A 112,643-nucleotide genomic window follows, 5' to 3' on the forward strand; every position below is an offset into this window, starting at 1 on the left:
TCGAGCGCATTCTTCAGGAGGAGATGAACAATACGCTTGCGGCGCAGCGCATTGTTCCCGCTGCGAACGCCCCTGCCCGCCCGGTTCCGCCACAGCCCGCCAACCCGCAGCGCCGCGATCCGGACATGGCACCGATCACCGGCGCCGATGCCGACCTTCAAAAGGAAGTGGCCCGCATCTTTGGTGAAATGAGCGTCAATCGCGAAAAGTAAGCCGCCCTGCCTGCAGGAAAGCTCTCGCAAGAAAAAAGGCACCGCAGACGGCGGTGCCTTTAATTTCTACGAAGAACTCTGAAAAGCTCACTCGTCGCGATAAACCTTTTCGCGCCGCTCGTGGCGCTCCTGCGCCTCGATCGACAGCGTTGCGATCGGACGTGCGTCGAGACGCTTGATGCCGATCGGCTCGCCGGTTTCCTCGCAGTAGCCATAGGTGCCGTCTTCGATCCGCTGCAATGCTGCATCGATCTTGGAAATCAGCTTTCTCTGGCGGTCGCGGGCGCGAAGTTCGATTGCCCGGTCCGTTTCGGAAGAGGCTCGATCCGCGAGGTCCGGATGGTTGGCGCTTTCTTCTGCGAGATGATCGAGTGTCTCGCGCGCTTCTCTAAGGATATCATTTCTCCAGGCAACAAGTTTGGCTCTGAAGTAAGCCCGCTGGTTTGCGTTCATGAATTCCTCGTCTTCCGAGGGAACGTAGCTGCTAAGATCGATCTTCTCACTCAACGCGATTCTCCTGAAGAACATCTCATATGGCGGGGTGTATATCCCAAGCGCTATCGCGGGTTCAAGCCAAATACGACAGGTAAACAGATTTTTAAATCTGTTACATTTTTAAGCTAACAGACTATTTTCGCACCACTATTAGCAATGCTGGTTTTTGCTTCCCGTTCAAGAACGCGTGTTGAGCTTACTGTTTTGCGCCATCGCCATGCCGATGCGGTTGACGGCGGTGATCCACGGACGCTACTGAAAAGGCTCCTTCGCTCGTGGAATCTTCTATGACCGCAACCTTGCCTTCGCCCTCACGAATCTATCTGTTGCGGCATGCAGAAGCCGCCTGGGCGCAGCCCGGCGAACGGGATTTTGACCGGCCTTTGAATGAAAAGGGCTATGACGAAGCGGAACTCGTGGCAGACCGCGCCGCCGACAAAGGCTACCGGCCGGAGCTTTTGATAAGCTCCACTGCGAGGCGCTGCCGCGAGACCACGGGCGCCGTGCATCGCGCTATGGGATTGTCGCTCGACATCCTATACGTCGACCAACTCTACAACGCCACCCCCGAGGTCTACCTCGATATCATCGACAGCCAGACCGTGGGCTCCGTCATGCTTGTCGGTCACAACCCGACAACCGAGCAGACGCTTGAAGCGCTCATCGGTCACGATGCCCTGCTCCGTGCGTTGCCGGACGGCTTTCCCACGGCGGGCCTTGCAGTCCTCGATTTCGACGGCGCGTCTGCAGGGTGGAAGCTTACCGACTTCGTGCACGACTGACGTCTTTGGCGCCGCTTCTTTTTCGGACAGCATCCACGTCCTATATGCTTGAGCACTGACAATCGGAATTCCGCCTTGCCGCCAAGCCTGACATCCCTTACCGGCGACGCGCGTATCGCGCTCGACAACCTCGCAGACCGCGCCTCGAGTCTCGTCAAACCGACTATCCGCCTCGGCGTCACCGGGCTTTCCCGGTCCGGTAAGACGGTCTTCATCTCGTCCCTCGTCCATAATTTGCTGCATGGCGGACGGCTGCCGCTTTTCGAGCCGGTTCAGTCCGGCCGGGTGTCGGCCGTGCGACTGGAACATCAGCCGGATGACGCCGTGCCACGTTTCCAGTACGAGGATCATATCCGGGCGCTGGTGAAGGACCGCGTCTGGCCGGATTCGACCCGCGCCATATCCGAACTGCGCATCACGCTGGATTATCAGAGCGCCAGTGGCTGGAACCGCCTGTTCTCGCCCGGCCGTCTCTCGATCGATATCGTCGATTATCCCGGAGAGTGGCTGCTTGATCTACCGCTGCTGGGCAAGGACTACCGGACCTTCAGCGAGGAGACGCTGGCGCTCGCCCGCAGCGGCATCCGCGCGGAACTTTCTCGCGGCTGGATGGCACTGACCGTAGCGAGCGATGTCAAGGCGCCCGCCGATGAGATGCAGGCGCGCGATCTCGCGACGGATTTCACCGATTACCTGAAAGCCTGCAAGGCCGACGAGCGCTCGCTGTCGACATTGCCGCCCGGCCGCTTCCTGCTTCCCGGCGACCTTGAAGGTTCCCCCGCGCTCACCTTCGCGCCGCTCGCGTTGCCTTCCGAAGGCAAACCGCCCAAAGGTTCGCTTTGGGCGATGATGGAGCGCCGCTACGAGGCCTACAAATCCGTCGTCGTCAAACCCTTCTTCCGCGAACATTTTGCCCGGCTCGACCGCCAGATCGTTCTCGTCGACGCGCTGCAGGCAATGAACCGCGGCCCGGAGGCGATCCAGGATCTGGAGCGCGCGTTGACGGATGTGCTTGCCTGCTTCCGTCCCGGTACGAACTCACTGCTTTCGTCGCTCCTCGGCCGCCGGATCGACCGCGTTCTCGTGGCCGCCACGAAAGCCGATCATCTGCACCACGAAAGCCACGACCGCCTCGATGCGCTGACGCGCCGCCTTGTCGAGCGCGCCATCCACCGGATCGGAATGACAGGCGCCGGCATCGACGTCATGGCGCTTGCCTCGGTGCGCGCCACGCGGGAGGCGACCGTCAATCGCGACGGCCACGATCTGCCGGTGATCGTCGGCACGCCCATCGATGGCGAAACGATCGCCGGCGAGCGCTTCGACGGCATGAGGAAGACGGCGATCTTCCCGGGCGACCTTCCGCAAGACCCCGAAAGACTGTTCGACGGCATTGAATCTGCCAGCCGCGATGTCCAATTGCCGGATGTGAACATTGTGCGCTTCCGGCCGCCGCAGCTCGAGGAAACCGGCAGCGGCATCAAGCTTTCGGTCCCGCATATCCGGCTCGACCGGGCCATGCAGTTTCTGTTTGGAGACCGCCTCGCATGAGCAAACCCGCTTCTGGAGATTCGGACCGGCCCAGCCGCACACCGGCCGCCTTTGCCTATGAGGACGATCCGCGACCCGTCGAGACGGACAGGAAGCAGGAGGCCCGCAAGCCGGCAAGCTTCGGCGGCGAAATCGTTCTCACATCGGACGAAGACGACCCCTTCATCAATTCGGACAAGGATATCGCCCCCTTGCCGGTCGCAGGGCCGCGCAAACGGCGCACCTCCTTTGCCAAGATCGCACTAACTGCTTTCGGCGTCCTGCTTTCGCTCGCCTTCGGCCTGTGGACCGACAGCCTGATCCGCGACCTCTTTTCCCGCGCCGACTGGCTTGGTTACACGGCGCTGGCGGCGCTCGCGATCGGCATCCTCGCCGTCGTCGCCATCGTGATCCGCGAAACGGCGGGTATAATGCGGCTCGCGGCGGTGCAGACGATCAAGGCCGAGGCGGAGGCCGCCGTACTGGAGACGAAGCCCGCCAAGGCACGCGCCCTGGTGAAGAGCCTTTCAAGCCTGCTTGCCGGAAAGCCGGAAACCGCCAAGGGCCGCGCAACCTTGAAAGCCGCCGAAGGCGACATCATCGACGCGCCGCATCTCGTCGCACTCGCCGAACGCGAATTGCTGGCGCCTCTGGACCGCCAGGCAAGAGCGTTGATCGTCAATTCATCGAAGCGTGTTTCGATCGTCACCGCTGTCAGCCCGCGCGCGATCGTCGATCTGCTCTACGTGCTTTTCGAAGCCTCGCGCCTGATCCGCGCCATGGCCGAGCTTTATGGCGGCAGGCCGGGCACGCTTGGGATGATTCGCCTGATGCGGGACGTTCTCGCGCATCTCGCCGTCACCGGCTCGATCGCCGTCGGCGACAGCCTCGTGCAACAGGTCCTGGGCCACGGCCTTGCCTCCAAGCTCTCGGCCAGGTTCGGCGAAGGCATTATCAACGGGTTGATGACGGCCCGTATCGGCATAGCTGCGATGGATCTGTGCCGTCCGCTTGCGTTCCGCGCATTGAAGCGGCCGGGAATCGGCGACTTCATCGGCGATCTGGCGCCCTCCGTAGTGCCGCGCACCGGTCGCAAATAAACATTTTCGCACCTGGCGCCTTCCGTAACGGAGGGAATTGCAAAACACAGGAAATTCATGGCACTGGCAAAATGAATTGAATTTGGCGAGCCTTCGCCATGCCCTTCGTTTCCGTGCATTTCGGCGCATTGGAAACCAAGCATTAACCATTATTCGGCAAAACTCCAGGCTAGTAACGGGTGGTGTTTGCCAAGGAAAATCCATGTATTCGCGCAAAGTTCTCTTCGTATGCGGGCTCGTCGCCGCGGCATTGTCTCCGGCGGCCGATATTGCCCCTGCTGCGACCGCCGCAACCCGCGACAAGGCTTTCTTCGAGTCTGTTGCGGGCAACTGGAGGGGTCCGGGCGAAATCGTCGCCGGCAAATACAAGGGCACGAAATTTAGCTGCAACCTCATCGGTTCTGCCGTGAGCGACGGCGGCGCCGGCATCAAGCTCGACGGTTCTTGTCGCGTTGGCGTGTTCAAACAGCCAATGTCCGCCCTCATCACCCAGTCGCGCGGCGGCTATAAGGGCAAATTCCTTGATGGCGCCGCCGGTAAGGGTCTCGATGTCGTCTCGGGCACCGTCACACAGGACACGGTCGTCGTCGGCCTGAACCGCGCCAAGCTGAACGGCGCGATGATCGCCCGCGTCCGCGACGACAAGACGATGAACGTCACCGTGTCGGTAAAGGTCGAGGATCGCATGGTCCCGGTGATCGGCCTCACCCTGACCCGCCAGATCGATGAAATGACGGTCGGCTCCGTCGAGTAGGACCTGTACGATAGGCAGTTATCCCAAGCGGCCGATTTTGCGCCGCTTTTTCATTTCAGGCGCTGCGCCACCACTCGCGATCGGAATCGGCGATCTCGATGCCTTGGATATCTGCTCGGGAAAGCCAATCCGCGACGGTGCGGCCCTTGACGACGAGGTCCGCGGCAAAGTCTGCAAGCGGCATCAGAACGAAGCCTCGCTCGGTCATGCGCGGATGCGGCAGTTCCAGTCTCGGTGCCCCCTGTTCGATATCGTCGAATGTCAGCAGATCAATGTCGAGCGTTCGCGGTCCCCAACGCTCGATGCGCTCGCGTTTCATGTCGCGCTCGATGCCGAGACAGACGTCGAGCAACGCTTCCGGTTCGAGCAACGTGTCGAGTGCCGCGCATGCATTGAAGAAGATGGACTGGTCCGTCTTGCCCCAGGGCGGCGTGCGGTAGAGCCGCGACACGGCGGTGAGCCGGCAATCGTCACGCCCGTCGAGCTTCCGCAGGGCGGCAGCCATCGATTTCACGGGATCGCCGAGATTGCCGCCGAGACCGAGCGTGGCGGGCCTGAAACGTTCAGCCGGCAAAGTGTTCAACGCTCACCTGTACGAAATCCAGGACGCCGGGCACTGGCGCATTCGGCTTGCGCACCGTGATCTTGGCGCGCCTGATCTGATGAAACTTTCCGCAGAGGCCCTTGGCGATATCGAGCGCCAGCGCTTCGATCAGATTGCGGCGCCTGCCGGTGACGATCTCCTCTATCACGGTGAAGGCAATCCCGTAATTCACGGTATCGTCGATCGAGTCGCTTTCGAGCGCCCCCGCCGCGACGACGTCGAGCTCGGCATCGACGAAGAACCGCTGGCCGAGAAACTCCTCTTCGTCGTGAACCCCGTGACGCGCAAAGAACGCGCAATTCTGCAACGTGATTGTATATTTCGTGCCCATCAGCCTTCTCTTTGCTCGAAATCCCGGCGCGCCGCCAGCATAGCATCCGCGACCGCTAGCGCATCCCTGTTGATTGCGACATTGTGCACACGGAAAACCGCGGCACCCTGTAGCCTGAGCAGTGCGCTGCTCGCCGCCGTCGCAACGTCGCGCTCAGCCGCATCCCGTCCTGTGACCGTACCGACGAAGCGCTTTCGCGACGTGCCCGCCAGCAGCGGCAATCCGAAACGCTGCAATTCGGTAAACCTCGCCATCAGCTCTAGGTTCTCGTCGGCATCCTTGGCAAAGCCGAAGCCCGGATCGAGCACGATCCGCTCGCGCATGACGCCTGCTTCCGCGGCGATCTCTAGGGAGCGGACCAAGAAATGATACTGGTCCGCAATCACGTCCGGAAGCTTCTCGCGTTCGCGGCCTGTATGCATGAGGCAGAGCCCGGCGCCGGTATCGGTCGAAACCCTCGCGATCTCCGCCTCCTTCTGCAATCCGAAGACGTCGTTGATAATATGCGCGCCGGCCCCGACAGCGAGCCGCGCCGTCTCCGCGCGGTAGGTGTCGATCGAAATCAGCGCATCGCTCCTGCCGCGCAAAGCCTCGATCACCGGCAGCACGCGGGACTGCTCTTCCGCAGGGCTGACTTCGGCAGCACCCGGGCGTGTCGACTCCCCGCCGATGTCGATAATCGCGGCACCCTCGCTGACGGACTGAAGGGCATGCTCGACCGCCGCATCCACGCTTTCGTAGCGTCCGCCATCCGAAAAGGAATCCGGCGTCACATTGATGATCGCCATGATTATGCCGCGCGGCCCGAGTTCTATTTCGCGGCCATGCGCCACGCGCCAGAAACTGCTTCGAAGCTGTAGCATCGGGGTATATCCCATTGATAATAAAAAAAGCCGACGCCCTGTATTGCGCTCGCGGTGGCTATGCCCCAAGCTCCGCCGAACTTCAACACGGGTAGCGTCAAGAATGCCTTCCGCATCGCGTTATATGCGTTTCGTCCTTGCTTTTTCCATGACGGCTGCCCTCTGCATTCCCGCCTCGGCTCAAGTCGTTGCGACCAAAAGCTACTCCTATTTCGACATCCGCGGAAAGAGTGCCGGCGAGCTCGATGAGGAACTGAGCCGCCGCGGGCCGACGGCGAGCGGCTCCTCCGCGCGTCACCCCGGCGCGACGAAAATCCGCTTCGGCGGCGAGGCGACCTACGTGCAGAGCAACGGCCGCTGCCGCATCGCCAGCGCAAAGGTGACCGTTCACACGCAGATCATCCTGCCGCGCTGGCGAAACCGCAACGGCGCCAGCAAACAGCTGTCGACGATCTGGGATGCACTTTCGAGCGACATCAAAAGGCATGAGGAGCGGCACGCGGAAATCGCCCGCACACAAGCACGTCTCATGGAGCGACGGATTCTCGCACTGCCTGCCCAGCGCAGCTGCGGAGCCATGCAGGAGCTTGTCACGGAAGAATCTAATCGCGGAATAGAAGAACACGACAGGTTGCAGGCGCGTTTCGACCGCATCGAGGCAGTCAACTTTCAGAGCAGGATGATGCGCTTGCTCAACAGACGAATCAGCTCGTCCGGCAGCGAAAAATAACCCAATTTTCGCAACAAGCACGAAATATCGTTAGCTGAGCAACGAAACCTATGCGAATCCTTCCCCCTCCAAAGCCTGTTAATGATGAAAATTAGCGATATGCGACTCAACCCGCACGCGCTAATATGAACACATTCGGAAGTTCAGGTGGGATTGACCTGATCTTCTGTAATTGGTTCTCCTGGCGCGTTCTAAGCCGCGGGCGGTCCTCCCTCGCCCGATGGTTATGCGCCCGCCTCGCCTCGCACGTCATCCGGCGCGCGAGGCTTTTTTTGCGCCCCTCAGGCCTGGCGCTCGGGCACCTGGACGATAAGTCCGTCGAGCGCCGCCTTCATTCTGATCTGGCACGAAAGCCTCGAAGTCGGGCGGACATCGAAGGCGAAGTCGAGCATGTCTTCTTCCATCGCTTCCGGCGGGCCGACGCGCTCGGTCCATTCTTCGTCGACATAGACATGACAGGTCGCACACGCGCATGCGCCGCCGCACTCGGCTTCTATGCCTGGCACCGAGTTGCGCACGGCATTCTCCATCACGGTGGAGCCTTGATCGACATCCAGATCGAAGCGCGTGCCGTCGAAGGCAACGATAGTCAGTTTGGGCATGATGCTTTCCGGTATTACATGAAGAGGGAGGATCGAAATTTTTCTTCCAACAAATCCGATGGGCAGTCAACATCGACTGCCTTCACGGTTTCATTCCATATTTAAAAGCGACGGGCTTTTCCATTTGCGTCATACCGCTGGCCACAAAAAGACCCGCTGTTCCGGAATGGAGCAGCGGGCCGAGTGGCTTAAAATGCTCAGCTCTAGCGGCTGAGCTTGAGAATGAAATTTTCGGCTTCGACGACGGCGGCTCCGACCGCGGCCATGCACGCTGCATCGCCGCAATTGTTCTCGAGCATGTCTGCCGCTTCGGATACCTGGAAGGCCCCCACCGCGCTCGCCGCCCCTTTCAGCCGGTGGGCAGCGGCTAGTATCTTCCTTGCATCGCCTGACGAAACCTCCTGCAGGCAGGCGCGTGCCTGGCGCGCAAATATCTTCAGGACCTCGACTTCAAGCGCCTTGTCGCCCATCGTCTGCTTTGCCAGATGAACAAGGTCGATCGGGCGACCCTTCGAGGGGCAAGGCCCGTTTGAATTATCCGGCGCCTCGAACGCAATACTGACTGCTGCCATGTGCCAATTCTCCCGTCTTTACCCCGCAGGTGGATTCACACTGCGGTTGGAGAGTGGCGATCGCGTTAAATTCTGGCACATTGAGGACGGGATTCTACCGCTATGGTTAACAATCGCTTAACGCCCCTAAATTATTGGTTTTTCGTCGTCCGCCTGCGTTAAATTATGTTAACAACGGATTAACGGATGGTGATTAGCAAGGCTTCATTAATTGTCTCGGAAGCCCGGATGTGTCACTACGATACTGGTAGACTAGGTTTATGGTACGCGCCTTTGCTGGCCAAGTGGATAGTGGTAATGTTTTGATACCGTCCGTTTGAAAAAGCGGCTATCTACCCTGAAATGACATGCTTATCCGTCCGTGAGCTCGGATGGGAAGGTCAGGCAAAGGTTGGAACCCGGACGCGGCACTGTCCGGGAAATGCGGCTGAACCGGCTGAGATGTAACGAGGCGTAACCGAATGGCGAACAACAAGTATAGCGAGTCGATCGAGGACAAGGCGTTCAAAGCATTGGACGAAGCTCTCCAGATCGACTTTAGCCAGCAGAAGGCGCCGTCTCGCGGCGCTAAAACGCCTGACGCCCCGGAGGCCAAAGTGTCCGACACGCCATCTGCCCGCAGCAATCAGCAGGACCAGGATGAGAACCAGCGCCGCCGCGGCCGCGGCTCCAGGACCGAGCAGGTGGCCCGCGCACCGGCGCTGGCCGCGGCGAACGATGCAAACCGCATGACGGCGGCCTCCATTCTGAAATCGCTGGACGGCGGCTCGACGCGTTCAGCCGTGCGCAACGCCACGCTCTTCTCGCTGCTGTGGATCGTCGGTGGCGTCGGCCTGATGGCCCTGCTCTACTCGCCGCAGATCTTGCAGATCCGTTCCGTTGCCGATCTCGCGGCCCTCCCCGGCGTCATTGCCGGCATCGTCGGCATCATCGTGCCGGTGCTTCTGTTCTATGCCTTCGCAATCATGATCTCGCGCGCTCAGGACATGCGCAACGCCGCCCGCTCCATGGCGGAAGTGGCACTGCGTCTCTCCGAACCGGAAACAATCGCATCCGAACGCATCATGACGGTCGGCCAAGCCGTTCGCCGTGAAGTCTCCGCCATGAATGAAGGCATCGAGCGCACGATCGCGCGCGCTTCGGAGCTCGAAACCCTGGTTCACTCCGAAGTTAACGCGCTTGAGCGCAGCTATGCCGATAATGAACTGCGCGTGCGCGGCCTGGTTCATGAACTCGGCTCCGAGCGCGAAGCGATCGTCAATCACGCTGAGCGCATCCGCAGCTCGATCGTCGGCGTCCATGACCAGCTGAAGGAAGACCTTTCGCTCGCGACGGAAGAGATCGCCGTGCGCCTTGCGACATCAGGCGAAGCCTTCGCATCGATGATCGACACCCGGGCTGCGACGCTGACGGAAAAATCGGAAACGGCGATCCAGTCGCTCGGCTCGCTTCTCGCAGCCAAGACCGACTCGCTGCTGCAGACGCTGACCTCCTCCGGTTTTGCGCTGGCACACGAATTCGACACGCGCCTGGAGACGCTCACCTCCAACCTCAATGATCGCGGTGAGCAGTTGCTCAGCCAGTTCGAAACGCGTGCCTCTACTATGGACAGCAGCGCCGAGAAGCTGAATGCGGCGCTGAACGACCGCGCCCGCCAGCTGAACGAAATCCTGATTGCCCGCACCCGCGAAATCAACGAAAGTCTGACCGGTGGCGAACGCGAAATCACCGGCACGCTCGACGACGTACTTGCCAAGCTCAACGCGTCGCTCGACGATAAGAGCGCAAGCTTCCGTCAGAGCCTGCAGTCCAGCGCCGACGACGCCATCATGGACCTCGACCTGCGCTCCGGCTTCTTCGACGAGCGCCTGCAGGCAACCGTCGCCCAGATGTCGACCGCGTTCGATGAGCGCGTGGCGGAATTCACAAACGCCTTCGACAAGCGCGCTGGTTCGCTTGACACCAAGCTGATGGAAAGCCTTGCGCGCATCAACGAGACGCTGGCCGGCGGCTCGGAATCGATCGACGGCATCCTCAATTCAAGCATCGAGCGCCTTGGCGCCTCGATGACCGACCAATCCTTCGCGTTGGCGACTGCGCTGAGTACAGGTCAGGAAGTTCTCGAAAGCTCTCTCGGTAGCAAGGTCGACGAAATCTCCAACGCCCTTTCGGCCCGCAGCAGCGAGATCACCTCTGCCCTGCAGTCTGCAAGCGGGGGGATTTCCGAGGCGCTCGCCTCCGGCGTTTCCGAGCTGCATGGCAGCCTTTCGGCCCGCAGCAGCGAGATCACTTCTGCCTTGCAGTCCGCAAGCGGCGAGATTTCTGAGGTGCTCGCCTCAGGCGTCTCCGATCTGCATGGCAGCCTTTCAGGCCGCACCAGCGAGCTCACCTTCGCGCTGCAGAGCGCAAAGGATGAAATTGCTGAGACGCTGGCGTCCGGCACGACCGATCTGCGGACGAACCTTTCGAGCCACACCGGCAAACTGACCTCCGCGCTCAAAAATGCCAAAAGCGAGCTTTCCGAGGCTCTGACATCCGGCACTTCTGAGCTGCAGGCGAATCTTTCGGGCCGCACCAGCGAACTGGCATCTGCTCTGCAGAACGCCACCGGTGAAATTTCACTAGCGCTCGCAACCGGCACGTCCGAACTCCACAACAATCTCGCGGCGCGTTCGACCGAATTCCGCGAGACCCTGCTGTCGACCACGTCCGACCTCACGGCTGCCGTGTCCGCCGGCACGGAGCAGATAACCTCCGCATTCGGCCGCGCCGACGAGCTCAACAACGTAATCTCCCAGCGAGCCGCGGCGATCACCCAGGCCCTGGATTCCGCCCATGAACGCATCGACGGTGTCATGGCGGAGCGCAGCAGCGCACTCGTCGGCGCGCTCTCGAGCAATCACGACCGCCTGGCCGACACCCTCGACGAAAAAACGATGGCGCTTGCCATATCGCTCGACGATAGCCAGAGCCGCTTCGACAGCGCGCTGGAAGCCCGCACCAACGCACTCCTCGATACCGTTGCAGGTGCTGAGGCGCGGGTTGCCGGCGCCTTCACCGACAAGGCAGAGGGGATTCGCAGCGCCTATACCGACAACCAGGAACGGCTCGAACGGTCGCTCGGCGAACACGTCGCGGCGCTCTCCTCGACACTCTCCAGCAGCAACAACCGCCTTGAGTCGCTGACGGGCGAAGCAGCCGCACGCATGGAGTCGCTCACCAGCGAAGCTGCCGCCCGCATCGACGGCAGCCTTGCCTCCGCCCATGACCGCATCCGCGCAACGCTGGACGACCGTGCGAACGCGATCAGCCTTTCGCTCAGCGACGCCCATGCGCAGCTCAGCAATACGCTGTCCGAGCAGGCAACGACCATCGGCGCCTCGGTCGCCGCAAGCGCCAGCATGCTCGAAATGTCGCTGGAAGATCATGAAGCCTCCATCCGCCAGACGATCGACGGCAGCGCCAGGTCGCTCGAAGAGCGCCTGCGTGAAGGCGCCGGCCAGATCGCCGGCCGCTTCCAGGATGCGGCAAGCGAAATCTCGCGCTCGGCCGAAACTTTCTCCATGCACCTCGATCAGTCGATAGACGGCATGACCGGCCGTTTTGCTGAAACCGGTTCGCGCGTCGAAGCTGGCCTTGCCGCTCTCGAAAACCGCATCCGCGACGGAGTCGGCGGTGTCGCAACGCAGGTGGATGCCGCAGGCAGCCGGCTTACGGAAACACTTAACGACAGCATTTCGCAACTTCGCGAACTCGGCGACGATGCCGCCTTGCGGGTTACGACCGTCCTGGAAAGCACGAGCGATACGCTTACCGGCGCGATCGACGAGCGCACGGCGAGCCTCGCCAGCGCAATCGATGAGCGCACAGCAAGTCTCGCAGCTGCGATTGGCGAGCGGACTTCGGCTCTGACTGCCGCTGTCGATGAACGGGCTGCAAATCTCACGATGACGATCGACGATCGTGCCGCAAATCTCGCGACGTCCATCGACGACCGCACGGCAAACCTTGCTCAAGCGATGCATCGTGGCAGCGAGCATATCGACGAACGCCTCTCCACCATGGACCGGGCGCTCAGCCTTGGCCTCAACGCCGTCAATCAGACGATCGAAGGCAAGGCCGCCGGCCTCGCCTCGACGCTGCGCAGCGCCGTTGCCGATGCTGCCCAGGGCATGGATGCCGAAGCCGCACGCACGGCCGAACTGATGGCCCGCACCGGCCAGCAGTTCACCGAGGGCCTCGACCAGAAGAGCGGCGAGTTCGCGCGTGCCATGGACGAGCGCTCCGAACAGATCGTCGGCCGCGTTTCCGAAGCGCAGAACCGCCTCGCGAGCCAGGCAGCCGCCGTCGCCCAGACCTTCTCCGAGGCGGGGAATGCGATCGTCAACAAGGTCGCCGAAGCCGAAACGCTCGTCAGCGGCCAGGTGAATGCCATTTCGCAGGCTCTCTCCGAGGCCCAATCGTCGCTGGAGAGCCGCGGTGACGCAATCCGCTCGACGATCGCAAGCGCCAGCGAGGGCATCGCCACGACCATGTCGAACGTCGACAGGGCTCTCGAAGCCCGCAGCAGCGCGATCCGCTCCGGTCTGGAAGAGCGCGCACGCGAAATCGATGCGACCTTGACCGATGTCGAAAAGGCGCTCGAAGCTCGCGGCCATACGATCCGCTCGACGCTCGACGAGCGCACTCGCGAGCTCAACTCCATGCTCGCCGGCCGTTCTTCCGAGCTCTCGCGCCTGATCGACGAAACGGCGCATCCAATGATCGAGCGCTACACGGAAGCCGGCAAGGAGGCTGCGGCCCGCATCGCCGCCGCAGCCGAACAGAGTGCGGACCGCCTGCGCGCCGAAAACGCAGTCCTGGCGAATGCGATCGCGGCCCGAACCGAGAGCGCTTCCACGGCGGTCAATGCTCTTGAAACGAGCCTGCTTGCCAACGTCAACTCACTCATCGAGCGCCTGTCCGAAAACAGTGCCTCGATGGCGATGATGATGAACAGTGCGGCAGAAGAACTTGCCACTGTCGACGGCCGCCTCGGCGAGACCACCTCGCGCTTCACCGATTCGGCGTCGAAGGCGGCGGAGATGGTTTCCGCCTCGACCCGTCTTCTTGAAGGAAAGGTCGACCGCCTCTCCGACATATCGGGCCAAACGCTGGCGCAGGTCGGCGGCATCATCGGCCGCTTCGACGAGCATTCGAAGGTCCTAAGCCAAGCGTCAGACCTGCTCGCAGCCGCGCAGTCGAACCTCGTCTCGACACTCGAGGAACGTGAAGGCGCGCTGCAGAGCCTCTCCGTCGGCCTCGTCCAACGTTCCGAAGAGATTGAAAAGACGATGCGTGCGCTCTCCGGCATGGTCGAGAATGCCTTCGAGCGTGCCGAGCAGCGCTCCAACCAGGTCACCGGCAATCTGCGCCAGGGCGTGCAATCCTCCTTCGCCGATATCGGCCGGGTGCTTTCGGAGACGGAAAAGCGCGCCGAGGCAGCCGCCGAGGCGATGCGCAGCTCGATCGTCAAGGCAGGCGAAGAAGCGAACGCAACGATCGAAGGCACCTTCGACAATGCCGAACGTCGCTCGAACGACCTGGTGAACCGCCTACGCGGCGGGCTGACCGCGTCGCTTTCCGATGTCGAGCGAATGCTCGGCGAGGCAGGCCGCGCATCGGACGGTGCTGCCCAGCAGCTCCGCGAATCGCTTCGGGAAGCCGTCGAGGAAGCGGTTGCCCGCTTCTCCGGCGCCACAGACGAAATCCGCCGTTCGGCCGGCGATATCCGCAAGGAACTCGACATGACGCGCAGCGAATTGAAGCGCGGCGCATTCGACCTTCCGGAAGAAGCCAAGGAGAGTGCGGCCGCCATGCGCCGTGCCGTTGCCGAGCAGATCAAGGCGCTGCAGGATATTTCGCAGATCGTCAGCCGTTCCACGCAGCAGCTTGAAGTCTCCGAGCCGGTCGCCCGCGCTGCCGCACAGGCCCAACCCGCTCCGCGCCCGGCGCCTGCGGCCCAGCAGCCTGGCCCGGCGCCCACCCGCCAGCCCGTCGTCGAAGACGGCTTTGCGCTTCGCGGCACGATCGCGCCGCCGGCGGCCCCTGCGCCGCAGCGGGCCGCGCCTGTACCGGCGACGCCTGCCCGTCAGGAAACCGGCGGCTGGATCAGCGACCTGCTGCGCGGCGCCTCGCGCGATGAAGCCGCCGAGGAAGCGCCCGCTGCACGCACGGCAGCCCCGAGCGCCCAGCCCGCGCCGGCACAGCAGCGCAGCGCCGATACCCGCAATCCGCGCCACGTCGTCGAATCGCTGAATTCGCTCTCGGTCGATATCGCCCGCGCGATCGATCACGACGCCTCGGTCGATCTGTGGCGCCGTTATCAACGCGGTGAACGCGACGTCTTCACCCGCCGCCTCTACACGCTGAAAGGCCAGCAGACCTTCGACGAGATCAAGCGCAAATACGATCGCGAACCGGAATTCCGCACCGCCGTCGACCGCTATATCGCCGATTTCGAGAAATTGCTTGCAGACGTCGCCCGCACTGACCGCGACCGGACGATTACGCAATCGTACCTGACGTCGGATACCGGCAAGGTCTACACGATGCTGGCCCACGCCGCGGGCCGCCTGAGCTAACGGAAGCAAAGCTGACGATCGCTACAGAAGGGTCGCCGAAAGGCGGCCCTTTTCATGTGCTTTTTAGCAGACGGGGCGGACCGTTCCGTAGCAAAGCGGATAACGGATCGTCCAACCACACCCTGGCCTGATGACTGAGTGTGATGGCCATGGAAGGAGAGATCTATGCGCGTCCAACTGGTCATATTTGTCGCCGCCGCGATGACAACCAGCATGGCGGAGGCAGGGAGCCAATCGTCGAACACAAGCTCTAACAGGTCATCCAACAGCGGCGTCGTGCGCGAGCGGATTGTCGATACCTACTGCGAAGACGGCTTTTGCCAGCGCTATGTCCGCCACCGGGTATATCGCGACGACTGGCCGAGTGGCCGCGAACGGCGCCGCTATCGCGACCCCTATTATGACGATGATGACGATTGAGATCACTGCAGGGTCGAACCCATCCGTTCGATCCAGCGTATCTTCGACAGCATTTCACGGACGCAATGTGCAAGGATTCCGGGCCGCCGATCGGTGATTCAAATGCTGGATAGATGGGGGAGGCGAAGCCCGACACCTTTTGGCAATTCTTGCCAATAAGCTGCGCCGTCTCGTCACGGTTTCCAGGCGAGCACATCCATGCTTCCGAGGCGAAGATCGATGGCGCTCGGCAAGAATAATCCGCAATCTTCACCAGTTCGGCGAACTCATCTCCAGCTTTGAAAAGATCAATGGGTGGAGAATATGTCGCCCCAAGCAGCGACATATGATGGAGAGGTCGACTACGACATGGAGCGTCTTCGCCGAACCGAAGGCTAATCGGGCGGCCCAGAAAACCGGCTCGGTCAGATCGATCGCAGCGTCCAATCGACGATTTCGCCAGTCACCGCTGCAAATGCGCGGTCGAGCGCCTTGACGTAACCCTGGCTCGATCCGCCGGCGGCGGGAACGGCCGCGCGAAAAACCTTCTGGGCGCGGACCGTACCATTGCGATCATTGACGATATTCGCGGAAATTTCGACGACCGCCTGGCCGCCGGCGCTGTTGTCAATCTCGAAGGAGCGGATGTCGGTCACGACCTGGTAGTCGATCGCAAGGCCCTGCCCCGGCTTGCCGACGCCACCGAGCTTGCCGGAGTTTTCGAAGGCCTCGACCAGCTTCGACTGCACGATGCGGGGCAGCCTGTCGCTCCATTGCGAACGCGACAGATACTGGATTTCGGAGGGCGAAACGCGAACAACGATCTGTTCGCTGTCCAGCGCCTTGAGCGCCGTCGGCGCCGGCACGAGGATCTGGCGGCGCTTGGCAGCCGGGCCATCGACGCTGACGGAGGCGGAAAGATCAAAGGTATCGTTCTTGGCCGCCGTGCCGCAACCGGTCACTGCCAGTGCCATAAGCGGCAAAAGGAACGCCGTCCTTGCCAGCAATGAACGGCGCGCCAACACATGCGATACGGCCATATTTTATTACCCCTACTTCTCAAATATCCATGTCAACGGCGCGTCCGGCCGTCATATTGTTTCACCGTATCGCCACCAAAAATCAGCCGCTGCGGATTCTGATCGAAATTGCTGATCGCACCGTTGAGATTCTGCATGGTCTGGCGGGCATCGTCGACGAGCGACTGCACGTCGCGCAAGCCGCCGCTCGAGAATCGCTGCAGATTGTCCGCGATCGGACCGATCCGGGCGTTGAGGTTATCCGCCATCTTCTTGAAAGATTCGAGCGTCGCGCGCGCTTCGGCAAAGAGCGACTGCGAATTGTCGGTGCCGAACAGCGCGTCGAGCTTGATCAGGATGCCATCGACGCGGGTCGAAGCCGAGTTCAGTTTGTTGGCCATCTGCGAGACGTCCTGGATCGTCTGGTCGATATCCTTCTGGCGCGCCGAAACCGTATTTGCGACGTCCCGAATGGAGGCGACCGCGACGCGCGCATCCTTCGTCGCCTGCGCAATATCGTCGACCGACCCCTTCACCTTGGCGGGATCGATCTGCGCCACCAGCGTGTCGACGCGATCGAGCGTCGTCTGCGCCTTCTTGCCGAAATCGTTGAATGTCGTCGCCGTGTCGTTGAATCTCTGGATCGCACCCTTCAGGTCGCCGGAGGCATTCGCGATATCGCGGCTCACCTTTTCGGCATTGCTGAGGATCGTATCGACCTTCTTCGCATCCACCGCACGCACCAGCGCCTCGACGGCCTCCAGCGTAGAATCGACCTTGCCAGAAACGTTGCGCACTGTTTCGGAAAGCTGGCCGACGCTCTGTAGGAAGGAATCGATGTTGCCGGAGTTCTTCGCCAGCGCGTCGGAGAATGTCTCGGCATTCTGCAGCGTCTTCGTCAGCGGTCCGCGCGCGTCGCGGACAAAACCCTGAACCTCTCCCACCGCATCGTTCGCCCGGTCGAGGATCCTGTCGGCCGTCGCCAGGAGGTTCGTCACGCTCGATTGATCCGCGACGATGACGGCGCGCTTGCCGGTCTCGATGGCCTTCTGCAGTATATTCTCCTCACCCACCTTGCCGCCCGAAAGCTCGATATAGGCCGCGCCCGTCAGGCCCTGGATTTCAAGGATGGCCCTGGTGGAAGGATAGATCGGCGCATCGACGCGCACCTCGGTGAAAGCCAGCGAATATTGCGGGTCGTCGGCATCGATCGACAGCGACGTCACCGAACCCACCTGGATGCCGTTGAAACGCACCGGCGACCCGACGCTGAGACCGTTTGCCGATCCGGGAATGCGCACGACGAGTTCCGCCATTGGACCGCTGCGTCCGTACTCGGCCATCCAGTAGACGAAGCCGAATGCGGCTGCGATCACCAGAACAGTGAAAAAGCCGACAATCGTGTAGTTCGCTTTGGTTTCCATCTTTTCCGGTCACTTCCCGCGGCTGTTGCCAGTGCTTTCGGCACGGCTGGCAGCCTTTTCTTCTTGCGGCACGATCGAGCGCGCGCGCTTGCCCTTGAAATAGGCCTGAACCCACGGATCGTCATAGGCCAGCATGTCGTCGATCGTTCCCTCAACCATTACTCGCTTGTGTCCAAGCACGGCAATACGGTCGCAGACGGAAAACAGGCTGTCTAGGTCGTGGGTTACCATGTAGACCGTCAGCCCCAGTGTATCGCGCAGCCGGGCGATCAGTTCATCGAATTCCGCAGCCCCGATCGGGTCGAGGCCCGATGTCGGCTCGTCCAGGAACACCAGTTCCGGATCGAGCGCCAAGGCCCGCGCAAGGGCAGCGCGCTTGATCATGCCACCGGAAAGCTCGGAGGGATACTTGTCCGCCGCATCGGCAGCAAGACCCACAAGCCGGATCTTCAGCTGCGCCAACTCGTCCATGAGCGATTTCGGCAGATCCAGATATTCGCGCATCGGCACCTGTATATTCTCCCTCACCGTCAGCGAGGAAAACAGCGCGCCCTGCTGGAAAAGCACTCCGAGCCGCATGTCGAGCGCGTTGCGCTGGTTTTCATCGAGCTTATCGAAATTCTGCCCCAGGATCTCGATCGTGCCGGAGCGGCGCGGCAAAAGGCGCAAGATGGTCCGCATCAGCACCGATTTGCCGGTACCCGATGCCCCGACGAAGCCTAGGATCTCGCCGCGGTAGATATTCAGGTTGAGCTTATCGAGCACAATCTTCGGGCCGAAGCCGACGGTCACGTCCCGCGCCGAAAGCACGATGTCCCGCTCCTTCTTCTCACCCTGATCTGACTGCTGCCCGTCCACGCTGAACCCTTAAAAATTGATGGCCGCATAGAACATGGCGAACAGCCCGTCCATGAGGATGACGACGAAAATCGACTTCACCACGGAAGCCGTCACGTGTTGGCCGAGCGATTCGGCGCTGCCTCCGACCTTAAGACCTTCCACTGCCGCGACAATACCGATGACGAGCGCCATGAACGGCGCCTTGATCATGCCGGAGAGCACCGTCGACAGCGTGATCGCCTCGTGCAGGCGCGACAGGAAGGTTGCGAAAGTGATGCCGGAATAGGCCCAGGCGACCGCAGCCGCGCCGAACAGCGAGGCGAAGTTCGCCAGCACCGTCAGAAGCGGCAGCGCCACCGTCAGTGCCACAAGCCGCGGGAAGATCAGCACGCCCACCGGATTGAGGCCCATGACCTTCAGCGCGTCGACTTCCTCACGCATCTTCATCGAGCCGATTTCGGCCGTGATCGCGCTGCCCGAACGACCGGCGATCATGATCGCCGTCAGGAGCACGCCGATTTCGCGGAGCTGCAGGATGCCGACGAGGTCAACGACAAAGACTTCGGCCCCGAAATAGCGGAGCTGGAAGGCGCCCTGCTGCGCGATGATCGCGCCGATCAGGAACGACATCAAAAGGATGATCGGAACGGCGCGCACGCCCATGTGGTCGATCTGGTTGACGATCGATGCCGGAGAAACGCCGCTGCCACGCCCGAACTTCATCTGCGCACCGCGCACCGCCGAGCCCAGGATATACATCGCGGCGGTGAGGTCATTCCAGAGGTCCATGGTCATCTTGCCGACCGGCGCGAAGATGCGCTCGGCAACGCCGCTTTTCATCGCAGCCTCAGTCACTTCCTCCTCCGGTTTCTCGGAGAATTCCTCGATCATCTCGTCGATGTGTGGATTGGTGCCTTCAAAACGAACCTGCCGCCCGGCCGCTTTTTCCTGCAGCTTGAGCCGGCAAAGCAGCCAGACACCGGCCGTGTCAATATCCGTGACGCGCGACAGGTCGAGCGTCAGATCACCTTTAGCGCGGGTAACCTTCTCGAGGTCGTGGAGGACGAGGTGGATGTTGGCGCTGCGCCAATTGCCTTCGAGATGAACGCGGCGTCCTCCACCATCGGCTTGGTCGTCCACGTGCAGTGAGGCGGCTTTGCGGGTGTCGGGCTTCAAAATGCTTGTGTCTTTCAAGGCTTGCGGCGACATTGCCGACTCGCGAACAAATCGCTCACGCCCGGCGCGTCAATATACCGAAGACACATAGAATTTCCATGCTCGCAGGATTGCAATTATGCCACGCTCGCTCGAAATCCAGATGAATTCCTTCCCCATTGCGGGCACTTTCACGATTGCGCGTGGTGCAAAGACATCTGCGGACGTCATCACCTGCATTCTGACGGAAAACGGCAGGCGCGGCTGGGGCGAATGCGTCCCCTACCGACGATATGGCGAGACGATGGAAAGCGTCGCCGCGCAGATCGAATCCGCCCGGCCGCTGATCGAGCAAGGCATTTCAGGCGAAGAGCTGCTTTCGGCCTTGCCGCCCGGCGCAGCGAGGAATGCCGTCGATTGCGCCATATGGGACCTCGAAGCCAAGCTCGGCGGAAAGAGCGTTGCCGAACGCATTGGGCTTGCGTCCGCAAAGCCGCTCACGACCGCTTACACGATCTCGCTCGACGAACCGGAGGTCATGACAGCGCAAGCGCGCAAATATTCTGCAAGGGCGCTACTCAAGGTCAAGGTTGGCACGGGCGACGATGAAAGCCGAATACGCGCCGTGCGCCAAGCCGCGCCTGACAGCACCATCATCCTCGATGCCAACGAGGGCTGGCCCGAGGAAACGCTGGAACATCACTTGCGCATCGCCTCCGAGATGAATATCGCCCTCGTCGAGCAGCCGCTGCCCGCCGGCCGGGACGAAATGCTTGCCGGCATCGCGCGCCCTGTCCTCGTCTGTGCCGACGAGAGCGTCCATCATACCGGCGATCTTGCAAGCCTGCGCGACCGCTACGACGCGATCAACATCAAGCTCGATAAGACTGGCGGCCTGACGGAGGCAATCGTCATGAAACGGGAAGCTCAGCGCCTCGGCTTCCAGATCATGCTCGGCTGCATGGTGGGCACATCGCTGGCAATGGCGCCCGCCGTACTCTTGGCGCAGGACGCAGAATTCGTCGATCTCGACGGTCCGCTGCTTCTTGCCCGCGACCGGGAAGGCGGCCTGCGCTACACCGCTTCCCTTGTCTGGCCGCCCGAGACCAGCCTTTGGGGCTGAAGGTAGTAGGCGACGAAGACTAGAGACATCCCCACCACCGCGACGAGTGCCATGACGTAGAAGCTTGCGAGGCCGAGCCAGGCATAGATGTAGCCGGAGGCGAGCGTCATCAGCCCCATGAACATGCCGTTATAGAAGAAATAGGCGCCCTGGGCCGACGATTCCTGCGTCTCCTGTACCGTTGCCACAATTCGCCTCTGCACGCCGGTATGCACGAAGGCAAAGCTGCAGGCATGGAAACACTGCAGCACGAAGAATCCAACGAATCCCCAGTGCATCGGGAAAAGGATCCAGCGGCAGATGCAGACCGCGCAGCCGATACGGATCAGCGTCCAGGCGTTGAAGCGGCGGTTCAAATGTTTCGAGACGAAGAACACCATGACTTCGGAAGCAACGCCCGCACTCCAGAGAATACCGACCTCCGTTCCCGAAAAGCCGAGGTGATGCCAATAAATCGACGCGAAGGCATAAAGAAGCGCGTGGCTCGACTGCTGGATCGCCACGCCCCAAAACAGCACCAGCAGATGCGGCTGCCGCAGCGAACTGCCGGTGGCAGCCGGTATGTCGACCGGCGTGCCGCGCCGGCGCGTCGGCCCGATGCGCGGACAGTAGATCGCCATCAGCACCGTCGTGACGAAACCGAAAATCATTACCGGCAGCACCATCGAGCCACCCCAATAGCCGATCATCTCGCCGCCGATCAGGGTCGAGGCGATGAAGGCGATCGAGCCCCAGACGCGCATCGATCCGTAGTCGAGTCCCCATCGGCGAACGCCGGAAATGACGATCGATTCGACGACCGGCAGATAGGGCGCAAACGTCGCCCCCTGCATGCTGAAAACGATCAGGACCGGCCAGAAATTTGTCGTCCAGCAGAGCGCGACCGCCGTCAGCAGCGACAGTCCGCCGGACCACAACAACACGTCGGCGCGCTCCTTCATTCGGTCGGCGTACATGGCGATGATCGGCGCAACGAGGACGCGCGCCACCATCGGCACCGCCAGGATGATGCCGATTTCATGATCGGTGAATTCGTGGAACGCGAGCCAGACGGGAAAGAATGGAAGAACGACACCGTTGACAGTCAGCGGAGCGCAATAGGACAGGGCGCTGAGCAGCCGGAAGCGCGGCGGCGCCCCCTCGCCTGCCGAGGCATTCTGGGCGGGAATCATCGGTGGACCTGCAGGAAACTAGACGTTGCCTAGCACATCAACCCAAGGGCGACTATGGCCAGAAATAGCCTTTCTTAAACGTTTCAAGAAAAGGCTTGTCCCCTTCCGCTCACAATCCATCGTAATTTAAAGCCATTAACGTTTGGGGTCGCGCAGAGCGTCGTGGATTTTGAGCCAAGCGTCATGCGGCAGTCACCGTTAGCTGCTTCGGTCGTCCTTCCAAAAAAGAAAGGTATACCTTTGCGCCCATACAAGATTCGCCGCCTCGACCGGAATGATGCGTCGTCTTTTAGGGAAATTCGCCTGGAGGCTCTCGCGAACCATCCAGAGGCATTTGGCGCGTCATGGGAAGAAGAGCAGAGCCAATCGGAGGCCCATTTCGCTGATAGGCTCGAGAACGGTCTTGTGATCGGAGGGCTCTTCGATGACGGAATGCTGGCCGGAACGATTGGTGTGTCGAAATCCAAGGGCATCAAGACGCAACATATTGGATCGATCTGGGGCATGTATGTCCGCCAAACGTTGCGGGGCACAGGGCTCTCACGCTTACTGCTGAGTGCTGCCGTCGACGAAGTTGGCACGCTTTTACGCTCGCTCCGGCTCAGCGTCGTGTCGTCCAACGTTCCGGCCATCCGGCTTTACAAATCCGTAGGTTTTGAAGAATGGGCCGTCGAGGTCGAAGCTCTAAAGGTGGGCGAAACTTATTATGATGAAATTCTCATGCGGCTGGAACTAGGCCCGCGTTAGTCGACGCAGTATTCACAACAGAAAATCAGGCGGCCTGCGGCTCGAGTTCGCTGTCGCGGTGCTCGATCGCCAGCGGGATGGCTTGAGCGTCGGCTATCGTGCTCCAGGTGATGAGCTCGAACGTGCCGTCCTCATGCTCGGCGATCGCCGTACAGCTCTCCACCCAGTCACCGGTGTTGATATAGCGCACGCCGTCCATGTCCTCGATCACGGCATGGTGGATATGGCCGCAGATGACGCCGTCGGCGCCATGCTTGCGGGCTTCGTCGGCCACGACGCGCTGGAACTCGCCGATGAAATTGACGGCATGCTTCACCTGTAGCTTTGCCCAGGCGGAGAAAGACCAATAGGGCATGCCCATGCGGCGGCGGATCGCGGCCAGAACGACGTTGATCTTGATGGCCGTGTCGTAGGCCCAGTCCCCGAGATAGGCGAGCAGGCGGGCATTGCGGACGACGACATCGAATTCGTCTCCATGCAGGATCAGGTACTTCTTGCCGTCCGCCCCGTCATGCATCACGCGCTCGGCGACTTCGATGCCGCCGAAATGCATGCCGGGGAAGTCGCGCAGGAATTCGTCGTGATTGCCAGGGATATAGACGACCCGCGTGCCCTTGCGCGCCTTGCGCAGCAGCTTCTGCACGACGTCGTTGCAGACCTGCGGCCAGTACCAGCTGCGCTTCAGTCGCCAGCCGTCGACGATGTCGCCGACGAGGAATATCGTATCGGCGTCGTGGTAGCGGAGAAAATCGAGGAGGAAGTCCGCCTTCGCCGCCTTCGAGCCGAGATGCACATCGGAAATGAACAGAGTACGGAAGTGTCGAGTATCCATATTGTCTTTCACAAGCAATTGCCTGCGTCCTATCGTTCATCTCGCCTTCCAAAATCAGACTCGTGTTTCAGGAAGATGACAGATGTGCGAATTGGCACATCGCAGCGCTCACGAGATTTCCGCCCGGATGCGAATTTCTGACTGTCCCTGCCAGCCGATTGTTGTATGGAGAAGTCTTCAAAAGATGTGAGTGCGGCAGCGGAGACGGCAATGGATCATCAGGAAAAATCCAAGACGGAGAAGAACGAGACGGGCGGAAACCTCGACGAACAGGCGCTTTTCTTCCATCGTTATCCCCGTCCCGGCAAACTTGAAATCCAGGCGATCAAGCCGCTCGGCAACCAGCGCGACCTGGCACTCGCCTATTCGCCCGGCGTCGCAGCACCTTGCCTTGCGATCCGTGACAATCCGGAGACGGCGGCCGATTATACCTCGCGCGCCAATCTCGTCGCCGTCATCTCCAACGGCACAGCGGTTCTCGGCCTCGGTAATATCGGCCCGCTCGCCTCCAAGCCCGTCATGGAAGGCAAGGCCGTTCTCTTCAAGAAATTTGCAGGCATCGACGTCTTCGACGTCGAAATCGAGGCCCCCACTGTCGACCAGATGGTCTCCACCATCGCCTCGCTAGAGCCGACATTCGGCGGCATCAATCTCGAGGACATCAAGGCGCCGGAATGCTTCGAGGTCGAGCGCCAGCTTCGCGGCAAGATGAAGATCCCGGTCTTCCATGACGACCAGCACGGCACGGCCATCATCGTCGCCGCCGCGATCCTTAACGGACTGGAACTTGCCGGCAAGAAGATCGAGGATGTGAAGATCGTCGCCTCCGGCGCGGGTGCCGCAGCACTCGCCTGCCTCAACCTCCTGGTGACGCTCGGCGCGAAGCGCGAAAACATCTGGGTCCACGATATCGAAGGCCTCGTCTATGAAGGCCGCACCGAGCTGATGGACGAATGGAAGGCTGTCTATGCGCAGAAAAGTAAGATGCGTACGCTCGCCGACAATATCGGCGGCGCCGATGTTTTCCTTGGCCTTTCGGCTGCCGGCGTCCTGAAGCCCGACCTCCTGTCACAGATGGCGGACAAGCCGCTCATCATGGCTCTCGCCAATCCGACTCCTGAAATCATGCCGGACCTCGCGCGTGCCGCCCGCCCGGACGCAATGATCTGCACCGGCCGCTCGGACTTCCCGAACCAGGTGAATAACGTCCTCTGCTTCCCCTATATCTTCCGCGGCGCGCTCGATTGCGGCGCCACCGCCATCAACGAAGAAATGAAGATGGCGGCCGTCGAGGCCATCGCGGGGCTTGCCCGCGAGGAAGTGTCGGACGTCGCGGCGCGCGCGTATTCCGGCGAGACGCCTGTCTTCGGTCCGAATTACCTCATTCCTTCGCCCTTCGATCCGCGTCTCATCCTGCGCATCGCGCCGGCTGTCGCCAAGGCCGCCGCCGAGACGGGCGTCGCGTCGCGGCCGATTGCCGATTTCGACGCCTATCTCGATCAGTTGAACCGCTTCGTTTGGCGTTCGGGCTTCGTCATGAAGCCGATCTTTACCAGCGCCAAGCTTTCCGAGAAGAAACGTGTCATCTTCGCGGAGGGAGAAGACGAGCGCGTCCTGCGCGCGGCTCAGGTTCTGCTGGAGGAAAAGACCGGCGAGCCGATTCTGATCGGCCGCCCCTCGGTCATCGAGGCTCGCCTCAAGCGGTTCGGCATCCGCATTCGCCCAAACATCGATTTCGCCGTGGTGAATCCCGAAGACGATCCGCGCTACCGCGACTATGTCGAAGACTACTTCGCCCTCGTCGGCCGCGCCGGCATCAATCCGGAAGCCGCCCGCACGATCGTGCGCACCAACAACACGGTTATTGGCGCCTTGTCGGTGAAACGCGGCGAGGCGGATGCCCTCATCTGCGGCGTGGAAGGCCGCTTCGACCGCCACCTGAAAGACGTCGGCCAAATCATCGGCAAGCGACCAGGTGCCTGCACCTTCGCCGGTCTCAGCCTTTTGATCACCCAGAAAGGACCGGTCTTCTTCGCCGATACCTTCGTGAACTACAATCCGACACATGAGGAAATCGCCGAGATCGCCGTTCTCGCAGCCCAGGAGGTTCGCCGCTTCGGCATCACGCCGAAGGCCGCGCTGATCTGCCATTCGAATTTCGGCTCCCGAAACTCCGAGAGCGCACGCAAGATGCGCGATGCCCTGCAGCTCGTGCGCGAACAAGCCCCCGATCTGGAGGTCGATGGTGAAATGCAAGCCGGTTCTGCACTGTCGGAAGCGCTGCGCAAGCGCGCCATGCCGGATAGTTCGCTTGCCGGCGAAGCCAACTTATTGCTCTTCCCGAACCTCGATGCCGCAAACATCTCGCTCGGCCTCGTCCGCACCATGATGGATGCGCTCCATGTCGGCCCGATTCTGCTGGGGACTGCACAGCCTGCGCATATCCTGTCGACTTCGGTCACCTCGCGCGGAGTGGTCAACATGGCCGCGCTTGCCGTTGTGGAGGCTTCTCAGCCGGCGTAAGTTGTCGCAAAATGCGAAAATGCGTTACAATTGCGTCGCCAGCTTGTTAACGGAAGCAGGTTAAAAAGCCGGGATGCGGCGAATGTCACGCCGCACTCTGGCCTGACTTTGCTGCGGGATGATGCCGTGAAACGCCGAAACCTGACCCTTGCGATCCTGCTTGCCTTGGCCGCACCTGCTGCCGCGCAGACGCATGCGTTCTGCGACGACCTGCGCGGCCGCATTGCCGATCTGCCCCATGTCATCGGCAACGGCCCCGAAGTCCGCCAATATGCGAGCGCGATCGCCGAGCAGAATCTCGAGCTTCGTAAAGTCCGCAACGACCTTCGCGTCTACGGCTGCTCGATGGACAGCATGGTCGTGATCGGCGGCGAGAATGCGCATTATTGCAGCGAGCTGCAGCAATCCGAGGCGCGCATGGTCGACAACATTCGATACCTGCAGGAGCGGCGCAACGACCTGCGTAATCAGGGCGGCGCCGATTATCGCGTGCGCCGCGAGCTGATGGCGGCGCTCGAAGACAACGGCTGCAACGACGAGCTCGACTATGCCCCGGATCTGCAGGCCTATGCGCCGGGACCAAGTCCCGAAGAACAGGCGATGCGGAGCGATACCTTCATTCCGCTTGGAGAAGGCGAACAGGGCGACTTACAATATGGCGTGCCGCGCGGTGAGCTCATGTCGCATGTCAGCACCATGTGCGTGCGCACCTGCGACGGCGGCTTCTTCCCGATCACCACGAATGCAACATCGATCGATTTCAACCGCGACGCAGCGACGTGTTCGAAAATGTGCCCTGGAATCGAGACGGAGCTTTTCTATCAAGACATCTCGAATACCGAAGCCGCAAACATGATCTCGGCCTCGACCGGTGCGCCCTACAGCGCCATGCAGAATGCCTTTGCCTACAAGAACCGCGCGCCCGGCCAAAAGTCCCCCTGTTCCTGCAATCTCTCCGCCTATTACGAGAACATGCGCAAGAATCAGGCGATCATCGACCCGCCGAGGAAAGGCTCGATTACGAATATCAAGACGAAGCCGCGATCGGGCGCCGCATCCACGCCTGCCCCGCAGCCGCAGGTGCCGGACCGCCCTTATGACCCGGCCAACAGCAAAGTCCGCCAGGTCGGTCCGCAGTTCCTCGCCGGCGATCAGGGCGCGATCGATCTCAAGAACCCCGCAACGCCCGGACCGCAGCCGCAGCAGAACTGACGCGGCGTTACTGGCTTCCCCATCGGTCGCAGAAGACCAGTTCTTCCAGCGGCAGGCGCTGTCGCCAGCCTTTCACGGCCAGTTCCGGCGCGTGGTAAAGCTGATCGACATAACCGACGCAAAGCCAGGCGACGATCTCGATCCGCTCCGGAATGCCGAGCAGTTCCCGAATATCCGCATCGTGGAAGATGCTGACCCAGCCGACCCCGATGCCTTCGGCCCGGGCGGCAAGCCACAGGTTCTGCACGGCGCAGACGGTCGAATAGACATCTGTACGCGGATTGTGGGTGCGGCCGATGACCACCGGCCCTGCCCTGTCCGGATCGCAGGTGACACAGATGCTGAGCGGTGCCTTGCGGATGCCTTCGAGCTTGAGGCTTCTGTACATATCCCGCCGCTCCTCTTCAAACATCTCGGCCGCTTCCTTGTTGGCGCGCGAAAACGCCTGCCACGCGGCCTGGCGCACCTTCGGATCGCGGATCACGATGAAATTCCACGGCTGCATGAAACCGACCGACGGCGCGGCATGGGCCGCCCCAAGCAGCCGCGACACCAGATCGTCGGGCAGAGGATCGGGCAAAAACTGGTCGCGCACGTCGCGGCGCGTTTCGATGGCTCTATAGACCGAGGCCCGGTCGTGTTCGGAGAACTCGCCGGCCGGAACCAGGGCGGGGGCGAAAGGATCGAGTTGCATCGTTAAATCCCCAACAATGCTTGAGCACCCGCAACCGCAGCGCAGGAAGCGTCAAAACCTCGCCGCCGTCCGCGCGGTTCGGTCCATCTTGCCAGGCCGGTCTTCTGACTTGGCGTCACCCGCTTTCTGCAGCCTTCCCGGCAGATGCCAGTGGCCATTGTTGCAGCAAGCGTCAGCCTCACAGCGTTGGGCACGTTCCGGTCCTTCACCGGATTCCCGATTCTCCTGCTGGATGCAGGCACCTGACAGCAGTCTCTATCTCCTGAATCGGCGCCTCGTTCAAGTCTCCGGGAAGTAACGTACATAGGCAAATTCGTCGCCATCCGGTGACCAGCAGGGTACATTGATCGTGCCCTGCCCGCCGAAGAGCTCGAACAGCGTAGTCGGGTTGCTGCCGTCCATGTCCATCAGCCGCAGCCGCACATCAAGGTCGCGCGGATGATCGAAGACCTCCGGATCGTAGGAAAGGATCAGCACCTTGTCGTTCTTCGGTGAAGGATGCGCAAACCAGTTGCCATAGTTGTCGTGCGTCACCTGCGCCAGGCCGGTTCCATCCGGATGGATGCGCCAGATCTGCATGAGACCGGTGCGGCTGGAGTTGAAGTAGATCCATTTCCCGTCAGCCGAATAATCGGGCCCGTCGTTTCGCCCCTCGCCATGCGTCAGCCGCTTTTCGGGGCCACCATCGACGGAAATCGTATAAATGTCGAAGGCGTCGTCGCGAATGCCGCAATAGGCAAGCTCCTTGCCGCTCGGCGACCAGCCGTGCCAATAGGAGGGAAGATTGTCGGTGATCAGCCGCGGCGTCCCGCCAGCCGCCGGCAAGACATAGATCGCCGACTTGCCGAATTCCGTCTTGTCGGAAATGACAATTTGTGTCCCGTCCGGCGAAATGCCGTGATCGTTATTGCACTGCGTCGCAAAATCCGTATCGACAAGCTGGAGGCCGCCGGAGCCGTCCGGCCGCAGCCGGTAGAGCAACCCGTCGCCATTCAACAGCATATAGGCGCCATCAGGCGAAAAGTTCGGCGCCTCGATCAGCTTTTCCGTCTGGACGACAATCCGGCTTTCCCCGGAGCGGATATTATAGATCTCGACCGAACTGCGCATGCATCCTCCAGGATTTTGGGTTACCGGTCGCGGAACCGGTTGGTGATCGGGTAGCGGCGATCACGCCCAAAGTTCTTCTTGGTGATCTTCACGCCCGGAGCCGACTGCCGGCGCTTGTATTCGGCGAGATAGAGCAAATGCTCGACGCGGTGGACGGTCGCCACATCATGCCCCCGCGCGAGGATCTCCTCGACAGCCATCTCCTTCTCGACGAGGCATTCGAGGATGTCGTCGAGCACCGGATAAGGCGGCAGCGAATCCTGGTCCGTCTGGTCCGGGCGAAGCTCGGCGGACGGCGCCTTGTCGATGATGTTTTGCGGGATCACCTCGCCGGACGGCCCCAGCGCGTCCGGCGGCACATGACCATTGCGCCAGCGCGACAGCGCATAGACCTGCATTTTATAGAGGTCCTTGATCGGATTGAAGCCGCCATTCATGTCGCCGTAGAGCGTCGCATATCCAACCGACATTTCCGACTTGTTGCCGGTCGTGACCACCATGGAACCGAACTTGTTGGAAATCGCCATCAGGATCGTGCCGCGCGCCCGGCTCTGCAAGTTCTCCTCGGTAATGCCGCTATCGGTTCCTTCGAACAGCGGCGAGAGCGCCGAGGCGAAGCCTTTCACCGGCTCCTCGATCGGCACGATGTCGTAGCGGCATCCGAGCGCCTTGGCACAGTCGGCCGCATCCTTCAGCGAATCGGTTGACGTGTAGCGATACGGCAGCATCACGGTTCGCACGCGCTCCTCGCCGAGAGCATCGACGGCGATCGCCGCGCAGATCGCCGAGTCGATGCCGCCGGAGAGGCCGAGGACGACATTCTTGAAGCCGTTCTTATTCACATAATCGCGGAAACCGACCAGGCAGGCGCGATAGTCGGCCTCGTCGGGCTCGGGAATACGAGACATCGGGCCTTCGCTACAGCGCCAGCCGTTTTCGCCGCGCTTCCAGGTCGTCACCGCCAGCGCGGTTTCGAACTGGCTCATCTGGAAGGCCAGCGATTTGTCGCCGTTGAAGGCGAAACTCGCACCGTCGAAGACGAGTTCGTCCTGGCCGCCGAGCTGGTTGGCGAAGATTAGGGGCAGGCCGGTTTCGATCACCTGCTTGAGCGCCACCTGATGGCGCACGTCCACCTTTCCGCGATAATAGGGTGAACCGTTCGGCACCAGCAGGATTTCGGCACCACTTTCGGCGAGTGTCTCGCAGACGCCGAGATCGTTCCAGATTTCTTCACAGATCGGCACGCCGATCCGCACGCCGCGGAAATTCACCGGCCCCGGCATCGATCCTTCGGAAAAGACGCGCTTCTCGTCGAACTCGCCGTAGTTCGGCAGGTCGATCTTGTCGCGCAGCACCAGGATCTGGCCGCCGTCGAGAACTGCAACCGAGTTATGCCGCCCCGTCTTTCCCTGCCGCGGGAAGCCGACGATGACGCCGGGACCGCCGTCAGCGGTATCGGCCGCGAGGTCCTCGACCGCCTTCTGGCAGGCCCTTAGAAAGGCCGGTTTCAGCACGAGGTCTTCCGGTGGATAACCGGAAATGAAAAGCTCCGTCAGAAGCAGCAGATGCGCGCCTTGGCGGGCCGCATCGGCGCGTGCCTCACGGGCTTTGGCAAGGTTTCCGGCGACATCGCCGACTGTCGGGTTCAACTGGGCAACGGCAATCTGGAGTGTATTCAAAGGAGCGCTTTCCTGTGTCATGTCATCCATTTAGCGCGGGCCGCCCGCCGCTTCAATTGCCCGCGCCATGAAAAGCCGGCGGGGGCTTGCCGGGCGAAAAACCCAAAACATTATGGAAAAGCCGGGAAACCGAGAGGTTCATCTAGCGTTCATGACAGGCATGTGACACTTCGGTGAAGATTTTATGACGTCGGAGTATGCCGTTGATCCCGTTGATAATGAAGTCCGTACCGGCCAGAAAAGCAGCACTGCTTTCCGCCGGTTTCGGGTCGAGTATACAGTCTCCGGGAGCGCGCGCGGCAATCGGCATCGTATTTTCGTTTTCTCTCGCTTTCCTCAGCGTTGTCGCCGTCGAGTGGATTGCGCGCGGCACGTTGATCGATGTCGGCGAGTTCCTGACATCGACGGTCAGGCCCGGCATGACGACCGTCGCCATGCTGACGATCGTGATGTTGACCCTCGATGCCGTATTTGGACGGCGCTACCAATCGGCATTGGTATTGATCCCGCTTTTCCTGATCCCCGCCTTTGTCTCCAATCAAAAGCAGCACTTTCTCTCCGACCCCTTCTATCCGTCCGACGTGCTGTTTACCCGTCAGATTATGGAACTGCTGCCGGTCATGGTGCGAGACAGGCCGTGGACCGCCACAGCACTTCTCGTCGGCATCGTGCTTTTCACCGCAGGCATCGTTTTCGCATGGCGTTATGCCTGGCAGAATTTCCCGAAACTCTCCCGCCAGGCTCGCCTGCGCCACCTTTGTCTCGGGCTGCCGGTGATAGCGGCTTTCGCGTCGCTCATGGACTATTCGCAATATTCCTACATTCGCGACCGCCTGCAGGTGGTGCCGATGATGTGGGACCAGAAGGAGAACTACCGCAGCAACGGCTTCATACTGGCCTTCCTCTTCAACATCCCGATGGCCGATGTCGCAGCGCCCGCCGGTCTCAACGCCGATGCGCTCGACGCGATCCCCTCGCGCAACTACGGCTATCTAACAGGCCCGGAAGAAAAGCCGGACATCATCATGCTGATGAGTGAGTCCTTTTGGGATCCGACGAGGTTCAAAAACCTCTCCTTCAGCGCCGATCCGATGCCGAACGTCCGCGCCGCGCAGTCCGGCTACGTCTTCTCGCCGGAATTCGGCGGCATGACCGCCAATGTCGAATTCGAGGCACTGACCGGCTTCTCGAACGCCTTCCTGCCTTATGGCAGCATTCCTTACCAGCAATATGTCCGCAGCGACGTGCCCTCGCTTGCTACCTTCTTCCGCGGCGAAGGCTACATCGCCCGCGCCCTGCACCCCTTCAGCGGCTGGTTCTGGAACCGAAACCAGGTCTACAAGGATTTCGGTTTCGAGGAGTTCCGGACCGAAGAAACGATGCCGCCGATGGAAAAGCGCGGCATCTTCGCCTCCGACGATTCTCTGATGAAGGAGATCATGCGTGAGGGCGACGGCCTCGATAAGCCGTTCTTCTTCTTCGCTGTCACCTTGCAGGGACATGGTCCCTACGAGCCGTATCGCTATGCACGCAACACGATCGGCATCCGCGGCAACATTCCGGAGGCCGATCGTGCGACGCTTGCGACCTATACGCAGGGCGTGAAGGAAGCTGACGACAGTCTCAAGACGCTGATGGATTGGGCCTCGAAGCGTGAGCGCGAAACGATCATCGTCCTTTGGGGCGATCACCTGCCGCCGCTCGGCAACGTCTATATGAGCGCCGGCTACATGGCGGACCAGGTCGCGACCCGCAGGGCGCCGCTCGACGTGATGAAGCGCGAGCATGAAACGCCGCTGGTCATCTGGTCGAACAAGAAGGGCGTGAAGGAGGACGTCGGCACGATCAGCCCGTCGCTGATCTCCTACAGCCTCCTCAAATTTGCCGGTTTCGAGCATCCCTTCTACACCGGTTTCCTCGGCCGCGTGCAGAAGAAATACGACATCATCGACCGTTACCAACTGGCGGCGCGCAACAACAAGGCGACGCCGGACTGGGTGCGCGACCGCAAAAAGCTCGATCCTCTTGTGCGTGATTACGGCTACCTGCAGCACGACATCATGTTCGGCAAGGCGCGGACGCTAGAGCGCTTTTTCCCAAAACACGGCCTGCTTGCCGAGGGATACCAGGGCCATTGATGGCAGTCGGCGGCTGCGTTTCACAACGCTTCCTGGCCGTTGGCGGTGTGCGAGTTTGACATTCCACCGCGCCAAACCTACCGGATTTCGAGAAGCGATCGTTCTCGATACCGATGTCATTTCGGAACCGAATATGGGCGTCGTTGACTGGCTCGTGACGCAGCACTCTTCACAGGTGTTCACAGCGGCGGTGACGGGACCCGTCTACGCGCTGCGCCTTCTTGGCGAGGAGCTAGGAGCTCGGGGCCGCTATCGTGCCGATTTTCAGCGAAGATATCGGCGGGGGGGTCCTGCCCTTCGAATCGGGACGCATCAGATGTCCATGCGACCATTGTCACGAACCGTCGCAAGCCGGCCGACCGATCAGCCATTTCGACGATCAGATCGCAGCAATTGCCATCTCACGCGGGGCGTCACTTGCAACCCCGCAACATGACCGACTTCGACGGAGTTGGCCTTGATGTTATCAATCCCTGGAGGATTCGGTGATGGTGGCAAAGGCGCAAGCTGAACCCACCATCGCTGACGAATCAGATCTTTCCGCCCGTGGTGCCAGATATCGGAGCCAGTCATGCATAGTATTTCGAATTTCGTTCACCTGCATTTCGACAGGCCGACCGAGGAACTCGGCGACATCGAAAAACGCGTCCTCAGGAGGACACACGAACGCAAGGTCATCTCGACCGACGTCAACGAAGCCTTTGCCGCGGAGGCGACTTTCGGAGCGCGCGTCGCTGACGGTATCGCAAGGATCGGCGGCTCCTGGTCCTTTATCATCGCCTTCCTCGCTTTCCTCGCGATCTGGGCGGCAATCAATACGATTGTGCTGGCAACCCGCGCCTTCGACCCCTACCCCTTCGTCTTCCTGAACCTGATCCTCTCCATGCTCGCCGCAATCCAGGCGCCGATCATTATGATGTCGCAGAACCGGCAGACCGAGCGCGACCGCTTCGAAGCAGCCAAGGATTATGAAGTAAATCTCAAGGCCGAGCTCGAGGTCCTGTCGCTGCACCAGAAAATCGACATGCAGGTCGTGACCGAACTCGCTGCACTGCGCGAAGAGGTCGGGCGCCTGAACGCTTCGCTGGCCGCGAAAGGGGCCTAAACACCTTTGGCGTATTGCGGCGCGCCATCGTTGATCTCATAGAAATCGCCCTTGTCGGCACAGTAGATATGATAGCCGAAGGAAAGCCCGCTCGGCAGGTTGAACGCGCCGGCCATCACGGAAACTTCTGGCGATCCCTTCCGTTGCCAGAATAGCGCCGAGCCGCAGTTTGCGCAGAAGCCGCGCTCAGCAGTCTCGCTCGACCGGTACCAGCGGATCGAGCTCTTGCCCTCGATCGTCAGGCAATCCAGGGAGACGTCGCAAGACGCGTAGTAGAGCCCCGTCTGCCGTCGGCACTGCGAGCAATGACATGCGACGACCGGAGCGGGCTTGCTCTTGCTCATAAACGTCACCGCCCCGCAGGCGCAGCCGCCCGTATATTCCTTCGTCATTCGGCCCCCCGGTTCTCGATTGGACTGTGAGATTGGCCGCTTGCCTGGGACTGCGTCAAATCCAATTCCTTGAAGCAGACCGTCAGAAATTTTGATGCCGAGCTTCTTGAAATGCCGCGACCAGCAATCGGTGCACGTTCAATAAAAAAGCCCGGCACTGAGCCGGGCTCTCGATTCCAGTCTTTCGGGTAGATCAGCCGTTGACGGCCATGCGCTTCTCGTCGCGGCCGCCCTTCATGCGCTCGGCGAGCAAGAAGGCAAGCTCGAGGGCCTGGTCGGCGTTGAGACGCGGATCGCAATGCGTGTGATAACGGTCCTGCAGATCCTCGGCTGAAACAGCGCGGGCACCGCCCGTGCATTCCGTCACGTCTTTGCCGGTCATCTCAATATGAATACCGCCCGGATGCGTGCCTTCGGCGCGGTGGATCTGGAAGAAGCTTTCAACTTCCGACAGGATGCGCTCGAACGGACGCGTCTTGTAGTTGTTGAGCGTGATCGTATTGCCGTGCATCGGATCGCAGGACCAGACAACCTTGCGGCCTTCGCGCTCCACCGCCCGGATGAGGCGCGGCAGGTGGTCGGCGACTTTTTCGTGACCGAAACGGCAGATCAGCGTCAGGCGGCCGGCTTCGTTTGCCGGGTTCAGGATGTCGACAAGGCTCAACAGATCGTCCGCCTGCAGAGACGGACCGCACTTCAGGCCGATCGGGTTCTTGATGCCGCGGCAGTATTCGACATGCGCGTGATCGGCCTGGCGCGTGCGGTCGCCAATCCAGATCATGTGGCCGGATGTCGCGTACCAGTCGCCGGACGTAGAATCGACCCGCGTCAGCGCTTCTTCGTAGCCGAGCAGCAACGCCTCGTGGCTGGTGAAGAAGTCCGTCTCGCGCAGGCTCGGATGGTTCTCGGACGTGATGCCGATCGCCTTCATGAAGTCCATGGTTTCGCTGATTCGGTCGGCAAGTTTGCGGTAGCGCTCGCCCTGCGGGCTGTCCTTCACGAAGCCGAGCATCCACTGGTGCACATTCTCGAGATTGGCATAACCGCCCATCGCGAAGGCGCGCAGAAGGTTCAGCGTCGCGGCTGACTGGCGGTAAGCCATGGCTTGGCGTTCCGGATTCGGAATGCGCGCTTCCTCGGTGAATTCGATGCCATTGATGATATCGCCACGGTAGCTCGGCAGCGAGACGCCGTTCTGCGATTCGATGCCCGAAGAACGCGGCTTGGCAAACTGACCGGCAATACGCCCCACCTTGACCACCGGCAGTTGTGCGCCGAACGTCAGCACGACGGCCATTTGCAGGAAGGCGCGGAAGAAGTCGCGGATCGTGTCGGCGCCATGCTCGGCGAAGCTCTCGGCGCAGTCCCCGCCCTGCAGCAGGAAACCGTTGCCTTCGGAGACATTGGCGAGATGCTTCTTCAAACGGCGGGCCTCGCCCGCAAAGACGAGCGGGGGATAGCTAGCGAGCTGGGCTTCCGTTGCCGCCAAAGCGGCCTGGTCCGGATAATCCGGGACCTGCTGGATCGGCTTTTGCCTCCAACTGCTCGGGGTCCAAGTCTCTGCCATTTTAGTCACCTTTGTCTCGCCGGGATCAACGCCCGGCGCCTGTCGTCCACGATAACGGCGGCTTATAAACCTTTAGCATCCGCTTGCCTAGCGCCGTTCGACAGGTTCTGAACGGGTCGCGAAACCTGCCGCGCTTATAGGGAAACCCTCTGATGCGCCTTCAATCCCGCCCTCCGGTTTACGTTACATATACCATGAATTTTTGGGGGTAATTCAGCAATTTGTGTCAAACCCGAAGCTGAAACTGCCCGCCATGAAGAGCGCGCTTTGTCTTCGCCGATGATCGGCCCGATCCTGGGGAATGATATGAAGAAGCTGGCGCGCCGCCTTGTGGGCGATCGTTCGGGAAACTTTGGAATAATGACAGCATTGCTTGCCGTGCCAGTCCTCGGCGCGGCGGGTATGGCAGTCGATTTTGCCCATGCGCTCAGCCTCAGGACCCAGCTCTATGCGGCGGCGGACGCAGCGGCTGTGGGTGCCATTTCCGAGAAATCGCCGGCGGTGGCCAAAGCCATGACCATGCAGGGTGATGGGACCATCACCGTAGGCTCTGAAGACGCACAAAAGATGTTCGTGGGTCAGATGGCCGGCGAAACGAGCGAGTTGCCGATAGATCTTGAAATCAACGTTACGAAGACCGGCAGCGTCATCGAATCACGCGTGGCCTTCAGTGCTGTTATGCCGACCACCTTCATGCAGCTTCTGGGCCGCCAAAACGTCACCATCGGCGGCACCGCGACAGCGCAATACCAGACACCGTCTTACATGGACTTCTACATGCTTCTGGATAACACTCCTTCGATGGGAGTCGCCGCGACGCCGGATGATATCGAGCGAATGAAACATGCCACCAGATTTGGCAACGCTAAGGGCAAGGACGCTAAGTGCGCTTTTGCCTGCCATATCGTCTCCGAGAACGGTGTCGAAGACAAAACCAGCTACTATAACGTCGCACTAAACAACAACATTCCGATACGGATCGATGTGGTTGCGCAGGCGACAAAGGCACTGATGCAGACGGCCGAGCAAACCCAGACGGTTAAGGGGCAGTTCCGCATGGCCGCTTACACCTTCGGCAAGACAGCCCAGGATGCGCAGCTTTTCAAAGTCGCGGAACTGGACGAGAACCTGTCGACAGTCGGCGACGCGACTAAGAATATTAAGCTTATGAGCATCCCCTTTCAGAACTACAACCAAGATCAGCAGACCAGCTTCGACGATGCGCTCACCAAAATCGAAAAAGAGATCAAAGAAATTCCCGGCCAGGGCACGAGTAGCGCGGACCGCCAGAAGATCGTCTTCTTCGTCTCAGATGGTGTGGGTGACCACGCCAAGCCCACAGGTTGCACCAGCCCGAAAGGCAGGGTCAACAGCACTCGCTGCATCGAACCTATCGATACGAAGTTCTGCGAATATCTGAAAAAAAAGAATATCAAGATAGCCGTTCTTTATACGACCTATCTGCCCCTAGAGGACAACGGCTTCTGGAAGGACTGGGTTAAACCGTTCGACGGCAGCATCGCCACCCGAATGCAAGAATGTGCGAGCCCCGGCTACTTTTTCCAGGTGTCCCTGACGCAAGGCATTTCCGAGGCTATGGACACCCTCTTCCACAAGATCGTCAGCACGCCGCGCCTCACCAGGTGATCGAGGCGCCACCCAACGCGAACCTCAAACACGCTCGCCATTCCGGATTCGATAGCTCGGCACATACATCGTCACCAGCTCTTCCGCCGCCGTGGGGTGCACCGCCATGGTGCGGTCGAAATCCTCCTTGGTGCATCCGGCCTTCAGCGTGATCCCGAGGATCTGCGCCATCTCGCCGGCGTCATGCCCGAGGATATGGGCGCCGACGACCTTGCGGCTTTCTGCATCGACGATCAGCTTCATCAGCATCTTTTCGGACCGGCCGGACAGCGTCGCCTTCAGCGGCCGGAACTGCGCCCGGTAGATCTCGAGCTCCCTGTAGCGTTTCGCCGCCTCCTCTTCCGAAAGGCCGACCGTGCCGATCTCGGGCTGGGAGAAGACAGCCGTTGCGATTAGCTCGTGATCCGGCTTCGTCGGATTGTTCTTGTATTCCGTCTCGATGAAGCACATCGCCTCGTGGATCGCGACCGGCGTGAGCTGTACCCTGTCGGTGACATCGCCGAGTGCGTAGATGTTGTCGGCGCTCGTCCGCGAATATTCGTCGACGACGATCGCGCCGCGCTCGTTCGTTTTCACACCTGCCACCTCAAGCCCAAGCCCGTCGGTATTCGGATCACGTCCGAGCGCGAGCAACACGGCGCCGGCATTCAGTGTGCCATTATTCAGGGTCTCGACGGCAAGCCCTTGCTCGCCCTTCGACACCATTTCCAGGGTGTCGCGGCACAGGATGCGAATACCCTTGGCAACCATTGCCTCGTGCAGGCCGCGGCGCAGATCCTGGTCGAAGCGAGAGAGGATTTCCGCCCCGCGGTAGACCAGCGTCGTCTCGACACCCAGTCCATGGAAGATATTGGCAAATTCCACGGCAATATAGCCGCCGCCCGCAATCACGATCGCCTTCGGCAGGTCTTCGAGATGGAACGCCTCGTTGGAGGAAATGCAAAGCTCGTGTCCCGGAAGCGCCGCATGCGGGTTCGGCCGGCCGCCGGTCGCAATGACGATGGTCTTAGCCGTCACCGTCTCACCGGTCTTCACTAGCCGGATCGTATGCGCATCGACGAGCTCGGCGCGCGTCTCGAGGATTTCCGCATCCGCGCCGGAAAGTCCCTTCTTATAGAGCCCCTCCAGCCGCGCGATTTCGGCGTCCTTGGCAGCGATCAGCTTCTTCCAGTCGAAAGAGCTTTCCCCGACCGTCCAGCCGAAGCCGGCGGCATCCTCGAAATGCTCCTGATATTGCGACGCATAGACGAACAACTTCTTGGGCACGCACCCGCGGATGACGCAGGTGCCGCCGTAGCGGTATTCCTCTGCGATCGCGACCTTCTTGCCGAGCGACGCGGCAATGCGCGCGCTTCGCACGCCCCCCGAACCGCCGCCGATGACGAAGAGGTCGTAATCATAGGAAGACATGGACGGGTGCTCCGTTAGGAATCGGCAGGAATGGCTCGATGGATATAGTATCTGCGCCTGCAAAAACAAAAGCCCGGACGATGCCGGGCTCTTGCGATAACATCAGCCGTGTCAGGGCTTTGCAGCAGGAGCAGGCGCACCTGCCGGCTTGTCGCCGGCCGGGGGAGTTTCCGGCACAGGCTCTACCTTGATGACCTTGCTGAGTTCCGTATTGGCATTCTTCTGGAGATCGCGGGCAATGCCCTGCGCCCAGATATCGGCTGCCCTGTTCGTTTCCCGCGAAGCGACGGGGCCGTCCTTCAGAAGCTTCTTGCCGACCGGCGAGTTGTAGAAGTCGGCGATGGCCTTCAGCTCTTCAACCGTGAATGCCTTTGCATAGTTCGTTGCGGCTTCCTTCTCGAGATCGGAGCGGCGCGGTGCGAGCGCCAGAGCCTGTGCGTCGACCGTTGCGCTGATCACGTCTTCGTAGTTCGGCGAATCCTGAATGAGGCCGGCCTTCAGGCGTTCGGCGAGGCCGGGCAGGATATTGTCGAACTGCGCCGTTGCGCCAATGGCGGCAACGGCTGCACGCGCGGCCTTCAACTGCTCGTCGGAAATTTCCTGCGCCTGCGCAGCTGAGCCGAAAGCGATGCCGGAGAGAATAACCGTCGCGGCGGCAAAACGGCCAAGACCTGCAAATTTCTTCATGAGTTTCTGTGCTCCTGTTATCTGTTCGCCTGCAGCGTGCGCGCACCCGCTGGACCCGCGATGATCGCAAGTGACGCCATATTGAGAAAAAGCCCGTGCTCGACGACGCCGGGTATCGAATTCAGCTCGCTCGAAAGCGCGTCTGCATCAGGAATGCGGCCAAAAGATGCGTCGATGATGTAGTGGCCGCCGTCCGTGGTAAATTCTCCGTCACCGGATTGGCGAAGTGTCAGGCTGCCGGTCAGACCGAGCCTGGCAGCCTTCCTTTCGATCGCGATCCGTGTGGAAACGAGACCGAATGGATTGACTTCGATCGGCAGCGGAAACTGGCCGAGCGTCTCGACCAGCTTGCTCTCGTCGGCAATCACGATCACGCGGTCTGAAGCCGCCGCTACGATCTTTTCGCGCAGCAACGCCCCGCCACCGCCCTTGACCAGGCGCAGGCTCGCATCGATTTCGTCGGCGCCGTCGACCGTCAAGTCGAGTTCCGGGAGTTCGTCGAGAGATTTCAGCGGTACGCCGAGTTCGACGCAAAGCCGCGCCGTGCGCTCCGACGTCGGGACACCCTCGACCCTGAAACCACCGGCAACCTTCTCCGCGAGCAGGCGAACGAACTCCTCTGCCGTACTTCCCGTCCCGATCCCGAGGCGCATTCCACTCTCGACGTGGGTAAGAGCCGCCTCGGCGGCCTTGATCTTCATTTCGCGGGCGTCCATGCGCCGCCTACTCCGGTTGTTTCGTTGGATGTGCTGTTTACACGGCTCGTATGGCAAACGAAAGCCAAAATAATAGCAGGAAACCGAAATGCGAAAGCATCGCGCTGCGGCGTTAAGGCCATAGTCTTGGCGTTGCTTTTTCAATGCCCATCACCTACTCCGGGAAGACCGGATTTCATGAAGAGGCAATTTCCTTGACCCCTGCCCTTGTCGTATTCGATCTCGACGGCACGCTGCTCGATACCCATGCCGATCTCGTCGAGAGCCTGAATCTCACGATCGCCGCGCTCGATCTCGCGCCCGTGACTTATGCCGATCTAACCCATCTCGTGGGCCACGGCGCAAAGGTGATGATCGAGCGCGCCTGCAGGCTGCGCGGCCACCCGCTTTCGGAGAGCGAGCTGCCGCCGCTGCTGGAACGCTTCATCGCCCATTACACCGATACGATGCCCGGTCATACACAGCCATATCCCGGCCTGATCGCCGCCATGGATACTTTAAAAATCGAGGGATACAAACTCGCCGTCTGCACCAACAAGCTGGAATCGCTGGCGCTGACGCTTCTGCGGAAACTCCACCTCACCGGTTATTTCGACGCTATCACCGGCGGCGACACCTTTCCGGTCCGCAAACCCGATGCGCAGCACCTGACCGGCACGATCGAACGCGCCGGCGGCATACTGGCACGCAGCATCATGATCGGCGACAGCCTCAACGACATCGCCGTCGCTAGAAACGCCAACGTCCCATCGATCGCCGTCCCCTTCGGCTATTCCGACGTGCCGGTCGAAACGCTGCGCCCCGACCGGATCATCCTGCACTATGACGAACTGACGCCCGAACTCGTCGAAACCGTCATTTGCGATTTTGCGCGGTCGAACGCGGTGGCTGCTTCTCGCTGAAATTCCCGATCAAGCGCGCGGCAAACTCATTTGGACCGCAGCTCCACTATATGTCGATTTATTCGAACTTCCTCGCGCGTGCTCTCAAATATGAATGCCTTTGAACAGAGTGCTTGCAAGACGGTCAGCGACCCGGAGCCGGGTCAGCCGATTTAGGGGAGCTTGGACCGCGATGTCGGTGGCAATGGCGATCCACAACGCAATGAAGAATGGGCCAGGTGCAGATCCTTGGGTTCGGAAAAGTGGAACTATCCCCAAGTCACGGTTAGGTTTCCGCCGCTGCGCCACGCAATACTTCGTCGACCGAAACGTTGAAACGCGCATAGTCAGTCAAGAAACCAGAGATATCCCCGAGGACCTTCCGCATATCGAAAGTACGGGAAAGCGTTCTCGCACGACTGGATCAAGAACGATCTCGTAGCCTGGAAAATTCTGCCGATAACCGCCACGTCGGCGAATACAACATCGTGAAGGTCGATGGCGGCTTGCATCACTACATGGCTGGCTGATCCGCCCGTAAGTATTGCGCCAAGATTCAAGAATGCAGCAGGCCAAAAGCCCCGCGTCCTCATCCCCGCTTCGGACTCGTCGCACTCCTGCTCTCGGGTGCGGCACGGAGCACTTCGCGCCGGCGGCGATCCCGAAGACCGCCGCCCCATTCCCGATCGAAAACAATCAGATCTGAGCGTCCCGCGCCTTCGTCGTCGTCTCGAATGCCTTCTCGACATAAGCATCGCGGCCATAGACATCGTCGAAATATTCCACGACCCCGTCCTTGTTTGGCCATGCCGTGAAGTAGGACACGTAGACCGGAATTTTCTGCGGAACCGAGACCGCCTTGTTCTGGCCAGCGGCGATCTGCCTTGCCACATCGGCGACGCTCGTGTTGAGCACGGCCGCCGCCATCGCGCGCGGATCGGCAAGACGCACGCAGCCATGGCTCAGCGCCCGCATGTCGCGCTTGAAGAAGCTCTTCGAGGGCGTGTCGTGCATGTAGATCGCATGGCTGTTCGGGAACAGTATCTTCAATTCGCCCAAGGCATTGTCGCCGCTCGGCGGTTGGCGCACGGAGACATTGGAGGTCGAGCCGTACCAATCGACGCTGGACGACGGAACCGCATGGCCGTTGATCGCTACTTCATAGCCGAGACGGTCGAGATAATTCGGGTCGGCGCGCAGCTTCGGCAGCATTTCGTTGATAATGATCGACTGCGGAACGCCCCAGAACGGATTGAACTCGACGGTCTCGATCTCATCCTGGAAGAAATAGGTCTGGTTGGATTTCTGACCGACCACGACGCGCATCGACAACTGTTCCTTGTTGTCGTTGTGGTAGTAGACCATAAAGGCCGGCTGGTTGATGAAGACGTAGCGCGAGCCGAGATCTTCCGGCAGCCAGCGCGCCTGCTCCATCGCGACGGTGAGCTTGTCGATCTTCGAAGCGTTGCTGTCGCCGCCAGTCATGATGCGGACGGTCGCCTGGCCGATTACGCCGTCCGGCTTCAGATTATGTTCCTTCTGGAAACTCTCGACCAGCGAAACGAGCTCGGGCGAGTAGACGAAGCCGCCGCTATAGGCGGCAAGCGTTGCCGCATGCTGCGCCTTCAGCGCTTCTGAGGCGTGCTTGCCGATGGCCTTGACGATATTGGCGACTTCCGGCGAGCTGTCGCCCGGGCGCAGCAGCCGATCGAGCGAGATCGTGATCGGCTCGTCGCCAGCCGTCTCGGCCTTGAGCTTGTCGAGTTCCTCCTTGAGTGCCGCGAATTGCGGGCCATCCGGCGTGCGGCTGGTCAGATAGGCGCCGATATCCGGGCTCATGCGTGCAAGCTTCAGAACCGGACCGAGGTTGACCTGCTTGCGCCTGAAATCGTGGTAGCCCGAAATCTTGTTCGGATCGATGCGTCCGCGCACCGTATCCTGGACATAGGCGAGCACCTTCGAGGAAAGCTGCAGCTCGAACTGCGTAAGAGCGCGGTCGCGGGCGGCCGGATCCGGATTGGACGGGTCGACGGCCGGCAGGTCGACGGTGTAGTCGGCCGGGTCGAGGCCGACGGAACCGACACCGGAAAGGAAACTCATCGCCGCCTTGGCACGATCGTTGATCTCTGCGCCGGTCAGCCAGACAAAGGGGTTCTTGGAGCTGCCGTAATAGGCTTCGAGAGCCTTTGCGACGTTTACGTCGGCGCGAACCTTCGCTTCGGCGAGGAACTGGCGTTCGACGACGACCGGCCCCATGGCCGCTTCACCGGACGCAGACGCGATCGCACCCGTCACCGTCGGCTCGGCAAACTTGGCGATATTGACGAAGCGCATCGCGTCCGGCTTGTAGGTATAGTAGCGCGGACCGCTGACCTTCGGTAGCGGCATGGCCGGCATTTCGCCGAACTCGCCTGGATTGGCGGGATTGATGATCGGGGTCCGCTCGCGGTGGCCGCGGATCATGTCCATCAGCGTATAAGCATGCGCCGGCGCGGCCATCGCCGCAAATCCGCAGGAAAGTGCCAGTGCGGAGACCGCACCCTTGAAAAACGATGTCATGCTTTTTTCCAGTCCCAGTATCACGCTGTCCTTGGCATAGGCGAAGCCCATATCAAAATTCATATAGTCTGGCTTTCCCGGTCCATTGGCAGAAACCGGCTCCGAGCGCCAGAAGCACCGGCACAACTTGTGTGACGCCGTCAAAGCGTGCCGCCGGCAAGCAGTTCACACAAAATTATGAAATTATTAGTTAATTTTTTACCGAATTTCGCGCGATTGCCACAGTGGTCAAACGCGCCCTCCAGGCATAAAGTTTCAAGCGTGTCCTAAAAACCACGAAGAACGCCTAAAACATGAATAATGCTGTCATATTTCGTCTCCGGCCCGGTTTTCTTGAGGTCCGTTCGGACCTATAAGACCGACCTGAAACGAACGCGCTCCGGCGAATGCGACAGGAAGGCATGGCTATGACCTCGACCCGTACCGAAACAGATACCTTTGGCCCGATCGACGTGGCGGGCGACCGATATTGGGGCGCCCAGGCGCAGCGCTCGCTCGGCAATTTCAAGATCGGTTGGGAAAAGCAGCCGCTATCGATCGTGCGCGCCCTCGGCATCGTCAAGCAGGCAGCCGCCAGGGTGAACATGGAACTCGGCCAGCTCGATCCGGCAATCGGCAAGGCGATCGTCGACGCCGCTCAAGAAGTCATCGACGGCAAGCTCAACGAGCATTTCCCGCTCGTCGTCTGGCAGACAGGTTCGGGCACGCAGTCGAACATGAACGCCAACGAGGTGATCTCCAATCGGGCGATCGAAATGCTTGGCGGCGTCATGGGGTCCAAGAAGCCGGTGCATCCGAACGACCACGTCAACATGAGCCAGTCTTCGAACGATACATACCCGACAGCCATGCACGTCGCCTGCGCCGAGCAGATCGCCCACCACCTGCTGCCGGCCTTGAAGCACCTGCATGCGGCCCTCGACATGAAGGTCGTCGAGTTCAACCACATCATCAAAATCGGCCGCACGCATACCCAGGACGCGACGCCGCTGACGCTCGGGCAGGAGTTCTCCGGCTATGCGGCCCAGGTCGGCTCCGCCATCAAGCGCATCGAGCTGACGCTTCCCGGCCTTTGCGAACTGGCGCAGGGCGGCACCGCCGTCGGCACCGGGCTCAACGCGCCAGTCGGCTTTGCGGAAAAGGTGGCGGAGGAGATCGCGAAGATTTCCGATATGCCGTTTGTCACGGCGCCCAACAAGTTCGAGGCGCTTGCCTCCCATGACAGCATGGTTTTCAGCCACGGCGCCATCAATGCCGCAGCAGCCGCCCTCTTCAAGATCGCCAACGACATCCGCCTGCTCGGCTCCGGCCCACGTGCCGGCCTCGGCGAGCTGTCGCTGCCGGAAAACGAACCGGGCTCGTCGATCATGCCGGGCAAGGTCAACCCGACGCAGTGCGAGGCGCTGACGCAGGTCTGCGCCCACGTCTTCGGCAATCACGCCGCCCTCACCTTCGCAGGCAGCCAGGGTCATTTCGAGCTCAACGTCTATAACCCGATGATGGCCTATAATTTCCTGCAGTCCGTCCAGCTTCTCGGCGATGCGGCTATTTCCTTCACCGACAACTGCGTCGTCGGGATCGAGGCCCGCGAAGACAATATCAAGGCCGGCCTGGAGCGTTCGCTGATGCTCGTCACCGCGCTTGCCCCGACGATCGGCTACGACAACGCCGCCAAGATCGCCAAGACGGCGCACAAGAACGGCACGACGTTGAAGGAAGAAGCACTCGCAAGCGGGCTCGTCACCTCCGAACAGTACGACGAGATCGTCCGCCCCGAGCAGATGATCGGCCCGAAATAAGCCGGCGCGATCTCGTCCGCCAGACCTGTCCGGCAGTCGAAAGCTGATGGGCGATCGCCCTGAAACCAGCTGGCCGAAAAAAGGCTCGCAGAGAACTGTCACGATTGGCCCGTTTGCGGGCCGGGCGGGTTTCTACTGGCTGCCGGAAGCTCCGGCCCCTTCAAGGACCGGCATAGAAAACCTCGGCAGGATTAAGCCTTGCAAGGATTTCCGTGTAGAAGGGGCCGGTCGGATAACCGCTCCCTTTGCCGAAGACGATTGCAGCGCTGCTGACGATGACGAGAACCATCGCTGACGACAAAAAGTGATGATGCTGAGACCTTTGTATCGTTGTATCTCTTTGCTCAACCTGTTCGGCGTTCTGCCCGGCCCTGATATCTGTGCTCGCTGAAATCCGGTTTAAAGCCCGTATAATCGCAACTGATCATGCATGAACGCCGAATAATCACGCCGCTGTGGTCGTCATACTGACGGGGAGCAACTATGCCTGCTTGACGATTGCATTTGCGGTTCGCCCGATTTAGATCGGTTCCAAACTGTGCGATGCCAATCTCAAGAAAGGTCACTTCGATGGCTGACGATCTCTTCCCGCTCGGCAAGGACACCACCCCTTACCGCAAGATCAGCAGCGACCACGTCTCTGTTGACAGCTTCAGGGGACAAGAGATCCTGACGGTAGAACCAGAGGGCATGCGGCTGCTTGCCGAAACTGCCTTTGCCGACATCAACCATTTGCTGCGGCCCGGCCACCTGAAGCAGCTTGCCGCCATCCTCGACGATCCGGAAGCAACCGAAAACGATCGTTTCGTCGCCTACGACCTTTTGAAAAACGCCAATATCGCCGCAAGCGGCATCCTCCCAATGTGCCAGGACACGGGTACTGCGATCATCATGGGCAAGAAGGGCCGCCGGGTGTGGACCGAAGGCGGCGATTACACAGCGCTCGCACAGGGCGTGATGGATGCCTATGAGAAGAAGAACCTGCGCTATTCGCAACTCGCGCCTCTCAAGATGTTTGAGGAGAAAAACACCAAGAACAACCTGCCCGCCCAGATCGACATTTATGAGGAAGGCACAGATTCCTACGATTTCCTCTTCGTCGCCAAGGGCGGCGGTTCGGCCAACAAGACCTTCCTCTATCAGGGCACGCCGTCGCTTCTGACGCATGACCGCATGATCGACTTCCTCAAGGAAAAGATCCTGACGCTGGGGACGGCAGCCTGCCCCCCCTACCATCTGGCGATCGTCATCGGCGGCACCTCGGCCGAAATGAACCTCAAGACCGTCAAGCTCGCTTCGACACGTTACCTCGACGCCCTGCCGACGGAAGGCTCCGAGAGTGGCCACGCCTTCCGCGATGTCGAGATGGAAAGGGAAGTCCACAAGCTGACGCAGCAAATGGGCGTCGGCGCCCAGTTCGGCGGCAAATATTTCTGTCACGACGTGCGCGTCATCCGCCTGCCCCGCCACGGTGCATCGCTGCCGATCGGCCTCGGCGTTTCGTGTTCGGCCGATCGTCAAGCCAAGGGCAAGATCAGCCGCGAGGGCATTTTTGTCGAACAGCTGGAAACCGATCCGTCCAAATATATGCCGGCGATCGACGAGACGAAGCTGTCGGATTCGGTGGTCCGCATCGACCTCAACCAGTCGATGGCCGACATCCTTGCCGAATTGACGAGGCATCCGGTCAAGACCCGCCTGTCGCTGACGGGAACGATCATCGTCGCGCGCGACCTTGCCCATGCGAAAATCCGCGAACGCCTAGACAAGGGTGAAGGCATGCCGGACTACATGAAGAACCACCCGGTTTATTATGCCGGTCCGGCAAAGACGCCAGTCGGCTACGCCTCGGGCTCCTTCGGCCCGACCACCGCCGGCCGCATGGACAGCTATGTCGACCAGTTCCAGGCCTTCGGCGGCTCGATGGTGATGCTTGCCAAGGGCAACCGTTCCCGCGCCGTGCGCGAGGCCTGCAAGGCGCATGGCGGCTTCTATCTCGGCTCGATCGGCGGCCCGGCCGCCCGCTTGGCGCAGGATTGCATCAAGAAGGTCGACGTCCTGGAATATCCCGAACTCGGCATGGAGGCCGTCTGGAGGATCGAGGTCGTGGATTTCCCGGCCTTCATCGTCATCGACGACAAAGGCAACGACTTCTTCCAGGAACTCAATCTGGGCTGAGTGCCGTCAATGAACCACGGCGGTCTTGCGCGGATCGACCTCCTGGGTGCTGGCCAGGCTATTCAAAGCCTGAAAATCGGCAGCGCCCAGCGATTCTTCGGCGCTTACGCTGGCGAGGATATCGGTGCGGAACGCGCCCTCGTGCACCTCGCCCACCGTTTACAAAAGAGTACATTTTCGACACCAACTGTCAACAAATTGGAGACGATCAAAAACAATCGTCGGAAATGCTGCATAGTTTGGAGTTTTTGCGGAAAATGCGCAAAAATTTGAGGAGTACTCGGGTTTTCGCCCTAGATTTCCGTCGCCTAGTATTTCATCGCCGGCAGACTAGAATACTCGCATCTAATCTTTAGTATATATGCCTTTAATCCTTTCCCAACGAATTTAAGCTACTGAATAGAAGATTGCCTTCGAAATCTCATTGAGGAGTATGCCGAATGACTGCGGCTGCAGCGCCAAAGGCGCAGGTTCCCGACGTGGCAGGTCAGATCACCTATGCCATGCGCTCGATGGGGGTCGCGCCAATCCCGCGCAATTACGAGCTCTTCTATGAGGCCTATATCGGCTCCAACCCCGCCTTGACGCGCGACCTTGCCGCCCTTGGCAGCCAGGCCAGCCAGGAAGAACTCGACGCGCTCGGCGCGCAGCATTTCACCCATTCGCCCGCCCGTGTCTTGGACGACGCCCACACGCGCATCGCCGCGGAGCTCGAAGGGCTACTGCGCGTCCTGCGCCAGGAGCAGACCTCGCTCGAAAGTTACAACAAGCTGCTCGGCGAAACCTGCAAGCGCATCAATTCCAAGAGTGCCGCCAGCCTCGAACTCATAGAAAACGCCATCACTATTCTCACCGAGGCGACCGGCGATACGATGGCGCATGGCGAAAGGACTGTGGAGAACGTCGCCCAGCGCTCGCAGGAGATGGACCGGGTCCGCAAGGAACTCGATGAATACAAGCGCATAGCCAATACCGACTCGCTGACGCGCCTTTCCAACCGCCGGGCCTTCGACGATCGCCTCGCCGCCGTCTTCGACAATCCGGCACTGAAGCCCATCACCGCGCTGGTACTTGCCGATATCGACAATTTCAAGAAGATCAACGACACCTACGGCCATCCGGTCGGCGACAAGATCCTCGCGACCGTCGCCTCCGTCATCCGCGCCAATGTCCGCCGCGATATCTTCGTCGCTCGCACCGGTGGTGAAGAGTTCGCGCTGATCGTCGACGGCAATACGCCGGAGGAAGTGATGAGCATGGCGGAGCGCATCCGCCGCACGCTCGAGGCGACTCCCTTCAAGAATTCCCGCACTCGCGTGAATTATGGCCCCGTGACCGTCTCCATGGGTGTGTGCATGGCATCGAACGCCGACGATCCGGGCGAGCTTTACTACAAGACCGACATCGCTCTCTACGGCGCAAAGAACGCCGGGCGCAACTGCTGCATCCTCTATCAGGATGGGATGCAGAAAGACTTCAGCAAGAGCTGGCTGATCTACAAGTCGTAGCAGTCACCATTCGGTGACGGCTGCCTACCACATCGTCTTTGCCGCACGGCCCGCCCACTCCCGGTCGTAGGTATCGTGATCGAAATCTTCGGCCGCCGCCTTGAGCATCAGGCCGGGGGTCGGCAGCTTCGCCGGATCGGCAAAGTTCTCCGGGTTCCAAAGCTGCGCTCGCATAAGAGCGCGGGCGCACTGGAAATAGACCTCGTCGACGGTGATCACCACGATGGTGCGCGGGTGCTTACCATCCATCTCGAAACTTTCGAGCAGCGTCTCGTCGTTCGACACCATCCCACGGCCGTTGATGCGCATCGTCGTGTTCGAACCCGGCACCAGGAACATGAGCGCAAGGCGCGGATCGCGCACGATATTTGAAAGCGAATCAACGCGGTTGTTGCCGCGCCAGTCGGGCAGATGCAGCGTCTTTTCGTCGATCACCCGCACGACACCGCCGATGTCGCCGCGCGGCGAGCAGTCGAGCCCTTCCGGCCCGACGGTCGCCAGCGCCATGAAGGGCGAAGCTTCGATCATCTGGCGGTAGGGCGGCGTCAGCACCCTCGTCACCTTGGCAACGGACGCCTGCGTCAGACCTCCCCCATAGATTTTGCCGAGTTCCTCAACCGTCCTGATGATTTTCATGATCGCCCTGCCAACGCTTCAAAGACCGCCCACTAGCCGCCCGAAATGACGCTACAATGACGCCCGTTTGCCCGGAAGCTCAAAAAGCGGAATGATCTCAGCATCATTTTTGATGGGATCATCTGCAAGGAAACGCTGGATCTCCGCAAGTACCGGCTCGGCGCTGACGATCCGCCGGTGGCCGAAGCCGTTGGCCCAGAAGAGCCGCACGCTCCTGCCCGAGGCGGCGTAGCGCCGCGCATGATTAGCGCTGACTTCCTTGTCGTCTTCCGCGTGGATCACCAGCATCGGGCGCGCCATTGTTGCAGCCGCCTCCCCCGCATCGAAATCCTCCAGTCTCCGGCCGGTCAGCCGATGCACCTCACCCTCAAGCGCCGCCTGCGCCGCCTTATCGAGGCCGACCATCCTGCCGAAGCCGGCAAACAGCCATTTCATCTCGCTCGGCGAGCCGATCGTGACGATCTTTCCGGCCGACAGCGCTTCGATTTCAGGCAGCAGGCCGGCGGCCGAAACCATCAGGGCCGCGCCGCCGAAGGAATGGCCGACTGTCGCGTCGAATGGCCCGAACCGCACCTCGGCTGCGGCGATCGTCTCTACGGCAAGCCCCATATGCAGAAAGCGTCCGCCTGCGCGCCCGTGGCCCGGAAAATCGACGCCGATCACCTCCGCGCCGCTTGCGGCAAGCGCACCGATCAGATCGGTCATGTATTCCATGCTCGACCCCCAGCCGTGCGTCACAAGGTAACGCTGCCGCCTGCCGGCAGCACCGCCGTTGATCCGGTAGGCATGCGCCCGCCGTCCACCCACAAGGCGAAACTCGATTCGCTCCGCCGATTGCAGGAAAGCCCGGCCTGCCGCATGCGCCGCTCTGGCCTTTGCGCCCTTTGGCTTTGCGGACGGCGTCAGGCAGAACAGCCGGAACGCCGTCTTGCCCGCAAGAAGCGGTGAAACCGCCTGCAACAGCGAAAATCCGAGGCGGGTGACCTTCAGTGCAAAGTTTGGCATAGTGGGAATCCAATAATGTTCAACACTGAACAATAAAGTACAACGATGAACAAAAAACAATCCCTTCCTTGGGATCATCCGCGTTTTCGCAGCTGGATCGCCGTCGCCCGCGCCTGCCAGTTGATGCAGCAATCCTTGGGCCGATCGCTGGCAGAGCTCGATATCAAGACCCCGCATCTCGATATTCTGATCAATCTTTATCGCTTCGAGGGCATCTCGCAGCAGGAGCTTGCCCGCAAGCTCCTCGTCGGCCGCTCCAATATGAGCATGCTGCTGCCACAGATGGAAAAACGCGGCCTGATTAAGCGCTGCGGCGACGACAAGGACAAGCGCGTGCTGCGGCTCTATCTGACACCCGAGGGCCGCAGCCTCACCGAGCGCGCCATGGTGATCCAGACCGACCTGATCGAGCGGGTGCTGTCCCCCGAGCCGATAGAGCAGTGCATGGCCATGGCAAGCTCGATGGAACGGATCATCGGCGTGCTGCAGCAGGATCTGCGCGACGAGGATTGATGTCAGTGCAGCGTGCGCCCGGCCGGCCGCCCGGCAAGCGATCTGTATTCCCATGCGGCAACGACGATCAACACCAGCGTCGCCAGAATGCCCATCACATAGACTTCGAGCACCGGTGCCAGGAACGCCAAAAGGACCAGCAGCACAAGACCCGCGATATGCGAAAGCGGCGCTCGCCCGCTCGTCGCGCCCTTGAACCAGAGATTGCCAACAAGGAAAAGGCCCGAGCCACCGAGGATCGCAGCCATCACGCCGACATCGCCCTTGTCGTGGGGATGCGAGAACATGAACTCGACGGCCACCGCATGCACGATGATGCCGGCGAGAATCGGAATATGCGCATAGGTGAAAGCCTGCCGCGCAAGGCGGCCCGGCGTCTCGTCATGCTCGATCCGGTGTGCGGCCCGCTGATGCCCGAACCGGAAATAGAGCCACCACATCGCGACCGTTCCAACAAAGCCCGTGACGAAAACGGCGGTCGTCAGACCGGAAAACGGCAGTTCCGAAAAGGTGCGGCCGGAAACGAGGATCGCTTCGCCGAGGCAGATGATGATAAACAGCGCGCAACGCTCCGCCATGTGGGCGCCCGAGACATCCCAGTCCGCCGCCGTCGACTTGCCCAGCCCCGGCACGAAGAAACCTGAGGCCGGACCCGCATAATCGATGAGGAGCGCAATAATCCATGTAATCAACCGCCCCTCATGCTCCAGAAAACCGCCGGCGATCCAGAAAACGCCGGCAACCGCAAGCCATGTGCTGATGCGGATGAAGTTCAAATAGTTCGAGCGGCCGGCATCCTTCATCGCATAGAGCGCAAAAAACGACCGTCCGACCTGCATCAGCACGTAGGCCGCCGCAAAAAGCAGTCCCTTGTCGCCGAAAGCTTCGGGAATCGAAGCCGAAAGCACCAATCCGAGCAGCATCAGAGCAACGAGCATGCCGCGCACCGGCATCTTTTCGGGATCGAGCCAGTTCGTTACCCAGGCCGTAAAGACCCAGACCCACCAGACGGCGAAGGTCATCAGCGCCGCTTCGACAGCGCCAAGCAGCGTGTAGTGGGCCGCCAGCGCGTGGGAAAGCTGTGAAATGGAAAAGACGAACACCAGGTCGAAGAAGAGTTCGAGAAAGCTGACCTTGCTGTCGGCCGGACTTCCCTTCGAACGCAGCCAGTTTTTACCTGTGGTTCCCGCCATTTCCCCCCCCTTATGGCTGTTGATCGCTCAGCGCGGCTTTTCCGCGACCTCGCGGCTCATGCCCTTCTCGCCGAGTTCCTTCTCGTATTCCGCAAAAAGCTCCTCGCCACGCTCGCCGAGCTCGCGCAGATAGACCCAGGTGAAGATGCCCGTATCGTGCATGTCGTCGAAGCCGATGCGCACGGCATAATTGCCGGTCGGCGTCATAGAGATGATCGCGACGTTGCGCTTGCCGGGAACCGTCAACTTCTGCCCCGGCCCATGGCCCTGCACTTCTGCCGAGGGCGAAAGCACACGTAACATTTCGGCCGAAATATCAAAGCTCTGGCCGTCGTTGAAGGTCACGGTCAGACGCTGCCGGTCCTTCGAGACACGCAGTTCAGTGGGCCAGATATCGCTCATCGCTCCCTCCAATTGTCACAGAGCAGTAGGCAATCGAGCATTTCGAGGCAAGCTCAATTTACCGTGCGTCCCCCGCCTTTCCCTTGACGGTGCAGCCACATCTGTCCACATTACCATGACGACGGAGATATTGGTGAACAGCAACGTTGGAACGATAGCAAGCGCATCGCCCTTAGTGGCAGATGCAGCCTCGATGATCGACCCCTTTGGACGGGCGGTCACTTATCTGCGCGTCTCCGTCACCGACCGCTGCGATTTCCGCTGCACCTACTGCATGGCGGAAAACATGACATTCCTGCCGAAGAAGGACCTTCTGACGCTTGAAGAGCTGAACCGGCTCTGTTCGGCCTTCATCGCCAAGGGCGTGCGCAAGATCAGGCTGACCGGCGGCGAGCCGCTGGTGCGCAAGAACATCATGTTCCTCGTGCGCGAGCTCGGAAAGCGGATCGGCTCCGGCCTCGAGGAACTGACGCTGACGACCAACGGCTCCCAGCTTGCCCGCCATGCAGAGGAACTCTACGACTGCGGCGTGCGCCGCATCAACGTCTCGCTTGATACGCTCGACCCCGACAAGTTCCGCAAGATCACCCGCTGGGGCGATTTCGCCAAGGTCATGGAAGGGATCGACGCGGCGCAGAACGCCGGCTTGAAGATCAAGCTCAATGCGGTCGCCCTCAAGGATTTCAACCAAGCCGAGATACCGCACATGCTGCGTTTCGCCCATGGCCGGGGCATGGATCTCACAGTCATCGAAACCATGCCGATGGGCGAGATCGACGAGGACAGAACCGACCAGTATCTGCCGCTCTCCGAGCTTCGCGCCGATCTCGAACGTGAGTTCACGCTAACCGATATCGGCTACAAGACCGGCGGTCCGGCACGCTATGTAGAAGTCGCCGAAACCGCCGGCCGTCTCGGCTTCATAACGCCGATGACGCATAATTTCTGCGAAAGCTGCAACCGCGTCCGGCTCACCTGCACCGGCACGCTCTATATGTGTCTCGGCCAGAACGATGCCGCCGATCTCCGCTCTGCATTGCGCGCCACGGACGACGACGACCTTGTCTACGCCGCAATCGACGAAGCGATCACCCGCAAGCCGAAAGGCCACGACTTCATCATTGACCGCACCCACAACCGCCCAGCGGTCTCCCGCCACATGAGTGTCACCGGCGGGTGAGCACTTCCATTTGCGTGCCTCAAGCAGCGCCAGCGGGATCCCCAATCGGCAGCAGTGCCGGATCGAGGGGCGACGGATCGTTGGGATTCTCGTCGTCCGAGGGGTCGTGTGCCGGTTTTAGCGGCGGCTTTTCCTGGACGCGATCGGGCGCGTCCGGTAGCGGTGTGGGACCACGCGGCGGTTCAGTGGAATTTGGAACATCTTGCGGCATGATGTGGCTTCTTTTTCTGGAGGAAGCCCGGCTGGAGCCGGGCTCATGCTCAATGCCAGGTCTGGCGCTCGTACCAGTCGTCGACCTCGCGATGGATGCGATCCTTTGCAATGCCGTAGCGCTCCTGAATCTTGCCTTCAAGCTGCTCGCGACGGCCTGCAATCTGGTCGAGATCGTCGTCAGTGAGCTTGCCCCACTGTTCCTTGATCTTACCCTTCATCTGCTTCCAGTTCCCTTCGACACGATTCCAATCCATCTTCCTTCTCCTCTTTAGTTGGGCATGAATGGAAAACGCCAACAGCCCGGATTTGTTCAAATTTTTGGGACAGAGAGACGTTATGTGCGATTGATCGAAACGCCTCCGTCGGCGAGCATTGTCGAACCTGTGACGAAGCTCGCCATATCCGAGCCCAGGAAGAGCGCCACCTTGGCGATCTCGTCCGGCTGGGCGACACGCTTTAGCGTGTGCAAGCCTTTGACGAAGGCAATCGTCTCCGGCGTGGCGTCCGGGAAGTTGATCGGATTTGCCTGTGTGTCGACGCCGCCTGGAAGCAGTGCGTTCACGCGCACATTCTTCGGGCCCAATTCAACCGCCAGCACCTGCACGAGGCCCATTAGCCCCGCCTTTGCCGCCGCATAAGCGCCCATGCCGGGCATGCCCACCGTATGGCCGACAAAGGTCGAGGTAAAAATGATCGATCCGCCGCCGCGCTCAATCATCGCCGGCGCCTGATGCTTGGCGGCAAGAAATCCGCTTGTCAGGTTGAGGTCGACGGTATCGCGCCAATCGCCGAGCGAGATATCGGCAAGCGAGCCATAGGCGCCGGTACCGCCCGCATTATTGAAGGCGATGTCGAGCCCCCCGAAACGCCTTGAGGCCGTTTCCACAAGCGAACGATGCAGTCCCTCGTCGCGTATCTCGCCTGCAACGGCAACCGCCTCTCCGCCGTCTGCCTCGATCTCCTCGACGAGCATTCCCAATTCTGCCTCACGCCGTGCTGTGACGACGAGTTTGGCGCCCTCGGCGGCAAAGAGTTTGGCCGCGGCGCGGCCGATACCGGCGCTGGCGCCACTGACAATTGCGATCTTTCCATTCAGGCTGTTCATACCGCACTCCGTTCATTGCTGAGGATCAAGTTCGGCACTCAGATCGCAAAACCGTGCGGCTGCAGCCACCCGTTTTCTGCGCTGCTGGAAGAAAACAAAAAACACGGTCGGTCGAGGGCGGGTTCCAATTCTCCCGGTGGCGATCTTATCAGGCGGCCTGGCCGCGTCCGGAGCCAGAGATCACCTCGCTCTCCGGCACGCTCGATCTTGTCCGAAAGCATGTCGAACAGGAGGACTTTCCCGACAATGCGGCGGCTCTGGCGTGGCCAATACTCCAACACGCCACTGCAACGAAAGAATTTGTCTTTCAAAACCGCGGCTTGGCAAAGCCGCGGCCACCAAACTCGGTATCGGCGCTGCTTATTGTGCACCGCGCAATCGATTTATTTGGGATGTGACTTTCATTCGATTCCCTTGATGCGCGATCGCCTCTAAAAGGACGGCACGAAAATCGGGAATCTCTTTTCATGCCGCGGTCTCGCAATACCCAGGGCGCAATCTTCATGAGCATGGCCATGGCCGGCTTTTCCTCTAGCGACGCCCTTTCCAAGTCTGTTATCAGCTATATGAACGCCGGCGAAATCATCTTTATCCGCGGCGTCTTCACCAGCATTCTCGTCTATCTGATCGCCCGTCATCTAGGAGCGCTCCGCTCCTGGCGCATCGTGCTGAAGCCGATTATCATCCTGCGCGTCATCTGCGAAGTGCTTGCCGCGGTCTTCTACATCACGGCGCTGGGCATGATGCCGATCGCCAATGCCTCGGCCATCCTGCAATCCCTGCCGCTCGTCGTGACCTTCGGAGCAGCAATCTTTTTCCGCGAGCCAGTCGGCTGGCGGCGCTGGTCGGCAATCCTGGTGGGCCTCCTCGGCGTCATGATCATCATCCGTCCCGGTCCCGAAGGCTTCACAACCGCAGCCCTTCTCTGCGTTGCCAGCGTCCTGGTGACGGCGGGGCGCGATCTTGCAACCCGCTCCATCGATCCCGAGATCCCCTCGTTAATGGTGACCGTCATCACCGCGATGTCGGTCGCCTTCTTCGGCGCGCTCCTCATGCCGGCGCTCGGCGGCTGGCAGCCCGTCAGCCTCACTTCGCTTTCGCACCTGCTTTTCGCTTCCGTCCTGGTGCTGATCGGCTATCAATGCGTCATCCTCGCGATGCGCACCGGCGAAGTCTCCTTCGTCGCGCCCTTCCGCTATACGAGCCTGATCTTCTCCGCACTTCTCGGCGTCTTCTTCTTCGCCGAGGTGCCCGATTTCTGGACGCTCTGCGGAGCTGCGGTTGTCATCGCGTCCGGCCTTTATACTTTCTATCGCGAGGCCAAACGCCGCGTGCCGCCGATGGCGCAGGAATCCGAGCCCAGAAGCCCCGTCTGAGAACCGCCATGGCCGATTTTTCCCTGCACAACACCAATATTCCCGGCGTCATCCTTGCCGGCGGCCGCTCGACGCGCATGGGACAGGACAAAGCCTCCGTCATGCTCGGCGGCCGCTCACTGCTCGATCATGCCATCGCGCGGCTGGCCCCGCAGGTCTCTACAATTGCGGTGAATGCCGACAGCGAGCCGCAATGCGGCCTGCGCTTCATTCCGGATATCATCCCGGGCAAAGCGGGACCGATGGCCGGCATCCATGCCGCAATGGCGCATGCGGCCACGCTTCCAGGCGTCAGCCATGTCGTGACCGTTTCGATCGACAGTCCCTTCTTCCCGGCAGAGCTTGTCGCAGATTTCGCCGCCGTAATCGATTCCCCGGCAAAGATCGCGATCGCCGCCTCCGAAGGCCGCCCTCATCCCGTCTTCGGCCTTTGGCCGGTTTCGCTGGGGGACGAACTCGCCGGCTGGATCGCAACGGACGAAAAGCGGCGCGTGCGCGACTTTCTGCTACGGCATAACGTTGCGGAAGTTGCCTTCCCGCTGCATCCGACGCGCGCCAGCCTGCTCGACCCTTTCTTCAACATCAACACGCCCGACGACTTGGTGGAAGCCGAGCGCTGGCTGCAGGTGCTTTCATGACCGGACCACGCATATTCGGAATCGCCGGCTGGAAGAATTCGGGCAAGACGGGACTTGCCGTACGTCTCGTCGCGGAGTTCACCCGCCGCGGCTACCGCATCTCGACGATCAAGCACGCCCACCACGATTTCGATATCGACAAGGTCGGCGCCGACAGCTACCGCCACCGACAGGCCGGCGCGCATGAGGTGACGATCGTCTCCGGCACCCGTTACGCCATCATGCATGAGTTGCGCGGCGCTCCCGAACCGGCCTTCGAGGAAATCCTCGCACGTCTCGCTCCCTGCGACCTGGTACTGATCGAAGGCTACAAGCGCGAACCGATCCCGAAGATCGAAGCCCGCCGCCTGGAAGCGGCCAGGCGCGATCTGCTGGCGCCGACCGATCCGCATATCTGCGCCATCGCCGCCGACCATCCCATCACGGACACGGATCTGCCGGTCTTCAGTCTCGACGACACGACAATGATCGCCGATTTCATCGCTGCCAAGATCGGACTTTCTCCAGCTTGCAGATAGAAAAAGCCGCCGCGCTAGCGACGGCATTTTCTCCTCGAACTGATTACTTACTGGTTCGACGCGACCGGTCGCACCAGAGCCGTAACGCGGCGAATGGTCACGCGGCGGTTTTCCTGTTCGGGACCATCCATATTGACCTTCAGGTAGCGCTCGCCATAACCCTGCGTCGCAAGGTTTTCCGGCGGAATGCCATAGACGTCCGTCAGCACATTGGCGACCGATTCGGCACGCTGGTCCGAAAGGACGAGATTGCTCTCGTCGGAGCCGACCGCATCCGTATGGCCTTCAATCAGGAAGGTTTCGCTCTGATCTTTTTGAAGCACCTCGTTCATCGCATCGGCAACCTTGCGCAGGCTCTGGGCCTGGCTCATCGGGATCTCGGCGCTACCCGTCGCGAAGGTGATCGTATCGAGGTCGATGCGACGGACTTTGTCGCGGATACGGGCCGAATACTTCACCTCGTTCAGCGAATAGACGCGCTCGACGGGTTCAACGGGCGGCTCGCTCAGGAACTCGTAATAATCGCGATCCGGATTGCTGCTTGTGTCGATGATGTAGTCGCGCACCGGGATCCCCAGCCGCATCGGCGGCAAATCAGCGCCCGGATCCTCGAAGTAGCCGCGGTCCGGATCATCGTAGAGTTCCGGCGAATAGTAGAGAACATATTCGCGGCCGCCGCTGTCGATGCGCGAGCGCTGGATGATATCACCATAGCGGTTGCGGATGGTCACGATGCGATAGCCTTCCGGGCGCTCGATCGTCTCGCGGTAACGGTCCCGCGAAAGCTGCTCGTAGAGCGGCCGTTCGCCGTCCCTGAGGAATCGGCGGTCGTCATCGCTGCGCACCACAATCCGGTTGTTGTATTGTATGATGGTGCGGTTGTCGTCACCCTCGTAACGCTCGACGCGCGCACCTTCCGGGCTCATGAACTCTGGCCTGCGGTCAAGCCTGCGGCCCTCTTCGCTCGTCACCGCCTCGAACTTGACCGGAGGCCGGCGCTGGCCTTCCGGAGCGAGCTGCGCATCGGCATCGGATTTCGGGGCGGCGATGACCTGCTGCTCTGCAGCGCGCAGGCGATCACGTTCACGCCGTCCGCCCCGGCCGGTAGCCCGGTCGGCATCCTTGTCGCTGTCGAGCACGGCGGCCCCGTTCTCGACCGGCAGGACAACGGTCTCGTTGCTTTTGCTCGGATCCTCGGCGATCTGCTTGCGGCGATCGAGCTCTTCCGGCGTCACCTTCTCAGGAGCAGGAATTGCCTGTTCTGTGGGCTGCGCCTCACCGCTCGGCTGTTCGCCAGTCGGCGCTGCGGGCTGGACGGGCACCTGCTCGCCCTGCTGTTGCAGCTGCTGTTCGCCACCTTCGGCAGGCTTCTGCGCCTCGCCCGGCTCTGCAGCAACTGGCGGCTTTTTGGGTGCCGGAGATTCGGCGGGCACGGGAGCCTTCTCGGGCGACGGTGATTCCTGCGGAACGGCTGCCTTATCTTCGGCCGGCTGCTGCTCAGGCTGAGCTTCTTTCACGGGCTTGCGGCCGGGTTTTGCCGCGGGCTGCTGCTCACCTTCGGTTGCTTGCTGCTGCCGCTTGCGCGGACGCTGCTGCTCGGGCTGCGCCTCTTCCGTCTGCTGTTGCGACTCGTCGGCCTGCGGCTGGGCTTCGCCCTGCTGGGGCGCTGTTTCCTGCTGTGCAGGCTGCTGCTCGCGCTGCTTGCGGCGCGGCCGCTCGCGATTTTGCGCGGGCTGCTGTTCCGGCGCAGCCTCAGGCGCTACCTGCTCCTGCTGTGGCTCGGGCGCAGTCTCTTCGGGCGCGGCTTGACGCTTCTTGCGTCGGGGCTGCTCCTCGCTTGGCTGAGCCTGCTGCGCTTCCGGGGCCTGCTCGGGTTCGGGTTCTGCCTTGCGCTGTTTGCGACGCGGCGCTTCCTGTTCGGCCTGCGGCGCCTCCTGCTGGGGTTCTGCCTCAGGCTGCTGCTCCTCGGCAGGCCGCTTGCGCTTCTTCTTCAGAAGCTCTTCATCCGAAGGCGCAGCATCCTGCGCGACCTCGTAGCTGCCGCTGATCACCTGCGGTATGGGCCGCAGCGCACTTCCACCGGCTGCGGTCGCTGCATGGGCCGGCGACATGGCCAGAGACAGCGAAAGCAGCGGGAAAGCGGCGCTAGCAAACAATCTTGATTTCATTCCCATGAGGTTCCTCGTCTTCTTGTTGAGCCTTTTGGAACACCTGCAGGGCGTCCCGACGTTTTGGGCGGACTTGGGACCGAAATCGTCCAAATCCGGATTTGTTCCCCCTGTTTTAGGAAGCCCGTCATTAACCCGGTATGAATGCTGCGGTTCGGTGCCGTTCATCTTTGCCACAGTTTGCGCCGCACCATTGCGCTGCGATTCCAGTTGCAATTTGCAAAAAAAAGGTTTGATTATCGCCCCAAGGCGGTGCCCCGTGCCCGCCGCATTCCGGTCGCTGGCGGATAAGAAGAAGACGCAGCGGCCAACCAACAGAGAGGATCCTCATGCGTATCTCCACCCGCTTTCTTGCAGCCGCTTCACTCGCAGCGCTGTCGCTCTTCGCAGGTTCGGCAATGGCCGACGGCGAGAAGTACGTGATCGGCACAGACTCGACCTACCCGCCTTTCGAATTCGTAGACGCCAGCGGCGAGATCAAGGGCTTCGACATCGACATCGCCAAGGCGCTCTGCGCTGAAATGAAGGCCGAATGCACCTTCGTCAGCGCCGACTGGGACGGCATCATTCCGGCGCTGCAGGCCAAGAAGTACGATATGATCGTTTCGTCGATGTCGATCACGCCGGAGCGTCTGAAGCTCGTCGACTTCACCAACAAGTACTACAACACGCCGCCGGCCGTCGCCGTGCCGAAGGACTCGACGATCACCGACGTCGCCGGCCTGAAAGGCAAGACGATCGGCGCACAGACCTCGACGACGCACGCCAACTACGCCGAAAAGCACCTTGCCGACACGGAGCTCAAGCTCTATCCGACCGCCGACGAGTATAAGCTCGACATCTCGAGCGGCCGTATCGACGCCGCCATCGACGACGTCGTCGTTCTCTCCGAATGGATCAAGTCGGAAGCCGGCGCCTGCTGCAAGATCCTGACGACGCTTCCCGTCGACAAGGAAATCAACGGCGAGGGCGCCGGCATCGCCGTGCGCCAGGGCGACCCGCTCAAGGAAAAGCTGAACACCGCGATCGCAGCAATCCGCGCCAACGGCAAGTACAAGGAAATTCAGGACAAGTACTTCGACTTCAACGTTTACGGCGAATAAGAAAACTTGTAACTGACCGGCAAAGACGGTGGCGGAAGGCTTGCTCTTCCGCCATTTTTGTTTGACAACCATGGAAAGATCAAAACGGCATAAGCCGTGAGGGGAAAGTTGGCATGGGCGGATTGTTTTCCGCGCCGGGCTCGTTCTGGGCCTGGATAGGATATATCTTTGATCCGCTCTGCGGACCTGCCGGCGTTTTCACCTGGTTCGGGCAATCGACCATCCTCGCCTGTGGCGATGCGGGCTGGGGAGACGAAATCGCGCTCGGCCTGAAGACTACCGTCGCCGTGGCGCTTCTGACGCTTCCCGTCGGGCTCATCATCGGCTTCTTTGTCGCGCTTGGCCAGCAATCGGAAGAAAGGTCGGTGCGCCTTGCGTCGGGCATCTACACCACGATCTTCCGCGGCCTGCCCGAGCTCCTGACGCTCTTCATCATCTATTACGGCCTTCAGATCCTGATCCAGTCGGTGCTCACCTCCTTCGGCTACGAGCAGCGGGTGGAGATCAATGCCTTTGTCGCCGGCATGATTGCGCTCTCGGTGGTCTTTTCCGCCTATTGTGCGGAAGTGCTGCTGTCGGCCTTCCGCGCCATTCCGAGGGGCCAGTACGAAGCCGGCTATGCGCTCGGCCTTCATCAAGGCCGCACGCTCGGCTTGATCGTGCTGCCGCAATTGATCCGCATCGCCCTGCCCGGCCTCACGAACCTGTGGATGATCCTGCTCAAGGACACCTCCTACGTCTCGATCATCGGCCTTGCCGACATCCTGCGCCAGACCGGAGTCGCCGTCCGCGTCACCAAGCAGGCTTTCTTCTTTTACATCATCGCCTGCGGCCTCTATCTCGCGCTTGCGGTCATCTCGTCGATCGGCCTCAGCTATATCGAACGCTGGGCGAAGCGCTCTGGGGTCCGCCGATGAGCTATGCGCAAACCCTCATCCCGCCGCAGCCGGCGCCGAAGGAAATCGTCAAGCCGATAACGGGCACGCGCGTCGTCGGCTCGCTCCTCGTCCTCCTTTGGGCGCTGCTTGCCGCAAGCCTGATCTACATGGTGATCGCCGGCTGGGACGTGGACAAGTTCACGCGCTACGGTCCGCGCTACCTGCACGGCCTGATGACGACGATCATCCTGGTGACGATCTCCGTCATTTTCGGCGCAGCACTTTCCCTGCCGCTCGCCTTCGCGCGCATGTCGAAGAACAGGATCATCAGCACGCTTGCCTATTGCTACGTGTACGTCTTCCGCGGCACCCCACTCTTGGCACAGCTCTTTCTGATCTACTACGGCCTCGGCGGCTTCCGCGCGCAGCTCGAAGCCGCCGGCCTCTGGTGGTTCTTCCGCGACGCCTGGTATTGCGGTCTCTTCTCGATGACGATCAATACCGCCGCCTATCAGGCCGAAATCCTGCGCGGCGCCATCGAAAGCGTGCCAAGCGGCCAGCACGAGGCAGCGTCAGCGCTCGGCATTCACAAGGCCGTCGCCTTCCGCAAGATCGTTCTGCCGCAGGCGCTCATCGTGGCACTGCGCCCCTACGGCAATGAAATCATCCTGCTGATCAAGGGCTCTGCCGTCGTCGCCATCATCACCGTCCTCGATCTGATGGGCGAAACCCGCTACGCGTTCTCGCGCACCTTCGATTACCAGACCTATCTCTGGGCGGCGATCTTCTATCTTTCGATGGTCGAAGCGCTCCGGCATTTCTGGAACTGGATCGAGCGCCGCCTGACACGGCATCTAAAGCGCTGACCTCTTGGTAGCACTCCGAGATGAGTGCTGCCAAGCCACTGAAATCAAAAACAAATAGCCTTTTCCTCCCACATCTGTCAAGCTTGCGTTTACCGACGCGTGTTTCCATTTCATATAATGTTCACAGACGTGACATGGGAACGAAACCGAGGCTGAGATGAACAAGGATTTCGAAAAGCAGCTTCAGGGATACGGGCTGACGACCGCCCACATCCTCTACCACCTGCCGGATCACCCGGCGATCCTCCAGACCTACATCTGGCAGGAATATGATCTTGCTCCGGATTTTCCCGAAATGCGCGGCTTTCTGAAGTTCTGGCAGGAAAAACTGGACGGCCCGCTGCATTCGGTACGCTACATCCACCGCAAGCTGATTTCGGCAACGGAATGGCGCGCCCTGAAAGGCGAGTTCATTCTGCATTGAGGCGGCTAGACATGCGCTTCGCCACGAATGAACTCGCCTTTGTCGGGTTCCCGGCGTAACACGCCGTAGAGGATGGCGAGATAGAAGGCCGCCACGAGAGCAATCACCACGAGGCCCGGAAGCGGCCCGAGCACGGCATTGTCGATCACATAGGTCCAGGAATGTGCCTGTGCCAGCGCGCTTCCCTCGGTCTGCAGTTTCGGCGTCGTGATTTTCAGCGCCCAGGCAAGCAGCATGATGAGATACATCCAGCTGTAGTTGCGTCGCAGCCGCCGCTGGACGGCATCCGCATAGGTCAGTAGGAAGGTCGGCTTGCGCAGGCTGCTTGCAACCACCGGACCCCAATCGCGCACGGAATTCGCCTCCGGCGACAGGATCTGCGCGAAATAGTTTTTTTCGACCTGCCGGACCCGGGCCCGGTAGATATCGAAGAACCGGTAGCGCCTCGCCTCGATCAGCAAAAGCAGCGAGATCAGCATTATTCCGAAGAGAAGCACCCCATGATGCGCGGTCGGCGTCGACAGCGAGAGGGAGAGCAATGCTGCGACCACCGTGATCGCCCAGTTCGACGTCCGGTCGATGCGATCCCGCCAACTCGTCATGCGTCCGAGTTCGCCGCGATAATAGTGCGCGAGCGTATTGGTGATTTCGACCGGCGTCAGCGGCAATGGCGGCGTTGCCTCCTTCCGGGCGCTCTCGTCAAGGCCGGGCTTGCTGATGTCCGTCGTCATGGCATTCCTCCCTTTCCTTCTTATTGAGATCTCCATTTCGCATTCTGCGCCTCCAAGGCCGCCATTGCAAAAGGCGGCAAGCCGCCTTAGAGGCTTGCCTGAACTTAAAAAGGTGGTGACGGCAATGGCAAAGAAAATCGACGAGGAAGCGCTTGCGGAAGCCTATAACCGCGCCCTTGCCCTCGAAAAGGCCGGTGACATCGACGCTGCCGTGAGGGCCTATGAGGAGGTGCTGGCAATCGACCCCGAAGACCACGGCGGCGCGGCCGTCCGCATCGCCTCGATGGGCCGCGGCGAAACGCCGGTCAGGGCGCCGGATGCCTATGTCGAAACCCTTTTCGACCAGCATGCCGAAGTTTTCGAGGACGTGCTTGTCGAGCAGCTCAGCTACCACGTCCCCATGCTGGTGCGCCAGCGCCTGCAGGAGCTGAAGCTCGACCGCTTCAAGCGCCTGCTCGACCTCGGATGCGGCACGGGGCTCACGGGCGGCACGCTGCGCGACCTCTGCGAGGAGATGACGGGCATCGATATCTCCGAAAACATGGTCGAGATCGCCCATGAGAAGGAAATCTACGAGACTCTCTTCGTGGCCGAGGTCGAGGACTTCCTCGACGACAACGACGAAGAGGCCTTCGATCTCATCACCGCGACCGACGTGCTGCCTTATCTCGGCGCCCTGGAGCCGCTATTCTTCGGCGTCGCCGAGAACCTGACACCCGGGGGCCTTTTCATCTTCTCCTCCGAGACGCTCCCGCCAGCCGACGGACGCCTTTATGCCGTCGGCCCGCACCAGCGCTTCCTGCACGCCGAAGCCTATATCCGCGACCGCCTGACTGCGACCGGCTTCGACCTCGTAGAGATGAGCGAAATCAACGTCCGAATGCAGGAAGGTCAGCCAAGTCCGGGACATCTGGTGATCGCGCGGTTGGCCGGCTGACGCGCACGATCCTTCAAGTTGCATTCGCCAATGAGCATCTAGCCTCCCTGACGCGACATAAGAAATAACGGATCGGCGCGCTGCATCGGATACTTACCCAATCAGGATACCATCCCTTGCGGCCCGCGCCGCAACCTGATACTTAGCCATTCAGTAAACTTTCCGGTCACTGAAGGCACCATCCATGTCGCTGGTTCTTTACGGACATCCCCTCGCCTCCTTCTGTCACAAGGTGTTGATCGCGCTTTACGAGAACGGCACGCCTTTCGAAAACCGCACCGTCGATCTGGCCGATGAACCGTCGAGCGCCGATCTCTTCCGCTTTTGGCCGGTCGGCAAGATGCCGGTCCTGCGCGACGAGGCGCTGGACAGCACGATCCCCGAGACGAGCATCATCATCGAATATCTCGACCGACATTACCCCGGCCCTATCCGCCTGTTGCCGGACGATATCGACCGGGCGCTTCGCGTCCGTCTCTGGGACCGCTTCTTCGATCTCTATGTGCAGACGCCGATGCAGAAGATCGTCACCGATACCCTCCGGCCGGACGGCGGCAAGGATCCGCATGGCGTGGAAGAGGCACGCGGCACGCATGCAACGGCCTACGGCATGATCGAGCAGCAGCTCGGCAGCAACCAGTGGATCACCGGCGACAGCTTCACGATGGCCGATTGCGCTGCGGCACCAGCCCTCTTCTATGCCGAAACGCTCGTGCCCTTCGGCGACGACCAGCCGAAGCTCCGCGCCTATTACGAACGCCTGCTCGAGCGGCCGTCCTTTGCGCGGGTGCTGAAGGAGGCACTGCCCTACTTCAAGTTCTACCCGTACAGTCACCAGCTCCCGGAGCGCATCCGCAGCGAAATGCCCGCCGAATGATCATGGAACCTGCCGCCCTCGACCGGATGTTTCACGCCTTGTCCGACCGCAGCCGCCGCGGCATGGTCGATCGCCTCGGCCGCGGCCCTGCCTCCGTCATGGAGCTGGCAAAGCCTCTCTCCATGACGCTGCCGACAGTGATGAAGCATCTAAGCGTGCTGGAATCGAGCGGCCTCGTGCAGTCCGAAAAGGCCGGCCGCGTCCGCACCTATCGCCTGCAGCAGGACGCGCTTGGCCATCTCGATCGCTGGATATCCGAGCGAAATCGACAATACTAACCTAACGCGCCGCTTCCTTGCCGAGGATCGCCGCAAGCAGCTTGCCCTCCATTTCGGCGAGTTCGGCATCGCCGTGCCTGCGCGGATGCGGATAGGGGATCGCCAGATCGAGCGCGATCCGCCCCTCGTCGAGCACGATCACCCGGTCGGCCAGATGCACCGCCTCGCTGACGTCATGCGTCACCAGTACGGCGGTGAAGCCGAGTTCGCGCCAGACGCGATTGACGAGTTCCTGCATGCTGATGCGCGTCAGCGCATCCAATGCCCCGAGCGGTTCGTCAAGCGCCAGCACGCCGGGCTTGCTCACCAGCGCCCGCGCCAGCGCCACGCGCTGCCGCTGGCCGCCGGAAAGCCGTGACGGCCATTCCGACGCCTTCTCGGCAAGCTGCACTTCGGAGAGCACCGCCGCCGCTTCGGCCAGTGCCAACCGCTTCTCCACATTGTCGCCAAGCCCGACGGCTGCGTTCTCCGCCACGCTCAGCCACGGCAGCAGGCGCGGCTCCTGGAAGACGATGCGCGCGTTCGGCTGGCCCCCCGCACCGGCGGTATTTTCGAAGCGCACCTCACCGGCCGTCGGCTGATCGAGCCCCATGAGGATCCGAAGCAGCGTGCTCTTGCCGCAGCCGCTCTTGCCGATCACCGCGACGAACTGGCCCGCCGGAATGTGCAGGTTGATGCCGCGCAAAACCCGGTTGCCGCTGAAACTCTTCTCAAGGCCCGTCAGCGTGATCGAAGCGGCACCGGCTTGCCCAACGGGCGCTTCCGTCTCGTATTCCGGCGCAGCAGCCCCCTGGAAGCGCTCATGCGTGATGACGGTCATTGCGTCTCTCCTATTTCTGATAGACGGGGTTCCACGTCAGCGCCCGCCGCTCCAGCGCCCGCGCCACGACATCCGCCACCTTGCCGAGCACGGCATAAATCACCAGCGCCAGCACCACGACATCCGTCATCATGAACTCGCGGGCATTGTTCGCCATATGGCCGATGCCGGAGGACGCGGCGATCGATTCCGAAACGATCAGCGTCAGCCACATGATGCCGAGCGCATAGCGCAGCCCGACGAAGATCGAGGGCAGCGCGCCCGGAAAGATCACCTTGCGAAACAGCGTCCAGCCGCCCATGCCATAGACCTTGCCCATCTCGATCAGGTCGCGGTCGACGTTGCGCACGCCGTGATAGGTATTGAGATAGACCGGGAAAAGCACGCCGAGCGAAGTGAGGAAGAGCTTCGATTCCTCGCCGATCCCGAACCAGAGAATGACAAGCGGGATCATCGCCAGATGCGGAATGGTGCGCAGCATCTGCAACGTCGTATCCGTCAGCTGCTCGGAAATCTTCGAAACGCCGTTCGCAATGCCGAGCAGGAAGCCGATCGATCCGCCGACGATGAGCCCCGCCAAAGCCCGGCCCGCACTGACGAGAACGTCATGCGGCAACTGCCCGGATAGCGTCGTCGACCAGAAGGCGACAGCCACATCCGCCGGTGACGGCATGACACGCGAGGCGATAAGCCCTGCCGAAGACGCCGCCTGCCAGGCAAGAATGATTGCGAGCGGTACCAGATAGGGCAGCAGCGCTTCGCGGCTCGGAAGCGAAAATCGAAAGCGCACCTTGCGGCTCTCCTGCCCGGCGATCGCTCGCGTGAACGGCGTTTCGAAAACCGACATGCTTATCTCCTTGCGTGCTTTGAAATCAGGAGCCGGAAACGACCTTCAGGTTGCCGCCGTGGCTGCCGCCGCCGAAGACCCGATGGCGGCCGAAATCGCTCTTGAGGCCGTGGCGCTGCTCCTGGCGCTCGAGCCCGAGTTCGGGAAACAGCAGTTCGGCGACACGGTAGGCCTCTTCCAGATGCGGATAGCCGGAGCCGATCACCGTCTCGATGCCGAGGTCCTGGTATTCGCGAAGCCGTGCGGCGACCGTCTTCGGCGAGCCGACCAGTGCTGTCCCGGCACCGGCACGCACAAGGCCGACGCCGGCCCAGAGGTTCGGCGAGACCTCCAGCTTGTCCCGGCGACCGCCGTGAAGGGCCGCCATGCGCGCCTGGCCGACGGAGTCGGACTGCCTGGCGAAACGTTGCTGCGCTTCCTCGATCGTGGCATCGTCGAGCTTGGAGATCAGCCGATCGGCCGCCGCCCATGCTTCCTCATCCGTTTCGCGGACGATGAAATGCAGGCGGATGCCGAAGCTCACGTCACGGCCCTTCTTGGCCGCGGCGGTGCGCACGCGCTCGATCTTTTCGCCGACCTGTGCCGGCGGCTCGCCCCAGGTAAGGTACTTGTCGACGCGGCCCACCGAGAAATCGATCCCGGCATCCGACGAGCCGCCGAAATAGAGCGGCGGTCGCGGGGTCTGGACGGACGGAAAGCCGAGCTGCGCATTGGTCGCCTTGATATATTTGCCGTCGAAGCTCGCGATACCCTTTTCCAGCAGCTCTTCCCAGACTGTGAAGAACTCGTCGGCATGCGCGTAGCGCTCGTCATGCTCAAGATGGATGCCGTCTCCGGCAAGCTCGCCCGGGCTGCCGCCGACGACGATGTTGAGCAGCACGCGGCCGTTCGAGATGCGATCGAGCGTCGTCGTCAGCCGCGCATAATAGGCGGGCGAGGCGGTGCCTGGACGGATCGCGACGAGGAACCTCAACTTCTCGGTCTTGGCCGAAAGGGCTGCGGCCGTCACGAAGGACTCCTCGCAGGCGACGCCCGTCGGCAAAAGCACGCCGGAATAGCCGAGCCGGTCGGCGGCCTGCGCGATCTGCGTCATGTAGCCGATATCCGGCGCGCGGGTCAGCTCGCCGGAGCCGAGATAGGCCCCGTCGCCGGAGGTCGGGATGAACCACAGGAAATCGATAGGCTTGGATGAAGCGCTCATGGTCGGAAATCTCCTTTGAAAACCGGAAACAGATATCAGCTCGCCTTCGGCCTCCAGACGATATCGCCGGTGGTCAACGGCTTCGGCACGATGCCGAGCTTGTAGAATTCATCGGCAAGCGCCTGCTGATAGGCTGCCGCATCGTCGGTGATGGTCGTCACGGCGCCGAGATCGGCGCCCGGCCGCGACAGCGTCACGCGGGTCACCTCAGCCGGCACGCCGGTGATTTCGGAGAGCTCCTTGACCGTATCGTCGAGCTTGCCCTGCGCCGACTTACCGACCTTGCCGAGTTCATCGATCACGTCGACGATCACTTGAGCGTTGGCATCGGTGAATTCCTGATTGGCGAGGAAGTAGCTGTATGAGGGAACAATGCCCTCGGCCGTCGTCAGGATACGGGTCTCCGGATCGGACTCGGCGATTGCAAGATAAGGGTCCCAGATCGACCAGGCATCGATGCTGCCGTTCTTGAAGGCAGAGGCCGCATCCGGCGGCGCAAGGTCCAGCGGCTGGACATCATCGATCGTCAACCCCGCCTTGCGTAAGACTTTTACCGTAACGTTATGCGCGCTCGACCCGCGCTTAAACGCAACCTTCTTTCCCTTCAGCTCTTCGAGGGTCTTGATCGGAGAACCCTTGGGCACGAGGATCGCCGAACCCGCCGGGCTGCCACGATAGGTGCCGACATAATAGAGATGGCCGCCTGCAGCCTGCGCAAAGAGCGGCGGTACGTCGCCTGTCGCGCCGAAGTCGAGCGCCCCGGCACCGAGCGCTTCGAGCAGCGGCGGGCCGGAGGTGAATTCTGACCAGCTGAGAGAAATGCCGCGATCGGCAAGCCGGCTCTCCAGCGCCCCGCGGCGCTTGGCGAGCGCCAGCACGCCGTTCTTCTGCCAGCCGATCCGGAATTCGGTGGCTGCAGCGCGTGCGGGTTTGATGGCCGGCAGAACGGCGGCCGCAGCAGCAGCGCCGAAAAGTGCGAGCGTCTGGCGTCGAGAAATCATGGCATTCCCCTTTCCTTCACGGGCAGCATCATTGAACTGCCGGTTCGTTGCGATAGCTTGATAATGATAATGTCTATATATTATATCGACAATTTTATTTGTAAGTTTTGCCTCCCCCGCAATTTTCCTGACCGGAAAGTGCCCGTTTTGCGGAATTTTATTCCAAAGCACGCGCTTATGGATTTTCGCAGGCAGGCCGGACCGGCGTTACTTTGGCTTTCCTGCCGCGGCACTTTCGGCTAATCATGCCCCGAATTCAGGAGAAGGATCTGGCATATGGCAAAAGTCGCGTTCATCGGTCTCGGCGTCATGGGCTTCCCCATGGCAGGTCACTTGAAGACGAAGGGCGGCCACGACGTCACGGTCTATAACCGCACGGCATCCAAGGCTGCGGACTGGGCTTCCAAGTTCGGCGGCAAATCCGCCGCGACGCCTGCCGAAGCCGCAGCAGATGCCGATTTCGTCTTCACCTGCGTCGGCAATGATGACGACCTGCGTTCGGTGACCACCGGCAAGGGCGGCGTTTTGGAAGGCATGAAGAAGGGCGCCGTGCTCATCGACAACACCACCGCCAGCGCCGAAGTCGCCCGCGAGCTTTATGAAGCCGCCAAGACAAAAGGCAGCGACTTCATTGACGCGCCGGTTTCCGGCGGCCAGGCAGGTGCGGAAAACGGCGTGCTCACCGTCATGTGCGGCGGCGATGAAGCCGTCTTCGAAAAGGCAAGGCCGGTCATCGACGCCTATGCCCGCATGGTCGGCCTCATGGGTCCTGCCGGTTCCGGCCAGCTCACCAAGATGATCAACCAGATCTGCATCGCCGGCATCGTCCAGGGTCTCGCCGAAGGCATCCATTTCGGCAAGCGTGCCGGCCTCGACATCGAGAAGGTTATCGACGTCATCTCCAAGGGTGCTGCCGGCTCCTGGCAGATGGAAAATCGCCACAAGACCATGAACCAGGGTAAATACGATTTCGGTTTCGCCGTCGACTGGATGCGCAAGGATCTAGGCATTGTGCTCACCGAAGCGCGCGCCAACGGCGCGAAACTGCCCATCACTGCCCTCGTCGACCAGTTTTACGGCGACGTCCAGGCGATCGGCGGCAACCGCTGGGATACGTCCTCCCTGCTCGCGCGTCTGGAAAAATGATCGGGCCCTCCGCAAGCGCAGCCGAGCTGATCGCGCATCTAAGGACGCTGCGCTCAAAGGAGAAGATTACCGGTATGAGCCGATTCGGCATTGTCACCGGTAGCGCGCTCGGCATCTCCAATCCCGATCTCCAGAAAATCGCCCGCCTTGCGAGGAAAAACCACGCCCGCGCGCAGGAGCTCTGGCAAAGCGAAATCCGCGAGGCACGCATGCTGGCGCTCTACACAGCCGAGCCGGAGAAGCTCACACCCGCCGAAGCCTGCCGCTGGGTAAAGGATTTCAACTCCTGGGAAATCGTCGATTGCGCCGCAGACCTCTTCGTCGAGGCGAGGCTCGATGACGTGATTTTGCAATTTGCCGCCGACGATCGCGAATTCGTCCGCCGCACCGCCTTCGCCATGATCGCCGGCGCTGCTGTCCACCGCAAGCAGGACCCGGACGAGACTCTCCTCGCCTGGCTCCCCTTGATCGAGGCGCATTCCGGCGACCCGCGCAACTTCGTGCGCAAAGCCGTCAACTGGGCGCTACGCAACATCGGCAAGCGCAGCCGCGACTGCCACGCCCCGGCTCTGGCCCTCGCCGAACGCCTTGCCGCAAGCCCCGACAAGATCGCCCGCTGGATCGGCAAGGACGCCGTCAGGGCGTTGACCAATGAGAAGGTAATGGGGCGATGGACCTAGGAGCCCGGCGCGTGCGAGCATGGGGGAATGCAACGGCACACGCGACGTTTGCTATTTGCAGCATCAGTGCGGCCTGTCTGCGCCGTGAATGACTGATGCGACGCTTTAAGGGTCTTCCGCCCCAAGGACTTGGGCGCACTGGTCTGTGACGAGCACAAGGCGTAAGGCGGGGCAATGGCAGCATAAAGCAGCAACGTTGCCGGTGCGGCTACTTGGCCGTGACAATAGGCGGCACGTGCCAGCCTTGCTCTTCCCGCAGCATGGCTAGACCTCAATCCTCGCTGGACTTCGCATTGTCCAAGACCATGTAATCAAGCGGCAGCTGCGTGGAATACTTGATCTGCTCCATGGCGAAAGCCGACGAAACGTCGCGGATTTCGATCTTGGCGATCAGCCGCTTGTAGAAGGCGTCGTAGGCGGCGATATCCGGCACCACCACGCGCAGCAGGTAGTCGACGTCGCCGCTCATGCGGTAGAATTCGACCACTTCGGGAAAGTCCGAGACGACTTCGGAAAAACGCCTCAGCCACTCCATCGAATGCGTCGCCGTGCGGATCGAGACGAAAACCGTGACCTTCGTGTTGACCTTCTCGGGGTCGAGGATGGCGACGCGGCGCTTGATCACGCCGTCCTCTTCCATCTTCTGGATACGGCGCCAGCACGGCGTTGTCGAAAGCCCCACCTTCTTGGCGAGATCGGCAACTGCCAAAGTCGAATCTTCTTGCAGAAGACGCAGTATCTTGCGGTCGAGACGGTCCATATGCGAAAGCCCTTTTCGAATTATTTTCTCTATATAACGCGATTCCGGCACCAGAAAAGAATTTTGTTTCAGGATATGAGCAATTTTACTCTGTCCCGCAGCACCGGAAGCAGTTCCTCTTCGAACCAGGGATTGCGCTTCAGCCAGCCGCTGTTGCGCCAGCTCGGATGCGGCAGCGGCAAGACCGCCGGACTGCGATTTGAAAACAGCGTCTCGCGCCACGCCTTCACCGTTTCGGTCATGTTCGACTTGCGCAATCCGCTCATATGCCATGCCTGGGCATATTGCCCCACGGTGAGCACAAGCTCGATCTGCGGCATCCGATCGATCACCCTTTGGCGCCAGAGCGGCGCGCATTCCCGTCTCGGCGGCAGGTCGCTGCCCTTGGCGTCGTAACCCGGAAAGCAGAAGCCCATCGGCACGATCGCGAACCGCTTTGCATCGTAGAATGTCTCGCGCTCCACCTGCAGCCAGTCGCGCAGACGGTCGCCGGAGGCATCGTTGAAGGGAATGCCGCTTTCATGCACCCTAAGGCCTGGCGCCTGGCCCGCAATCAGGATGCGCGCCGTGGACGACATCACGACGACCGGCCGCGGCTCGTGCGGAAGCCGATCGTCGGCCCGCAGGGGCCGATCGCGGCAGATGCGACAGTGCGCAATTTCGCCATGCAGCGCGGCAAGCGCCGCTTCGCCCGTCACTGCCATCCCGTCACCTGCCGGACAAGCCGCCTCGCATCCTCGAATCCCGATTGCCTGTGCTCATGGTCGCGCACGTCGCGCGGCCGCTCGAACGTCCCCGCCCAAAGACCTGCCCTTTCCGCCCGCGCCCTCTCCTCTTCCCGCTCGTAGTTCCCATAAGAGACGGCCATGCCTCTGGCCACCATCTCTCCGTTGAGATCGATGCCGCCGCTCCGGCAGACGACGAGCAGCCGGTCATACTGGTCCCGTCCGGCGCCGCCGCATCGGGTATCCCGTCCAGCCACCAGGCCCTGCAATGTCTCTTTTGCCTCCCGGCCGCAGGCCCAGCGCCTTCCGCCGCGCTCGCAGATCTGGTTGAGCTCCGGCGCATCGATGCCCTTCAGCCGCATGCGTTCGCCACCGATCGTCAGGCTGTCGCCGTCTGCCGCATGAAATTGGCCGGCGTGCACAGTATCGGGCTTGTCGTTGAGCTTTGCGGCGATCAGCCAGATCAGCGCAAGCATTGCGAAAGCGGTGACACCGTCGCGTATCGTTTCGAAACCACGCGCCACGCTTTCGCCTCCTTGAAAAACAAACCGTTGGCAAAAATGGCAAACAACTTCTTAAGAATTGCGGGTTACGGTGGAACCATCCGCGGATCAAGTATCATTGTGCACATGAGTACCGGCGTTAGCACATCGACCGATAAGATTATCGTCGACAAATCCCGCAGTCACCGCAACAAGCCTGTCTCCAGGGCTGTGCGGCAGACGCGCGAGCGGCTGCAATCCGGCCACTCCTCCGCCGCCGCCTTCGATCGGGACGCGCTCAGGATGTATATGAGCGCCTTCATCCAGGGCGCGTCGATCATGCCGCTCTTCGTCATCATCATTGCGGTCCTCGGCATCTATTTCACAGGCAACACACAAATTCTCCTCTGGGCCGTACTGACGCTGACTGCCTATGCGGCAAACATCTATCTCGTGCGCCGCGCCCGCAAAAAGGAAATATCGCCGGAATCGGCGCGCAAATGGCGCCGCGTCTTGCTTTTCGGCCAGCTGATGATCGGCAGCTGCTGGGCCTTCTTTGCGCTTCAGGACTGCAGCGCGTGCGATCCCTCCAGCTTCATCCTTTTCAAAGGCGCCACGCTTCTCATCGCGCTTTCCGTTACGGCAATGTCGAATTTCATGCTGACGCCCGCCGTGCTCGTTGCCTTCGCACCCTCCGTCGTGGCACTCGCTGCAAAGGCCGGCATCTCGCGCGACCTGCTTGAGCTCAGCCTCACTGCCGTTTTCACGACGACCATCATTTTCTTCAACTACATCAGCGACCGCCTCTTCCAGTCGAACCTCAAGATCCTCTCCTTCCAGTCGGAAAAGGACGACTTGATCGCCGAGCTCGAAGTCGCCAAATCCATGTCCGACGAAGCGCGCCGGCGCGCGGAAGAGGCAAACCTTGCCAAGTCGCGCTTCCTCGCCTCCATGTCACATGAGCTGCGCACGCCGCTGAACGCCATCCTCGGCTTCTCCGAGGTGATGTCGGCCGAGGTCATGGGCCCGCTGAACAATCCGACCTACAAGGAATATACGAACGACATCCACCGCTCCGGCCAGCATCTGCTGAACCTCATAAACGAGATCCTCGACCTATCGCGCATCGAGGCCGGGAAATACGAGCTCATCGAAGAAGCGATCTCGCTCCTTGATATCGCGGAAGATTGCATCGGCATGGTGCAACTGCGTGCCAGGGGCAAGAACATTTCCATCACCCAGCAGTTCGAACCGGAGCTGCCGTCTGTCTGGGCCGACGAGAAGTCGTTGCGCCAGGTGGTGCTGAACCTGCTCTCAAACGCAGTGAAGTTCACGCCGCAAGGCGGTGAAATCCATGTCAAGGTCGGCTGGACGGCAGGCGGCGGCCAGTACATCTCCATCAAGGACAACGGCCCTGGCATTCCAGAGGACGAAATCCCCGTCGTGCTCTCCGCCTTCGGCCAGGGCTCGATCGCCATCAAGAGCGCCGAACAGGGCACCGGCCTCGGCCTGCCGATCGTCCAGGCGATCCTTGCCAAGCATGACGGCCAGTTCGTCCTGAAATCAAAGCTGCGCGAAGGCACCGAAGTGATCGCCATCCTGCCTGCCAGGCGCGTGCTGCAGAGCCTGCCGGCGGTCGAGGAAGCGCAGCCCGTTTCCCGCAAGCGGAAGAGCTTCGCTTAATCTCGGCAATCTGCACGAAACCAGCGTGACAGATCAGTGCAAATGATGTTGCGCGTCAGTGAGGAAAGTCCGCGGACAAAGTTTCCGGATTGAGCGGCCTGCGATACTCGCGGGATAGAGCGAAGCTGCAGCTGCAAAGGACAGTAGAGAAGCAGCGACGCCGCGTCATCAAGATGGAAGTCGGTATCAGGAATACGGATGGACAAGGCCTGTATCGTTGGGCCGGATACAAGGAGCCCGGCCCCTTCGGCGCCGACCGTCACCGATCAGTCTGTTTTCGAAGAAGCGACCGGAGAAAAAGCCATCCGCCTCAGGCAAAGACGATCGCGATGAGGCGCGTGCCGATCGTGACGAGAAGATAGAGCCCGCACGCGGCAAGCGCGCAGAGGACGGCAAAGGAGCCAAGATCCTTCGCATGTTTGCCGACCATCGAGAATTCCGGCGAGATGCGGTCGATCACCTCCTCGATTGCCGTATTCAGCGCCTCGACGGCGAAGAGCACTAGAAACAGCACGACGGCAATCATCATTTCCCACAGCGATGCACCGACGGCGGCAAGCAGGATCAGCGAAACCGCGGCAAAAAGCAGCTCCTGCCGGAAAGCTGATTCCTTGATCAGGCGCTGGAAGCCCGCCCAGGAATAGACGGCCGCAGCAAAGAAATGGCTCACACCCGTCAGTTTGCCTATGGCAGGTTTGGTCAAAGCGCCCTCGTCTTGTAGTCGGCGGCGGCCGCAGCCGCCGTACATCGGTCAAAATGCGAATACCGGTTCCAGGCTTCCGCCGCAAGCACCCGTCATCCGTCTGACACAAAGCCGCAGCGCTCAGTGTCTGTTGGTTACGCCAGCCTGCGAGAATGTCGCCATTCCGGAATGGCAGGCCGCGGCGGCCTTCACGATGCCGGCGGCAAGGGCCGCACCCGTTCCCTCGCCAAGCCGCATGCCGAGCGCCAGAAGCGGCGTTTTGCCGAGCATCTCGATCGCTCTGAGATGTCCTGGTTCGCCTGAGACGTGGCCAATCAGGCAGTGATCGAGCGCCGACGGATTGGCCGCCTGCAGGATGGCGCCTGCCGCCGTCGCCACATAGCCGTCGATCAGCACCGGAATCTTTTCGACGCGCGCAGCAAGAATGGCGCCGGCCATTGCCGCAATCTCTCGGCCGCCGAGGCGGCGCATGACTTCCAGCGGATCGTTCAGATGGTCGCGGTGCAGCTCGACAGCGCGCTCGACGGCTGCCACCTTGCGCTCCAGCATCTCGCCCTCGGAACCGGTTCCCGGGCCAACCCAGTCGCGCGCCGAGCCGCCGTAAAGCGCGTAGTTGATCGCCGCAGCGATCGTCGTGTTGCCGATCCCCATCTCGCCGATGCAAAGCAGGTCCGTGCCACCCGCAATAGCCTCCATGCCGAAGGCCATGGTCGCCGCGCAGTCGCGCTCGGAAAGTGCTGCCTCTTCGGTGATGTCGCCGGTCGGATAATCGAGCGCCAGATCGAAAACCTTCAGCCCGAGATCGTAGGCGACGCAGATCTGGTTGATCGCCGCACCACCGGCAGCGAAATTCTCCACCATCTGCTGCGTCACCGCCGGCGGAAAGGGGGTAATGCCCTGTTTCGCCACGCCGTGATTGCCGGCGAAGATCGCAACCAGCGGCCGGTTGACGGCCGGCGCCCTGCCCGTCCAGGCCGCCAGCCAGAAGGCGATCTCCTCGAGCCGCCCGAGCGCGCCCGGCGGCTTCGTCAGTTGCGCGTCGCGCTCGCGCGCTGCCACCAGCGCCCGGGTGTCCGGTCCCGGCAGATCGCGCAGCAGCGCACGGAAATCGTCGAATGGCAGGCCTGAAACGCTCATGAATGCGGCTTCCTTGTATTTGCTTCTGTCCGGAGATCCGGGGCCAACTTGTCTTTTTCAGACAAATCGGCTTCTTTCGTCGCGACTCTATTAAAGGCAGGGGCCAGGCGTCACAACTCGAAAAGCGTCGCACCTTTCATGCAAGAAGCTGGGGACATGAACATCAAGGCCTATGCGCTCGACACCGCCCGCGCCGTCGCTTTCCTGAGCCGGCTTCCCGTGCCGCAATGGGTCTTTTGCGCAGACGACGGCAAGCTCAGTCGCACGGTACGCGCCTTCCCGCTCGCCGGTATTCTGATCGGCCTTCTTCCGGCCCTCGTCTTTCTCATTCTCCTTGGCCTGCGCGCCGACCGTCTGATGGCGGCGTTCGTCGCACTCGCCGTCCAGACGCTCATCGCCGGCGCGCTGCACGAGGACGGGCTCTCCGACACTGCCGACGGCATCGGCGGCGGACGCGACCGCGACCACGCGCTGGCGATCATGAAGGACAGCCGCATCGGCAGCTACGGCGCGATTGCCCTCGTCTTCTCGCTAGCGCTTCGCGCCGCAGCGCTTGCCGCCATCGCCCGCGAGGTCGCCCCGCTTGCCGCCGCCTTCGCTATCCCCGCGGCCGCCTGCCTCAGCCGTGCCGCCCTCGTCTGGCACTGGCACCGCCTGCCGCCCGCAAAGACGGACGGCATCGCCGCCTCCTCGGGCCAGCCTGGCGAAAGCGCAATGCAGGTCGCGGTCGTGTCGGCCTGCCTCTTTTCGGCCCTTCTCGTTTGGCCGGCGCTCGGCCTGCTGGCGCTTGTCTGCAGCCTGCTTGCAACCGGCGTCGCGGTCATCGCGTTCACGCTCTATATCCGCCGCAAGCTTGCGGGCCATACCGGGGACACGCTCGGCGCGGCCCAGCAGATTTCCGAAATCGCAGCCTTCTGCGCCCTTGCCACGGCCTTGTGAAATCACGATATTCCGCTGATGCGAACGCCCTGCATCCACGTATGCTCGATCGATCCCGCAACCGACCTTTGCACGGGTTGTGGCCGCACGCTTCAGGAGATCGGCAACTGGATGTCCTATTCGGATGAGGAAAGGCAGCGCATCATGACTGTCCTTGCCGCGCGCCTCTTTGCCGAACCGGTCGCCCTGGTCCGCGAGGCGGCCGCAATGTCGGAGCACCGTTCATGAACCGTCTCGGGCTTTTCCTTCTGATCCTCGGGATCGGCCTTGCGGTGCTCGTCTATAACCACGACAGCGACCGCGTGCTCGGCATGAACATCGACGATTTCGGGCGCATGATCTATCTCCTGCCGATCGTGCTGATGCTGTCTGCCGGCATTTGGGCAAGCCGCCGCAGCGCCGGCGAAACCATGCGCAACCTGATGATCTGGCTGGTCATCATCCTGGCCCTTGCAACCGTCTATCTCTACCGCCAGGACCTGTTCGGCGTCGGCGACCGCCTGCTTGCCGGCCTCGTGCCCGGCCGTGCCGTCGTCGTCACCACCAGCGAGGGCAGCAGCGAGATCATTCTGCACAAACTGCTGAACGGCCATTTCGAGGCCGACGTCTCCGTCAACGGCCAGACGATCCCGATGCTCGTCGATACCGGCGCCAGCATGGTGGCCCTGTCGCATGCGGATGCCGAGCGGATCGGCATCATCCCGGAAAACCTCACTTATTCGATGACCGTCATGACGGCGAACGGCCGCGCCCGCGCCGCGCCCGTGACGCTCGACCGCATTGCCATCGGCCCCATCGTGCGCACCGGCGTCGCCGCCAGCGTTGCCGCAGACGGCGCGCTCGACCAGAGCCTGCTCGGCATGAGCTTCCTCCAAACGCTGGGTTCCCTGCAGATGCAGACAGACGAGCTCAGGATGCGCGACTAGGCTGCAACATCAGCAACGGGATGCGCTTCGCCTCATTGCCACGGCCACGTATCATCGGTGATCACAATGTATCACACATAGCCAACGGGGTATGGTAAATCGCGGATGCCTATTCGGCGATCGGCATTCCGCTCCGCAATTCAGCTTGACTCACTCATACCTCAGCGGCTATACGTAAATCAATAGTCACCGGGGTATTGATCAAATGTCGAACGCTCCCGATATGCTCTTCAGAACGCTCGCCGATCCGACCCGGCGGGCTCTCTTCGAGCGGCTGTGCCGTGAGGGAGAAAAGACGGTCGGAGCCCTGACGGCCCGGGCCGGGGTCTCACAGCCGGTCGTCTCAAAGCATCTGGGAGTTCTGAAGCAGGCCGGGTTGGTGCGCGACCGACATGAAGGCCGCCATACGCACTACAGCGCGCAGCTTGGCGCCTTGGCCCCACTGATCGACTGGACAAGCCAGATGGCGGGATTCTGGCAGAGCCGGTTCAACGACCTCGAGGATCTGCTCAAAAGGATGGACCAATGAACAAAGCCGCGACCGAATCGCTTTCCGTCATTGTCGAACGGGAGATTCCTTTTCCGCCGGAAAAGATCTGGCGCGCGCTCACGCAACCACACCTGATCGAGGAGTGGCTCATGAAGAACGACTTCAAGCCTGACGTAGGCCACCGTTTCAATCTTCGAGGAGACTGGGGAGGCGTGCTGGACTGCGAAGTCTTCGCCGTCGAGCCGAACAGAACACTGTCCTACACTTGGAATTTTGCGCACAACGATACAGCCTTTAAGCTGCAGAGCGTCGTGACCTTTACGCTCACCCCAACGAACACGGGGACCCACCTGCGCATGGAGCAGTCGGGCTTCCGGCCGGATCAGAAGCAGGCATACGGAGGCGCAAAGGCAGGGTGGCAGCAGTTCTTTGCAAACCTGGAGCAGGTCTTGACGCGGGCAGATTAATATTTTTCCGTTTGCGCTTCGGCTGATACTCAGAGGAGGTTCCATTGAATTGGAATTATTGGATTCGGCACTTCCACCGCTGGCTGTCTATCGTCTTTACGGCGACCGTCATCGCCAACTTCGTCGCTATGGGATTGGGAGAACCTCCCGGCTGGGTCGTCTACTCGCCACTGCTGCCGCTATTCTTGCTCCTGTTTACCGGTCTCTACATGTTCGTGCTGCCTTACGCCACGAAGTGGGTTAGCGCGCGAAGCGTCAGCGGAAAGGCATGAACACAATGGACCGCAAGACGCCCAGCAAGTCAGCGAAGGCCGCAAACCAGGCCACAGCCAAACCGGCCTCCACAGAACCAGTCCTCCTCTCAGGCGGCAACCCTCAGATCGCCAAGGGTTACGGCGACGCCCCCGTGCAGGCCTACGTCGCGGCCATGCCGGGCTGGAAGAGCGACGTCGGGCGCCGCCTCGACACGCTCATCGAGCGCACCGTCCCCGGCGTGCACAAGGCAGTCAAATGGAATTCGCCCTTCTATGGTGTCGAGGACCATGTCTGGTTCCTCAGCTTTCATTGCTTCACGAAATACGTGAAAGTGACGTTCTTCCGCGGCACATCGCTACGCCCTCTTCCGCCCGGCCAATCCAAGCACAAGGACGTGCGCTATCTCGACATCCATGAAGACGAACTGGACGAAGCTCAGTTCGCCGATTGGGTGAAGCAAGCCAGCCAGTTGCCCGGCGAACGACTGTGAGCGACCACCATGATGAAAGCGACAACCACCATGAAGAAGAACGCCGTGAAAGAAGCAGAAACCTCTCCGTCTCAACTGATCGATGCGAAAGTAGCGGCGCTGGGCGATTGGCGGGGCGGGACGCTCGCCCGGCTGCGAAGCCTCATCAAGGAGGCCGACCCTGAAGTGGTCGAGGAGGTAAAATGGAGAAAGCCCTCGAACATGTTCGGGGTTCCCGTGTGGGAGCACGCCGGCATCATCTGCACCGGCGAGACCTATAAGAATGCCGTGAAGTTGACCTTCGCCAAGGGCGCCTCCTTGGAGGATCCCTCAGGCCTCTTCAACTCCAGCCTCGAAGGCAACACGAGGCGCGCCATCGATTTTCATGAGGGCGACGAGATCGATGAAAAAGCGTTGGAGGCGCTCATTCGCGCCGCTGTGGCACTGAACACCTCGCAGAAGGCACCCAGAAGCGCTTGAGGAGCGGCGCATAGCGTCAAGGCGCGGCTCTATATTCTTCAACCCATGGAACCTTGCGTCCCGCATCCGGGTTGAAAGGATTGAAAGGAGGCGCTGGCCATGGATAATCCCTCGAAGCAACTTGCGGACGAATATATACGCCTGGGCGGCCATCGCCGTGCGGTGATCGACGATAACATCGTATCGACACGCTGCTGGGAAAAAGATACGCCCGAGGCCGCACAATTCTGGAAAGACCGTATAGACACCCTGGATGCCGCCAACCGCAGACAGGTCGTATCCTTCCTGCCGACAATCAACAGGATCTGATCGCCGGTCGGCACAGTCTTGCAAGGCGGCCGATCACGTCAGCGCCAGGACCGGCGGCGCGGAGGCGTTAAACCGGCATCAGCCGCACAGCTTCGGTAAATCGGTCGAAAGCCAAGCGAATATCGATGATGGCGCGAAGGAAGCAGCGGGCGATGGCGGAGCACTCAATGTCTCGCCTCGTCCCGGTCGCCGCCGCCAACAATTTGAACTGGCAGAATTCACGCAGGGCGAGGTCGCCGCCCGCCAAAGACCACGATGAACGCCAGCGCCTTTTCGCAATGACAAGCTCTATACCGTCGTCGAGATCGAGCACGGGCTTTATCGAAGGCGACATCGCCGCCGACAACATCCGCCCGGCGCAGGCCTCAGTTCCGCAGCCGGTATCCCGTCTTGAAAATCCAGCCAAGAGTCGCAAGGCATATCGCCAGGAACATGGTGATCATCCCAAGGCTGAGCAGCGGATTGACGTCGGCGATGCCGTAGAAGCTCCAACGGAAACCGCTCACGAGATAAAGCACCGGATTGAAGTGGCTGACGGCCTGCCAGAAGGGCGGCAGCATGTTGATCGAATAGAAGCTGCCGCCGAGGAAGGTCAGCGGCGGCACCACGAGCATCGGGATCAGGTTCAATTGCTCGAAGTTGCCTGCCCATATGCCGATCATGAAGCCGAACAGGCTGAAAGTGACCGCCGTCAGCAGGAAGAACAGGATCATCATGAAGGGGTGCTCTATCCTGACCTCCACGAAGGCATTGGCCGTCAGAAGGATAATGAGCCCGATCAGAAGCCCCTTGGTGGCTGCAGCTCCAACATAGCCGAGCAGGATCTCCGTCATCGCAACCGGCGCTGACAGCACCTCGTAGATCGTGCCGGTGAATTTCGGAAAATAGATGCCGAAGGATCCGTTGCCGATGCATTGCCCGAGCAGCGTCAGCATGATGAGCCCCGGCGTAATGAAGGCGCCGTAGGACACGCCTTCCACCTCTTGGATGCGCGAGCCGATCGCCGCGCCAAAGACGATGAAATAGAGCGAGGTGGAAATCACCGGCGAGAAGACGCTCTGCAGCAGCGTGCGGCGCGTGCGCGCCATTTCGAAGAAATAGATCGACTTGATGGCTTCCAAATTCATTTCGTGCCTCCCACGAGCGCCACGAAGATATCCTCGAGCGAACTCTGCCGCGTCGAAAGATCCTTGAAGTGGATGTTCTGCGCCGCAAGCCGGGTGAGCAGCGCGGCAATGCTCTCCTGCTCGCTATGCGCATCGAAATCGTAGATCAGCCGGTTTCCGTCAGGTTCGAGCGACAGGCCGTTTGCGGAGAAACATTCGGGCAGCTCGTCCAGCGGTTCGGCAAGCTCGAGAATCAGCTGCTTGCGGCCGAGCTTGGTCATCAGAGCGGTCTTGTCTTCGACCAGCAGCAGCTTGCCGCCGTTGATCACGCCGACGCGGTCGGCGATCTCTTCGGCCTCTTCTATGTAATGCGTCGTCAGGATGATGGTGACGCCGGACTCGCGCAGCCTTTCCACGACCCGCCACATATCCTTGCGCAGCGTCACGTCGACGCCCGCCGTCGGCTCGTCGAGGAACAGGATCTCCGGCTCGTGGCTGAGCGCCTTGGCGATCAGCACGCGCCGCTTCATGCCGCCGGAAAGCTCCCGCAGCATATTGTCCTTCTTGTTCCACAGCGAAAGGTCGCGCAGCACCTTCTCGATATGGGCCGGGTTCGGCTTCTTGCCGTGCAGCCCGCGGGAAAAGCTCACCGTATTCCAGACCGTCTCGAACTGATCCGTCGTCAGTTCCTGCGGTACCAGCCCGATCATTGTCCGCGTCGCCCGGAAATCCTTGACGACATCGTGCCCGGCGACCAGCACCTGGCCGCCGCTCGGATTGACGATGCCGCAGACGATCGAAATCATCGTCGTCTTGCCCGCGCCGTTCGGCCCGAGCAGGGCCAGGATCTCGCCCTTGTCGACATCGAGATCGATGCCTTTCAGCGCCTCGAACCCGTTGGCGTAGCTTTTTGTGAGATTTCGGATGGAAATGATGGGTGCCATTGCGGATTTCTTGAGTATTTCCTCGTTTTTCGTCCGCTATATAGCCCCTTTGTTACACTTTGACATCCTGCCAGCGCTGAACAGACTATTCAGCGAAAGCATCTTTATGCGTAGATGCTGATGAGGAACCGCGCCGCAGTGACGACAAGGAAGATGCCGAAGCCGATCTCCAATTGACGCTTGCTCATCCGGTGGGCGAGCCGCGCGCCGAACGGCGCGATATACATCGTCAGCGGAATGATGAACACCACGGCGACCCAGTTGATGAAGCCGGTCGAAAACGGTGGCAGGCCCGATACTCCCCAACCAGCCCAGACATAGCCGAACAATCCAGGCAGCGAGATCAGCACGCCAACGCCCGCAGATGTCGCCACCGCCTGGTGCATTTGCCGCGAATAGAGTGTCATGAAGGTATTGTTGAGAACGCCGCCGCCGATCCCCATCAGGCCGGAAAGAATACCGATGCCCGTCCCGACCAGGAACTTGAATGGATTACCCGGCAAATCGCTGCCGAGACGCCAGCTCGCGCGGTTGAACATCATGCGGAAGGCGACGAGGAGCGCGACGGCTGCAAAGATCAATCGCAAGGTCACGCTCGACGCTTCAGAGGCAATCACCGCCGCGATGATCGCGCCGAGCGGCACGGCGATGATCCAACTGCTCAGGAGCTCCTGGTCGACCGCCCCGTGACTGCGATGCGCCATATAGGACCTGAGCGACGTCGGAACGATAATCGCAAGCGAAGTTCCGACCGACAGGTGCATGCGCACCGCCTCCGGCACATCGAGCCAGCCGAACACCTGATAAAACACCGGAACGAGGATCGCGCCGCCGCCGATGCCGAAGAGCCCGGCAAGCAGGCCCGCAACTGCGCCCGCAGCCGCCAGCAGAAGTGCAAAAAGGGCAAGCTCCGAAACACCCGGAATCGCGATCTCTCCACCTTCCACGCAGGCCGGATCAGGAAAAAGAAAATCAGCCGCAGGTTTTATTTGTCATCAAGCGGTGATCTTCTTCGCAGATAAGAAGTGTCGAGGCAAGCAACGGCTTCCGCGCCGCCGCCCATTCCTTTGCGGAACCGTTTCCAGGGCGCTCGTTACGTCCGATTTTCGCTTCCTCGCTTATAGTAAGCAGTCATTGCCAGTCACGAAATCCTAAGAATCCGGCCTCGCGTTCCCCTACCCGGCCGGCCCAGCTTGAGCCGGCTCCTGAGCCGGCTTTTTTTCGTCTAAGCATCCGATTCCTGCCATACCCAAGCGAAATTACGCATGCCTGAGGATATTCACCAGGCGGCCGAAAGGGTCACGGACGTAAAACCGCCTCACCCCCCAGGGCTCGCTCGCCGGACCGTACTCCACCGCGATACCTTCGCGGATGACCCGCTGATAGACCTCATCGAGATTGTCGACTTCGATAGAGAGGTCGGGCACAGCCGTTCCGGAGCCACCTTCGGTCGCAAAGCTGACCCGCGGCCCCGCGCTCGCATCCGCCGAATAAGTGACGATCCATCCATGATCCATGACGACATCCATGCCGAGGATGCCATGATAAAAAGCCTTGGCGGCTTCTATATCGGAAACCGCGATGTTCGCGACAATGCGTTTGACGGTCATCTCGTCCTCCCCGGTAGCGCGCCATGGGACAATACTCACGGTCAATGGTGGGATGTAATTTGGTCGCCTATGCGGCAGCTGGCCAGGTGAGGTGCCTCCAGTGGGCAATGTCTGCGTTTGCCGCAAAGCGGAAGGGTTGGTTTTTCCGACGATGGCTTGGTTAAAATCGTACAGCGTGGGACTTCAGTAATTTTACCTCAACAACAGATCGCTCCGGTGTCGGATTGGCAAAGCCTCCTACGTCCTTAGGATCGTCAATTCCATCAATTCAAAAGGATCACGACCATGCCGAACACCATACGCTTGCATCGCGTCCTGGCAACCAGCCCCGAGAAGGTCTATCGCGCGTTTCTCGAAGCGGATGCGCTCGCCAAGTGGCTTCCCCCCAACGGCTTTACCTGCACTGTGCATCACTTTGAACCGACAGTCGGCGGAAAGTTCAAAATGTCCTTCCGGAACTTTACAACGGGCAAAAGCCACGCATTTGGTGGCGAATATGTCGAGCTCGCCCCAGGCGAGCGCCTGCGCTACACGGACAAATTCGACGACCCCAACTTGCCTGGCGAAATGGAAGTCGCTGTGACCTTGAAGAAAGTTTCGGTCGGGACAGAGCTGGAGATAACGCAGGCAGGCGTACCCGACGTTATTCCACCAGAGGCTTGTTACCTTGGTTGGCAGGAGTCGCTGCGAAACCTGGCACGGCTCGTCGAACCGGAGATCAATCAGTAGCACTCAGGATCGAGCAAGGCTGCCGGGATCGGATCGCGTTGACGCTTTTCGCGATGCGGTCTGACAATACGCTTTAAGCAGGCATTGCCAATGCGAACGGTCCTCCTGGCTCTTGGTTCTGGGCGCCAAGTGCCATCCGCTACTCACCGGTCCCGGTTCGGCCGCCCACCAGGCTTAATTGCAATAAACCCTGCCGCCTTTGCGGGATCTGAGATCGAAGTGAAAATGGTTCCAGTGTTCCGGGTTGCTGCCGGGGCCGAGCACGGTGTTGAAATACCGGCAGCTGTCGGAGCGCACGGCCTTGAGCAGCCTGCCCTCGCGGAACGAGAAGAGGCCCTTCCTGCGCACATCGATCTGGTGGCCGTTCTTCAGTACGAACTTGCCGACGTCGATCGCGTTGCCGCGTGCGTGTTCGGACATCGGATTGTATCTCTGGCGGCTGTTGTTCATGCGCCGGCAGGAATAGCCGCCGAGCGGCTGGATCGTCTTGACGCCAGACCAGTAGCGAAAGCGGGCCGATGGCGCGAGTTCGTTCTTCACCCATTTGGCGAAGGCAAGCGTCACCTGGCAGTTCAGCGTCACCGCAGGCCTCACGCCGATATTGCCGGAAAGCCCCTGCAGCGAGACCGGATAAGGCACCTGGCAGGACGGGCCGTCGTTGATCGCCGGCTTGTCGGTGAAGACCACGCCCATGCGCTTCAGATCACGGCGGCAGGCAAGCTCGGAGGCCGGCATCACGTTCGGGTCGGGGGCGACCGGCCGGCTGATCATCGGGTCGTTCGGCCTGAGCATCGCCACTTCCTGGCTCTCGTCCTCGTCGGGAACACGCGACGGCTCGATCACCGAACTGCCGTCGTTCCACACGGGGGCGCGGCTCATCTCGGCCTGTGCGGCTGGCCGCGGCATTGCCGTCCGGTTCAATTGCGTCGGATTGTCGGTGCCGATCCCGTCGACCACAGGTTCAGCCGAATTTCCTTCGGCGATCTGCATCTGCTGTTCCTGCGCCAGCCCGACGACGGGTTCCGCGCCAAGCTCCGCATCCATGTTGACGCCACCGGAAGGCACTGCAAGCTGCTGGGTGCCGCCCCAGTTCTGCGGCTGCCCCTGCCCTTGCGCCAGTGCCTCATCGCTGTCGATCATCGGCAGCTTCTTTGGCATCGGCTGGCTGCCCGCGCGCGCAGAATGCCCGGCGCCTGCAAGGTTCGGCGTGTCGAGATAATCGATCGAGCCTTGCGTGTTTGAAACCGGTGCGTTGGAAACGGGATAGGACGCCTGCGCATCGGCGGGCGCCATGCGCTTCGCGCCTTGCCCCGGCATAGGCGAAATCGAACTCACCTTCGTGCCCCGGTCGATGCTTGCCGGCGGTATCATGCCGTCGCTGATCGAACAGGTCGCGAGGCTGGTGGTTATCAGGACCGGCAGCGCGACGCGCCGCAAAAGGGAGGTAGACACAATACTCTCCATCGCTCCCGCAGCCCTGCTTGCATTGAAGAATTTGACTCGAATTTAGCTAAAAACGATGAATGAAAGCTTACCCCTGGGATCAGAGCCGGGCGAGCCCGGCTCTGCCGCTGATCAAGCTGCGTGCCGTGCGTAATGCTGCGACGCGCGCGAGCCGAGGCGGAATTTGGCAAGCAGCGTACGAAGCTGGCTGCTCTCTTCGGCAAGCGTCTGGCTCGCCGCCGTCGTTTCCTCCACCATGGCAGCGTTCTGCTGGGTCATCTGATCCATGTGGTTGACCGAGGTGTTGATCTCGTGGAGGCCCGTTGCCTGCTCGCGCGCCGCGGTGGCAATTGTATTCACATGGTCGTTGACCTTGTTCACCAGCGTCTCGATCTCGACGAGAGCATCGCCCGTCGAGCGAACCAGCGCCACGCCGGACTCGACTTCCGCCGCCGAGTTGCTGATCAGCGTCTTGATCTCCTTGGCGGCATTTGCCGAACGTTGCGCGAGTTCGCGAACCTCTTGCGCCACGACCGCAAAGCCCCGGCCGGCCTCGCCTGCGCGTGCGGCCTCGACACCGGCATTCAGCGCCAAAAGGTTGGTCTGGAACGCGATCTCGTCAATCACGCCGATGATCTGGCTGATCCGGCTGGAGGAGTCCTCAATCCGGCTCATCGCGCTAACGGCATTCCGCACGATTTCGCCGGATTTTCCAGCACTCGCCTTGGTCTCGGCGACCATCTCGCGGGCTTCGGTCGCCCGTTCGGACGCGGTCCGCACCGTTGCGGTAATCTCATCGAGTGCGGCTGCAGTCTCTTCGAGAGCAGCGGCCTGCTGCTCGGTGCGCTTCGACAGATTGTTGGTAGCCTCGCTGATACCCGATGCATTGTCATTCACGACATTGCTCGATTCGGCGATCGCCTGGATGACGTCGTTGAGCGCGCCGACGGCGGCATTGAAGTCGGTGCGCAGTTTTGAATAGTCCTCGCCGAGATCGCCGATCGAAACCGTGAGATCGCCGGCTGCAAGCTTCTCCAGGCCGGCTCCCAGCGTTTGCATCGCGTGGTTCTGGCGCTCGGCTGCGGCGCGCAGGCTCGCTTCATTGCCGCGGCGTTCGCCGTCGATCTCGCGCTGGCGCTCGTCTTCACGGGCACGCATTTTGGTGCGGTCGAGCATCGAGTCGCGCAATACCAGGAGGGCCTTTGCCATGTGGCCGATCTCGTCACGCCGATCGCTGTCGCAGACTTCGACCGCCCCGTTCTCGCCCGCGATCTCATGCATTGCCGCGCCGATCCGTGCGACGGGTCCGGTAACGCTCTTGACGATCGCATAGGCGACGGAAACGATGATCCCAGCTCCGATCGCGCAAAGGATCGCCGTCCAGATCGCATTCTGCCAGTAGAGCGCTGCAAGGTCGTCGGAATAGACGCCGGTGCCGACGATCCAACCCCAGGGCTCGAAGCCAGCGACGTGCGAGTATTTCAGGACGGGCTGTTCGGCACCTGGTTTCGGCCAATAGTAGTCGACAAAACCCTCACCCTGGGCCTTCACGACATTGACGAATTCCATGAACAGGAATTTGCCGGTCGGGTCCTTGTTCTGCGAAAGGTCGGCGCCGTTCAGCTCCGGCTTGATCGGATGCATCACCATGACCGGGCGCATGTCGTTGATCCAGAAGTAGCCGCTGCCGCCGTAGCGCATGGCAGCGATGACGTCTTTCGCCGCCGTTTGCGCCTCATCGCGCGTCAGCGTGCCGGCCTGTTCCATCTTGTAGTATTTCTGCAGGATGTTGACCGCCGTCGCGTCCATCTGCGCAAGACCGGATTTTCTTTCCATTTCCAGTTCGGAATAAGAATAGTTTAGAAAGAAAACCATCGTCGCCACAAAGATCGCCAACGTCAGGCCGACGAGACAATAGAGACGCGTTGATATCTTGATGTTACGCATGAATTCCCCCGGCATTCCCATGCAGAATCGATCTTTGAATGATGAGGGAGATCCATTACTGGACGGTGAACTAATATTAGAGTGAGGCGACATAACGTGACGGAAGGTGGTTGCCGGCAGTCCGGTTCCCGTTGCAACAATCTGGATTATCTTAGAATTTTACATTAAGGAGATTTATTTCAGGACCGGCGACACCCAGCGCACTAAACGCCGGCCGTTTGTCTGTTCATTTCGCTTGCGCTTTACATTACCGTGCGGGCGGAATCGAAACCGCAAACATCACGAAGTAGGATCATGACCGAGACCCCGAAGCCGAAAGGCGAACTGACGCTCCGCACGCTTGCCATGCCTGGCGACGCCAACCCCGCAGGCGATATCTTCGGTGGATGGGTCATGGCGCAGATGGACCTGGCGAGCGGCATCCGCGCCGCCGAACGCGCCAGAGGCCGCGTGGTCACCGCCGCGGTCAAGGAAATGGCTTTCCAGTTGCCGGTGAAGATCGGCGACACACTTTCGGTCTTTACCGACATCGACCGCGTCGGCCGCACCTCGATCACTCTCTGCGTCGAGGCCTGGGCGCACCGTTCGCGCTACAACAAGATGGAAAAGGTCACAGCCGGCACCTTCATCATGGTGGCACTCGACGAAAACGGCGCGCCGAAGCCGGTCCCCAAGGCGTGACACCATGCAAGAGGCGGCGACACCGGAGGTCTTCGTTTATATCCGCGCCATAATGGCGATGGTCATCGGCCTCAGCCTCACCCGCCTACTCACGGGTCTCGCCGGCATCGTCCAATCGCCTAAGAAACACCGCTCTACCACGTCCATCTCGGCTGGGTCGGGTCGATGTTCCTCTTCATCATCCATTTCTGGTGGTGGGAGTATCGCCTCGGCTCGCTGGTCGTCATCACCTTCGGCGTTTACCTCTTCCTCATCAGCTTCTGCTGCCTGTTTTATTTCCTTAGCGTCCTGCTCTTCCCGACCTCGATCGAGGAGTACGGCGACTACGAGGACTATTTCATCTCCCGGCGCACTTGGTTCTTCGGCATGCTGGCGCTGACCTATGCCGTGGACCTCGGCGATACCTGGCTCAAGGGCCAGGCCTATGTCCATGCGCTCGGCCGTGAATATCTCATCCGCAACCTCGCCTATATCGTCCTCTGCCTTGTGGCGGCCTGGACGCGGAACCGCCGCTTCCACATCGCCTTCGTCAGCCTCGGCCTGCTCTATCAGATCAGCTGGATCTTTCGGCTCTATGATGTGCTTGGGTGAGGTATGCGTGGGTCTGCGTCTCACCCCGTAAGCGGGAGACTTCATCTTTTATGGCGGCGATTGGTTCCATCCATCCTCATTCCTGCGCCGGTCGCAGAAATCCAGCCACCATTCCACGACCGAAAGGCCAAATAACGACGATTAGAGGAAGACTATGTCCGACCTGTTGGCGCACCCAAACCGAGGCTAATCTGGCGCTTTTGGGCGCGTTTCGGCCGAACAGTTCGCCGGCAAGCCGGCCCAAAGCCGCCATGAGGTCGCAAAAATCGGTAACGAAAACGCCGACTTTTGCGAGAAATTTTGCGACACGGATTGCCTATAAATTCAGCATCGTCGGCTTTTGGCGCGAAAATTGGGAATTCGCTGCACGGCATGTCGTATTTGGATTGCAGTCAGGTTGGTCAAACCTGAGCTAGCAATATCTCGGTAAGAGCCCCTCGGGCTTCAGCCGTGCTACATTGTGCCCGCAATCGAAGGCAAAGGTCGACCACTCCGGCTCACCGTTTAAGCGTTGATAAGGGTCAAGGAACGGACTTCCTTCCCATCCAAATGCGCCAATGAAGGTCTTGCGCGGCACTTCACGCCAACATCCGCTGAGATTGATTGATTGGAGAAACGTGCCAATCGGATGCGGTCGGCATCGCGGGTCAAGATTGGCAGGGGGCGCGCAAGTTAGTCCGTCAGCCTTCGCGCCCGCGACGAAGACATCTCGAAAACGAGGCGTCGTCAGGGACCAGACAGAGTCACCGGAACCAGGCACATAGGCGTCTACATAGACCAATTTGCGATGCCGCAGCATCAGCTGCGCCGCTCACGACCATCCCGCCGTAGGATTGTCCAACAATCACCAGGTCGTCGCGATGCGACTTCATCGCACTAACGACCTCATCTATGTGATCTTCAAGATTGGCCGTTGGGGCGGGCGCATCGCCGACCCCCGAAAGCGTGATCGGTAAGGCTCTGTGCCCGTCCGCAGTAAGTATATCTGCCACCTTTTGGTAAACCCAACCGCCCTGCCAGCCTCCGAGTATAAGGATAAAGGTGGCCATATTATTCATCCCTGATTTTGAAGCCTTCCGAGCTTCGACACCTCTTTCGCCGAAATTAAGACCACTGTGCCCGCTGACAGTGCTGAGTGTGCGTAAAGGCCGAAGGCGGTCAACGACCTCTTGCAGAAGTCCCGATTAAAACGACACTTGTTTTCCTGACTTTTGTGACATCGCAGAGTAGGCAATTCTGCAACGGTCGCAATGAAGCAGTTGCCTGTCGGCCCAAGGCGTTTGGGCCGCGCAAGACGAGAGGAGTTAAAAAGAAAGCAGCGATTTTGATCATGATGTCGGATCGGGGGCAGCTGGTGCGTCATCGTATCATCAGGTCGGGCTCTCGATCTGAAGGACAACGACCAGGAGGACCACGCGATGTCTAAGAACACCATTTGTCTATGGTACAACAAGGACGCTGAGGAAGCCGCCCGCTTTTATGCCGACACCTTCCCAGACAGCAAGATCGGAGCCATCATCCGCGCGCCCGGCAATTACCCAGACGGAGCAGAGGGAGACGTGTTGGTCGTCGAGTTCACGGTGGCGGGTGTCTCGTGCATCGGATTGAACGGCGGCCCCACATTCAAGCACAGCGAAGCCTTCTCATTCCAGATCAGCACCGAGGATCAGGAAGAAACGGATCGCTATTGGAACGCCATCGTCGGCAATGGCGGTCAGGAAAGCGAATGCGGCTGGTGCAAGGATAAGTGGGGAGTATCCTGGCAGATCACACCTCGCATTCTAATGGACGCGCTTGCAGCAGGTGGCGAACAAGCAAAGCGCGCATTCGACGCGATGATGACGATGAGGAAAATCGACGTGGCTGTGATCGATGCGGCACGAAAAGGGGTTGACGCGCCATGACCACCGAGAAAATCAAAGGACCTGCTTCCTATTTTCCATCAATCGAGAAGAAATACGGCCGTCCTATCTATGACTGGCAAGAGATCGTGCGAAAGCACTATCCTGCGAAGCACATGGAACTTGTCAGTATGCTGAAGAGCGAACACGGAATGGGCCACGGTCATGCAAATGCGGTCGTGGCGCACACTCTCGCGCAAGACAAGCAGCCAGCCTCTTAACGCAGTGTGTTGCGAGGCGAAGCGTCTTGTCTGCTTCCGGCGGCCCATTGCGGACCCTTAATGCCTCAGGCGCGATTCACAGAGAGATTGCGCCGGGGACGAGCGAAACACTCGTCTTCAACATGGATGGGAAGCATTGGGCCGCCGCCTACGTTGCCGGTGGACGATATCGAATCGATTTTGCCTTTTCCAACGCTTCGATCGTATCCTCGACGCTGAGGAGGACAGTGGTCTCAATAGAGCTGAGCGCGCCTCCTGCGCCGATGGCAAGTGCGACCGCCGCCATCGATACGTTATCCGGCGCCTCCCACAGGTTCCAACCATCATGCTCGCCAAAGGCGTACCAGAACCCATGGAGCTTTCCGCCCACGGATTCGATATAAGTACGTGCCGCCTCTCGACGATCCTCGGGGTTTTCGATCATGCGCACCCACGTCTCGGGCGTGTAGCTGAAGCGCGTGAGATACATGGCCATGGTTTACCTCCAATGAAAGAACACAAGGGGCAAAACGCCTTTAACTGGCGGCTTTTCCTTGGGTTCGGTTATGGTTTGATCAGCGTTTTTGCCGATCGGCTAAAACTCTTCCTTTCGCTGGACAGGTTGTTGCCGTCCTGCGGTTCTCGAACCAATCTCCAATGCGTGACCTGATGCGTTAGCTTCGGTCACAGAGTGACGTTCGGCTCCCGGTTTCCCATTCTCCTCAAGGAGCGCAACCCGGACCTGCCGGACTCGCTAGTAGACCATCAGGACAACCGGGATATCGTCGACGCGCCTTCCGTGTTGCTTTCGCCGCGCCGCTCGTAAGCGCGCTGGTCACGCAGGATGTGGAAGGCGATCGTCAAAAGCTTGCGCGCGATCGCAACGCGCGCCTTGTTCACTCCTCTGATCTTCAGATGCTCGTATTGGGCGCGAAGCTGTGCATCGCTGGCAATGGCCGGAGCCACCGCCTCGACGAAAGCCCAGCGCAGCCACTTGTTGCCCTGCTTGATGATCTTGCCGTGAAAGGTCTTGCCGCCGGAGGAATAGGTCGACGGCACCAGTCCGGCATAGGCGGCAAGCTTCTTCGGATTGCGGAATCGACCGACATCATCGTTCTCCGCATCGATCAGCCGGGCGAAGAACTCGCCGATGCCGGGGATCGTCTTCAACAGCTTCACATTGCCATTAACCTTGGTCATTGCCCGGATCGTCGCCTCCGACTGCTTGATCCGCACATCGATGTCGCCGATGAAGTCGAGACCGCGGTCAATCTGGATGCGGTCGATCTCCGAGACCTTGACCTGCGCCAGTTGGAGGCGGCCGGCCTTGCCGAACAGGTCGCCGAGCTTCTTCAGCTGCGCCGTCTGCTCCGGATAGCGATCAAACACCGTGACGATGCGGTTCTTTGTCATCGTCCGCAGCCGCACGTAAAACATCCGCTCACGAAGGGCGATGCGCAGCTCGCGGGCTCGCTCTCCAGGTGCCCAGGCCTCCGGCACCAGGTCGGCTCTGAGCAGGTGCGCCAGCACCGTCGCATCGATCTTGTCAGTCTTGATCTTGGCATCGGCGATCGCCTTGACCTTCCACGGATGGGCGAGGACGACATCATCACAAATGTCGTCGAGCCAGTCGTAGATCACCATCCAGTTGCGCGTCGCCTCGACAACCGCATGCGAGTTGTCGCGATAGCGTTCGAGAAAGCCGCCAAGCGACTGGCGGTCGTTCTTCACCCGGCCGGATCTGAGCGTCTTGCCGCTGCTGTCCTGCACCACCAGGTGGCTGTAGGATTTGTGATAGTCGACGCCGATATGGTAATCATAAGAGGCAGTCATGCTTCCAACTCCCTTGTTGAGATGTATGAAACCCCAATAAGGTAAGCCGAAAGGCTGGAAGCGTGACTGTCCCTCGATCATCACCTGCATCTCAGTGATCCGTTCTATCGGTGGAGGCGGCCTCTTTCATGTCACCTCCTCCGTCAGAACTACAGTTAACGCTCAAGCCGGGGAGAACGCCAGTCATTTCCAATGTGCGGAACAGGCCTCCTTGCGGCACAAGGCCAGTCTTGATATCGCCCGTCGCTTCGCAACGGTCGTGCTGGAAGACCTCGCCACGCCAATGCGGTTTGCGCCCACGCCGACCACAACGCTGCGATCAACATCCTGCGTCGGAACACGGCGTCTATGATCGTGGAGGAAGGCGAGCCGCTCTTCATTGAAGCGATAACCGTCGGCGGAGCTTCGCGCCCCTTCGGAAATCCCCTCAAGCGGGGGAAGATGTTAAGTTCTCGACAAGCCCTCTGATGCCATGTTCGACATTGGCATCATGAAACCTTTTGATTTTTACGCCGTTGTCGTGCGTATGACCGACGCTAAATTCAATCCGAAATCGGTCGACGGCACCAACACGCACGGTGCCGAGACGTCGCACCAAGAGAAGGTATCGACTGTCGAGGTCGCGCCGCCCCCAAATGTCATCGAACCCGATAAAGAGTTGACGCCTGAGGAGGCCGAGCAGGCGCGCAAGAGATATTTGCTAAAGCGTTTCTGGATCAGCGCGCGCGGTTACTGGGGCCGCGGCGGCGACAGGCTCGCTTGGCCGTGCTCAATCGGACTATTGACCCTGATCGGCATCAATGTCGGCTTCCAGTATGGAATCAATGTCTGGAACCGCGCAATTTTTGACGCCATCGAGCAACACAATGCCCGCACCGTATACTTTCTGAGCGCCGTATTCCTGCCATTGGTGCTTGGAACCGTCGTCCTTGTCGTTGCACAAGTCGCCCTTCGTATGATGATTCAGCGCCGCTGGCGTTGCTGGCTCACAACAACAGTCATCGCGCGCTGGCTCGCAAACGGCCGTTACTATCAGTTGAACCTCATCGGCGGCGACCACAAAAACCCCGAAGCGCGCGTTGCGGAAGATTTGCGGATTGCCACCGAATCACCCGTCGATTTCATCGCGGGTGTCATTTCCGCATTTCTGTCTGCCTCGACCTTCATCGTGGTGCTTTGGACCATCGGCGGAGCCCTCAGTCTGACAATCGCAGGTTCGACCGTCACTGTTCCTGGCTTCCTCGTCATCACCGCGGTCCTCTATGCCGCGATCACATCGAGCTCGATGGCGGTCATCGGCCGCCATTTCGTCCACGTCTCTGAGGTCAAAAATCAGGCGGAAGCCGAATTTCGCTACACGCTGACGCATGTACGGGAGAACGGCGAGAGTATCGCCTTGCTCGGCGGTGAAGAGGAGGAGCGTAACGACGTCGAGAAGACGTTCGCCAAGGTACTCAGGCAATGGGCGCTCCTTGCGCGCCAACACATGCGCACGGCGCTTGTGTCGCAGGGGTCGAGCTTGTTTGCACCAGTCGTGCCGGTTTTGCTTTGCGCTCCAAAGTTTCTCGAAGGCAGCATGACCCTCGGACAGGTGATGCAGGCTGCCTCTGCCTTCGCCATCGTTCAAAGCGCGTTCGGATGGCTGGTCGACAACTACCCCCGTCTTGCCGATTGGAACGCCTGTGCACGCCGCATCGCTTCGCTGATGATGTCGCTCGACGGGCTCGAGCGCGCCGAACAGAGCAACGCTTTGGGACGCATCAAGCGCGGTAAAACTGAAGGCGATACGATGCTCAGCCTAAACGATCTCTCCGTTTCGCTTGACGACGGCACCGCCGTGGTCAAGGAAACCCAGGTCGCGATCGAACCAGGCGAGCGGGTGCTCGTAGCCGGAGAATCCGGTTCAGGCAAGAGCACGCTGGTGCGGGCCATCGCAGGTCTTTGGCCGTGGGGTGACGGCAGCGTCAATTTCCACGCCGACAGACGACTGTTCATGTTACCGCAACGGCCCTATATCCCTTCCGGGACGCTTCGCCGTGCAGTCGCCTATCCCCGCGCCGCCGATAGCTGGACGCTGGATGTGATCAAGGCGGCCCTCAAGAAGGTGGGACTCGATTATCTGAACGACAAGATCGAGGACGACGCGCCATGGGATCAGACGTTGTCGGGTGGCGAAAAGCAGCGGCTCGCCTTTGCGCGTCTCCTGCTACACACGCCCGATATCATCGTGTTGGATGAAGCAACGTCAGCACTCGATGAGAAGAGTCAGGACAAGATGATGGAGATGTTGATTTATGAATTGCCGAAGGTCACCATCATAAGCGTAGCGCATCGAGCTGAGCTGGAAGCCTTCCATAGCCGCAAGATCACATTGGAGCGGCGCGAGGGCGGCGCAAAGCTTGTCAGTGATATTGATCTTGTCCAGCGCAAGAGAAAACGGAACTTGCTGTTGCGCCTTTTGGAGAACCGGCGCTCACAGAAAGGGCGCGCGACCTCGAGTAATGCGGCGCTACCCCAGAATAGAAATTGACGTCCGCCTTCCTCTGTTGGCAAAGAGAGCCTTCCTGCGCTCAATGCCGGGGCGGGCTGGATGCCGGTGACAGGCACAGGCATGATGGAAGGCAATTGGCATACCTCCGTGGGCATCGATTGCAGCAACAAACCCCGGCAGGGGCTAACGACCCTAGCAACCTAACGCCCGGCCTTCATCACACCTTCAAAAACTGCGAGCCCTTGTCGAAGCTCAATCCGGGGAAAATCTTGCCCGTCAGGTCCCCGGCCGTCACGTCGAACTGCCGGTAGAGCATCGCGGCGGCAATCTCGCGCACGTCGGCCGTCGGCATCAGATCGCGGTCGTCGAGCAGTTGGCCGGCGCCAATGCCGGGCCATTTACCGAGAATGCGTCCGCCATGGATCGCCCCGCCCGCCAGCACCGCGCAGCCGCCGGTGCCGTGGTCGGTGCCGCCGGAGCCGTTCTGACGCACGGTGCGGCCAAATTCCGTCATCGCCAGCACCACGGTCTTCGACCAAACCTCCAGACCGAGCGTCACCTTCAGTGTATTGATCGCCTGTGCCAGATCCTGCACCGGCCGTTTGAACTGCCCAGTCTGGGCGACATGCGTATCCCAGCCGGTGATCGAGAAGCTCGCGATGCGGTAGTCGCCCTTCAGCATATTGCCGGCGAGCGTCGCGACGTCGGCGATCTTCTCGCCGCGCTTGCCGTCCGGCTCGGTGATCATCGCCGCATTGTTCGCGCGCGTCGCCTCTTCCATCGCCTTGGCAAAGGCCGGATCGCCGGCATAGAGCCGCATCAGGAACTGCATCTCGTCCTTCGCCGTTCCGAGATTGGAATCCGAGGCCCAGACATCGACATTGTTCGGGCCCGAAAGGATCAGCTCCGTCGAGGTATTCACGTCGATCGCCTTGCGGGCCTGCGAGCGCGGGATCACCGAAAGCGTCCGGTTCAGCCAGCCGGTCTTCTCCGCCGCCACATGTTCGCCGCCCGATTCCAGCATGTCCTGCCCGTCGAAATGGCTGCGCTGGTCGCGATAGGGCGTCGAAACCGCATGCACGAAGGCAAGCTCTCTTCCCTTCCACAGCGACATCAGGTCGGCCGCCGCCGGATTGAGCCCGAAATGCCCGTCGAGGTCGAGGAGCCCCTTCTCCGGCGTCAGCGCCAACGTCGGCCTCAGCGCCGCAAAAGCTGCCTCGCCGTAGGGCTGCACGAGGTCGAGGCCGTCCATCGCGCCGCGCAGCACGATGGTCACGAAGCGGTTGTCGCCGGGCATGGCGGCGAAGGTGACCGGCGTGAAGATCGGAGCGGCGGCAAGGCAACAGGCGGAAGCGAGAAAGCCGCGGCGGGAAAGCGTAATCTCGGTCATGACCAGCTCCTATCGGCGGTTGAATTCGGGGGAAGCAAGAACCAGCGTCAGGCCGCTGATCTTGCTCGGCGCCTGCGAAACCACGCGGATCGTCTCGTCGCGCGCCGCATCGGCAAGCGTCGACCTTAGGAATTCGCGCGGATCCTCGTCCTTGCCGAACCGGGCGGAAGCGCGCCGCGCCCAGGCGAGCCGCTCGGCAAGCTGGCTCGCCGTTATCCAGGCGGAGAAATTCTCCTCGAAGCCTGCGGGGCTCGGCGGCAGCCAGGTCGGCTGGCCCATACGGCGAAGCGCACCCAGCCCCAGCCCCCGCGCTGTCTGGAAAGCCTTGCGCCGCTTGGAGTTGGCTTCATTGGCAGGATCGGGCGCCATTGCGCCCCCATCGCCGCCCATGGCATTGTCCTGTCCCGCCATATCCTTCGACGGCGCCATCACATCGTCGTCGTCTTCCTGATCGGCCTTCATGAAATCGCCAGCAATACCGTTGTCGCTGCCGGCGTTCAGTGCCCTCAAGCCCGTCACTACATAGTCGAACGGCTGGCGCGCCTTCGCGCCCTCGTCGCGCCACGCTGCGGGATGGTCGAGCATTGCGCCATAAACCGCCGTCAGGTCGCCGTCCGTCCCTTTCCAGACATCCGCCATCGCCGTCACCATCTCCTCCGGCGGCTGATCCGAGATGAAGTGAGCCGCGAGCTTGCCGCTGATATGCTGCGCCGTCTTCGGATGGACAGCGAGATCGTCGAGGAGCGCCAGATAGTCTTTCCGCGACCGTTTCGCGCCGCCATAGCTGACACCAAGAACCGTATGTCTGCCGGGCTCCGAAATGCCGGGACGGAAAACTGCGTCCATCTCCTCGCGATCGATCGTCAGCCCGGTCAGCACCATTGCACCGGCGCGCACGTCGGCCTGCGTGTAGCCACTGCCCGCACCCAGCGTATGCAGTTCCAGCAGTTCGCGGCCGAGATTCTCGTTGAGACCCTTCTTCTGCTTCATGCCGCGGGACGATTCCGGCCCCTGCGATTGCGCCTGATCGAGATAGATGAGCATCGCCGGATGCTCCGTCGCGACCCGCAGCAGGTCGCGGAACGATCCGCCGATATTGGGCCGGATCGCCTCCGCCTCGTAAAGCGGCACGATCATCCGCATCGGCAGGCTTTTGTTCGCGCTCGTCGAGAAATGGTTGGTCCAGAAGGTCGCAAGCCGCTCGTAGAATCCGTTCGGCGAAAGCACGGCCTGCATCAGCCGCGCGTAGGCGTCACGCTGGAACCCCTGCTGCACCTGCTTCTGGATCGCTTTGCGCCTTTTCCGGCGCACCTCATCGTCGCTACCGCTCTGGCGCAGTTCCCGGAGCCGGTCCTGCAGATCGACAATCTGCTGATGGCGTCCATCGATGCCGCCGGCCGGAAAGGACGGCGCGCGCAGCGCGGCGTCCTTCACCTGACCAAGCAGCTGGTCCTTGTTTTGCGGCGACGCCTCGCCCGGCCGGAATCCATAACCGAACCGGATGGCTGCCATCGTTTGGAAAGAGAGGCTCATGACCGGTCACCTCCTGATCACTGAATGGTGACAGCCTCCCAACCAAATGCGTCAGCAATTCAGTAATTTCCCGACATGGACTATTTGTAATCCATTGGAAAGGTACCGTTCATGCGCGGAAGATGAAGGAGGCGCCGACGGCGATCAGCGCAAAGCCGATGGCGTGATTCCAGGTCAGGTTTTCGCCAAGCCAGAAAACCGAAAAACCGGAGAAGACCATCAGCGTGATCACCTCCTGCATCGTCTTCAACTGCGCCGTCGTATAGACCGCCGAGCCGATACGGTTCGCTGGCACCGCCAGGCAGTATTCGAAGAAGGCAATCCCCCAACTCGCGACGATGGCAAGGGCGATCGCACTGCCCTTGTGCTTCAGGTGCCCGTACCAGGCAAAGGTCATGAAGATGTTGGAGGCGAAAAGCATGGCAACAGGCCAGATGGCGGCGGGGCTTAGCGAAAAATACATGGGCGAATCCGATGGGAGAAAACTAGCGCCAGCTTGTATCTCCAAATAGCCAGGGCTCAAGGGGCCATGGCGACATGCCGCAGCCTTCACCACCGAAGACGCCGGTATAGCGCTGCGAATGCCACCGCCTTCAGCTCGGGTGCTAAACTTCGTCCCGCGATGCCAGTGGCGCACCAGGGAGATAAAGCGAGATCGGCCGGATTTCATAGACTGCGGAGGGATTGGCGCGGCGCAGGTCGCGCGCTGCGGCGACGGCTGCCTCAAGCGTTGGATAATCCACGACGTAAAAGCCGAGCAATTGCTCCTTGGTTTCAGCAAATGGGCCGTCGGTGATCATGCCGGCACCCGTCCCCCGCAAGGTCACGGCGCGCCCTGTCGGGCCGAGCCGCGCAGCCGGTCCCAGATGCTTCTCCTCGACGAGGCGATCATTGACCTGGAGCAATTCGCTCATCAGCGCCGCATCCTCCTCTTTGGTCCAGGATTCGACCACTTTCTCGTCGTGATAGGCCAGGATGGCGTAAAGCATGGAATGTCCCTCCTTGTGCGTCATTTTCCGCCACTTGAACGTCATCGCACACAATCCTCGCAGTCCAAGCGGATTCGCCTGAAGCCAGAAGCTGAATGCATGCGACGATTACATAGGATTGATATCTGGCGAGCAAGTTCGCCCGATTCAAATACTGCGGTCTCGTGGCGCAAAACCCGTCCCATCGCAATCCACTCAGCAATACATCTTAACGCACTAAAAGGTTGTGATAGCCGTTAGATGTGGATTGGTATGTCTGCTTGAAGGAGAAGACAATGACCGGAGTTTCGGCCGATGCTGTGGTGGGCTTGGCGCGATCCGAAGCGGGCGACGAGTAAGAACGTGCAGCCGAACGTCATCATCATGACCGGCAGCAGAGCAACTGCGGAATATGGCCTCGATGGGCGGCAATCTTCTGCAGCGGGTGCGCTGTCCCTATTTCCGCATGCTCGATGTCGGCTGCAACAAGCGCATGCCCGGCTCGGGCTGCGCCGCCATCGATGGGTTGAATGAAAGGGCTGGGCGAGATTGCATTGGTGGGAACCGCACCGGCGATTGCGAACGCGGTATTCCACGCAACGGGCAAACGCGTGCGGACCCTGCCGATCCACATCGAGGGCGTCCTGACCGCATAAACGGCGACTGTCCCTCCGCGCCGAAGGTGGGACCCCCGCGCCTGTCAAGCGCACCCGTTCGCCTCAGCTCAGGTTCCTGCGGCGCTTAAGCTCCGCCGCGGTCGGCTGTTCGAATTCGAATGAGCCGGTGACGACGTCGCCGTTGCGGACGTATTTGTTGATCGTGACACCGGATCCGGAGACCTTCGATCCGACGAGTTTCAGCGCGCCCGAAACGGCTCCGTCGCCGAACAATCTCTTGCCCTTCCCGAGCACGACCGGAAAGATGAAGACATTGATTTCATCGACCAGGTCGTTTTTGAACAGGGTCTGCAGAAAGTCGGTCGAGCCCTGAGTCAGCAGATCCGGCCCCTCCCCGCTTTTCAGCGTCCTGAGTGCGCCGACTGCGTCGGCCCCGAGCACCCGGCTGTTCTGCCAGCTGAGCTTGAAGTCCGGATTGCGGGTCGCGACATATTTGGTGATGTGGTCGAACAGCGGGCCGATCGGATCGTCGGCCGCGACATAGGGCCAATGCGCGGCGAAAATATCGTAGGTCTTGCGGCCGAGCAGAAGATCGAAGGGCCGGGCGAACATCTCGCCCACGGCCTTTCCCATCGCCTCGTCAAAATAAGGGGCAACCCAGCCGCCATACTTGAAGCCCCCGACGGGATCCTCGTCCGGGCCGCCCGGAGCCTGCATGACGCCGTCGAGACTGACAAATGCACCGGTGATGATCTTCCTCATATCTGCTCTCCTTTTGGCGCCCCTGGCCCATTACATGCCCCAGGTATAGGCCCCGTTACATGCCAAGGACGTGGGGCAGTCGTCCCGTGCCGACAACGGCAGAAAAAAATTGGGCCGGAAAAATTGATCGGCACTATTCACCAAATCCGAACGATTTATTCGTTTCCCTTTTGTACTCTTTGCCTCTTCCCTTTAGCGCTGACTCTCTCCATATTCCGCCCATGGCCAAATCGACGAAGAAATTCCCCGCCCCGAACGGCTTCGAGGAAGCCCCGCAGTCGTCCATTGAAGGCGCTCCATTGGAGGGCTCCGTCGCCGACTGGGTGAAGCAGCTCGAGGCCGATGCCGAGGCGTCGAGCGTCGAGACGCAGCGCGAGATAGCGTCCAAGGCCGGCAAGCACCGCAAGAAGGTGGAGATCGCCGCCTCGAAATCGGCGCGCGGCACCTCGATGGGCGGTTCGACCGATCCGAAGACGCGCGCCGCCGCCGGCCTCAATCCGGTCTCCGGCATGGATACGACACTGGAGGAGGCCTCGCAGCTTTCGGCCGGCACCGCCGTCACGGCCACGGTCGAGGCGCTTTCGGCGCTCATCGAGTCCGGCAATCCACTTCACAAGAACGGCAAGATCTGGACGCCGCACCGCCCGGCCCGGCCGGAGAAATCCGAAGGCGGAATCACCATCCGCATGGCTTCGGACTACCAGCCCGCCGGCGATCAGCCGGCCGCCATCAAGGACCTCGTCGAGGGTCTGGTAAACGGCGATCGCTCGCAGGTGTTGCTCGGCGTCACCGGCTCGGGCAAGACCTTCACCATGGCCAAGGTGATCGAGGCGACACAACGCCCCGCCGTCATCCTGGCGCCCAACAAGACGCTCGCCGCCCAACTCTATTCCGAGTTCAAGAACTTCTTCCCCGACAACGCCGTCGAATATTTCGTCTCCTACTACGACTACTACCAGCCGGAGGCCTACGTCCCGCGCTCCGACACCTATATCGAGAAGGAATCCTCGATCAACGAGCAGATCGACCGCATGCGCCACTCGGCGACGCGCTCGCTGCTGGAGCGCGACGACTGCATCATCGTCGCTTCCGTCTCCTGCATCTACGGTATCGGCTCGGTCGAGACCTACACCGCCATGACTTTCCAGATGTCGGTCGGCGACCGTCTCGACCAGCGCCAGCTGCTCGCCGATCTCGTCGCCCAGCAATACAAGCGCCGCGACATGGATTTCCAGCGCGGCTCGTTCCGGGTCCGCGGCGACACGATCGAGCTCTTCCCGGCGCACCTCGAAGATGCTGCTTGGCGTATAAGCATGTTCGGCGACGAGATCGACGCCATCACCGAGTTCGACCCGCTGACCGGCCAGAAGACCGGCGACCTGAAATCGGTCAAGATCTACGCCAATTCGCACTATGTCACACCACGCCCCACCCTCAACGGCGCCATCAAGGCGATCAAGGAGGAGCTGAGGCTCCGCCTCGCCGAGCTGGAAAAGGCCGGCCGCCTGCTGGAGGCCCAGCGCCTGGAGCAGCGCACCCGCTACGACATCGAGATGCTGGAGGCCACCGGCTCGTGCGCCGGCATCGAGAACTATTCGCGCTACCTGACGGGGCGCGCCCCCGGCGACCCGCCGCCCACCCTCTTCGAGTACATCCCCGACAACGCCTTGCTCTTCATCGACGAGAGCCACGTCACCGTGCCGCAGATAGGGGGCATGTACCGCGGCGACTTCCGCCGCAAGGCGACGCTCGCCGAATACGGCTTCCGCCTGCCGTCCTGCATGGACAACCGCCCGCTGCGCTTCGAGGAATGGGATGCGATGCGCCCGGACACGGTCGCTGTCTCCGCCACGCCGGGCGGCTGGGAGATGGAGCAGGCCGGCGGCGTCTTCGCCGAACAGGTCATCCGCCCGACCGGCCTCATCGACCCGCCGGTGGAAGTCCGCTCCGCCCGCTCCCAGGTCGACGACGTGCTCGGCGAAATCCGCGAGACTGCCGCCAAGGGCTACCGCACCCTCGTCACAGTGCTCACCAAGCGCATGGCCGAGGACCTCACCGAATACCTGCATGAGCAGGGCGTGCGTGTCCGCTACATGCATTCCGACATCGACACGCTTGAGCGCATCGAGATCATCCGCGACCTGCGCCTCGGCGCCTTCGACGTGCTGGTCGGCATCAACCTTTTACGCGAGGGCCTCGATATCCCCGAATGCGGCTTCGTCGCCATCCTCGACGCCGACAAGGAGGGCTTCCTGCGCTCCGAAACCTCGCTGATCCAGACGATCGGCCGCGCCGCGCGCAACGTCGACGGCAAGGTGATCCTCTATGCCGACACCGTCACCGGCTCGATGAAGCGCGCCATGGAGGAAACCAGCCGGCGCCGCGAAAAGCAGGTGCTCTACAACGAGGAACACGGCATCACCCCGGAATCGGTGAAGGCCCGCATTTCCGATATCCTCGATTCGGTCTACGAACGTGACCACGTCCGCGCCGACATCTCCGGCGTCTCCGGCAAGGGTTTTGCCGACGGCGGCAATCTCGTCGGCAACAACTTGGCTGCTCATCTCAACGCGCTGGAAAAACAGATGCGCGACGCTGCCGCCGACCTCGATTTCGAAAAAGCCGCCCGCCTCCGCGACGAAATCAAACGCCTCAAGGCCGCAGAGCTGGCGGTCATGGACGACCCGATGGCCCGCGAGGAGTCTAGGGCGATGGAGGGCGGACGTAAGGATGCTTCGAGGCTCCGGTCTTCGACCTCCGCGCCTCAGCATGGGGATGGAGCAAGCCGTGCCGCAACTGGCGCCAGAAGAAGCCCTCATGGTGAGGAGGCTCAAAGGACCGTTTTGAACCACGAGGGCGGGCGTGGAACCTCCTCCTTCGCCAAACCCAGCCTCGACGACATGGGACCCGGCACCGACACCGCAATACCGCTCTTCCGCAAGCCCGATCTGGATGAAATGGGCCGCGACGTCGCCGAACCCGCGAGGAAGCCCCTTTTCCGCAAAAACACCCTCGACGAAATGACCGTCGGCCGCACCGAAAAACCGGTCGCCGGCAAGCTGCCGATAAAGCCGGATGCCGCAAAGAGCACGAAGCCCTTCTCACCGCGGGAAGAAGGCCAGCCGGAACGCGCCGCCCTGCCCTCCTCTCCGTCATCCTCGGGCTTGACCCGAGGATCCAGCGATGACCCCCGCCCCCTCGTCCGCGGCAAAACGGGCGCCGGCTCCTACGAGGAGCCTGCGGATCAGAAGCGCAAGGGCCGGACGAAGGGCAAGACCGGGCGTCCGGGCCGCTGAACTTCCTCCCATCCCGGACCCGGTGCGGGCTCCAGCCACCGAGAGTCGGCGCAACCTTTTTCTATGCACCCTTCAGCCAAACCACTGATCGATGTGCAGCACCTGGTCGAAATCGTTGTCGATCACGACATGCGAAAGCAGCTTCCGACCGACGGACCATAATGTGCGCATATATCCGTATCCGCATGCCTGCGATGCGCCTGCGAGGATCAATATCCAGAATGGGACGTTAGCGTGGATCCTCGGGTCAAGCCTGAGGATGACCGGCAGCCGTGGAGCGCCCCTACTCCGCAGCCTCCCCCCGCCGCTCCGTCACCGTCACCATCGCCACCATTTCCACCTCGTAGGAATACCCCTCGAGCATCTGATAGGCATGCTCGATCGCCTCGATCTGGCCTTCCGCCTTGCGGATGGCGTCGGTGATCGACTGGCTGCGGGCGCGCAGCATGGAGCCGAGCACGTCGGTTTCCGGGCGACGGCCGAGGCGGTCGATGTGCTGGCGCACGCGGTTGCGGTGGCGCTCGAGCTCCAGGATGTGGAAGCGGTTCTTGACGATGTCGTCGGAGAGTTTTCTGCGCATGGCCGCCACCGCGTCGAAGCTACCGGGCTCGCGCTCGTCGAGGATGACGTCGTTGACGAGCTTTTCCAGCATCAGCACGCCTTCGAGGTCCTTGGGGTCGGCAAGCTGCGGATCGTAGCCGGTGTCGTCGTAGACGCGGCGGCGCACCGGGTCCTTCAAGAGTTCGTAGGCGGTCTGCAACCGGCCGAAATGCTCCGCATCGCCGCCCGAGTCGGGATGCGCGGTCTTGGCGGCCTTTCGCCAGGCGCTTCGGATCGCCTGCTCGCCGGCGTCGCGGTCAAGTCCAAGCAAAATATAGGGATCGATCAAACCGCCCACCTGTCCTTTAGCATTCACCCGTCCCCACTCCCGTGACCTACTCCCTCGGCCCTCCGGCATCAAGCCCGAAGCGCCCGCGCCCGCCATATTCGGGTCCAGTCGGGACGAAATTGTGGAGCGGCATGTGAATTCGCCGGGACGCACGAGCGCTTCGATGAACCGACTTCGGCGGCCATCCCTCATTCCTATGCTTGTCACAGGGATCCAGCAGCGCCATGTCCACGGCGCAGGAGGCTCGTTCAACACGTCAGAGAGTCACTCACGGCGCCGGCACGGCGCCGACGCGCCGTGGTGGGATTGCTCTGAAAAACACAGGGAATGAGGCGCGCGGCAGAGGACGGCGGGTATTGAACCGCAGGGTTCAAGGCGGCGGTCGACATCGCTGCGGAGGACGGTGGCGCGGTCCCGTTCCGGTACGGAATCCGCAAATGACACAGACCGCACTGCGAAAGGTAACATTTCGTCAAGTGTTTGAATCTTTGGCGTTTCCGGGCTTGCGTCAGCGCATGCCACAATATTGCCGCTTGCTTTTTTCCCGAAATGCTGTCACCAATTGCAGCACTCGGGCATTAGCATGCCGGTGACTGGACAGATGTGGTAAAGCCTTCCGTTGCGGAAGGCGGCGCGGGTAACCCCCGCCTGCGTAGACGTTCTTTCCCCGTACGTGACTTCTCCGACTGACCCTTCGTTCCGGTCTAACGGGACGAAAGCTAAAGCCGTCCGCTTCCTCTCGGGGGCGCGGATACCAGACAGACTAAGGGAAAAGGACTATCCCACATGGCCACCAAAGGCGTCGTAAAATTCTTCAACCAGGACAAGGGTTTTGGTTTCATCACTCCTGACGGCGGTGCAAAGGACGTATTCGTCCACATCTCCGCTCTCCAGGCATCCGGCATCCAGTCGCTGCGCGAAGGCCAGCAGGTCACTTTCGACACCGAGCCGGACCGCATGGGCAAGGGCCCGAAGGCCGTCAACATCTCGGCCAACTGATTGTAGTTTCTGCCACGGCAGGAATGAGAACGGCGCCTCCCAGGCGCCGTTTTTGCTTTGGGCCTCAGGCGCTCAGCGCCTCCTTGGCACCGGAAAAATCCACCGCCGCAAACGCGGCCGCAATCACCTCCGGCCCGGCGCCTGCCTTTGCCGCATCGCTCGACAGAATCTGCCGGTAACGCCTTGCGCCCGGGATCCCGGTGAAGAGCCCGACCATATGCCGCGCCACATGCTGCAGCCGCCCGCCGCTTTCGATATGCCGCACGGCATAGGCCATCATGCGGTCGCGCAGCCCGTCCCAGTCCGGCTCGGCCGCCGCAGTGCCGAAGAAGCGGTGGTCGAGATCCGCCAAGATCCCCGCATTCTGATAGGCCGCCCGCCCCAGCATCACGCCATCGACATGCTCCAGATGCGCCGCTGCCTCGTCCAGCGTCTGGATGCCGCCGTTGATACCGATAAAGACCTCCGGCCACCGCTCCTTCATGCGATAGACGATGCCGTAGTCGAGCGGTGGGATCTCGCGGTTCTCCTTCGGGCTCAACCCTTTAAGCCAGGCCTTGCGCGCATGGATCCACACGGCATCGGCACCTGCGTCCAGCACCCGCGCCAACAGTTCCGGCAGTGCCTCTTCCGGCTCCTGCTCGTCCACGCCGATCCGGCATTTTACCGTGACCGGTACCTTGGAGACTGCCTTCATGGCCCTAACGCAATCCGCCACCACCTCCGGGGTCAGCATCAGACAGGCCCCGAAGGTTCCCGATTGCACCCGGTCCGAAGGACAGCCGACATTGAGGTTGATCTCGTCGTAGCCGTAGGGTCCGGCGATCCGCAGCGCCTCGGCAAGTTTCACCGGATCCGATCCGCCGAGCTGCAGCGCTACCGGATGCTCGTCAATATTAAACGACAGCAGCCTCTCCCGCGGCCCGTGAATGATCGCGTCCGCCACAACCATTTCGGTATAGAGCAAGGCGTTCCGGCTGATCTGCCGGTGGAAATACCGACAATGGCGATCGGTCCAGTCAATCATGGGTGCGACCGCGAGCACGCGGCCATTGGAATAGTGGGATTTTCCTTGTGCTGAAGGCCTTCTGGTAAGTTCCGTCATGTCTCGTTCGATCTCGTTTTTTGCCTTTTTCGACCGTTTTTGAGATGCCGATGCTACGGCATAGCACTTGCAGGAGGTTTTGTATCACTGATGGGTATGTATCAGAGCGAACACGAAAAAAGGGACGAAGGCTTATAACGCACAGATTCGGATTAAGCGAGACGGTGCCTCGTGCAAAGCAAAGCCCAGACCTTCAACAGACGGCTTTGGCGTCAAGATAACCCAAGCGGCTAAATCCAAGGTACTTGAACTGCTTCCCGGCGCGATGGCCCTGCGAGCTACACCACTTGGCGGGACACGACCTTGGGAATTGCGATTGCGTAACCAGGAACCTTAAAACTAGAACATCTCCTCGCGAACAGCCGATCCGGGCTGTTACCACGCCGCGTGTATTGGCGAGTTGCGCTGATACAGGGCCGCTTTTTTTAAAGCCGAGCTAACGAATGGTTGCCCGCGTCTGCATTCAAAGCAGCTCGCTTTTTCGGCCGTTCTTTGACACTATACGTCGCGCTTCCTCATTGACTGAAACGGTGCGGCTGCCCGCTTCGCTCCAGGTGTCGCGGCAACCTTGCTGGTCGGTCAGCGTTTCACGTCGAGTTTGGCCCGGAGAAGAACAATGAACCTGCAGAAGATCTACACCGCATTGCTCACCGCAGACCTTGCGGCGGCCGAAGTCTGGTATACGAAGCTGCTTGGTCATGGACCGGATTATCGGCCAATGGACACGCTGGTGCAGTGGGAGCTCTTCGATCAGGGCGGGTTAGCGCTTTCAACCGACGACGAGATCGCCGGCAGGGGCGTGATTTTCCTTATCGTCGATGATGTTGCGGCCGAGCGCCGCAGACTGCAGGGCCTGGGGATCGTGCTCGGGGACGACATTGAGGGCGACTACTCCACCCTGGCGCAGGTGCGTGATCCTGACGGCAACCTGCTCACGCTAGCGACGCCGCCCTCGCGGCCCTACCCGCTTGCATGACCGCAATGAAGGCTGGCTCATGGCGCACGATCTTGCCGGCCGAAAGATCGAGGCTTGCCGGAACGGCGATCTGCTAGTGCCCTCGCTGCTGGCGCGGCACGGACGAAACTCGGAACCCGACGCGGTCGCGATTGCCGTCGATGCCGATGACGAGAAATCATGAAGTTCCAGAGATCATCTGCAACTGCGTTCGGTACTGAATGCTGGGGGGTCGCGGGTCAAGGTTAGATCGAATGCCCCGCCAATGCGGCTAGGGCTCGCCGTTCGCTTTCTTTTGAGCCTGTTTGAGAAACGCATTCCCAGCATGATTCTGGTATGGATTCATTGGGTGTCGGTTTGTTTCGGGGGCCGACACGATGGGCACTGAACATAGATCGGCGGGCGCCGTGGAACGCTGGCTGGATACGCATTGTAAGGAAGATCGTTTCGACCGAATTTCAGGTTAGGCCATGAATCAGGAAATCCGGCTTTTTGGCGCTATTGCGGTCCGACCTGCCGTCCTTGCTCTCATATCCCAGTTCGAAACGGCTACAGGATTCACAGTTGCGGTCAAGTGGGAGCTCAATCCGACGGTAAAGAAGCAGATTGAAACTGGGGAACCTTTTGACCTCGTCATCATCAATCCGAACCTGGTTCAGGATCTGACCGCGTTGGGAAAAATCAAGGCGGGAAGCCAGGTAGCGTTCGGCCGGACAGCAATGGGGGTGGCGGCCAAGGCAGGCAGTCGACCGCTCAACATCGGGTCCGTAGGAGCATTCGAACATGCGCTGAAGAGGGCCAGATCAATCGCCTACGCCAGTGAAGGAACCAGCGGTGGCCACTTCTACGGTTTGCTGGAACGCTTGGGAATAGCGGATGAGGTGAAGCCCAAGCTGGTGGCCGTACCAGGAGGGCAGACAGCGTCGACCGTAGGCCGTGGGGAAGCCGAGCTGGGGGCATTCCCGTGACTTCTATTATTGCAGCCGCACCCGAGGTCATACTTGTCGGGCGGTTTCCGGCAGAACTCCAAAGTTACGTTTGGCATCAGCGTCAATTCAACAGACGCAGACGCTGCCAAGCAGCTGTCGGAATTTCTGATGTCGTCAGCCGTTGATGACATCTTGGTGGCAAAGGGCGTCGAGCGCCGCTAAAAGCTTGATTGAAAACATGGTGGCAGGTCGTGCGGCAGAAACCGGCACGCTGGAAGTAAACGTCGCCGCCTCCCAGGCTCGGCCTTGGAATCATCGGTGCGATCAGCGCCCTTTGTCCATCCGTCAGGTCCGTCGCGTATGGACAAGTCGCGCAGTGCGCGATCACGATCAGGCTGAGTGAACTCTTCAGATGTATGTCCAATGTGAAGACCAGTTCAAGATCTCTCAGGCGACGGGTTTCTATGATGCTCCGGCGAATTGCCAGGGCAGCCTAATTTGATTTTACGGAGAGCCATGGGCTTCCGCCGCCATGTCGCTCCGAGTCTCGTCGATCATCGGCGCAACGGCGAATACGGGCCATTGGGTGCCGCTTGCCATCACAGACATATTGCCGCCTTTTTGCTGTCGCCCCGCTGCTCCTGACCTGAGCATAATGAGCTTAGCTCGCGCGGGACGAGGGCTCATAGCGAAGAATAGGCCCAAGGCCAGCTCGCGCCGCAGCTGCATCGCTTAGGCCGCAATGAGCAGGAGCACATAGGCGATGACGGTCACCATTAGCCCGCGGAAGGCGAAGGTCACGCAGCGGTACTTTCCACGCGCGATGGCCGAGAGAATATCGGCATTGTTCAGGTACTCGTTGAAAAGATAGATCTCGTCCCGCCGCTGCGCGGCATCCCAGAAGCGATGGCGGTGCTTGCCCCAGGAGCCCCAGAACAGGGAGGTCGACTTGTTCACGTGGCGCGGCAGCACTACGAGGATGGCCGATATGATTGAAAAGACCGAGGCCGTGGCAAGCAATACCGAGAAAAGCATGCTTTGCTGATAGCCGTTTACATAGCGTTCCAAGGTAAAGACGCTGCGAACATCGCTTGAGCTCACCAAGAATGCGAGCATAAAAGTAAAAATATACGCGGCTTTCTGGTCAGAAATCTTAATCTGGTCGTAGAATATATCGTTAATTTTCTTTATATGATCAAAATACTCTACGCTGATATCCTCAGTCGAAGGCCCACTCCTCATAAGCTCTGCCGCACTGTCAAAATCCGTCACGTTCTCAACTCCAGCCCAAAAGTGTTTCCGTGATATTACACTTCACAGGCAAAGCAATAGCGCGCGTACAACACAGCTTGACTTTTCAACTTCATATCGACAAACGCTTTAGACATGAGGGGTAAGTTTTTCAATTCCGCGTCCACCATTGCGGTGTTGACTGTGGCGGCGTCTTAT

112 protein-coding genes, 3 pseudogenes and 1 riboswitch (2 of these 116 only partly in view) are annotated in these 112,643 nt (G+C 60.8%); of the genes and pseudogenes, 56 read left to right on the forward strand and 59 right to left on the reverse strand.

Translation table 11 applies throughout. The features are described from left to right. Positions 1-212, forward strand: partial view of a flagellar biosynthetic protein FliO gene (locus tag RGR602_RS10445; protein WP_039845041.1) — the 3' end only. It extends 817 nt beyond the left edge of the window; only the last 212 of its 1,029 coding nucleotides appear in the window; its start codon lies beyond the left edge, outside the window; the stop codon is at positions 210-212. A gap of 87 nt (positions 213-299) precedes the next feature. Here the strand turns inward: RGR602_RS10445 and dksA are convergent, their stop codons facing one another. Further along, positions 300-719 carry an RNA polymerase-binding protein DksA gene (gene dksA / locus RGR602_RS10450; RefSeq protein ID WP_028739636.1) on the reverse strand — a complete coding sequence of 140 codons (420 nt, stop codon included), beginning with the start codon at positions 717-719 and terminating at the stop codon, positions 300-302. Between the two features lie 275 nt (positions 720-994). On the opposite strand from dksA, the gene RGR602_RS10455 reads away from it, so the two are divergent. From RGR602_RS10455 to RGR602_RS10470, 4 genes are all read left to right on the forward strand, one after another. Next, entirely contained in the window at positions 995-1,489 is a 495-nt protein-coding gene (locus tag RGR602_RS10455) for a SixA phosphatase family protein (protein ID WP_039845042.1), read from the forward strand. Positions 1,490-1,564: 75 nt separating this feature from the next. Then, positions 1,565-3,040 carry a YcjX family GTP-binding protein gene (locus RGR602_RS10460; protein WP_039845043.1) on the forward strand — a complete coding sequence of 492 codons (1,476 nt, stop codon included), beginning with the start codon at positions 1,565-1,567 and terminating at the stop codon, positions 3,038-3,040. Then, the gene (locus RGR602_RS10465; protein WP_039845044.1) at positions 3,037-4,119 is read left to right on the forward strand and encodes a YcjF family protein; all 1,083 of its coding nucleotides are present in this window, start codon (positions 3,037-3,039) and stop codon (positions 4,117-4,119) included. The genes RGR602_RS10460 and RGR602_RS10465 overlap by 4 nt, the downstream gene beginning before the upstream one ends. 202 nt (positions 4,120-4,321) lie before the next feature. Next, the gene (locus RGR602_RS10470) at positions 4,322-4,873 is read left to right on the forward strand and encodes a hypothetical protein (protein WP_039845045.1); all 552 of its coding nucleotides are present in this window, start codon (positions 4,322-4,324) and stop codon (positions 4,871-4,873) included. A 55-nt stretch (positions 4,874-4,928) separates the two neighbouring features. Here the strand turns inward: RGR602_RS10470 and folK are convergent, their stop codons facing one another. From folK to folP, 3 genes are read right to left on the reverse strand one after another with little or no spacing between them, the layout of a single operon-like run. Continuing rightward, positions 4,929-5,378, reverse strand: a complete 450-nt coding sequence (gene folK / locus RGR602_RS10475) for a 2-amino-4-hydroxy-6-hydroxymethyldihydropteridine diphosphokinase (RefSeq protein WP_246703906.1) — start codon at positions 5,376-5,378, stop codon at positions 4,929-4,931. Positions 5,379-5,436: 58 nt separating this feature from the next. Then, on the reverse strand, positions 5,437-5,808 hold the full coding sequence (gene folB / locus RGR602_RS10480; protein ID WP_039845047.1) for a dihydroneopterin aldolase: 372 nt from the start codon (positions 5,806-5,808) through the stop codon (positions 5,437-5,439). Further along, positions 5,808-6,671, reverse strand: a complete 864-nt coding sequence (folP, locus tag RGR602_RS10485; protein WP_039845048.1) for a dihydropteroate synthase — start codon at positions 6,669-6,671, stop codon at positions 5,808-5,810. Before folP ends, folB begins: the two co-directional genes overlap by 1 nt. Before the next feature lie 103 nt (positions 6,672-6,774). Between folP and RGR602_RS10490 the strand changes: the two genes are divergently transcribed. After that, positions 6,775-7,401 (forward strand): DUF922 domain-containing Zn-dependent protease, encoded by a 627-nt coding sequence (locus tag RGR602_RS10490; RefSeq protein WP_039845049.1) that lies wholly within the window; start codon positions 6,775-6,777, stop codon positions 7,399-7,401. A gap of 281 nt (positions 7,402-7,682) precedes the next feature. Here RGR602_RS10490 and RGR602_RS10495 read toward each other — a convergent pair whose 3' ends face one another. Further along, positions 7,683-8,003: a 2Fe-2S iron-sulfur cluster-binding protein gene (locus RGR602_RS10495; RefSeq protein WP_039845050.1), complete on the reverse strand. Its 321-nt coding sequence runs from the start codon at positions 8,001-8,003 to the stop codon at positions 7,683-7,685. 203 nt (positions 8,004-8,206) lie between these two features. Then, positions 8,207-8,575 carry an Hpt domain-containing protein gene (locus tag RGR602_RS10500; protein ID WP_039845051.1) on the reverse strand — a complete coding sequence of 123 codons (369 nt, stop codon included), beginning with the start codon at positions 8,573-8,575 and terminating at the stop codon, positions 8,207-8,209. A gap of 461 nt (positions 8,576-9,036) precedes the next feature. Between RGR602_RS10500 and RGR602_RS10505 the strand changes: the two genes are divergently transcribed. Together RGR602_RS10505 and RGR602_RS10510 are read left to right on the forward strand one after the other, a co-directional pair. After that, positions 9,037-15,198, forward strand: a complete 6,162-nt coding sequence (locus RGR602_RS10505; protein WP_039845052.1) for an apolipoprotein A-IV repeat region-like domain-containing protein — start codon at positions 9,037-9,039, stop codon at positions 15,196-15,198. 165 nt (positions 15,199-15,363) lie between these two features. Continuing rightward, positions 15,364-15,618 (forward strand): hypothetical protein, encoded by a 255-nt coding sequence (locus tag RGR602_RS10510; RefSeq protein WP_039845053.1) that lies wholly within the window; start codon positions 15,364-15,366, stop codon positions 15,616-15,618. A 404-nt stretch (positions 15,619-16,022) separates the two neighbouring features. Here RGR602_RS10510 and RGR602_RS10515 read toward each other — a convergent pair whose 3' ends face one another. From RGR602_RS10515 to RGR602_RS10530, 4 genes are read right to left on the reverse strand one after another with little or no spacing between them, the layout of a single operon-like run. After that, the gene (locus tag RGR602_RS10515; protein ID WP_039845054.1) at positions 16,023-16,637 is read right to left on the reverse strand and encodes an ABC-type transport auxiliary lipoprotein family protein; all 615 of its coding nucleotides are present in this window, start codon (positions 16,635-16,637) and stop codon (positions 16,023-16,025) included. Positions 16,638-16,669: 32 nt separating this feature from the next. After that, positions 16,670-18,040 carry an MlaD family protein gene (locus RGR602_RS10520; RefSeq protein ID WP_039845055.1) on the reverse strand — a complete coding sequence of 457 codons (1,371 nt, stop codon included), beginning with the start codon at positions 18,038-18,040 and terminating at the stop codon, positions 16,670-16,672. A gap of 9 nt (positions 18,041-18,049) precedes the next feature. Beyond that, positions 18,050-18,898 carry an ABC transporter ATP-binding protein gene (locus tag RGR602_RS10525; RefSeq protein ID WP_039845056.1) on the reverse strand — a complete coding sequence of 283 codons (849 nt, stop codon included), beginning with the start codon at positions 18,896-18,898 and terminating at the stop codon, positions 18,050-18,052. 9 nt (positions 18,899-18,907) lie between these two features. Continuing rightward, positions 18,908-20,074, reverse strand: coding sequence for an ABC transporter permease (locus tag RGR602_RS10530; RefSeq protein WP_223844008.1), 1,167 nt, complete (start codon positions 20,072-20,074; stop codon positions 18,908-18,910). Positions 20,075-20,174: 100 nt separating this feature from the next. On the opposite strand from RGR602_RS10530, the gene dgcA reads away from it, so the two are divergent. Next, positions 20,175-21,158, forward strand: a complete 984-nt coding sequence (gene dgcA / locus RGR602_RS10535) for an N-acetyl-D-Glu racemase DgcA (RefSeq protein ID WP_039845058.1) — start codon at positions 20,175-20,177, stop codon at positions 21,156-21,158. On the opposite strand, the gene RGR602_RS10540 is transcribed toward dgcA, so the two are convergent. Further along, a complete protein-coding gene (locus tag RGR602_RS10540) occupies positions 21,110-22,330 on the reverse strand; it encodes an MFS transporter (RefSeq protein ID WP_039845059.1) in 1,221 nt (406 codons plus the stop codon). The two genes, dgcA and RGR602_RS10540, sit on opposite strands and share 49 nt — an antisense overlap. A 162-nt stretch (positions 22,331-22,492) precedes the next feature. Between RGR602_RS10540 and RGR602_RS10545 the strand changes: the two genes are divergently transcribed. After that, positions 22,493-23,077 (forward strand): GNAT family N-acetyltransferase, encoded by a 585-nt coding sequence (locus tag RGR602_RS10545; protein ID WP_082046520.1) that lies wholly within the window; start codon positions 22,493-22,495, stop codon positions 23,075-23,077. A 25-nt stretch (positions 23,078-23,102) separates the two neighbouring features. On the opposite strand, the gene RGR602_RS10550 is transcribed toward RGR602_RS10545, so the two are convergent. Further along, complete coding sequence (locus tag RGR602_RS10550; RefSeq protein ID WP_039845060.1) at positions 23,103-23,909, reverse strand: UDP-2,3-diacylglucosamine diphosphatase; 807 nt, start codon at positions 23,907-23,909, stop codon at positions 23,103-23,105. 210 nt (positions 23,910-24,119) lie between these two features. Here RGR602_RS10550 and RGR602_RS10555 point away from each other — a divergent pair, with 210 nt between their 5' ends. Together RGR602_RS10555 and RGR602_RS10560 are read left to right on the forward strand one after the other, a co-directional pair. Next, positions 24,120-26,432 (forward strand): NADP-dependent malic enzyme, encoded by a 2,313-nt coding sequence (locus RGR602_RS10555; protein ID WP_039845061.1) that lies wholly within the window; start codon positions 24,120-24,122, stop codon positions 26,430-26,432. 126 nt (positions 26,433-26,558) lie between these two features. Beyond that, a complete protein-coding gene (locus RGR602_RS10560) occupies positions 26,559-27,644 on the forward strand; it encodes a DUF2865 domain-containing protein (protein WP_039846782.1) in 1,086 nt (361 codons plus the stop codon). A gap of 7 nt (positions 27,645-27,651) precedes the next feature. Here RGR602_RS10560 and bluB read toward each other — a convergent pair whose 3' ends face one another. The 3 genes from bluB to RGR602_RS10575 form a co-directional block, all read right to left on the reverse strand. After that, on the reverse strand, positions 27,652-28,338 hold the full coding sequence (gene bluB, locus RGR602_RS10565) for a 5,6-dimethylbenzimidazole synthase (RefSeq protein WP_039845062.1): 687 nt from the start codon (positions 28,336-28,338) through the stop codon (positions 27,652-27,654). Between the two features lie 77 nt (positions 28,339-28,415). Beyond that, positions 28,416-28,599, reverse strand: a riboswitch (cobalamin riboswitch). Positions 28,600-28,617: 18 nt separating this feature from the next. Further along, on the reverse strand, positions 28,618-29,448 hold the full coding sequence (locus RGR602_RS10570; RefSeq protein ID WP_039845063.1) for a TolB family protein: 831 nt from the start codon (positions 29,446-29,448) through the stop codon (positions 28,618-28,620). A gap of 20 nt (positions 29,449-29,468) precedes the next feature. Further along, the gene (locus RGR602_RS10575; RefSeq protein WP_039846783.1) at positions 29,469-31,148 is read right to left on the reverse strand and encodes an NAD+ synthase; all 1,680 of its coding nucleotides are present in this window, start codon (positions 31,146-31,148) and stop codon (positions 29,469-29,471) included. A 182-nt stretch (positions 31,149-31,330) separates the two neighbouring features. On the opposite strand from RGR602_RS10575, the gene RGR602_RS10580 reads away from it, so the two are divergent. Both RGR602_RS10580 and RGR602_RS10585 read left to right on the forward strand, forming a co-directional pair. After that, entirely contained in the window at positions 31,331-33,265 is a 1,935-nt protein-coding gene (locus tag RGR602_RS10580; RefSeq protein ID WP_039846784.1) for an LTA synthase family protein, read from the forward strand. A 571-nt stretch (positions 33,266-33,836) separates the two neighbouring features. Beyond that, positions 33,837-34,370, forward strand: a complete 534-nt coding sequence (locus RGR602_RS10585) for a DUF1003 domain-containing protein (RefSeq protein WP_039845064.1) — start codon at positions 33,837-33,839, stop codon at positions 34,368-34,370. Here RGR602_RS10585 and RGR602_RS10590 read toward each other — a convergent pair. Continuing rightward, positions 34,367-34,762, reverse strand: coding sequence for a GFA family protein (locus tag RGR602_RS10590; protein WP_039845065.1), 396 nt, complete (start codon positions 34,760-34,762; stop codon positions 34,367-34,369). The two genes, RGR602_RS10585 and RGR602_RS10590, sit on opposite strands and share 4 nt — an antisense overlap. A gap of 193 nt (positions 34,763-34,955) precedes the next feature. After that, a complete protein-coding gene (locus RGR602_RS10595; protein WP_039845066.1) occupies positions 34,956-36,329 on the reverse strand; it encodes a class II 3-deoxy-7-phosphoheptulonate synthase in 1,374 nt (457 codons plus the stop codon). 306 nt (positions 36,330-36,635) lie between these two features. On the opposite strand from RGR602_RS10595, the gene RGR602_RS10600 reads away from it, so the two are divergent. Further along, a complete protein-coding gene (locus RGR602_RS10600; protein ID WP_039846785.1) occupies positions 36,636-37,976 on the forward strand; it encodes a TadE/TadG family type IV pilus assembly protein in 1,341 nt (446 codons plus the stop codon). 24 nt (positions 37,977-38,000) lie between these two features. On the opposite strand, the gene gor is transcribed toward RGR602_RS10600, so the two are convergent. The 3 genes from gor to rpiA all read right to left on the reverse strand — a co-directional run bounded on the left by gor (position 38,001) and on the right by rpiA (position 40,789). Next, on the reverse strand, positions 38,001-39,386 hold the full coding sequence (gene gor / locus RGR602_RS10605; RefSeq protein ID WP_039845067.1) for a glutathione-disulfide reductase: 1,386 nt from the start codon (positions 39,384-39,386) through the stop codon (positions 38,001-38,003). Positions 39,387-39,497: 111 nt separating this feature from the next. Continuing rightward, entirely contained in the window at positions 39,498-40,073 is a 576-nt protein-coding gene (locus RGR602_RS10610; RefSeq protein ID WP_039845068.1) for a DUF2059 domain-containing protein, read from the reverse strand. Between the two features lie 17 nt (positions 40,074-40,090). Next, a complete protein-coding gene (gene rpiA / locus RGR602_RS10615) occupies positions 40,091-40,789 on the reverse strand; it encodes a ribose-5-phosphate isomerase RpiA (RefSeq protein WP_039845069.1) in 699 nt (232 codons plus the stop codon). 143 nt (positions 40,790-40,932) lie between these two features. Here rpiA and RGR602_RS10620 point away from each other — a divergent pair, with 143 nt between their 5' ends. After that, the gene (locus RGR602_RS10620) at positions 40,933-41,691 is read left to right on the forward strand and encodes an HAD family hydrolase (protein ID WP_052451525.1); all 759 of its coding nucleotides are present in this window, start codon (positions 40,933-40,935) and stop codon (positions 41,689-41,691) included. Positions 41,692-42,366: 675 nt separating this feature from the next. Here the strand turns inward: RGR602_RS10620 and RGR602_RS10625 are convergent. After that, the gene (locus RGR602_RS10625) at positions 42,367-44,229 is read right to left on the reverse strand and encodes a L,D-transpeptidase family protein (RefSeq protein ID WP_039846787.1); all 1,863 of its coding nucleotides are present in this window, start codon (positions 44,227-44,229) and stop codon (positions 42,367-42,369) included. A gap of 407 nt (positions 44,230-44,636) precedes the next feature. Between RGR602_RS10625 and fumC the strand changes: the two genes are divergently transcribed. Further along, on the forward strand, positions 44,637-46,028 hold the full coding sequence (gene fumC, locus RGR602_RS10630) for a class II fumarate hydratase (protein WP_039845070.1): 1,392 nt from the start codon (positions 44,637-44,639) through the stop codon (positions 46,026-46,028). Positions 46,029-46,188: 160 nt separating this feature from the next. On the opposite strand, the gene RGR602_RS37065 is transcribed toward fumC, so the two are convergent. Continuing rightward, positions 46,189-46,329: a hypothetical protein gene (locus tag RGR602_RS37065; protein WP_170250622.1), complete on the reverse strand. Its 141-nt coding sequence runs from the start codon at positions 46,327-46,329 to the stop codon at positions 46,189-46,191. A 269-nt stretch (positions 46,330-46,598) separates the two neighbouring features. Here RGR602_RS37065 and RGR602_RS10635 point away from each other — a divergent pair, with 269 nt between their 5' ends. Beyond that, positions 46,599-48,206 (forward strand): fumarate hydratase, encoded by a 1,608-nt coding sequence (locus tag RGR602_RS10635; RefSeq protein ID WP_039845071.1) that lies wholly within the window; start codon positions 46,599-46,601, stop codon positions 48,204-48,206. Between the two features lie 6 nt (positions 48,207-48,212). Here the strand turns inward: RGR602_RS10635 and RGR602_RS37070 are convergent, their stop codons facing one another. Then, positions 48,213-48,353 carry a hypothetical protein gene (locus RGR602_RS37070; protein ID WP_170250620.1) on the reverse strand — a complete coding sequence of 47 codons (141 nt, stop codon included), beginning with the start codon at positions 48,351-48,353 and terminating at the stop codon, positions 48,213-48,215. A 293-nt stretch (positions 48,354-48,646) separates the two neighbouring features. On the opposite strand from RGR602_RS37070, the gene RGR602_RS10640 reads away from it, so the two are divergent. After that, on the forward strand, positions 48,647-49,714 hold the full coding sequence (locus tag RGR602_RS10640) for a GGDEF domain-containing protein (RefSeq protein ID WP_039845072.1): 1,068 nt from the start codon (positions 48,647-48,649) through the stop codon (positions 49,712-49,714). 24 nt (positions 49,715-49,738) lie between these two features. On the opposite strand, the gene RGR602_RS10645 is transcribed toward RGR602_RS10640, so the two are convergent. Further along, entirely contained in the window at positions 49,739-50,350 is a 612-nt protein-coding gene (locus tag RGR602_RS10645; protein ID WP_039845073.1) for a pyridoxamine 5'-phosphate oxidase family protein, read from the reverse strand. Positions 50,351-50,401: 51 nt separating this feature from the next. After that, entirely contained in the window at positions 50,402-51,355 is a 954-nt protein-coding gene (locus RGR602_RS10650) for an alpha/beta hydrolase (RefSeq protein WP_039845074.1), read from the reverse strand. A 45-nt stretch (positions 51,356-51,400) separates the two neighbouring features. Between RGR602_RS10650 and RGR602_RS10655 the strand changes: the two genes are divergently transcribed. Further along, a complete protein-coding gene (locus tag RGR602_RS10655; protein ID WP_039845075.1) occupies positions 51,401-51,868 on the forward strand; it encodes a MarR family winged helix-turn-helix transcriptional regulator in 468 nt (155 codons plus the stop codon). A gap of 2 nt (positions 51,869-51,870) precedes the next feature. Here RGR602_RS10655 and RGR602_RS10660 read toward each other — a convergent pair whose 3' ends face one another. Together RGR602_RS10660 and RGR602_RS10665 are read right to left on the reverse strand one after the other, a co-directional pair. Then, entirely contained in the window at positions 51,871-53,061 is a 1,191-nt protein-coding gene (locus RGR602_RS10660; RefSeq protein WP_039845076.1) for a low temperature requirement protein A, read from the reverse strand. 27 nt (positions 53,062-53,088) lie between these two features. Beyond that, positions 53,089-53,463, reverse strand: coding sequence for a gamma-butyrobetaine hydroxylase-like domain-containing protein (locus tag RGR602_RS10665; RefSeq protein ID WP_039845077.1), 375 nt, complete (start codon positions 53,461-53,463; stop codon positions 53,089-53,091). A gap of 115 nt (positions 53,464-53,578) precedes the next feature. Here RGR602_RS10665 and moaA point away from each other — a divergent pair, with 115 nt between their 5' ends. After that, positions 53,579-54,643: a GTP 3',8-cyclase MoaA gene (gene moaA / locus RGR602_RS10670; RefSeq protein ID WP_407692027.1), complete on the forward strand. Its 1,065-nt coding sequence runs from the start codon at positions 53,579-53,581 to the stop codon at positions 54,641-54,643. Positions 54,644-54,662: 19 nt separating this feature from the next. Here the strand turns inward: moaA and RGR602_RS35480 are convergent, their stop codons facing one another. From RGR602_RS35480 to RGR602_RS10680, 3 genes are all read right to left on the reverse strand, one after another. After that, complete coding sequence (locus RGR602_RS35480) at positions 54,663-54,854, reverse strand: hypothetical protein (protein WP_082046521.1); 192 nt, start codon at positions 54,852-54,854, stop codon at positions 54,663-54,665. 49 nt (positions 54,855-54,903) lie between these two features. Then, entirely contained in the window at positions 54,904-55,110 is a 207-nt protein-coding gene (locus RGR602_RS10675; protein ID WP_039845079.1) for a CsbD family protein, read from the reverse strand. Positions 55,111-55,190: 80 nt separating this feature from the next. Further along, positions 55,191-55,961: an SDR family oxidoreductase gene (locus tag RGR602_RS10680; RefSeq protein WP_039845080.1), complete on the reverse strand. Its 771-nt coding sequence runs from the start codon at positions 55,959-55,961 to the stop codon at positions 55,191-55,193. Positions 55,962-56,428: 467 nt separating this feature from the next. On the opposite strand from RGR602_RS10680, the gene RGR602_RS10690 reads away from it, so the two are divergent. Genes RGR602_RS10690 through mobB form a run of 3 tightly spaced genes read left to right on the forward strand, consistent with a single transcriptional unit; the run spans position 56,429 to position 58,493 of the window. Next, the gene (locus RGR602_RS10690) at positions 56,429-57,337 is read left to right on the forward strand and encodes a DMT family transporter (protein WP_039845082.1); all 909 of its coding nucleotides are present in this window, start codon (positions 56,429-56,431) and stop codon (positions 57,335-57,337) included. Between the two features lie 8 nt (positions 57,338-57,345). Beyond that, a complete protein-coding gene (mobA, locus tag RGR602_RS10695) occupies positions 57,346-57,975 on the forward strand; it encodes a molybdenum cofactor guanylyltransferase MobA (RefSeq protein WP_039845083.1) in 630 nt (209 codons plus the stop codon). Beyond that, entirely contained in the window at positions 57,972-58,493 is a 522-nt protein-coding gene (gene mobB / locus RGR602_RS10700) for a molybdopterin-guanine dinucleotide biosynthesis protein B (protein ID WP_039845084.1), read from the forward strand. Before mobA ends, mobB begins: the two co-directional genes overlap by 4 nt. A gap of 47 nt (positions 58,494-58,540) precedes the next feature. Here the strand turns inward: mobB and RGR602_RS10705 are convergent, their stop codons facing one another. Further along, the gene (locus tag RGR602_RS10705; RefSeq protein ID WP_039846788.1) at positions 58,541-60,667 is read right to left on the reverse strand and encodes an OmpA family protein; all 2,127 of its coding nucleotides are present in this window, start codon (positions 60,665-60,667) and stop codon (positions 58,541-58,543) included. 323 nt (positions 60,668-60,990) lie between these two features. Here RGR602_RS10705 and RGR602_RS10710 point away from each other — a divergent pair, with 323 nt between their 5' ends. From RGR602_RS10710 to RGR602_RS10725, 4 genes are all read left to right on the forward strand, one after another. Continuing rightward, positions 60,991-61,764, forward strand: a complete 774-nt coding sequence (locus tag RGR602_RS10710; RefSeq protein ID WP_039845085.1) for an ABC transporter substrate-binding protein — start codon at positions 60,991-60,993, stop codon at positions 61,762-61,764. Between the two features lie 113 nt (positions 61,765-61,877). Next, positions 61,878-62,681, forward strand: coding sequence for an ABC transporter permease (locus tag RGR602_RS10715; RefSeq protein WP_039845086.1), 804 nt, complete (start codon positions 61,878-61,880; stop codon positions 62,679-62,681). Continuing rightward, positions 62,678-63,508, forward strand: a complete 831-nt coding sequence (locus RGR602_RS10720; RefSeq protein ID WP_039845087.1) for an ABC transporter permease — start codon at positions 62,678-62,680, stop codon at positions 63,506-63,508. Before RGR602_RS10715 ends, RGR602_RS10720 begins: the two co-directional genes overlap by 4 nt. Positions 63,509-63,665: 157 nt before the next feature. Next, a complete protein-coding gene (locus RGR602_RS10725; RefSeq protein WP_039845088.1) occupies positions 63,666-63,932 on the forward strand; it encodes an usg protein in 267 nt (88 codons plus the stop codon). A 5-nt stretch (positions 63,933-63,937) separates the two neighbouring features. On the opposite strand, the gene RGR602_RS10730 is transcribed toward RGR602_RS10725, so the two are convergent. Beyond that, positions 63,938-64,663, reverse strand: a complete 726-nt coding sequence (locus tag RGR602_RS10730; protein WP_039845089.1) for a DUF2270 domain-containing protein — start codon at positions 64,661-64,663, stop codon at positions 63,938-63,940. Positions 64,664-64,787: 124 nt separating this feature from the next. Here RGR602_RS10730 and RGR602_RS10735 point away from each other — a divergent pair, with 124 nt between their 5' ends. The 3 genes from RGR602_RS10735 (at position 64,788) to RGR602_RS10745 (ending at position 66,755) form a co-directional block, all read left to right on the forward strand. Then, complete coding sequence (locus tag RGR602_RS10735; protein WP_039846789.1) at positions 64,788-65,600, forward strand: methyltransferase; 813 nt, start codon at positions 64,788-64,790, stop codon at positions 65,598-65,600. Positions 65,601-65,784: 184 nt separating this feature from the next. Beyond that, positions 65,785-66,477 carry a glutathione S-transferase family protein gene (locus RGR602_RS10740; RefSeq protein WP_039845090.1) on the forward strand — a complete coding sequence of 231 codons (693 nt, stop codon included), beginning with the start codon at positions 65,785-65,787 and terminating at the stop codon, positions 66,475-66,477. Next, positions 66,474-66,755 (forward strand): ArsR/SmtB family transcription factor, encoded by a 282-nt coding sequence (locus tag RGR602_RS10745; RefSeq protein WP_052451526.1) that lies wholly within the window; start codon positions 66,474-66,476, stop codon positions 66,753-66,755. Before RGR602_RS10740 ends, RGR602_RS10745 begins: the two co-directional genes overlap by 4 nt. Before the next feature lies 1 nt (position 66,756). Here the strand turns inward: RGR602_RS10745 and RGR602_RS10750 are convergent, their stop codons facing one another. From RGR602_RS10750 to RGR602_RS10765, 4 genes are read right to left on the reverse strand one after another with little or no spacing between them, the layout of a single operon-like run. Then, complete coding sequence (locus RGR602_RS10750) at positions 66,757-67,575, reverse strand: ABC transporter ATP-binding protein (RefSeq protein ID WP_039845091.1); 819 nt, start codon at positions 67,573-67,575, stop codon at positions 66,757-66,759. Between the two features lie 10 nt (positions 67,576-67,585). Then, positions 67,586-68,422, reverse strand: a complete 837-nt coding sequence (locus RGR602_RS10755) for an ABC transporter permease subunit (RefSeq protein WP_039845092.1) — start codon at positions 68,420-68,422, stop codon at positions 67,586-67,588. Positions 68,423-68,447: 25 nt separating this feature from the next. Then, positions 68,448-69,623 carry an FMNH2-dependent alkanesulfonate monooxygenase gene (gene ssuD / locus RGR602_RS10760; protein WP_039845093.1) on the reverse strand — a complete coding sequence of 392 codons (1,176 nt, stop codon included), beginning with the start codon at positions 69,621-69,623 and terminating at the stop codon, positions 68,448-68,450. 35 nt (positions 69,624-69,658) lie between these two features. Beyond that, positions 69,659-70,624, reverse strand: a complete 966-nt coding sequence (locus RGR602_RS10765; protein ID WP_039845094.1) for an aliphatic sulfonate ABC transporter substrate-binding protein — start codon at positions 70,622-70,624, stop codon at positions 69,659-69,661. 276 nt (positions 70,625-70,900) lie between these two features. Here RGR602_RS10765 and RGR602_RS10770 point away from each other — a divergent pair, with 276 nt between their 5' ends. Both RGR602_RS10770 and RGR602_RS10775 read left to right on the forward strand, forming a co-directional pair. Beyond that, on the forward strand, positions 70,901-71,770 hold the full coding sequence (locus tag RGR602_RS10770; RefSeq protein ID WP_039845095.1) for an NAD(P)-dependent oxidoreductase: 870 nt from the start codon (positions 70,901-70,903) through the stop codon (positions 71,768-71,770). Next, the gene (locus RGR602_RS10775) at positions 71,767-72,450 is read left to right on the forward strand and encodes a DNA alkylation repair protein (protein WP_039845096.1); all 684 of its coding nucleotides are present in this window, start codon (positions 71,767-71,769) and stop codon (positions 72,448-72,450) included. The genes RGR602_RS10770 and RGR602_RS10775 overlap by 4 nt, the downstream gene beginning before the upstream one ends. 271 nt (positions 72,451-72,721) lie before the next feature. Here the strand turns inward: RGR602_RS10775 and RGR602_RS10780 are convergent, their stop codons facing one another. From RGR602_RS10780 to RGR602_RS10790, 3 genes are all read right to left on the reverse strand, one after another. Beyond that, the gene (locus RGR602_RS10780) at positions 72,722-73,210 is read right to left on the reverse strand and encodes an Lrp/AsnC family transcriptional regulator (protein ID WP_039845097.1); all 489 of its coding nucleotides are present in this window, start codon (positions 73,208-73,210) and stop codon (positions 72,722-72,724) included. A 68-nt stretch (positions 73,211-73,278) separates the two neighbouring features. Next, positions 73,279-73,908, reverse strand: a complete 630-nt coding sequence (locus tag RGR602_RS10785) for a uracil-DNA glycosylase family protein (protein WP_039846791.1) — start codon at positions 73,906-73,908, stop codon at positions 73,279-73,281. After that, on the reverse strand, positions 73,905-74,459 hold the full coding sequence (locus tag RGR602_RS10790; RefSeq protein WP_039845098.1) for a thermonuclease family protein: 555 nt from the start codon (positions 74,457-74,459) through the stop codon (positions 73,905-73,907). The genes RGR602_RS10785 and RGR602_RS10790 overlap by 4 nt, the downstream gene beginning before the upstream one ends. A gap of 105 nt (positions 74,460-74,564) precedes the next feature. Here RGR602_RS10790 and RGR602_RS10795 point away from each other — a divergent pair, with 105 nt between their 5' ends. Beyond that, a complete protein-coding gene (locus RGR602_RS10795) occupies positions 74,565-76,100 on the forward strand; it encodes an MFS domain-containing histidine kinase (protein ID WP_039846792.1) in 1,536 nt (511 codons plus the stop codon). 310 nt (positions 76,101-76,410) lie between these two features. Here the strand turns inward: RGR602_RS10795 and RGR602_RS10800 are convergent, their stop codons facing one another. Continuing rightward, positions 76,411-76,803 (reverse strand): diacylglycerol kinase, encoded by a 393-nt coding sequence (locus RGR602_RS10800; RefSeq protein ID WP_039846793.1) that lies wholly within the window; start codon positions 76,801-76,803, stop codon positions 76,411-76,413. A 120-nt stretch (positions 76,804-76,923) separates the two neighbouring features. Then, the gene (gene cobT, locus RGR602_RS10805) at positions 76,924-77,940 is read right to left on the reverse strand and encodes a nicotinate-nucleotide--dimethylbenzimidazole phosphoribosyltransferase (protein WP_039845099.1); all 1,017 of its coding nucleotides are present in this window, start codon (positions 77,938-77,940) and stop codon (positions 76,924-76,926) included. 156 nt (positions 77,941-78,096) lie between these two features. Here cobT and RGR602_RS10810 point away from each other — a divergent pair, with 156 nt between their 5' ends. The 9 genes from RGR602_RS10810 (at position 78,097) to RGR602_RS10850 (ending at position 82,275) form a co-directional block, all read left to right on the forward strand. Further along, positions 78,097-78,879 carry an adenosylcobinamide-GDP ribazoletransferase gene (locus RGR602_RS10810; protein WP_039845100.1) on the forward strand — a complete coding sequence of 261 codons (783 nt, stop codon included), beginning with the start codon at positions 78,097-78,099 and terminating at the stop codon, positions 78,877-78,879. Between the two features lie 18 nt (positions 78,880-78,897). Continuing rightward, the gene (locus RGR602_RS10815) at positions 78,898-79,107 is read left to right on the forward strand and encodes a DUF1289 domain-containing protein (RefSeq protein WP_039845101.1); all 210 of its coding nucleotides are present in this window, start codon (positions 78,898-78,900) and stop codon (positions 79,105-79,107) included. Then, positions 79,104-79,805 (forward strand): TIGR02281 family clan AA aspartic protease, encoded by a 702-nt coding sequence (locus RGR602_RS10820; RefSeq protein ID WP_039845102.1) that lies wholly within the window; start codon positions 79,104-79,106, stop codon positions 79,803-79,805. The genes RGR602_RS10815 and RGR602_RS10820 overlap by 4 nt, the downstream gene beginning before the upstream one ends. Before the next feature lie 205 nt (positions 79,806-80,010). Next, a complete protein-coding gene (locus tag RGR602_RS10825) occupies positions 80,011-80,334 on the forward strand; it encodes an ArsR/SmtB family transcription factor (RefSeq protein ID WP_039845103.1) in 324 nt (107 codons plus the stop codon). After that, complete coding sequence (locus RGR602_RS10830; RefSeq protein WP_039845104.1) at positions 80,331-80,762, forward strand: SRPBCC family protein; 432 nt, start codon at positions 80,331-80,333, stop codon at positions 80,760-80,762. Before RGR602_RS10825 ends, RGR602_RS10830 begins: the two co-directional genes overlap by 4 nt. 44 nt (positions 80,763-80,806) lie before the next feature. Continuing rightward, positions 80,807-81,034: a hypothetical protein gene (locus RGR602_RS10835; protein ID WP_039845105.1), complete on the forward strand. Its 228-nt coding sequence runs from the start codon at positions 80,807-80,809 to the stop codon at positions 81,032-81,034. A 5-nt stretch (positions 81,035-81,039) separates the two neighbouring features. After that, positions 81,040-81,507, forward strand: coding sequence for a DUF1801 domain-containing protein (locus RGR602_RS10840; protein WP_039846794.1), 468 nt, complete (start codon positions 81,040-81,042; stop codon positions 81,505-81,507). A 9-nt stretch (positions 81,508-81,516) separates the two neighbouring features. After that, positions 81,517-81,966: a DUF1801 domain-containing protein gene (locus tag RGR602_RS10845; protein ID WP_039845106.1), complete on the forward strand. Its 450-nt coding sequence runs from the start codon at positions 81,517-81,519 to the stop codon at positions 81,964-81,966. Positions 81,967-82,065: 99 nt separating this feature from the next. Beyond that, positions 82,066-82,275 (forward strand): hypothetical protein, encoded by a 210-nt coding sequence (locus RGR602_RS10850; RefSeq protein ID WP_052451528.1) that lies wholly within the window; start codon positions 82,066-82,068, stop codon positions 82,273-82,275. A 67-nt stretch (positions 82,276-82,342) separates the two neighbouring features. Here the strand turns inward: RGR602_RS10850 and RGR602_RS10855 are convergent, their stop codons facing one another. The 5 genes from RGR602_RS10855 to RGR602_RS10875 all read right to left on the reverse strand — a co-directional run bounded on the left by RGR602_RS10855 (position 82,343) and on the right by RGR602_RS10875 (position 85,935). Then, positions 82,343-82,588, reverse strand: a complete 246-nt coding sequence (locus RGR602_RS10855; protein WP_133939837.1) for a hypothetical protein — start codon at positions 82,586-82,588, stop codon at positions 82,343-82,345. A gap of 52 nt (positions 82,589-82,640) precedes the next feature. Continuing rightward, positions 82,641-83,402, reverse strand: coding sequence for an ABC transporter permease (locus tag RGR602_RS10860; RefSeq protein ID WP_039845109.1), 762 nt, complete (start codon positions 83,400-83,402; stop codon positions 82,641-82,643). Further along, positions 83,399-84,325, reverse strand: coding sequence for an ABC transporter ATP-binding protein (locus RGR602_RS10865; RefSeq protein ID WP_039845110.1), 927 nt, complete (start codon positions 84,323-84,325; stop codon positions 83,399-83,401). The genes RGR602_RS10860 and RGR602_RS10865 overlap by 4 nt, the downstream gene beginning before the upstream one ends. 104 nt (positions 84,326-84,429) lie before the next feature. Then, positions 84,430-85,251 (reverse strand): sulfite exporter TauE/SafE family protein, encoded by an 822-nt coding sequence (locus tag RGR602_RS10870; protein WP_039846795.1) that lies wholly within the window; start codon positions 85,249-85,251, stop codon positions 84,430-84,432. Positions 85,252-85,584: 333 nt separating this feature from the next. Further along, the gene (locus tag RGR602_RS10875; RefSeq protein WP_039845111.1) at positions 85,585-85,935 is read right to left on the reverse strand and encodes a VOC family protein; all 351 of its coding nucleotides are present in this window, start codon (positions 85,933-85,935) and stop codon (positions 85,585-85,587) included. 285 nt (positions 85,936-86,220) lie between these two features. On the opposite strand from RGR602_RS10875, the gene RGR602_RS10880 reads away from it, so the two are divergent. After that, a complete protein-coding gene (locus RGR602_RS10880) occupies positions 86,221-86,664 on the forward strand; it encodes an SRPBCC family protein (protein WP_039845112.1) in 444 nt (147 codons plus the stop codon). Positions 86,665-86,838: 174 nt separating this feature from the next. Here the strand turns inward: RGR602_RS10880 and RGR602_RS10885 are convergent, their stop codons facing one another. Further along, positions 86,839-88,116 (reverse strand): extensin-like domain-containing protein, encoded by a 1,278-nt coding sequence (locus tag RGR602_RS10885; protein WP_407692028.1) that lies wholly within the window; start codon positions 88,114-88,116, stop codon positions 86,839-86,841. A 123-nt stretch (positions 88,117-88,239) separates the two neighbouring features. Then, positions 88,240-90,054 (reverse strand): methyl-accepting chemotaxis protein, encoded by a 1,815-nt coding sequence (locus tag RGR602_RS10890; RefSeq protein WP_039846796.1) that lies wholly within the window; start codon positions 90,052-90,054, stop codon positions 88,240-88,242. 294 nt (positions 90,055-90,348) lie between these two features. Between RGR602_RS10890 and RGR602_RS10895 the strand changes: the two genes are divergently transcribed. Together RGR602_RS10895 and RGR602_RS10900 are read left to right on the forward strand one after the other, a co-directional pair. Beyond that, positions 90,349-90,735, forward strand: coding sequence for an acyl-CoA thioesterase (locus RGR602_RS10895; protein WP_039845114.1), 387 nt, complete (start codon positions 90,349-90,351; stop codon positions 90,733-90,735). A 4-nt stretch (positions 90,736-90,739) separates the two neighbouring features. Continuing rightward, positions 90,740-91,326: pseudogene (locus RGR602_RS10900) on the forward strand (hypothetical protein). A 743-nt stretch (positions 91,327-92,069) separates the two neighbouring features. Here RGR602_RS10900 and RGR602_RS37075 read toward each other — a convergent pair. Next, positions 92,070-92,375 carry an alpha/beta fold hydrolase gene (locus tag RGR602_RS37075; RefSeq protein WP_203226146.1) on the reverse strand — a complete coding sequence of 102 codons (306 nt, stop codon included), beginning with the start codon at positions 92,373-92,375 and terminating at the stop codon, positions 92,070-92,072. A 369-nt stretch (positions 92,376-92,744) separates the two neighbouring features. On the opposite strand from RGR602_RS37075, the gene RGR602_RS10910 reads away from it, so the two are divergent. Together RGR602_RS10910 and RGR602_RS10915 are read left to right on the forward strand one after the other, a co-directional pair. Then, positions 92,745-93,230 carry a VOC family protein gene (locus RGR602_RS10910; RefSeq protein WP_039845115.1) on the forward strand — a complete coding sequence of 162 codons (486 nt, stop codon included), beginning with the start codon at positions 92,745-92,747 and terminating at the stop codon, positions 93,228-93,230. Beyond that, the gene (locus RGR602_RS10915; RefSeq protein WP_039845116.1) at positions 93,227-93,448 is read left to right on the forward strand and encodes a DUF4287 domain-containing protein; all 222 of its coding nucleotides are present in this window, start codon (positions 93,227-93,229) and stop codon (positions 93,446-93,448) included. Before RGR602_RS10910 ends, RGR602_RS10915 begins: the two co-directional genes overlap by 4 nt. A 148-nt stretch (positions 93,449-93,596) precedes the next feature. On the opposite strand, the gene RGR602_RS10920 is transcribed toward RGR602_RS10915, so the two are convergent. Both RGR602_RS10920 and RGR602_RS10925 read right to left on the reverse strand, forming a co-directional pair. Next, complete coding sequence (locus tag RGR602_RS10920) at positions 93,597-93,923, reverse strand: GYD domain-containing protein (RefSeq protein WP_039845117.1); 327 nt, start codon at positions 93,921-93,923, stop codon at positions 93,597-93,599. Positions 93,924-94,192: 269 nt separating this feature from the next. Beyond that, the gene (locus RGR602_RS10925) at positions 94,193-95,260 is read right to left on the reverse strand and encodes an IS110 family RNA-guided transposase (protein ID WP_039846797.1); all 1,068 of its coding nucleotides are present in this window, start codon (positions 95,258-95,260) and stop codon (positions 94,193-94,195) included. 526 nt (positions 95,261-95,786) lie between these two features. On the opposite strand from RGR602_RS10925, the gene RGR602_RS10930 reads away from it, so the two are divergent. Beyond that, positions 95,787-97,790 (forward strand): ABC transporter ATP-binding protein/permease, encoded by a 2,004-nt coding sequence (locus RGR602_RS10930; protein WP_039846798.1) that lies wholly within the window; start codon positions 95,787-95,789, stop codon positions 97,788-97,790. 178 nt (positions 97,791-97,968) lie between these two features. Here the strand turns inward: RGR602_RS10930 and RGR602_RS10935 are convergent, their stop codons facing one another. The 4 genes from RGR602_RS10935 to RGR602_RS10950 form a co-directional block, all read right to left on the reverse strand. Beyond that, positions 97,969-99,141, reverse strand: coding sequence for a DUF1501 domain-containing protein (locus RGR602_RS10935; protein ID WP_039845118.1), 1,173 nt, complete (start codon positions 99,139-99,141; stop codon positions 97,969-97,971). A 9-nt stretch (positions 99,142-99,150) separates the two neighbouring features. Continuing rightward, entirely contained in the window at positions 99,151-100,674 is a 1,524-nt protein-coding gene (locus RGR602_RS10940) for a DUF1800 domain-containing protein (RefSeq protein ID WP_039845119.1), read from the reverse strand. Between the two features lie 109 nt (positions 100,675-100,783). After that, entirely contained in the window at positions 100,784-101,137 is a 354-nt protein-coding gene (locus RGR602_RS10945) for a DMT family protein (RefSeq protein WP_039845120.1), read from the reverse strand. A gap of 142 nt (positions 101,138-101,279) precedes the next feature. Continuing rightward, entirely contained in the window at positions 101,280-101,663 is a 384-nt protein-coding gene (locus tag RGR602_RS10950) for a YciI family protein (protein ID WP_039846799.1), read from the reverse strand. A gap of 370 nt (positions 101,664-102,033) precedes the next feature. On the opposite strand from RGR602_RS10950, the pseudogene RGR602_RS38235 reads away from it, so the two are divergent. Further along, positions 102,034-102,201, forward strand: a pseudogene (locus RGR602_RS38235) (FAD binding domain-containing protein); the annotation flags it as partial. A 160-nt stretch (positions 102,202-102,361) separates the two neighbouring features. Here RGR602_RS38235 and RGR602_RS10960 read toward each other — a convergent pair. Then, entirely contained in the window at positions 102,362-103,021 is a 660-nt protein-coding gene (locus RGR602_RS10960) for a dihydrofolate reductase family protein (protein ID WP_039845122.1), read from the reverse strand. A 221-nt stretch (positions 103,022-103,242) separates the two neighbouring features. Here RGR602_RS10960 and uvrB point away from each other — a divergent pair, with 221 nt between their 5' ends. Next, entirely contained in the window at positions 103,243-106,317 is a 3,075-nt protein-coding gene (gene uvrB / locus RGR602_RS10965) for an excinuclease ABC subunit UvrB (protein WP_039845123.1), read from the forward strand. Between the two features lie 283 nt (positions 106,318-106,600). Here the strand turns inward: uvrB and RGR602_RS10970 are convergent, their stop codons facing one another. After that, entirely contained in the window at positions 106,601-107,206 is a 606-nt protein-coding gene (locus RGR602_RS10970) for a J domain-containing protein (RefSeq protein ID WP_028739613.1), read from the reverse strand. Between the two features lie 786 nt (positions 107,207-107,992). Between RGR602_RS10970 and RGR602_RS10975 the strand changes: the two genes are divergently transcribed. Next, positions 107,993-108,205: a cold-shock protein gene (locus tag RGR602_RS10975; RefSeq protein WP_018900054.1), complete on the forward strand. Its 213-nt coding sequence runs from the start codon at positions 107,993-107,995 to the stop codon at positions 108,203-108,205. Positions 108,206-108,269: 64 nt separating this feature from the next. On the opposite strand, the gene dusA is transcribed toward RGR602_RS10975, so the two are convergent. Then, on the reverse strand, positions 108,270-109,310 hold the full coding sequence (gene dusA / locus RGR602_RS10980; protein ID WP_039845124.1) for a tRNA dihydrouridine(20/20a) synthase DusA: 1,041 nt from the start codon (positions 109,308-109,310) through the stop codon (positions 108,270-108,272). Positions 109,311-109,926: 616 nt separating this feature from the next. On the opposite strand from dusA, the gene RGR602_RS10985 reads away from it, so the two are divergent. The 3 genes and pseudogenes from RGR602_RS10985 to RGR602_RS10990 all read left to right on the forward strand — a co-directional run bounded on the left by RGR602_RS10985 (position 109,927) and on the right by RGR602_RS10990 (position 111,416). Beyond that, the gene (locus tag RGR602_RS10985) at positions 109,927-110,286 is read left to right on the forward strand and encodes a VOC family protein (RefSeq protein ID WP_039845125.1); all 360 of its coding nucleotides are present in this window, start codon (positions 109,927-109,929) and stop codon (positions 110,284-110,286) included. A gap of 19 nt (positions 110,287-110,305) precedes the next feature. Further along, positions 110,306-110,449 (forward strand): hypothetical protein, encoded by a 144-nt coding sequence (locus tag RGR602_RS37080; protein WP_166677456.1) that lies wholly within the window; start codon positions 110,306-110,308, stop codon positions 110,447-110,449. A 286-nt stretch (positions 110,450-110,735) separates the two neighbouring features. Beyond that, positions 110,736-111,416: pseudogene (locus RGR602_RS10990) on the forward strand (molybdate ABC transporter substrate-binding protein). A gap of 510 nt (positions 111,417-111,926) precedes the next feature. Here RGR602_RS10990 and RGR602_RS11000 read toward each other — a convergent pair. Further along, entirely contained in the window at positions 111,927-112,436 is a 510-nt protein-coding gene (locus RGR602_RS11000) for a Pycsar system effector family protein (RefSeq protein ID WP_210263586.1), read from the reverse strand. A 144-nt stretch (positions 112,437-112,580) separates the two neighbouring features. Here RGR602_RS11000 and RGR602_RS11005 point away from each other — a divergent pair, with 144 nt between their 5' ends. Further along, positions 112,581-112,643, forward strand: the 5' end (the start) of a protein-coding gene (locus RGR602_RS11005) for a FecR domain-containing protein (protein ID WP_052451530.1). Its footprint extends 3,585 nt past the window's final position; only the first 63 of its 3,648 coding nucleotides appear in the window; it begins with the start codon at positions 112,581-112,583; its stop codon lies off the right edge, out of view.

This window comes from Rhizobium gallicum bv. gallicum R602sp, assembly GCF_000816845.1.
GTDB lineage: Bacteria > Pseudomonadota > Alphaproteobacteria > Rhizobiales > Rhizobiaceae > Rhizobium > Rhizobium gallicum.

Coding starts and splice junctions, on each gene's coding strand:
- RGR602_RS10455 (WP_039845042.1), top strand. CDS start 995: ATGACCGCAACCTTGCCTTCGCCCTCACGAATCTATCTGTTGCGGCAT.
- RGR602_RS10465 (WP_039845044.1), top strand. CDS start 3,037: ATGAGCAAACCCGCTTCTGGAGATTCGGACCGGCCCAGCCGCACACCG.
- RGR602_RS10470 (WP_039845045.1), top strand. CDS start 4,322: ATGTATTCGCGCAAAGTTCTCTTCGTATGCGGGCTCGTCGCCGCGGCA.
- folK (WP_246703906.1), bottom strand. CDS start 5,378: ATGGCTGCCGCCCTGCGGAAGCTCGACGGGCGTGACGATTGCCGGCTC.
- folB (WP_039845047.1), bottom strand. CDS start 5,808: ATGGGCACGAAATATACAATCACGTTGCAGAATTGCGCGTTCTTTGCG.
- folP (WP_039845048.1), bottom strand. CDS start 6,671: ATGCTACAGCTTCGAAGCAGTTTCTGGCGCGTGGCGCATGGCCGCGAA.
- RGR602_RS10490 (WP_039845049.1), top strand. CDS start 6,775: ATGCCTTCCGCATCGCGTTATATGCGTTTCGTCCTTGCTTTTTCCATG.
- RGR602_RS10495 (WP_039845050.1), bottom strand. CDS start 8,003: ATGCCCAAACTGACTATCGTTGCCTTCGACGGCACGCGCTTCGATCTG.
- RGR602_RS10500 (WP_039845051.1), bottom strand. CDS start 8,575: ATGGCAGCAGTCAGTATTGCGTTCGAGGCGCCGGATAATTCAAACGGG.
- RGR602_RS10505 (WP_039845052.1), top strand. CDS start 9,037: ATGGCGAACAACAAGTATAGCGAGTCGATCGAGGACAAGGCGTTCAAA.
- RGR602_RS10510 (WP_039845053.1), top strand. CDS start 15,364: ATGCGCGTCCAACTGGTCATATTTGTCGCCGCCGCGATGACAACCAGC.
- RGR602_RS10515 (WP_039845054.1), bottom strand. CDS start 16,637: ATGGCCGTATCGCATGTGTTGGCGCGCCGTTCATTGCTGGCAAGGACG.
- RGR602_RS10520 (WP_039845055.1), bottom strand. CDS start 18,040: ATGGAAACCAAAGCGAACTACACGATTGTCGGCTTTTTCACTGTTCTG.
- dgcA (WP_039845058.1), top strand. CDS start 20,175: ATGCCACGCTCGCTCGAAATCCAGATGAATTCCTTCCCCATTGCGGGC.
- RGR602_RS10540 (WP_039845059.1), bottom strand. CDS start 22,330: ATGATTCCCGCCCAGAATGCCTCGGCAGGCGAGGGGGCGCCGCCGCGC.
- RGR602_RS10550 (WP_039845060.1), bottom strand. CDS start 23,909: ATGGATACTCGACACTTCCGTACTCTGTTCATTTCCGATGTGCATCTC.
- RGR602_RS10555 (WP_039845061.1), top strand. CDS start 24,120: ATGGATCATCAGGAAAAATCCAAGACGGAGAAGAACGAGACGGGCGGA.
- bluB (WP_039845062.1), bottom strand. CDS start 28,338: ATGCAACTCGATCCTTTCGCCCCCGCCCTGGTTCCGGCCGGCGAGTTC.
- RGR602_RS10570 (WP_039845063.1), bottom strand. CDS start 29,448: ATGCGCAGTTCGGTCGAGATCTATAATATCCGCTCCGGGGAAAGCCGG.
- RGR602_RS10575 (WP_039846783.1), bottom strand. CDS start 31,148: ATGACACAGGAAAGCGCTCCTTTGAATACACTCCAGATTGCCGTTGCC.
- RGR602_RS10585 (WP_039845064.1), top strand. CDS start 33,837: ATGCATAGTATTTCGAATTTCGTTCACCTGCATTTCGACAGGCCGACC.
- RGR602_RS10590 (WP_039845065.1), bottom strand. CDS start 34,762: ATGACGAAGGAATATACGGGCGGCTGCGCCTGCGGGGCGGTGACGTTT.
- RGR602_RS10595 (WP_039845066.1), bottom strand. CDS start 36,329: ATGGCAGAGACTTGGACCCCGAGCAGTTGGAGGCAAAAGCCGATCCAG.
- RGR602_RS10600 (WP_039846785.1), top strand. CDS start 36,636: ATGAAGAAGCTGGCGCGCCGCCTTGTGGGCGATCGTTCGGGAAACTTT.
- gor (WP_039845067.1), bottom strand. CDS start 39,386: ATGTCTTCCTATGATTACGACCTCTTCGTCATCGGCGGCGGTTCGGGG.
- RGR602_RS10610 (WP_039845068.1), bottom strand. CDS start 40,073: ATGAAGAAATTTGCAGGTCTTGGCCGTTTTGCCGCCGCGACGGTTATT.
- rpiA (WP_039845069.1), bottom strand. CDS start 40,789: ATGGACGCCCGCGAAATGAAGATCAAGGCCGCCGAGGCGGCTCTTACC.
- RGR602_RS10620 (WP_052451525.1), top strand. CDS start 40,933: ATGCCCATCACCTACTCCGGGAAGACCGGATTTCATGAAGAGGCAATT.
- RGR602_RS10625 (WP_039846787.1), bottom strand. CDS start 44,229: ATGACATCGTTTTTCAAGGGTGCGGTCTCCGCACTGGCACTTTCCTGC.
- fumC (WP_039845070.1), top strand. CDS start 44,637: ATGACCTCGACCCGTACCGAAACAGATACCTTTGGCCCGATCGACGTG.
- RGR602_RS10635 (WP_039845071.1), top strand. CDS start 46,599: ATGGCTGACGATCTCTTCCCGCTCGGCAAGGACACCACCCCTTACCGC.
- RGR602_RS10640 (WP_039845072.1), top strand. CDS start 48,647: ATGACTGCGGCTGCAGCGCCAAAGGCGCAGGTTCCCGACGTGGCAGGT.
- RGR602_RS10645 (WP_039845073.1), bottom strand. CDS start 50,350: ATGAAAATCATCAGGACGGTTGAGGAACTCGGCAAAATCTATGGGGGA.
- RGR602_RS10650 (WP_039845074.1), bottom strand. CDS start 51,355: ATGCCAAACTTTGCACTGAAGGTCACCCGCCTCGGATTTTCGCTGTTG.
- RGR602_RS10655 (WP_039845075.1), top strand. CDS start 51,401: ATGAACAAAAAACAATCCCTTCCTTGGGATCATCCGCGTTTTCGCAGC.
- RGR602_RS10660 (WP_039845076.1), bottom strand. CDS start 53,061: ATGGCGGGAACCACAGGTAAAAACTGGCTGCGTTCGAAGGGAAGTCCG.
- RGR602_RS10665 (WP_039845077.1), bottom strand. CDS start 53,463: ATGAGCGATATCTGGCCCACTGAACTGCGTGTCTCGAAGGACCGGCAG.
- moaA (WP_407692027.1), top strand. CDS start 53,579: ATGACGACGGAGATATTGGTGAACAGCAACGTTGGAACGATAGCAAGC.
- RGR602_RS35480 (WP_082046521.1), bottom strand. CDS start 54,854: ATGCCGCAAGATGTTCCAAATTCCACTGAACCGCCGCGTGGTCCCACA.
- RGR602_RS10675 (WP_039845079.1), bottom strand. CDS start 55,110: ATGGATTGGAATCGTGTCGAAGGGAACTGGAAGCAGATGAAGGGTAAG.
- RGR602_RS10680 (WP_039845080.1), bottom strand. CDS start 55,961: ATGAACAGCCTGAATGGAAAGATCGCAATTGTCAGTGGCGCCAGCGCC.
- RGR602_RS10690 (WP_039845082.1), top strand. CDS start 56,429: ATGCCGCGGTCTCGCAATACCCAGGGCGCAATCTTCATGAGCATGGCC.
- mobA (WP_039845083.1), top strand. CDS start 57,346: ATGGCCGATTTTTCCCTGCACAACACCAATATTCCCGGCGTCATCCTT.
- mobB (WP_039845084.1), top strand. CDS start 57,972: ATGACCGGACCACGCATATTCGGAATCGCCGGCTGGAAGAATTCGGGC.
- RGR602_RS10705 (WP_039846788.1), bottom strand. CDS start 60,667: ATGGGAATGAAATCAAGATTGTTTGCTAGCGCCGCTTTCCCGCTGCTT.
- RGR602_RS10710 (WP_039845085.1), top strand. CDS start 60,991: ATGCGTATCTCCACCCGCTTTCTTGCAGCCGCTTCACTCGCAGCGCTG.
- RGR602_RS10715 (WP_039845086.1), top strand. CDS start 61,878: ATGGGCGGATTGTTTTCCGCGCCGGGCTCGTTCTGGGCCTGGATAGGA.
- RGR602_RS10720 (WP_039845087.1), top strand. CDS start 62,678: ATGAGCTATGCGCAAACCCTCATCCCGCCGCAGCCGGCGCCGAAGGAA.
- RGR602_RS10725 (WP_039845088.1), top strand. CDS start 63,666: ATGAACAAGGATTTCGAAAAGCAGCTTCAGGGATACGGGCTGACGACC.
- RGR602_RS10730 (WP_039845089.1), bottom strand. CDS start 64,663: ATGACGACGGACATCAGCAAGCCCGGCCTTGACGAGAGCGCCCGGAAG.
- RGR602_RS10735 (WP_039846789.1), top strand. CDS start 64,788: ATGGCAAAGAAAATCGACGAGGAAGCGCTTGCGGAAGCCTATAACCGC.
- RGR602_RS10740 (WP_039845090.1), top strand. CDS start 65,785: ATGTCGCTGGTTCTTTACGGACATCCCCTCGCCTCCTTCTGTCACAAG.
- RGR602_RS10745 (WP_052451526.1), top strand. CDS start 66,474: ATGATCATGGAACCTGCCGCCCTCGACCGGATGTTTCACGCCTTGTCC.
- RGR602_RS10750 (WP_039845091.1), bottom strand. CDS start 67,575: ATGACCGTCATCACGCATGAGCGCTTCCAGGGGGCTGCTGCGCCGGAA.
- RGR602_RS10755 (WP_039845092.1), bottom strand. CDS start 68,422: ATGTCGGTTTTCGAAACGCCGTTCACGCGAGCGATCGCCGGGCAGGAG.
- ssuD (WP_039845093.1), bottom strand. CDS start 69,623: ATGAGCGCTTCATCCAAGCCTATCGATTTCCTGTGGTTCATCCCGACC.
- RGR602_RS10765 (WP_039845094.1), bottom strand. CDS start 70,624: ATGATTTCTCGACGCCAGACGCTCGCACTTTTCGGCGCTGCTGCTGCG.
- RGR602_RS10770 (WP_039845095.1), top strand. CDS start 70,901: ATGGCAAAAGTCGCGTTCATCGGTCTCGGCGTCATGGGCTTCCCCATG.
- RGR602_RS10775 (WP_039845096.1), top strand. CDS start 71,767: ATGATCGGGCCCTCCGCAAGCGCAGCCGAGCTGATCGCGCATCTAAGG.
- RGR602_RS10780 (WP_039845097.1), bottom strand. CDS start 73,210: ATGGACCGTCTCGACCGCAAGATACTGCGTCTTCTGCAAGAAGATTCG.
- RGR602_RS10795 (WP_039846792.1), top strand. CDS start 74,565: ATGAGTACCGGCGTTAGCACATCGACCGATAAGATTATCGTCGACAAA.
- cobT (WP_039845099.1), bottom strand. CDS start 77,940: ATGAGCGTTTCAGGCCTGCCATTCGACGATTTCCGTGCGCTGCTGCGC.
- RGR602_RS10810 (WP_039845100.1), top strand. CDS start 78,097: ATGAACATCAAGGCCTATGCGCTCGACACCGCCCGCGCCGTCGCTTTC.
- RGR602_RS10815 (WP_039845101.1), top strand. CDS start 78,898: ATGCGAACGCCCTGCATCCACGTATGCTCGATCGATCCCGCAACCGAC.
- RGR602_RS10820 (WP_039845102.1), top strand. CDS start 79,104: ATGAACCGTCTCGGGCTTTTCCTTCTGATCCTCGGGATCGGCCTTGCG.
- RGR602_RS10825 (WP_039845103.1), top strand. CDS start 80,011: ATGTCGAACGCTCCCGATATGCTCTTCAGAACGCTCGCCGATCCGACC.
- RGR602_RS10830 (WP_039845104.1), top strand. CDS start 80,331: ATGAACAAAGCCGCGACCGAATCGCTTTCCGTCATTGTCGAACGGGAG.
- RGR602_RS10840 (WP_039846794.1), top strand. CDS start 81,040: ATGGACCGCAAGACGCCCAGCAAGTCAGCGAAGGCCGCAAACCAGGCC.
- RGR602_RS10845 (WP_039845106.1), top strand. CDS start 81,517: ATGATGAAAGCGACAACCACCATGAAGAAGAACGCCGTGAAAGAAGCA.
- RGR602_RS10850 (WP_052451528.1), top strand. CDS start 82,066: ATGGATAATCCCTCGAAGCAACTTGCGGACGAATATATACGCCTGGGC.
- RGR602_RS10860 (WP_039845109.1), bottom strand. CDS start 83,402: ATGAATTTGGAAGCCATCAAGTCGATCTATTTCTTCGAAATGGCGCGC.
- RGR602_RS10865 (WP_039845110.1), bottom strand. CDS start 84,325: ATGGCACCCATCATTTCCATCCGAAATCTCACAAAAAGCTACGCCAAC.
- RGR602_RS10875 (WP_039845111.1), bottom strand. CDS start 85,935: ATGACCGTCAAACGCATTGTCGCGAACATCGCGGTTTCCGATATAGAA.
- RGR602_RS10880 (WP_039845112.1), top strand. CDS start 86,221: ATGCCGAACACCATACGCTTGCATCGCGTCCTGGCAACCAGCCCCGAG.
- RGR602_RS10890 (WP_039846796.1), bottom strand. CDS start 90,054: ATGCGTAACATCAAGATATCAACGCGTCTCTATTGTCTCGTCGGCCTG.
- RGR602_RS10895 (WP_039845114.1), top strand. CDS start 90,349: ATGACCGAGACCCCGAAGCCGAAAGGCGAACTGACGCTCCGCACGCTT.
- RGR602_RS37075 (WP_203226146.1), bottom strand. CDS start 92,375: ATGGCCACCTTTATCCTTATACTCGGAGGCTGGCAGGGCGGTTGGGTT.
- RGR602_RS10910 (WP_039845115.1), top strand. CDS start 92,745: ATGTCTAAGAACACCATTTGTCTATGGTACAACAAGGACGCTGAGGAA.
- RGR602_RS10915 (WP_039845116.1), top strand. CDS start 93,227: ATGACCACCGAGAAAATCAAAGGACCTGCTTCCTATTTTCCATCAATC.
- RGR602_RS10920 (WP_039845117.1), bottom strand. CDS start 93,923: ATGGCCATGTATCTCACGCGCTTCAGCTACACGCCCGAGACGTGGGTG.
- RGR602_RS10925 (WP_039846797.1), bottom strand. CDS start 95,260: ATGACTGCCTCTTATGATTACCATATCGGCGTCGACTATCACAAATCC.
- RGR602_RS10930 (WP_039846798.1), top strand. CDS start 95,787: ATGACCGACGCTAAATTCAATCCGAAATCGGTCGACGGCACCAACACG.
- RGR602_RS10935 (WP_039845118.1), bottom strand. CDS start 99,141: ATGACCGAGATTACGCTTTCCCGCCGCGGCTTTCTCGCTTCCGCCTGT.
- RGR602_RS10940 (WP_039845119.1), bottom strand. CDS start 100,674: ATGAGCCTCTCTTTCCAAACGATGGCAGCCATCCGGTTCGGTTATGGA.
- RGR602_RS10945 (WP_039845120.1), bottom strand. CDS start 101,137: ATGTATTTTTCGCTAAGCCCCGCCGCCATCTGGCCTGTTGCCATGCTT.
- RGR602_RS10950 (WP_039846799.1), bottom strand. CDS start 101,663: ATGCTTTACGCCATCCTGGCCTATCACGACGAGAAAGTGGTCGAATCC.
- RGR602_RS10960 (WP_039845122.1), bottom strand. CDS start 103,021: ATGAGGAAGATCATCACCGGTGCATTTGTCAGTCTCGACGGCGTCATG.
- uvrB (WP_039845123.1), top strand. CDS start 103,243: ATGGCCAAATCGACGAAGAAATTCCCCGCCCCGAACGGCTTCGAGGAA.
- RGR602_RS10975 (WP_018900054.1), top strand. CDS start 107,993: ATGGCCACCAAAGGCGTCGTAAAATTCTTCAACCAGGACAAGGGTTTT.
- dusA (WP_039845124.1), bottom strand. CDS start 109,310: ATGACGGAACTTACCAGAAGGCCTTCAGCACAAGGAAAATCCCACTAT.
- RGR602_RS10985 (WP_039845125.1), top strand. CDS start 109,927: ATGAACCTGCAGAAGATCTACACCGCATTGCTCACCGCAGACCTTGCG.
- RGR602_RS37080 (WP_166677456.1), top strand. CDS start 110,306: ATGGCGCACGATCTTGCCGGCCGAAAGATCGAGGCTTGCCGGAACGGC.
- RGR602_RS11000 (WP_210263586.1), bottom strand. CDS start 112,436: ATGAGGAGTGGGCCTTCGACTGAGGATATCAGCGTAGAGTATTTTGAT.